General features: G+C 66.6%; 103 protein-coding genes, 1 tRNA gene and 2 pseudogenes (1 of these 106 only partly in view). 34 read left to right on the top strand and 72 right to left on the bottom strand.

Annotated features, from left to right (window positions below; translation table 11 throughout):
- On the top strand, nt 1–1,114 hold the 3' portion of the coding sequence (gene glnA, locus LPN03_RS02435; protein WP_165181195.1) for a type I glutamate--ammonia ligase. 311 nt of this gene lie to the left of the window's left edge; only the last 1,114 of its 1,425 coding nucleotides appear in the window; its start codon lies off the left edge, out of view; its stop codon occupies nt 1,112–1,114.
- A 171-nt stretch (nt 1,115–1,285) separates the two neighbouring features.
- Entirely contained in the window at nt 1,286–1,729 is a 444-nt protein-coding gene (locus LPN03_RS02430) for a VOC family protein (RefSeq protein WP_165181196.1), read from the top strand.
- Nucleotides 1,730–1,749: 20 nt separating this feature from the next.
- On the opposite strand, the gene LPN03_RS02425 is transcribed toward LPN03_RS02430, so the two are convergent.
- The 7 genes from LPN03_RS02425 to LPN03_RS02395 all read right to left on the bottom strand — a co-directional run bounded on the left by LPN03_RS02425 (nt 1,750) and on the right by LPN03_RS02395 (nt 11,016).
- Nucleotides 1,750–2,661 (bottom strand): glutaminase, encoded by a 912-nt coding sequence (locus LPN03_RS02425; protein WP_165181297.1) that lies wholly within the window; start codon nt 2,659–2,661, stop codon nt 1,750–1,752.
- Between the two features lie 101 nt (nt 2,662–2,762).
- The gene (locus LPN03_RS02420; protein WP_165181197.1) at nt 2,763–3,515 is read right to left on the bottom strand and encodes an amino acid ABC transporter ATP-binding protein; all 753 of its coding nucleotides are present in this window, start codon (nt 3,513–3,515) and stop codon (nt 2,763–2,765) included.
- Nucleotides 3,512–4,930, bottom strand: a complete 1,419-nt coding sequence (locus LPN03_RS02415; protein ID WP_165181298.1) for an amino acid ABC transporter substrate-binding protein/permease — start codon at nt 4,928–4,930, stop codon at nt 3,512–3,514. Before LPN03_RS02415 ends, LPN03_RS02420 begins: the two co-directional genes overlap by 4 nt.
- A gap of 358 nt (nt 4,931–5,288) precedes the next feature.
- Nucleotides 5,289–5,498, bottom strand: coding sequence for a hypothetical protein (locus LPN03_RS02410; RefSeq protein ID WP_165181198.1), 210 nt, complete (start codon nt 5,496–5,498; stop codon nt 5,289–5,291).
- A gap of 434 nt (nt 5,499–5,932) precedes the next feature.
- The gene (locus tag LPN03_RS02405) at nt 5,933–6,430 is read right to left on the bottom strand and encodes a hypothetical protein (protein ID WP_262452959.1); all 498 of its coding nucleotides are present in this window, start codon (nt 6,428–6,430) and stop codon (nt 5,933–5,935) included.
- A 189-nt stretch (nt 6,431–6,619) separates the two neighbouring features.
- Nucleotides 6,620–9,667: a bifunctional [glutamine synthetase] adenylyltransferase/[glutamine synthetase]-adenylyl-L-tyrosine phosphorylase gene (locus tag LPN03_RS02400; RefSeq protein WP_262452957.1), complete on the bottom strand. Its 3,048-nt coding sequence runs from the start codon at nt 9,665–9,667 to the stop codon at nt 6,620–6,622.
- Between the two features lie 8 nt (nt 9,668–9,675).
- Complete coding sequence (locus LPN03_RS02395) at nt 9,676–11,016, bottom strand: glutamine synthetase family protein (protein WP_165181201.1); 1,341 nt, start codon at nt 11,014–11,016, stop codon at nt 9,676–9,678.
- Nucleotides 11,017–11,180: 164 nt separating this feature from the next.
- On the opposite strand from LPN03_RS02395, the gene panB reads away from it, so the two are divergent.
- Entirely contained in the window at nt 11,181–12,083 is a 903-nt protein-coding gene (gene panB / locus LPN03_RS02390) for a 3-methyl-2-oxobutanoate hydroxymethyltransferase (protein ID WP_165181202.1), read from the top strand.
- Between the two features lie 15 nt (nt 12,084–12,098).
- Here the strand turns inward: panB and LPN03_RS02385 are convergent, their stop codons facing one another.
- Nucleotides 12,099–12,266, bottom strand: a complete 168-nt coding sequence (locus LPN03_RS02385) for an SPOR domain-containing protein (protein WP_165181203.1) — start codon at nt 12,264–12,266, stop codon at nt 12,099–12,101.
- A gap of 85 nt (nt 12,267–12,351) precedes the next feature.
- Here LPN03_RS02385 and map point away from each other — a divergent pair, with 85 nt between their 5' ends.
- Entirely contained in the window at nt 12,352–13,230 is an 879-nt protein-coding gene (gene map / locus LPN03_RS02380; protein WP_262452955.1) for a type I methionyl aminopeptidase, read from the top strand.
- Nucleotides 13,231–13,289: 59 nt separating this feature from the next.
- Complete coding sequence (gene ppgK, locus LPN03_RS02375; RefSeq protein ID WP_165181205.1) at nt 13,290–14,084, top strand: polyphosphate--glucose phosphotransferase; 795 nt, start codon at nt 13,290–13,292, stop codon at nt 14,082–14,084.
- Here ppgK and nrdR read toward each other — a convergent pair.
- From nrdR to dinB, 26 genes are all read right to left on the bottom strand, one after another.
- A complete protein-coding gene (nrdR, locus tag LPN03_RS02370) occupies nt 14,074–14,532 on the bottom strand; it encodes a transcriptional regulator NrdR (RefSeq protein ID WP_165181206.1) in 459 nt (152 codons plus the stop codon). The genes ppgK and nrdR overlap by 11 nt on opposite strands.
- Nucleotides 14,533–14,634: 102 nt before the next feature.
- Nucleotides 14,635–16,041 carry a histidinol dehydrogenase gene (gene hisD, locus LPN03_RS02365; protein WP_410468548.1) on the bottom strand — a complete coding sequence of 469 codons (1,407 nt, stop codon included), beginning with the start codon at nt 16,039–16,041 and terminating at the stop codon, nt 14,635–14,637.
- Nucleotides 16,038–16,538 carry a hypothetical protein gene (locus LPN03_RS02360; RefSeq protein WP_262452952.1) on the bottom strand — a complete coding sequence of 167 codons (501 nt, stop codon included), beginning with the start codon at nt 16,536–16,538 and terminating at the stop codon, nt 16,038–16,040. The genes hisD and LPN03_RS02360 overlap by 4 nt, the downstream gene beginning before the upstream one ends.
- A 3-nt stretch (nt 16,539–16,541) precedes the next feature.
- Nucleotides 16,542–20,051: a DNA polymerase III subunit alpha gene (gene dnaE / locus LPN03_RS02355; RefSeq protein WP_410468550.1), complete on the bottom strand. Its 3,510-nt coding sequence runs from the start codon at nt 20,049–20,051 to the stop codon at nt 16,542–16,544.
- 700 nt (nt 20,052–20,751) lie between these two features.
- Nucleotides 20,752–21,669 (bottom strand): RluA family pseudouridine synthase, encoded by a 918-nt coding sequence (locus LPN03_RS02350; RefSeq protein WP_262452949.1) that lies wholly within the window; start codon nt 21,667–21,669, stop codon nt 20,752–20,754.
- Entirely contained in the window at nt 21,662–22,312 is a 651-nt protein-coding gene (gene lspA / locus LPN03_RS02345; protein WP_262452947.1) for a signal peptidase II, read from the bottom strand. Before lspA ends, LPN03_RS02350 begins: the two co-directional genes overlap by 8 nt.
- Nucleotides 22,313–22,435: 123 nt before the next feature.
- Complete coding sequence (locus tag LPN03_RS02340; protein ID WP_262452945.1) at nt 22,436–23,119, bottom strand: DivIVA domain-containing protein; 684 nt, start codon at nt 23,117–23,119, stop codon at nt 22,436–22,438.
- A 144-nt stretch (nt 23,120–23,263) separates the two neighbouring features.
- Complete coding sequence (locus tag LPN03_RS02335; protein ID WP_165181212.1) at nt 23,264–23,554, bottom strand: YggT family protein; 291 nt, start codon at nt 23,552–23,554, stop codon at nt 23,264–23,266.
- Nucleotides 23,555–23,706: 152 nt separating this feature from the next.
- Complete coding sequence (locus LPN03_RS02330) at nt 23,707–24,234, bottom strand: cell division protein SepF (RefSeq protein WP_262452942.1); 528 nt, start codon at nt 24,232–24,234, stop codon at nt 23,707–23,709.
- A gap of 74 nt (nt 24,235–24,308) precedes the next feature.
- The gene (locus LPN03_RS02325) at nt 24,309–25,067 is read right to left on the bottom strand and encodes a YggS family pyridoxal phosphate-dependent enzyme (protein ID WP_262452940.1); all 759 of its coding nucleotides are present in this window, start codon (nt 25,065–25,067) and stop codon (nt 24,309–24,311) included.
- A 50-nt stretch (nt 25,068–25,117) separates the two neighbouring features.
- Nucleotides 25,118–25,918 (bottom strand): polyphenol oxidase family protein, encoded by an 801-nt coding sequence (locus tag LPN03_RS02320; RefSeq protein ID WP_262452975.1) that lies wholly within the window; start codon nt 25,916–25,918, stop codon nt 25,118–25,120.
- Nucleotides 25,919–25,963: 45 nt separating this feature from the next.
- The gene (gene ftsZ / locus LPN03_RS02315) at nt 25,964–27,139 is read right to left on the bottom strand and encodes a cell division protein FtsZ (RefSeq protein ID WP_165181215.1); all 1,176 of its coding nucleotides are present in this window, start codon (nt 27,137–27,139) and stop codon (nt 25,964–25,966) included.
- Nucleotides 27,140–27,374: 235 nt separating this feature from the next.
- Nucleotides 27,375–28,559 carry a cell division protein FtsQ/DivIB gene (locus tag LPN03_RS02310; protein ID WP_262452937.1) on the bottom strand — a complete coding sequence of 395 codons (1,185 nt, stop codon included), beginning with the start codon at nt 28,557–28,559 and terminating at the stop codon, nt 27,375–27,377.
- Entirely contained in the window at nt 28,552–30,024 is a 1,473-nt protein-coding gene (murC, locus tag LPN03_RS02305; protein ID WP_262452936.1) for a UDP-N-acetylmuramate--L-alanine ligase, read from the bottom strand. The genes LPN03_RS02310 and murC overlap by 8 nt, the downstream gene beginning before the upstream one ends.
- Nucleotides 30,021–31,160: a UDP-N-acetylglucosamine--N-acetylmuramyl-(pentapeptide) pyrophosphoryl-undecaprenol N-acetylglucosamine transferase gene (locus LPN03_RS02300; protein WP_262452934.1), complete on the bottom strand. Its 1,140-nt coding sequence runs from the start codon at nt 31,158–31,160 to the stop codon at nt 30,021–30,023. Before LPN03_RS02300 ends, murC begins: the two co-directional genes overlap by 4 nt.
- The gene (gene ftsW, locus LPN03_RS02295) at nt 31,157–32,407 is read right to left on the bottom strand and encodes a putative lipid II flippase FtsW (protein ID WP_262452932.1); all 1,251 of its coding nucleotides are present in this window, start codon (nt 32,405–32,407) and stop codon (nt 31,157–31,159) included. Before ftsW ends, LPN03_RS02300 begins: the two co-directional genes overlap by 4 nt.
- Nucleotides 32,407–33,993: a UDP-N-acetylmuramoyl-L-alanine--D-glutamate ligase gene (gene murD, locus LPN03_RS02290; RefSeq protein ID WP_410468547.1), complete on the bottom strand. Its 1,587-nt coding sequence runs from the start codon at nt 33,991–33,993 to the stop codon at nt 32,407–32,409. The genes ftsW and murD overlap by 1 nt, the downstream gene beginning before the upstream one ends.
- A complete protein-coding gene (gene mraY / locus LPN03_RS02285) occupies nt 33,975–35,087 on the bottom strand; it encodes a phospho-N-acetylmuramoyl-pentapeptide-transferase (RefSeq protein ID WP_262452929.1) in 1,113 nt (370 codons plus the stop codon). The genes murD and mraY overlap by 19 nt, the downstream gene beginning before the upstream one ends.
- Complete coding sequence (locus LPN03_RS02280; protein WP_262452928.1) at nt 35,084–36,658, bottom strand: UDP-N-acetylmuramoyl-tripeptide--D-alanyl-D-alanine ligase; 1,575 nt, start codon at nt 36,656–36,658, stop codon at nt 35,084–35,086. The genes mraY and LPN03_RS02280 overlap by 4 nt, the downstream gene beginning before the upstream one ends.
- A gap of 6 nt (nt 36,659–36,664) precedes the next feature.
- Nucleotides 36,665–38,353, bottom strand: a complete 1,689-nt coding sequence (locus tag LPN03_RS02275) for a Mur ligase family protein (protein ID WP_410468546.1) — start codon at nt 38,351–38,353, stop codon at nt 36,665–36,667.
- Nucleotides 38,354–38,375: 22 nt separating this feature from the next.
- The gene (locus LPN03_RS02270) at nt 38,376–40,181 is read right to left on the bottom strand and encodes a peptidoglycan D,D-transpeptidase FtsI family protein (RefSeq protein ID WP_306986448.1); all 1,806 of its coding nucleotides are present in this window, start codon (nt 40,179–40,181) and stop codon (nt 38,376–38,378) included.
- A gap of 90 nt (nt 40,182–40,271) precedes the next feature.
- A complete protein-coding gene (locus LPN03_RS02265; protein ID WP_165181222.1) occupies nt 40,272–40,967 on the bottom strand; it encodes a hypothetical protein in 696 nt (231 codons plus the stop codon).
- Entirely contained in the window at nt 40,964–41,962 is a 999-nt protein-coding gene (gene rsmH, locus LPN03_RS02260) for a 16S rRNA (cytosine(1402)-N(4))-methyltransferase RsmH (RefSeq protein WP_262452926.1), read from the bottom strand. The genes LPN03_RS02265 and rsmH overlap by 4 nt, the downstream gene beginning before the upstream one ends.
- 257 nt (nt 41,963–42,219) lie before the next feature.
- Complete coding sequence (gene mraZ / locus LPN03_RS02255; protein WP_165181224.1) at nt 42,220–42,657, bottom strand: division/cell wall cluster transcriptional repressor MraZ; 438 nt, start codon at nt 42,655–42,657, stop codon at nt 42,220–42,222.
- 495 nt (nt 42,658–43,152) lie between these two features.
- Nucleotides 43,153–43,518, bottom strand: a complete 366-nt coding sequence (locus LPN03_RS02250) for a DUF3040 domain-containing protein (RefSeq protein WP_165181225.1) — start codon at nt 43,516–43,518, stop codon at nt 43,153–43,155.
- 284 nt (nt 43,519–43,802) lie between these two features.
- On the bottom strand, nt 43,803–44,978 hold the full coding sequence (gene dinB / locus LPN03_RS02245) for a DNA polymerase IV (RefSeq protein WP_262452971.1): 1,176 nt from the start codon (nt 44,976–44,978) through the stop codon (nt 43,803–43,805).
- 233 nt (nt 44,979–45,211) lie between these two features.
- Here dinB and LPN03_RS02240 point away from each other — a divergent pair, with 233 nt between their 5' ends.
- Both LPN03_RS02240 and LPN03_RS02235 read left to right on the top strand, forming a co-directional pair.
- Nucleotides 45,212–45,778 carry a hypothetical protein gene (locus LPN03_RS02240; RefSeq protein WP_262452924.1) on the top strand — a complete coding sequence of 189 codons (567 nt, stop codon included), beginning with the start codon at nt 45,212–45,214 and terminating at the stop codon, nt 45,776–45,778.
- Between the two features lie 57 nt (nt 45,779–45,835).
- The gene (locus LPN03_RS02235) at nt 45,836–46,939 is read left to right on the top strand and encodes a polyprenyl synthetase family protein (protein WP_165181226.1); all 1,104 of its coding nucleotides are present in this window, start codon (nt 45,836–45,838) and stop codon (nt 46,937–46,939) included.
- 17 nt (nt 46,940–46,956) lie between these two features.
- Here LPN03_RS02235 and LPN03_RS02230 read toward each other — a convergent pair whose 3' ends face one another.
- Nucleotides 46,957–47,310, bottom strand: coding sequence for an Rv2175c family DNA-binding protein (locus LPN03_RS02230; RefSeq protein ID WP_262452922.1), 354 nt, complete (start codon nt 47,308–47,310; stop codon nt 46,957–46,959).
- Between the two features lie 264 nt (nt 47,311–47,574).
- On the opposite strand from LPN03_RS02230, the gene LPN03_RS02225 reads away from it, so the two are divergent.
- Nucleotides 47,575–48,933: a LysM peptidoglycan-binding domain-containing protein gene (locus LPN03_RS02225; RefSeq protein ID WP_165181228.1), complete on the top strand. Its 1,359-nt coding sequence runs from the start codon at nt 47,575–47,577 to the stop codon at nt 48,931–48,933.
- A gap of 99 nt (nt 48,934–49,032) precedes the next feature.
- A complete protein-coding gene (pknB, locus tag LPN03_RS02220; RefSeq protein ID WP_316255003.1) occupies nt 49,033–51,078 on the top strand; it encodes a Stk1 family PASTA domain-containing Ser/Thr kinase in 2,046 nt (681 codons plus the stop codon).
- 40 nt (nt 51,079–51,118) lie between these two features.
- On the opposite strand, the gene LPN03_RS02215 is transcribed toward pknB, so the two are convergent.
- Both LPN03_RS02215 and LPN03_RS02210 read right to left on the bottom strand, forming a co-directional pair.
- Nucleotides 51,119–52,516, bottom strand: coding sequence for a class II 3-deoxy-7-phosphoheptulonate synthase (locus tag LPN03_RS02215; RefSeq protein ID WP_165181230.1), 1,398 nt, complete (start codon nt 52,514–52,516; stop codon nt 51,119–51,121).
- An 87-nt stretch (nt 52,517–52,603) separates the two neighbouring features.
- Nucleotides 52,604–53,560, bottom strand: a complete 957-nt coding sequence (locus LPN03_RS02210; protein WP_262452917.1) for a lysophospholipid acyltransferase family protein — start codon at nt 53,558–53,560, stop codon at nt 52,604–52,606.
- A 182-nt stretch (nt 53,561–53,742) separates the two neighbouring features.
- On the opposite strand from LPN03_RS02210, the gene LPN03_RS02205 reads away from it, so the two are divergent.
- Together LPN03_RS02205 and LPN03_RS02200 are read left to right on the top strand one after the other, a co-directional pair.
- The gene (locus LPN03_RS02205) at nt 53,743–54,492 is read left to right on the top strand and encodes an alpha/beta hydrolase (RefSeq protein WP_262452915.1); all 750 of its coding nucleotides are present in this window, start codon (nt 53,743–53,745) and stop codon (nt 54,490–54,492) included.
- Nucleotides 54,482–55,096 (top strand): hypothetical protein, encoded by a 615-nt coding sequence (locus tag LPN03_RS02200; RefSeq protein ID WP_262452913.1) that lies wholly within the window; start codon nt 54,482–54,484, stop codon nt 55,094–55,096. The genes LPN03_RS02205 and LPN03_RS02200 overlap by 11 nt, the downstream gene beginning before the upstream one ends.
- Before the next feature lie 19 nt (nt 55,097–55,115).
- Here the strand turns inward: LPN03_RS02200 and LPN03_RS02195 are convergent, their stop codons facing one another.
- On the bottom strand, nt 55,116–56,180 hold the full coding sequence (locus LPN03_RS02195; RefSeq protein ID WP_165181234.1) for an ROK family glucokinase: 1,065 nt from the start codon (nt 56,178–56,180) through the stop codon (nt 55,116–55,118).
- A gap of 178 nt (nt 56,181–56,358) precedes the next feature.
- On the opposite strand from LPN03_RS02195, the gene LPN03_RS02190 reads away from it, so the two are divergent.
- Nucleotides 56,359–58,173, top strand: a complete 1,815-nt coding sequence (locus LPN03_RS02190; protein WP_165181235.1) for an AMP-dependent synthetase/ligase — start codon at nt 56,359–56,361, stop codon at nt 58,171–58,173.
- Between the two features lie 26 nt (nt 58,174–58,199).
- On the opposite strand, the gene LPN03_RS02185 is transcribed toward LPN03_RS02190, so the two are convergent.
- The 3 genes from LPN03_RS02185 to gcvP all read right to left on the bottom strand — a co-directional run bounded on the left by LPN03_RS02185 (nt 58,200) and on the right by gcvP (nt 66,420).
- Nucleotides 58,200–59,690: a MinD/ParA family protein gene (locus LPN03_RS02185; protein ID WP_262452910.1), complete on the bottom strand. Its 1,491-nt coding sequence runs from the start codon at nt 59,688–59,690 to the stop codon at nt 58,200–58,202.
- Nucleotides 59,691–59,840: 150 nt separating this feature from the next.
- Nucleotides 59,841–63,239 (bottom strand): pyruvate carboxylase, encoded by a 3,399-nt coding sequence (locus LPN03_RS02180; RefSeq protein ID WP_262452909.1) that lies wholly within the window; start codon nt 63,237–63,239, stop codon nt 59,841–59,843.
- Between the two features lie 250 nt (nt 63,240–63,489).
- Nucleotides 63,490–66,420, bottom strand: a complete 2,931-nt coding sequence (gene gcvP, locus LPN03_RS02175) for an aminomethyl-transferring glycine dehydrogenase (protein ID WP_410468549.1) — start codon at nt 66,418–66,420, stop codon at nt 63,490–63,492.
- A gap of 136 nt (nt 66,421–66,556) precedes the next feature.
- On the opposite strand from gcvP, the gene LPN03_RS02170 reads away from it, so the two are divergent.
- Nucleotides 66,557–67,393 (top strand): ParA family protein, encoded by an 837-nt coding sequence (locus LPN03_RS02170; protein WP_165181237.1) that lies wholly within the window; start codon nt 66,557–66,559, stop codon nt 67,391–67,393.
- Nucleotides 67,394–67,516: 123 nt separating this feature from the next.
- Here LPN03_RS02170 and LPN03_RS02165 read toward each other — a convergent pair whose 3' ends face one another.
- The 5 genes from LPN03_RS02165 to gcvH form a co-directional block, all read right to left on the bottom strand.
- On the bottom strand, nt 67,517–68,110 hold the full coding sequence (locus tag LPN03_RS02165) for a MerR family transcriptional regulator (protein ID WP_165181238.1): 594 nt from the start codon (nt 68,108–68,110) through the stop codon (nt 67,517–67,519).
- A 275-nt stretch (nt 68,111–68,385) separates the two neighbouring features.
- Nucleotides 68,386–68,895 carry a bifunctional nuclease family protein gene (locus tag LPN03_RS02160; RefSeq protein WP_165181239.1) on the bottom strand — a complete coding sequence of 170 codons (510 nt, stop codon included), beginning with the start codon at nt 68,893–68,895 and terminating at the stop codon, nt 68,386–68,388.
- Entirely contained in the window at nt 68,892–69,650 is a 759-nt protein-coding gene (locus LPN03_RS02155; protein ID WP_262452905.1) for a MerR family transcriptional regulator, read from the bottom strand. Before LPN03_RS02155 ends, LPN03_RS02160 begins: the two co-directional genes overlap by 4 nt.
- Nucleotides 69,651–69,667: 17 nt before the next feature.
- Complete coding sequence (locus LPN03_RS02150) at nt 69,668–70,141, bottom strand: FHA domain-containing protein (protein ID WP_165181308.1); 474 nt, start codon at nt 70,139–70,141, stop codon at nt 69,668–69,670.
- Nucleotides 70,142–70,252: 111 nt separating this feature from the next.
- Nucleotides 70,253–70,639, bottom strand: a complete 387-nt coding sequence (gene gcvH, locus LPN03_RS02145) for a glycine cleavage system protein GcvH (RefSeq protein WP_165181241.1) — start codon at nt 70,637–70,639, stop codon at nt 70,253–70,255.
- Between the two features lie 211 nt (nt 70,640–70,850).
- Between gcvH and LPN03_RS02140 the strand changes: the two genes are divergently transcribed.
- From LPN03_RS02140 to crcB, 4 genes are read left to right on the top strand one after another with little or no spacing between them, the layout of a single operon-like run.
- Nucleotides 70,851–71,543, top strand: coding sequence for a hypothetical protein (locus LPN03_RS02140; protein WP_262452904.1), 693 nt, complete (start codon nt 70,851–70,853; stop codon nt 71,541–71,543).
- Nucleotides 71,544–72,062 carry a universal stress protein gene (locus LPN03_RS02135; RefSeq protein ID WP_262452903.1) on the top strand — a complete coding sequence of 173 codons (519 nt, stop codon included), beginning with the start codon at nt 71,544–71,546 and terminating at the stop codon, nt 72,060–72,062.
- Nucleotides 72,059–72,550 carry a fluoride efflux transporter FluC gene (locus tag LPN03_RS02130; protein ID WP_262452902.1) on the top strand — a complete coding sequence of 164 codons (492 nt, stop codon included), beginning with the start codon at nt 72,059–72,061 and terminating at the stop codon, nt 72,548–72,550. The genes LPN03_RS02135 and LPN03_RS02130 overlap by 4 nt, the downstream gene beginning before the upstream one ends.
- Nucleotides 72,547–72,921 carry a fluoride efflux transporter CrcB gene (gene crcB / locus LPN03_RS02125; RefSeq protein WP_262452900.1) on the top strand — a complete coding sequence of 125 codons (375 nt, stop codon included), beginning with the start codon at nt 72,547–72,549 and terminating at the stop codon, nt 72,919–72,921. Before LPN03_RS02130 ends, crcB begins: the two co-directional genes overlap by 4 nt.
- 6 nt (nt 72,922–72,927) lie before the next feature.
- On the opposite strand, the gene LPN03_RS02120 is transcribed toward crcB, so the two are convergent.
- The gene (locus LPN03_RS02120; RefSeq protein WP_262452898.1) at nt 72,928–73,713 is read right to left on the bottom strand and encodes an isocitrate lyase/phosphoenolpyruvate mutase family protein; all 786 of its coding nucleotides are present in this window, start codon (nt 73,711–73,713) and stop codon (nt 72,928–72,930) included.
- Nucleotides 73,714–73,965: 252 nt separating this feature from the next.
- The gene (locus LPN03_RS02115) at nt 73,966–75,015 is read right to left on the bottom strand and encodes an FAD-dependent monooxygenase (RefSeq protein WP_262452896.1); all 1,050 of its coding nucleotides are present in this window, start codon (nt 75,013–75,015) and stop codon (nt 73,966–73,968) included.
- 140 nt (nt 75,016–75,155) lie between these two features.
- On the opposite strand from LPN03_RS02115, the gene LPN03_RS02110 reads away from it, so the two are divergent.
- A complete protein-coding gene (locus LPN03_RS02110; protein ID WP_165181247.1) occupies nt 75,156–75,587 on the top strand; it encodes an SRPBCC domain-containing protein in 432 nt (143 codons plus the stop codon).
- Nucleotides 75,584–75,913 (top strand): ArsR/SmtB family transcription factor, encoded by a 330-nt coding sequence (locus LPN03_RS02105; RefSeq protein WP_262452895.1) that lies wholly within the window; start codon nt 75,584–75,586, stop codon nt 75,911–75,913. The genes LPN03_RS02110 and LPN03_RS02105 overlap by 4 nt, the downstream gene beginning before the upstream one ends.
- 12 nt (nt 75,914–75,925) lie before the next feature.
- Here the strand turns inward: LPN03_RS02105 and LPN03_RS02100 are convergent, their stop codons facing one another.
- A complete protein-coding gene (locus LPN03_RS02100; protein ID WP_262452893.1) occupies nt 75,926–76,537 on the bottom strand; it encodes a TetR/AcrR family transcriptional regulator in 612 nt (203 codons plus the stop codon).
- Nucleotides 76,538–76,625: 88 nt separating this feature from the next.
- On the opposite strand from LPN03_RS02100, the gene LPN03_RS02095 reads away from it, so the two are divergent.
- The 4 genes and pseudogenes from LPN03_RS02095 to LPN03_RS02085 all read left to right on the top strand — a co-directional run bounded on the left by LPN03_RS02095 (nt 76,626) and on the right by LPN03_RS02085 (nt 79,770).
- Nucleotides 76,626–77,408 (top strand): SDR family oxidoreductase, encoded by a 783-nt coding sequence (locus tag LPN03_RS02095; protein ID WP_262452891.1) that lies wholly within the window; start codon nt 76,626–76,628, stop codon nt 77,406–77,408.
- 52 nt (nt 77,409–77,460) lie between these two features.
- Nucleotides 77,461–77,589: pseudogene (locus tag LPN03_RS20870) on the top strand (DUF2510 domain-containing protein); the annotation flags it as partial.
- Nucleotides 77,590–77,643: 54 nt separating this feature from the next.
- Nucleotides 77,644–77,871, top strand: coding sequence for a hypothetical protein (locus tag LPN03_RS02090; RefSeq protein ID WP_262452889.1), 228 nt, complete (start codon nt 77,644–77,646; stop codon nt 77,869–77,871).
- Nucleotides 77,872–77,973: 102 nt separating this feature from the next.
- On the top strand, nt 77,974–79,770 hold the full coding sequence (locus LPN03_RS02085) for an acyl-CoA dehydrogenase (protein WP_262452887.1): 1,797 nt from the start codon (nt 77,974–77,976) through the stop codon (nt 79,768–79,770).
- Between the two features lie 64 nt (nt 79,771–79,834).
- Here the strand turns inward: LPN03_RS02085 and LPN03_RS02080 are convergent.
- The 9 genes from LPN03_RS02080 to LPN03_RS02040 form a co-directional block, all read right to left on the bottom strand.
- Nucleotides 79,835–79,908: transfer RNA gene (locus tag LPN03_RS02080), tRNA-Pro, on the bottom strand.
- 108 nt (nt 79,909–80,016) lie between these two features.
- Nucleotides 80,017–81,573 (bottom strand): ribosome biogenesis GTPase Der, encoded by a 1,557-nt coding sequence (gene der, locus LPN03_RS02075; protein WP_165181267.1) that lies wholly within the window; start codon nt 81,571–81,573, stop codon nt 80,017–80,019.
- On the bottom strand, nt 81,570–82,304 hold the full coding sequence (locus LPN03_RS02070; RefSeq protein WP_165181268.1) for a lysophospholipid acyltransferase family protein: 735 nt from the start codon (nt 82,302–82,304) through the stop codon (nt 81,570–81,572). Before LPN03_RS02070 ends, der begins: the two co-directional genes overlap by 4 nt.
- Entirely contained in the window at nt 82,301–83,032 is a 732-nt protein-coding gene (gene cmk, locus LPN03_RS02065; protein WP_165181269.1) for a (d)CMP kinase, read from the bottom strand. The genes LPN03_RS02070 and cmk overlap by 4 nt, the downstream gene beginning before the upstream one ends.
- A gap of 5 nt (nt 83,033–83,037) precedes the next feature.
- The gene (locus LPN03_RS02060; RefSeq protein ID WP_165181270.1) at nt 83,038–84,141 is read right to left on the bottom strand and encodes a prephenate dehydrogenase; all 1,104 of its coding nucleotides are present in this window, start codon (nt 84,139–84,141) and stop codon (nt 83,038–83,040) included.
- 7 nt (nt 84,142–84,148) lie between these two features.
- Nucleotides 84,149–85,291, bottom strand: a complete 1,143-nt coding sequence (locus LPN03_RS02055; protein ID WP_165181271.1) for a pseudouridine synthase — start codon at nt 85,289–85,291, stop codon at nt 84,149–84,151.
- Nucleotides 85,292–85,399: 108 nt separating this feature from the next.
- Nucleotides 85,400–86,017: an SMC-Scp complex subunit ScpB gene (gene scpB, locus LPN03_RS02050; RefSeq protein ID WP_165181272.1), complete on the bottom strand. Its 618-nt coding sequence runs from the start codon at nt 86,015–86,017 to the stop codon at nt 85,400–85,402.
- Nucleotides 86,014–86,970 carry a segregation and condensation protein A gene (locus LPN03_RS02045; protein WP_262452966.1) on the bottom strand — a complete coding sequence of 319 codons (957 nt, stop codon included), beginning with the start codon at nt 86,968–86,970 and terminating at the stop codon, nt 86,014–86,016. The genes scpB and LPN03_RS02045 overlap by 4 nt, the downstream gene beginning before the upstream one ends.
- 70 nt (nt 86,971–87,040) lie before the next feature.
- Entirely contained in the window at nt 87,041–87,934 is an 894-nt protein-coding gene (locus LPN03_RS02040; RefSeq protein ID WP_165181273.1) for a ParA family protein, read from the bottom strand.
- A gap of 172 nt (nt 87,935–88,106) precedes the next feature.
- Here LPN03_RS02040 and LPN03_RS02035 point away from each other — a divergent pair, with 172 nt between their 5' ends.
- Together LPN03_RS02035 and LPN03_RS02030 are read left to right on the top strand one after the other, a co-directional pair.
- Entirely contained in the window at nt 88,107–88,841 is a 735-nt protein-coding gene (locus LPN03_RS02035) for an ABC transporter ATP-binding protein (RefSeq protein WP_165181274.1), read from the top strand.
- 6 nt (nt 88,842–88,847) lie between these two features.
- A complete protein-coding gene (locus LPN03_RS02030; RefSeq protein ID WP_165181275.1) occupies nt 88,848–90,521 on the top strand; it encodes a DUF6297 family protein in 1,674 nt (557 codons plus the stop codon).
- A gap of 89 nt (nt 90,522–90,610) precedes the next feature.
- Here LPN03_RS02030 and LPN03_RS02025 read toward each other — a convergent pair whose 3' ends face one another.
- Nucleotides 90,611–91,972 carry a cation:dicarboxylate symporter family transporter gene (locus LPN03_RS02025; RefSeq protein ID WP_205678069.1) on the bottom strand — a complete coding sequence of 454 codons (1,362 nt, stop codon included), beginning with the start codon at nt 91,970–91,972 and terminating at the stop codon, nt 90,611–90,613.
- Between the two features lie 129 nt (nt 91,973–92,101).
- Between LPN03_RS02025 and LPN03_RS02020 the strand changes: the two genes are divergently transcribed.
- From LPN03_RS02020 to LPN03_RS02010, 3 genes are all read left to right on the top strand, one after another.
- On the top strand, nt 92,102–93,823 hold the full coding sequence (locus LPN03_RS02020; protein ID WP_165181276.1) for an ATP-binding protein: 1,722 nt from the start codon (nt 92,102–92,104) through the stop codon (nt 93,821–93,823).
- On the top strand, nt 93,820–94,524 hold the full coding sequence (locus LPN03_RS02015) for a response regulator (RefSeq protein ID WP_262452878.1): 705 nt from the start codon (nt 93,820–93,822) through the stop codon (nt 94,522–94,524). Before LPN03_RS02020 ends, LPN03_RS02015 begins: the two co-directional genes overlap by 4 nt.
- 643 nt (nt 94,525–95,167) lie before the next feature.
- Nucleotides 95,168–95,692, top strand: coding sequence for an endonuclease domain-containing protein (locus LPN03_RS02010; protein ID WP_262452876.1), 525 nt, complete (start codon nt 95,168–95,170; stop codon nt 95,690–95,692).
- A 48-nt stretch (nt 95,693–95,740) separates the two neighbouring features.
- Here the strand turns inward: LPN03_RS02010 and LPN03_RS02005 are convergent, their stop codons facing one another.
- Nucleotides 95,741–97,639 (bottom strand): AMP-binding protein, encoded by a 1,899-nt coding sequence (locus LPN03_RS02005; RefSeq protein WP_165181279.1) that lies wholly within the window; start codon nt 97,637–97,639, stop codon nt 95,741–95,743.
- A gap of 220 nt (nt 97,640–97,859) precedes the next feature.
- Between LPN03_RS02005 and LPN03_RS02000 the strand changes: the two genes are divergently transcribed.
- The 5 genes from LPN03_RS02000 to LPN03_RS01980 are packed head-to-tail and all read left to right on the top strand — an operon-like array spanning nt 97,860 to nt 102,576.
- On the top strand, nt 97,860–98,504 hold the full coding sequence (locus LPN03_RS02000) for a GntR family transcriptional regulator (RefSeq protein ID WP_165181280.1): 645 nt from the start codon (nt 97,860–97,862) through the stop codon (nt 98,502–98,504).
- Between the two features lie 60 nt (nt 98,505–98,564).
- Nucleotides 98,565–100,085 (top strand): MmgE/PrpD family protein, encoded by a 1,521-nt coding sequence (locus LPN03_RS01995; protein ID WP_165181281.1) that lies wholly within the window; start codon nt 98,565–98,567, stop codon nt 100,083–100,085.
- A 1-nt stretch (nt 100,086) separates the two neighbouring features.
- Entirely contained in the window at nt 100,087–101,016 is a 930-nt protein-coding gene (gene prpB / locus LPN03_RS01990; protein ID WP_165181282.1) for a methylisocitrate lyase, read from the top strand.
- Between the two features lie 35 nt (nt 101,017–101,051).
- Nucleotides 101,052–102,191, top strand: a complete 1,140-nt coding sequence (locus tag LPN03_RS01985; protein ID WP_262452865.1) for a bifunctional 2-methylcitrate synthase/citrate synthase — start codon at nt 101,052–101,054, stop codon at nt 102,189–102,191.
- A gap of 55 nt (nt 102,192–102,246) precedes the next feature.
- Complete coding sequence (locus LPN03_RS01980) at nt 102,247–102,576, top strand: cupin domain-containing protein (RefSeq protein ID WP_165181284.1); 330 nt, start codon at nt 102,247–102,249, stop codon at nt 102,574–102,576.
- 13 nt (nt 102,577–102,589) lie between these two features.
- Here the strand turns inward: LPN03_RS01980 and LPN03_RS01975 are convergent, their stop codons facing one another.
- Genes LPN03_RS01975 through LPN03_RS01965 form a run of 3 tightly spaced genes read right to left on the bottom strand, consistent with a single transcriptional unit; the run spans nt 102,590 to nt 104,293 of the window.
- Complete coding sequence (locus LPN03_RS01975; RefSeq protein WP_165181285.1) at nt 102,590–103,075, bottom strand: 8-oxo-dGTP diphosphatase; 486 nt, start codon at nt 103,073–103,075, stop codon at nt 102,590–102,592.
- 25 nt (nt 103,076–103,100) lie between these two features.
- A complete protein-coding gene (locus tag LPN03_RS01970) occupies nt 103,101–103,796 on the bottom strand; it encodes a zf-HC2 domain-containing protein (protein ID WP_165181286.1) in 696 nt (231 codons plus the stop codon).
- The gene (locus LPN03_RS01965) at nt 103,793–104,293 is read right to left on the bottom strand and encodes a sigma-70 family RNA polymerase sigma factor (RefSeq protein ID WP_262452862.1); all 501 of its coding nucleotides are present in this window, start codon (nt 104,291–104,293) and stop codon (nt 103,793–103,795) included. Before LPN03_RS01965 ends, LPN03_RS01970 begins: the two co-directional genes overlap by 4 nt.
- A gap of 173 nt (nt 104,294–104,466) precedes the next feature.
- Between LPN03_RS01965 and LPN03_RS01960 the strand changes: the two genes are divergently transcribed.
- Nucleotides 104,467–104,946 (top strand): hypothetical protein, encoded by a 480-nt coding sequence (locus LPN03_RS01960; RefSeq protein WP_165181288.1) that lies wholly within the window; start codon nt 104,467–104,469, stop codon nt 104,944–104,946.
- Here LPN03_RS01960 and xerD read toward each other — a convergent pair whose 3' ends face one another.
- The 9 genes and pseudogenes from xerD to LPN03_RS01915 all read right to left on the bottom strand — a co-directional run.
- Nucleotides 104,947–105,921 (bottom strand): site-specific tyrosine recombinase XerD, encoded by a 975-nt coding sequence (gene xerD / locus LPN03_RS01955; RefSeq protein ID WP_165181314.1) that lies wholly within the window; start codon nt 105,919–105,921, stop codon nt 104,947–104,949.
- Nucleotides 105,918–106,562: an NUDIX domain-containing protein gene (locus tag LPN03_RS01950; RefSeq protein WP_262452858.1), complete on the bottom strand. Its 645-nt coding sequence runs from the start codon at nt 106,560–106,562 to the stop codon at nt 105,918–105,920. The genes xerD and LPN03_RS01950 overlap by 4 nt, the downstream gene beginning before the upstream one ends.
- Entirely contained in the window at nt 106,562–108,268 is a 1,707-nt protein-coding gene (locus LPN03_RS01945) for a CTP synthase (protein WP_165181290.1), read from the bottom strand. Before LPN03_RS01945 ends, LPN03_RS01950 begins: the two co-directional genes overlap by 1 nt.
- A 93-nt stretch (nt 108,269–108,361) precedes the next feature.
- The gene (gene recN, locus LPN03_RS01940) at nt 108,362–110,092 is read right to left on the bottom strand and encodes a DNA repair protein RecN (RefSeq protein ID WP_165181291.1); all 1,731 of its coding nucleotides are present in this window, start codon (nt 110,090–110,092) and stop codon (nt 108,362–108,364) included.
- Nucleotides 110,085–111,164: an NAD kinase gene (locus tag LPN03_RS01935; protein WP_165181292.1), complete on the bottom strand. Its 1,080-nt coding sequence runs from the start codon at nt 111,162–111,164 to the stop codon at nt 110,085–110,087. Before LPN03_RS01935 ends, recN begins: the two co-directional genes overlap by 8 nt.
- A gap of 26 nt (nt 111,165–111,190) precedes the next feature.
- Nucleotides 111,191–111,997 (bottom strand): TlyA family RNA methyltransferase, encoded by an 807-nt coding sequence (locus LPN03_RS01930; protein ID WP_165181293.1) that lies wholly within the window; start codon nt 111,995–111,997, stop codon nt 111,191–111,193.
- A complete protein-coding gene (locus LPN03_RS01925) occupies nt 111,994–112,197 on the bottom strand; it encodes a hypothetical protein (RefSeq protein ID WP_262452855.1) in 204 nt (67 codons plus the stop codon). The genes LPN03_RS01930 and LPN03_RS01925 overlap by 4 nt, the downstream gene beginning before the upstream one ends.
- Complete coding sequence (locus LPN03_RS01920; protein WP_262452853.1) at nt 112,190–113,230, bottom strand: HAD-IIA family hydrolase; 1,041 nt, start codon at nt 113,228–113,230, stop codon at nt 112,190–112,192. Before LPN03_RS01920 ends, LPN03_RS01925 begins: the two co-directional genes overlap by 8 nt.
- Before the next feature lie 4 nt (nt 113,231–113,234).
- Nucleotides 113,235–114,543 (bottom strand): annotated as a pseudogene (locus tag LPN03_RS01915) (hypothetical protein); the annotation flags it as partial.

The following is a 114,543-nucleotide window of genomic DNA, read 5'->3' as shown; positions in this document are numbered from 1 at the left end:
CCGCGACCCGCGCGGCGTGGCCGAAAAGGCCGAGGCCTACCTGGCGTCGACGGGCATTGCCGACACGGCGTTCTTTGGCGCCGAAGCCGAATTCTTCGTTTTTGACAACGTGCAGTTTGAATCCTCCCCCAAGGGATCCTTCTACAAGGTGGACTCCGAAGAGGCCAACTGGAACACGGGCCGCAAGGAAGAGGGCGGCAACCTCGGCTACAAGACCCCCGTCAAGGGCGGCTACTTCCCCGTGGCCCCGGTTGACCACCAGGCCGACCTGCGCGACGCCATGTGCATCGAGCTGGACAGCGCCGGCCTCGCGGTCGAACGATCGCACCATGAGGTGGGCGCAGCCGGCCAGGCTGAAATCAACTACACCTTCAACACGCTGGTGCACGCGGCAGACGACCTGCAAAAATTCAAGTACGTCATCAAGAACACCGCCTGGGCCTGGGGCAAGTCCGTCACGTTCATGCCCAAGCCTGTCTTTGGCGACAACGGCTCGGGCATGCACTGCCACCAGTCCCTGTGGAGCAACGGCGCGCCGCTGTTCTACGACGAAAAGGGATACGCCGGCCTGTCCGACGTGGCCCGCTGGTACATTGGCGGCCTGCTCAAGCACGCCGACGCCGTGCTGGCGTTCACCAACCCGACAGTGAATTCCTACCGCCGCCTGGTCAAGGGCTTCGAGGCGCCCGTGAACATGGTGTACTCGCAGGGCAACCGTTCCGCGGGCATCCGCATCCCGATCACCGGCTCCAACCCGAAGGCCAAGCGGCTCGAGTTCCGCGCACCGGACCCCTCCTCCAACCCCTACCTGGCGTTCTCCGCCCAGCTGATGGCGGGCCTGGACGGAATCAAGAACCGGATCGAACCCCCCACCCCGATCGACAAGGACCTCTACGAGCTCCCCCCGGAAGAGGCCAAGGACATCCCCAAGGCCCCCGAGTCGCTCGAGGCCGCCCTGACCGCCCTGGAGAACGACAACGAGTTCCTGCAGGCCGGCGGCGTTTTCACCCAGGACCTCATCGACACCTGGATCGACTACAAGCGTGAAAACGAGATCAAGCCCCTGCAGCTCCGCCCGAACCCCTATGAGTTTGAGCTTTACTACGGCTGCTAAGCCGGTTTGACCAACGACGCCGGCGCCTGGGCGGGTTTTTCGACCCGCCCAGGTGCCGGCGTCGTCGTTCCTGCCAAAGGATGGCAATGGCAGCTGTCCGAGGGGTAACCTGAGCCTCATGACTCCCCTGGCGGCCGGCGGGCCCATCAACAAGGTCCGGGCGCAAGGCTGATGGCCATCAAAATCGACAACGTCGGCATCGCCGTCCGTGACATCGAAGCTGCCATCGCCTTCTTCACGGATCTCGGCCTCACGGTGCTCGGCCGCGACACCATCAGCGGCGGGTGGGCCGACACCGCCGTCGGCCTGGACGGGAACCACGCCAAAATCGCGGTGCTCCAAACACCCGACGGCCTGGGCCGCCTGGAATTCTTTGAGTACATCCACCCGGACGCGATCGAGACGGACCCAACACTGCCGAACGAAATTGGCATGCACCGGGTGGCTTTCTCCGTCGACGACATCGACGACGCCCTGGAGATCGCCGCGAAACACGGGTACCACCCGCTCCGCGGGGTGGCCACCTACCAGGACATCTACAAGCTCACCTACCTGCACGGCCCCAGTGGAATCCTGTTGATGTTCGCCCAGGAACTCAAGCCCGCCGCGCCTTGAGCCGGGGCGGCCCTGGTCGGCTAGAAGATGGACCAGCCGGTACGTGTGGTGAACGCGTCCAAGGCAGCGATGCCCGCCACGGAGTTGCCGTTGGGTCCCAGGGACGGCCCCCAGACGGCCACGGAGCAACGGCCCGGCACGATGGCCACGATGCCCCCGCCCACCCCGCTTTTGCCGGGCAGGCCCACACGGTAGGCAAACTCCCCGGCGGCGTCATAGGTTCCGCAGGTCAGCATCACGGCGTTGACCCTCTTGGCCTGGTTGGGCGTCAGGAACGGAGTGCCCCCGGCAGAGACGCCGTGGCGGGCCAAAAACCTCGAAGCCAGCGCGAGGTCCTCGCACGACATCCTCAGGGCGCACTGCTTGAAATAGTTTTCCAAGACCAGGTCCACGGGGTTCTCCAGGTTCCCATAGCTGGCCAGGAGATGGGCCATGGCTGAGTTCCTGTGCCCGTGCTCCGCTTCCGAGGCAGCAACGGCGGCGTCGAAGTCAAGTTCCTGGTTGCCGGACTCCGAGCGCAACAGCCCGCGGACCGCACCGGCGGCGTCGCCGGTCAGGGTCAGGAGCCTGTCCGTGACCACCAGGGCACCGGCGTTGATGAACGGGTTTCGCGGGATGCCGTTGTCGGCTTCCAGCTGCACCATGGAATTGAACGGCGTGCCCGAGGGTTCCCGGAACACGCGCTTCCAAATGGAGTCGTAGTCGTAGGACATGACCAGGGCGAGCGAATACACCTTGGAGATGCTCTGGATGGAAAACGGCTGCTGCCACTGGCCTGCTCCGTAGACCGGCCCGTCTGACATGGCCACGCACACGCCGAAATTCTCCGCCGGAACGTCCCCCAGGCTCGGAATGTACGACGCGACGGCGCCCAGTCCCAGCAGCGGCTGGACCTCGCTGACGATGTCCTCCACGATCCCCTGCACGTCCATGCCAAGCCCTTCAATGGTGGGTGCCGCCGTCGGTTCTTGAACCACGGCGCAACATAAAGAAACGGAACGGGTGGCCGTGGCGGCCGGCCACCCGTTCGGGGTCAAAGGACCTTGGCCAGAAAGTCCTGCAGGCGCGGCTGCTGGGCGTTGCCGAAGATGGCCTCCGGGGTGCCTTCCTCGCAGATCACGCCGGCGTCCATGAAGATGACCCTGTCGGCAACCTCGCGGGCAAAGCCCATCTCGTGCGTGACAACCACCATGGTCATGCCCTCGGCCGCGAGGTCGCGGATCACCTGGAGCACTTCACCCACCATTTCGGGGTCAAGGGCGCTGGTTGCCTCATCGAAGAGCATGATGCCGGGATTCATTGCCAGCGCCCGGGCAATGGCCACGCGCTGCTTCTGGCCGCCGGAGAGCGACGCCGGGCGGGCATCGGCCTTCTCAGACAGGCCTACACGCTTCAACAGTTCCATGCCCTTGGCACGGGCGCCGGCCCTGTCGAGCTTCTTCAGTTCGACAGGGGCCAGCATGATGTTTTGGATGACGCTCATGTGCGGGAAAAGATTGAAGTGCTGGAAGACCATGCCGATGTGCTGGCGGACGGCGTTGAGGTCCACCTTGGGGTCCGTGAGGTCGTAGCCGTCCACCGTGACCGTGCCGCCCGTGATGTCCTCAAGCTTGTTCAGGCAACGCAGGAACGTGGACTTGCCGGAGCCCGAGGGGCCAATGACACAGACCACCTCGCCCTCGGCAATGTCAACCTCAAGGCCCTTGAGGACCTCATTGGAGCCAAAGGACTTCTTCAAGTTCCGGACGCTGATCTTGGCGCCCGCTGCTGCTGGGGTGGCTGTCATTTGTTGAACTTCCTGTCCAGGGCGTTGGAAAGCTGGGTCAAGATGAAGATGACGATGAAATACAGGGCCGCCACGATCAGCAGCGTCTCACCGGTGCGGAAGTTGGATGCGTAAATCTGCTGGCCCTGGTAGGTCAGTTCCGCGAAGCCGATGACGGCGAGCAGGGACGTGTCCTTCAACGTGATCACGAACTGGTTGATGAACGACGGCGTCATGATCTTGACAGCCTGCGGCACCACCACGCGGCGCATGGAGGTGACGTAGCCCAGCCCCAGGCTGCGGCTGGCCTCCAGCTGGCCAGGGTCCACGGACTGGATGCCGCCGCGGACGATCTCGGTCATGTAGGCACCGGCGTTCAGGCTCAGTGTGATGACACCGGCCGTGAGCACGTCCAGCGGCCGGCCCGTGAGCTGGGGCAGGCCGAAGTAGAAGAAGAACGCCTGAACCAGCAGTGGGGTGCCGCGGAAGATTTCAACATAGATGCTGGCAATGATGCGAAGCACGCGGCTTTCGGAGACCTTCAGGAAGCCAAACACAATGCCAAGCACCAGGGCAATGATCAGCGAAAGTGCCGTGGCCAGCAGCGTCATGCCGAGGCCCTTCATCAACGCCGGGAAGCTGTTCGCGAGCAGTTCGAAGAAGCTTGTCTGCTTGGCGGTCTCGGGTGCAGCCAGGTACTTGTCGAGAATTTTTTGGTACTGGCCGCTGGCTTTAAGGTTCGCCAGGCCGGCGTCGAAGGCCGCGAGGAGATCGGCATTCTGGCCCTTGTTCACGGCAAAGCCGTAGGAGCTGCCCTGTTCCTTGGGCGTGACAATCTTCAGGCCGTTGTTTTGGCTGACGCCGTAGGCCAGCACGGGGTAGTCGTCAAAAACCGCCACGGAGTTCCCGGCCTTGACGTCGTCGTACATGGTCGCGGAATCAGCCAGTGCCTTGACAGTGAAGCCGTATTTGTCCTTGATGGAGTTGGCAAACGTTTCGCCTTCACTGCCGCGCTTGACGGCAACCGTTTTGCCTTTCAGGTCCGCATAGGTCTTGATGGCATCGTTGCTCTTGGCCACGGCCATCTGCACGCCGGAATCGAAGTACGGGTTGGAGAAATCAAAGATGAGCTTGCGCTTGTCCGTGATGGACATGCCGGCAATGACGCCCTGGACCTGGTTCGACTGCAGGGCCTGCAGGGCGGCGTCGAAGCCAAGGGACTTGATGTCGACCTTGAAGCCCTGATTGTCGGCGATGGCGCGCAACAGGTCCATGTCGATGCCGACCAGGTCGCCGCTGCCGTTGCGGAACTCAAAGGGGGCAAAGGTGGTGTCTGTGGCAATGGCAAAGGTCTTGCCCTTGGCATCACTGGCTGCTGCCGGCGCCACTGCCCCCACTGCCGCCGGCGCGAGGCCCTGGTGCAGGGCTGCGGGCATGACGGCGGCCGAGGCCGAACCGGCACCGAGCAAGAGCGCCATGACGGTCAGGGTTGCGCCCAGCGCCGCCCGGCCCCGTCTGGTGGCCAATCGGTATATGTTCAAGGTCTTCCAACCATCCTTAATTTTTTGTCTGCGGCTCCCGCGCCTGCGGCGACCGCACCCCTGACGGGTCCAGCTGCGCCCGGCTTTGGGCGCAGCAAAGGCCATCACCGGATGCGCCGGCCGGAAGGCAGCGCAGGTGACAAAGGTAGAGTCTATGCGTATCTCGGGTTGCGGGGTGGATTGCAGCCATTGCGGCACCCCTGAATGAGTCCCCAGGGCCGCGCACACGGCGACGGCACTGAGGCACCCGGAGTCAGTCGGTTTCAGGGCCCCAGCAGTAGGGGCACTGGTCATCGCACAAGGCATCGGCGGGGAGTTGCTCCGCCGCCGGCTGGGCCATGAAGGTTTCCGGCTGTGGCGCCGGCTCCACGATGGCAGTCCCGGACTGGTCCCTGCCCTGGCGCAGGCCAGCGGATCCGTTCACGCCAACGCGGCTGGGGCGGGAAGCTAATGTATGTGACACTGCGGGGTCTCCTTTGACTCCGGGCAGGGCGCCCAGCCCCTTCGGACCGTGGCGGACACCCTGTGGTGCGGGCAACTGCATGAACTTGTCATTGGATCGAGGCCCCCGGTGGATTACCACCAGGGCAGCCCCGTGGCCAATTTCCCGTGGAGTCGAGCGGCGATGGGACGGCTTATGAGGTCAAGTCAACTTTTCGGTGCCGTTGGTGTGCGGCGCCTGCTTCCCAGCTTAGTGTGATGTGCAGCGCAGGGGCTTAGGTCAATGGACAAGAATTAAGCTGCAAAATTGTGCTCAGTGACAATGGCCACCCAAAGGGAAAGGCCCCGCCCCGGCTGACTTTGCACAGCGAAATGGCCGGCCATGGATGTGGCCGGCCATTTGTATGGCACCGCAGTGGGGGAAGGCGGCCCCTTCGCCGTTCCGGGCTGTTGTCGCTACGCTTTTCCGATCGTCGTGGCACCGGTCGAGAAAGGCCAAATCCAGAGCCCGGCAGGAGTAGCCTGCGCGGAGTGAACCGCGTTCGGCCAAATCCACAGCCCGGCCGGCGAGACCTGCGCGGAGTGAACCGCATTCGGCCAAATCCACAGCCCGGCCGGCGAGACCTGCGCGGAGTGAACCGCATTCGGCCAAATCCAGAGCCCTGCCGGCGAGACCTGCGCGGACTGGACAGCGTTCGGCCAAATCCAGAGCCCGGCCGGCGAGACCTGCGCGGAGTGAACCGCATTCGGCCAAATCCAGAGCCCTGCCGGCGAGACCTGCGCGGCCGGCGCCTGCGCGGCTTCCTGGGCATTGGGCCAAATCCACAAGCCTTGCGGTGCCGGTGCGGCAGCGGCGGCCCCCAAGCCGAGGAACATGGCAAAAGCGGTGAAGAGGGCGCCGAGTCCGGCAATCAGGCCCGTTCTACGGCGTCTTTGCGTGTGTTGGTTCTGCATGATGAAATTCCCCCCGGGAGGTCAGGACAGCAGCAGTTTCAGGTCCCAAAAACTGCAGTGAGACAGTGCGTGGATTCCATAACAAATCCCAGGACCTAGCACCAGTTCTTCCAGTCTTGCCCCAGTAGGGTGCCAAAGTCCACTGTTTCACGCCACAAATGTTGCAAACATGCACGCGGCGGCTGCTGTTTACCCGTAGAACAGCCGTTCAAACACTGCCCGTGCCTTGCGGGTCAGCCCCAGGTAATCCTCTTCGAACGCTGCGGCCTGCCCGGGTTCGTAGCCGCACCAGCGCGCCACCGCTTCCAGATCCCGCCGGGCCGAAGGAAGCAGGTCCGAGGGCTTCCCCGTCCAGATGACGTTGGCGTTGCGGACCTTGCCCGCCAGCCGCCAGGCGGCCTCAAGCAGTTCAGCGTCGCCTTCCCCGACAAGGTCAAGGCCGCGCGCGGCGTGCAATGCCGCCAAGGTTGAGGTGGTGCGAAGCCCCGCGTGGAGGTGCGCGTGTTTGAGCTGCCACAACTGGACAAGCCATTCCACGTCGCTCAGCCCGCCGCGGCCCAACTTTACGTGCCGTGCCGGGTCGGCCCCGCGGGGCAGCCTCTCCGACTCCATGCGGGCCTTGATCCGCTTGATCTCGCGCTGGTCGGCTTCGGCCAGCACAGCCGGATACCGCACGGGATCGGCCATCGCCACAAACTCCGCGGCCAGTCCGTCGAATCCGGCCATGGGCAGTGCCCTCAGCAAGGCCTGCGCCTCCCATGCAGAGGACCACCGGGAATAGTATTCGCGGTACGCGTCGAGGGACCGGACCAGGGGGCCGTTTTTCCCCTCCGGCCGGAGATCGGCGTCAATGCTGAGCACACGTTCGGCCTGGATTGCCGGCTTGAGAGGCTGGGTCAGCAGGGACATCACCTTGGACACAATGGCTTTCGCCTGCTGCTGCGCAGGCCCTTCAACGGCGGCGCCGGCCGTTCCCGGCACAAGTTGCTGGACAAACAGGACGTCGGCGTCGGAACCGTAGCCGATCTCTCGCCCGCCCTGGCGGCCCATGGCCACCACCAGCACATGGACCAGGGGCGGCTCCCCGGCATAGACGTCCGCCTCGGCCACCATCAACGCGCCCAGGACCGTGGCCCGGTCCACGTCGCTCAGGGCAGCCGACACCTGGTCCTGGGCAAGGAGCCCGGAACAGTCGGCTATGGCAATGCGCAGGATTTCCCGCTGGCGGTTGAGCCGGATCAGCCGGATCGCGCCAGCCGGCTCGGGGTGGCGGGACATCTTGGACTGGATTTCCGCCCACTGTGCCGCAAACGTCAAGGGAACCAGTTCCTTGTCGTTGCCAAACCAGGCGGTGGCCTCCGGGGAAACCTCCAGCAGGTCGGTCACCAGCCGGGAGCTGGAGAGAACGTGGCACAGCCGCTCGGCCGCGGCCTGGTGGTCGCGCAGCATGCCCAGGTACCAGTGGGAGGTGCCCAGGGCCTCACTGACTCGGCGGAAGGCGAGCAGCCCGGCGTCCGGGTCGACGCCGTCGGCCAGCCAGCCCAGGAGCACGGGCAGCAGCTGGCGCTGCAGGGCCGCCCTCCGGCTGACCCCGGCGGTCAGGGCTTCAATGTGGCGCTGGGCACCGGCCGTGTCCCGGTAGCCAAGCGCGGCCAGCCTGGCCCTGGCAGCATCCGTGGTCAGTGCCACGTCGTCGGCACTGAGATGGGCGGCAGTGACAAGTATGGGCCGGTAGAAAATTCGTTCGTGCAGGGCCCTGACCTCGCGCTTGACGCGGCCCCAGTCCTCCAGCAGCGTTTCGGCCGTGGGGCGCTTGAGGCTGAGGGGGCCCGCCGCCGCACGGGCCAGGGCCCGCAGCTGTTCCGGGGCCCGCGGCATGAGATGGGTGCGGCGCATGTGGACAAGCTGGATCCGGTGTTCCAGGACGCGAAGGTAGCGGTAGGACTGGTCCAGGTGGGCGGCATCGGTGCGGCCAATGTAGCCGGCGCGCATGAGTGCGTCGATGGCGGCAGTGGTGGCCTTGACCCTGATCGATTCGTCATTCTTGGCATGGACCAGCTGCAGGAGCTGCACCGTGAATTCCACGTCCCGCAGGCCGCCCTTGCCCAGCTTGAGCTGCCTCCCGGCCTCCGAGTCGCGGATGTTTGCCGTGACGCGCCGGCGCATGGCCTGAACGGAGGCTACAAAGCCCTCCCGTTCCGACGACGTCCAGATCAGCGGCGACACGGCCTGCTCAAAGCGGAGCCCCAGCGCACGGTCGCCTGCAATGGCCCGCGCCTTCAAGAGCGCCTGGAACTCCCAGTCATGAGCCCAGCGCTGGTAATAGCTGAGGAAGGACTCCAGCGTGCGCACCAACGGCCCGTCCTTGCCCTCGGGGCGCAGGTTGGCATCGACCTCCCACAGCCCGGGCTCGCGTTCCGGGGCGTAAATGGCCTGGGCCGCCGCTGATGCCAAGGCATTGCCCACGGCGACGGCGCGGGACTCATCCAGCCCGCCGCCGTCGGCCTCCATGACGTACATGACGTCGACGTCGGAAATGTAGTTCAGCTCCCGGGCACCGCACTTGCCCATGCCGATGACGGCCAGCTTGACGGCAGCCACCTCATCGAAGGAAAACAGGCCCGCCACCTCGGCCCGGGCCACGGCAAGCGCCGCGTCCAGTGCCGCCGCCGCGAGGTCAGCGAGCTCGGCCCCCACCAGCGGCATGACGTCCTGGGGCGAGGCCGCGCACAGGTCCCTGATGGCCAGTTCCGCCAGGTGCCGCCGGTAGCGGGTGCGCAGGGCGATCCGCGCCGGTGTGCCTGTCAACGCCGCTACGGGAATGGCCGACGCCGGTTCCGCACCCACCGCTGCCAGCAGCGAGTCCCGCAGTGCTCCGGCATCGGCTGCCACGGGCTCCGGCGACGGGAAGGTGTCCAGGACGTCCACGTGTTCGGGATGCCGGATCAGGAACTCCACCAGGGCTTCGGAGGCGCCCAACAGCCGGAAAAGTGCCTCGTTGGGGACCTGGCGGCCCGTCTCCCGCTCGGGGACGGACAGCTTTCCATACACGGCAGGGACGGCGCTGAGCAGGCGCACCAGCGACTGCACGGCCAGGTCCGGATCATTGGCCAACTTCAGGGACTGCAGCAGCTCCCCCTGGTCAAGGTCCGCCAGCTCCCGGAAGCCGAGAAACCTTTCACTTTTCTCCAGGTCGGAAAAGCCCAGCGTGATCAGGGTGCGGGTCAGGGAGCTCATGGCAGGCGTTAGAGCACCCCCAGGTAGCGGTTGATTTCGTAGGGCGTGACCTGGAGCCGGTATTCCTGCCATTCGTCGCGCTTGTTGCGCAGGAAGTGCTCAAACACCTGCTCGCCCAGGATTTCTGGCATGAGTTCGGATTCCTCCATTTGGCGCACGGCGTCGTGCAGGCTCGACGGTAGCGGCTCGTGTCCCAGCGCCCGGCGCTCGGCACTGCTGAGCGCGCCAATGTCCTCCACGGCGGCCGGGGGCAGCTCGTAGCCTTCCTCGATCCCTTTCAAGCCGGCACCGAGCAGCACGGCATAGGCCAGGTAAGGGTTCGCGGCGGAATCGATGCCCCGGTATTCCAGGCGGGCCGCCTGCCCCTTGCCGGGCTTGTAGAGAGGCACCCGCATGAGAGCAGAACGGTTGTTGTGGCCCCAGGACAGGTAGCTGGGCGCCTCTCCCCCGCCCCACAGCCGCTTGTAGGAATTCACAAACTGGTTGGTGACGGCCGTGAATTCCGGTGCGTGCTTGAGGATTCCGGCCATGAATTGGCGCGCGGTCCTGGACAGCTGGTACTCGGCACCGGGCTCATGGAAGGCATTCGTGTCGCCCTCGAACAGGGAAAAATGCGTGTGCATGCCGGAGCCCGGGTGCTCGGAAAACGGCTTGGGCATGAAGGTGGCATATGTGCCCTGCTGGATCGCCACCTCGCGGATCACCGTCCGGAACGTCATGATGTTGTCTGCAGTCTGGAGGGCGTCGGCATAGCGCAGGTCAATTTCGTTTTGGCCCGGCCCGCCCTCATGGTGGCTGAACTCCACGGAAATGCCCACGTCCTCGAGCATGGTCACGGCCGTGCGGCGGAAGTCCTGCGCCACTCCCCCGGGCACGTGGTCAAAGTAGCCCGCCTGGTCCACCGGGATGGGGATGCCGTCGGGGCCGGGCTTGTCGCTTTTGAGCAGGTAGAACTCAATCTCAGGGTGCGTGTAGCACGTAAAACCCATGTCCGCCGCCTTGGCAAGGGTGCGCTTGAGGACATTGCGCGGGTCCGCCGCGGACGGTTCGCCGTCGGGCGTCAGGACATCGCAAAACATGCGTGACGTTTGTTCGGTCTTGCCGCGCCAGGGAAGGATCTGGAACGTGGACGGATCGGGCTGGGCCAGCATGTCGGACTCGAACACCCGTGCCAGCCCCTCGATGGCGGAGCCGTCAAACCCCAGGCCCTCCTCAAAGGCGCCCTCCACCTCGGCCGGGGCCAGCGCCACCGACTTGAGGCTGCCCACCACGTCGGTGAACCAGAGGCGGACAAAGCGCACGTCGCGCTCCTCGATGGTGCGCAACACAAACTCCTGCTGACGGTCCACTGTGGGCCCCTTTTCCGTTGACGGTACGGCTCGCTCAAACATCGTTGCGGGCACCCCAAATTAAAGACACTGGCTGCCACCTTCGTGCCCGCAAACACCACTCTACTAAGGACTTGAATCCCGGATTGACGATTTTCCGGCCCGGGACGTAATAAGCTCTACGCATGGCAACCAACAGCATCCCTGACTCCGCCGCGCCCGGCAGCCCGGCGCCTGCACAAAGCGTTTCCGCAGAGGTAGCGGCCCCCTACGGTTCAGGCATTCCGTCCACCACGGCGCGGGTCCGCACCCACCACCTGCAGGCCGCCAAGCTCAACGGCCAAAAGTTTGCCATGCTGACGGCCTACGACCAGTACACCGCCCAGATCTTTGACGAGGCGGGAATCGAAGTGCTCCTGGTGGGTGACTCCGCCTCCAACAATGTCTTGGGCAATGAAACGTCCCTGCCCATCACACTCGATGAGATGATCATCTTCTGCCGCGCCGTCACGGCCGGCGCCAAGCGTGCCCTGGTCGTGGCCGACCTGCCGTTTGGCAGTTACGAGCAGTCTCCCGAGCAGGCCATCGCTTCCTCGGTGCGCCTCATGAAGGAAGGGCTGGTCCACGCGGTCAAGATGGAAGGCGGAGCGTATTACGCGCCCACCGTCCGGGCACTGACCCAGGCCGGCATCCCAGTCATGGCGCACATCGGATTCACCCCGCAGAGCGAGCACGTGCTGGGCGGCTACCGGGTCCAGGGCCGCGGCGATGCGGCACAGGGCATGATGGACGACGCCGTCGCGCTGGCGGGTGCCGGAGCCTTCTGCGTGCTGATGGAAATGGTGCCCGCGGCCGCGGCCGCCGCCATCGACGCCGCCATCGACGTCCCCACCGTGGGCATCGGCGCCGGGAACTCCACCACGGGACAGGTGCTGGTGTGGCAGGACATGGCAGGGCTGCGGACCGGCAAAATGGCCAAGTTCGTCAAGCAGTACGCCCAGTTGCGCACGGTTCTCGCCGACGCCGCACGGGAATACGGGGCCGAAGTCCGCTCCGGCGTGTTCCCGGGCCCCGAGCACACCTTCTAGGCCTGCCCTAAGGCCTCAGTCCTGGTCGTCTTGGGCCTCCCAATTTTCATTGCGCTCATGGACCCTTGCAAGGGCGGCTTCGGCTTCCTCGCGGGTGTTATAGGGCCCGATCAGCTCCTTCCAGCCGGACTGGGCGTCCATTTCCACCTGGCGGGTGTTGACGTTGTACCAATATTGGGGCATCTTTCCTCCGTGGGTCCGTGGCGGTTGTTGCCATCATAGGCCGCACCGCCACGGCCCCGCAGCAAATAACTTATAGGATGAAGGCATGTCTTCCACTGTTTCCACAGCCCCCATCGGCACCCTGGTTCCCGGCACTGTAAGCGCCATGCTGGCCGTGCCGGCCGCCATTCCCCGCCCCGAATATGTGGGCAAGGCCGGGCCGGCCCCCTTCAAGGGGTCCGAAGTGAAAAGCGCTGAAACACTCGAGAAGATCCGAATCTCCTCCAAGATCGCCGCGCAGGCCATTGTGGAGGTGGGCAAGCACATTGCTCCCGGCGTCACCACGGACCAGCTGGACCGGGTGGGGCACGAGTTCCTACTGGACCACCAGGCCTATCCCTCCACGCTGGGGTACCGCGGCTTTCCGAAGTCACTGTGCTCCTCGCTCAATGAAGTCATCTGCCACGGCATCCCCGATTCCACCGTGGTCCGGGACGGGGACATTATCAACATTGACATCACCGCCTACAAGAACGGTGTCCACGGCGACACCAACTGGACCTTCACGGTGGGCGACGTTGACGAGGAATCGCGCCTGCTGGTGGACCGCACGCAGGAGTCGCTGAACCGGGCCATCCGGGCAGTGGCGCCGGGCCGGGAAATCAATGTCATCGGCCGCACCATCTCCGCCTACGCCAAGCGCTTCGGCTACGGGGTGGTCCGGGACTTTACGGGGCACGGGGTGGGCGAGGCGTTCCACACCGGCTTGATTATTCCGCATTATGACGCCGCACCGGCATACAACACTGTGATCCAGGAGGGCATGGTGTTTACGATCGAACCAATGCTCACGCTGGGCGGCATTGAGTGGGACATGTGGGACGACGACTGGACTGTGGTAACCCGCGACCGCAAACGCACCGCACAATTTGAGCACACCCTGGTGGTCACGGCCACCGGGGCCGAGGTACTCACCCTCCCGTAGGGCCCGCGCCCACCTTTTTGACAGCCCCTGACAGACCGAAACTACCCCTGGAGCCACGCATGTCCAAGAAGCACTCGCACTCGCAAACCGTCATCGGCCTCGACATTGGCGGCACCGGCATCAAGGGCGGGATCGTCCACCTGGAGACGGGCGAACTGCTGGGCGAGCGCTACCGGATCGACACGCCCCAGCCTTCCACCCCGCAGGCCGTGGCCAAGGTAGTCAAGGCCATCGTGGATGAACTCATGACACGCGACCACGCGCCGGCCAAGGACGCCCCCGTGGGCATCACCTTCCCGGCCATCATCAGCCACGGCGTGGCCCGCTCCGCCGCAAATGTGGACAAGTCCTGGATCGACGCGGACGTGGACAAGATCTTTTCCGAGGAGCTGGGCCGCGACGTCCAGGTCATGAACGACGCCGACGCGGCCGGCCTGGCCGAAGCCCGCTACGGCGCCGGCAAGGGCGTGAAGGGCACTGTCCTGGTCATCACCCTCGGCACGGGCATCGGCTCGGCCTTCATCCATGACGGCAAGCTGATCCCCAACGCGGAATTGGGCCATCTGGAAATTGACGGAGTCGACGCCGAATCCAAGGCCTCAGCCAGCGCCCGCGAACGCGACAATCTCAGCTGGGACGAGTACGCCGTGCGGCTGCAGCGCTACTTCTCGCACGTGGAGTTCCTCTTCTCCCCCGAGCTGTTCATCATTGGCGGCGGCATTTCCAAGCGCAGCGAGGACTACCTGCCGCAGCTGAAGTTGCGCACCAAGATCATCCCCGCCGAATTGGCCAACAACGCCGGCATTGTGGGCGGCGCCCTTCAGGCAGCCGTCCACTTCAAGATTACGAAATAGCCTTCCGGGCGCGGCGCAGTTCCTTGATCGACTTCTCAAAGTCCTCGAGCGACTCAAAAGCCTGGTAAACGCTGGCGAAGCGCAGGTACGCGACCAGGTCCAGGCGCCGGAGGGGTTCCAAAATGGCCAGGCCGACGTCATTCGCGTCAATTTCGGCGGCGCCGCTGGCCCGGATGGACTCCTCGACCTCCTGCGCGAGCTTCGCCAGGTCATCGTCGGTCACGGGGCGCCCCTGGCACGCCTTCCGCACGCCGCTGATCACCTTGCTGCGGCTGAAGGGCTCCACCACGCCTGAGCGTTTGCTGACGGAAAGGCTGGCCGTTTCCACCGTACTGAACCGGCGCCCGCATTCGGTGCACTGGCGCCGGCGGCGGATGGAGGAGCCGTCGTCGGACAGGCGCGAGTCCACCACGCGCGAGTCGGGATTACGGCAAAACGGGCAGTACATCCAGGTCCCTTCGAGCAGCGGTTTTCACCAGTCTATGGGTTCATTTTCCCAAACGACAATCATGTAGGTACCACCGGGATGCACACCCGTCAAGGGGTGGTGTCAGCGGAAACGAATGGCCACGGCGTCACCGTGGGCCGGCAGCCCTTCCGCCGCCGACAGTGTCACCACGTGGCCGGCCACCGTGGACAAGGCCGCCTTGTCGTAGTTGATCAGCTGCACGGCGCGCAGGAACGTGGTCACGTTCAGCCCGGAGGAAAATGCGGCCGTGCCGCTGGTGGGAAGCACGTGGTTGGACCCAGCACAGTAGTCACCGAGGCTCACGGGACTGTAGTCGCCCACAAAGATGGCCCCTGCGTTGGTGATTTGCGCGGCGACGGCGGCAGCGTCCTCCGTGACCACCTCCAAATGTTCGGCGGCGTAGGCGTTGCACACGGCAATTCCTTGCGCCACGTCGCTCACCAGCACCGTGCCGGACTGCGGGCCCGACAGCGCCGCCTCGACGCGTTCGCGGTGCGCTGTCGCGGCAACCTGGACGGCCAGTTCACGTTCGACGGCGGCGGCCAGCTCCGGCGATGTCGTCACCAGCACCGACGCGGCGTTGGGATCGTGTTCGGCCTGGCTGATGAGGTCCGCCGCGACGAATACCGGGTTGGCGGTGTGGTCCGCCAGCACCGCGATCTCCGTGGCTCCGGCCTCGGCGTCAATGCCCACCACACCCTTGACCAGGCGCTTGGCGGTGGCCACGAAAATGTTCCCGGGGCCCGTGACCACGTCAACCGGCTCAAGGGACCCTGCGTTGTCCGCCGCGGAGGTTTCTGCCGGTATGCCGTAGGCAAAGGCGGCAATCGCCTGCGCGCCGCCCATGGCGTACACCTCGTCAATGCCCAGCAGGGCCGCGGCTGCCAGCACCGTCAGGTCCGGCAGTCCGCCGTTTTCCTTTTGCGGTGGCGAAGCCAGCGCCACTTGGCCCACCCCGGCGGCGAGTGCGGGCACCACGTTCATGATGACCGACGACGGGTACGCCGCCAGCCCGCCGGGAACGTACAGGCCCACCCTGCGCACGGGAATCCAGTGTTGGGACACCACGGCGCCGTCTGCAATCGGCAGGTCCACATTGGCCGGGCGCTGCGCGGCGGCAAACGCCTTGGCGCGGCGGATTGATTCCTCCAGCGCGGCACGCACGGCGGGGTCAAGCTGTGCCAGCGCCTGCTCAAGCGCCGCGGCCGGGACCCGGGGGTGGTCCTGGGCCACGCCGTCGAACTTTTGGGCCAGTTCTGAAAGTGCGGCAAAGCCACGCGCCCGGACGTCGGCAATGATGCCCCGCACCGCGTCCTCGGCCGTGGTGAGCGTTTCGGCAGCCGTGCGGGGAACTGCACGCTTGAGTTCGGCCAGCGAAAGGTTCAGCCCGCGGAGGTCGGTGCGCCCGAAGGTGAAGTGCGCAGTCCCGGCCGGGGCCGGAGTGGGAATGGCGGAAGTGGTGGACACGGCAGAATCAGGGTTGCTCACAGCTCAAGTTTACCGGCTGTGGCGCGTGCCTCCTGCGGGCTCGGGACTATGGCGTAGTTCACCGTTGTCCACACGAACACGGTGGCCGCGCAGGCCAGTGGCCACAGCAGCAGGATGGAAGGCACCCGCAGGGAGAACACCATGCTGGGGCTGGCCATGTTGGCCGGCGGAACGTGGAACAAGTCACCGGCAAATACGCCCGTGCGCCATGCCAGCACAGAGCCAAGGAGGGCGCCGAGAATGACGGCGGCAAAGTGTGCCGTGGACACGGCACCGCGGCGCCGCCCCGCCCCGACCAGGAGGCAGGCGGAGGCCAGCCCGCCGGCAACGGCCAGCACGCCCAGCACCAGGTCCCGGCCCAGCCACGTGTTGTAGTCCCGTACGTCGCCGTAGACGGCGCCGCCCGGGGCGGCCAGCCACCACAGGGCGCCCAGGCCGATACCCGCCAGCGCGGAGAAGGCGAACCAGCGCAGCCAGGCACCACCGACGAACGTCACGGCTCAGGACTCCAGGCAGGTGGGGCCGAGCAACACCTTGAGGTCGCCAAAAAGTGCCGGAGTCGGATTGACCCGGTGATGCAGCGGCAGCTTCATGACCTTCAAGGTGCGGCGGCCGCTCAAATGCATTTTCACCTCGGTGTTGCCGCGGTGGTTGCCGAGCACGTCCTTGAGGGCCAGCAGCACGGGTTCGGTGGCCTTGTGCTCGGGCATGGAGATGACCAGGGGGCCGGCCATGCCCTCGCTCAGATCCGGGACGGAAAGTTCCATGGCATTGAGTGTGATGGCGCCGTCGTCGCGCTTTTGCAGCCGGCCCTTGATGACCACGATCAGGTCCTCGGCCAGGATTGTTGCGATGGGCCCATATACCTGGCCGAAGAACATGACCTCCACGGAGCCGCCCAGGTCCTCCACCTCGCAGCGGGCATAAGGATTGCCGCTGCTCTTGGCAATGCGGCGCTGCAGGCTGGTGATCATGCCTGAAATGGTGATGATGTGGCCGTCCGCCGGGCCGTCGTCGGCCAGCACCTGGGTGATGGACATGTCCGCATTTTGGCTCAGGATTCCCTCCAGGCCCTGCAGGGGGTGGTCCGAAACGTACAGCCCCAGCATGTCCCGTTCAAAGGCGAGCTTGTCCTTTTTCTCCCACTCGGGCAGGTCCGGGATGTCCGTGACCAGGGCGGACTCGGGCTCATCGTCGCCGCCGAGCCCGGCAAAGAGGTCAAACTGGCCCACGGCCTCATTGCGCTTGAGCGTGATGACCGAGTCGATGGCCTCTTCATGGATCATGGCCAGGGCGCGGCGGGGGTGGCCCAGGGAGTCGAAGGCACCGGACTTGATGAGGGACTCAATGGTGCGCTTGTTGCAGACGACGGCGGGCACCTTCATCAGGAAGTCTGAGAAGCTTTCAAAGCTGCCCTTTTCCGCCCGGGCCTCCACCAGTGCGTTGACCACATTGGCGCCCACGTTGCGGACGGCGCCCATGCCGAATCTGATGTCCCTGCCGACAGGGGTGAAGTTCAGCGAGGATTCGTTGACGTCCGGGGCCAGCACGGTGATGCCCATGTGCCGGCATTCGTTGAGGTAGAGGGCGGACTTGTCCTTGTCGTCGCCGACACTTGTCAGCAGGGCGGCCATGTATTCGGCCGGATAGTGGGCCTTGAGGTATGCCGTCCAGTAGCTGACCACGCCGTAGGCGGCTGAATGCGCCTTGTTGAACGCATAGTCGGAGAACGGGAGCAGGATGTCCCAGAGCGTGGTGACGGCTGCATCGGAGTAGCCGTTGTCGAGCATGCCCTGGTGGAAGCCGGCATACTGCTTGTCCAGCTCGGACTTTTTCTTCTTGCCCATGGCGCGGCGCAGGATGTCGGCTCGGCCCAGCGAATAGCCCGCCAGCTTCTGGGCAATGGACATCACCTGCTCTTGGTACACGATCAGCCCGTAGGTGCCGCCCAGGATCTCGGCAAGCGGCTCCTCCAGCTCCGGGTGGATGGGCGTGATGGGTTGCAGGCCGTTTTTTCGCAATGCATAGTTCGTGTGGGAATCAGCACCCATGGGCCCGGGCCGGTACAGGGCCAGGACTGCGGAAATGTCCTCAAAGTTGTCCGGGCGCATGAGCTTGAGCAGCCCGCGCATGGGGCCGCCGTCGAGCTGGAAAACGCCCAGGGTGTCCCCGCGCGCCATCAGCTCATAGGATTCGTGGTCGTCAAGGGCCAGGTGTTCGAGGTCCAGCTCAAAGTCCTGGTTGGCCTTGATGTTCTCCAGGGCGTCGGTGATGATGGTGAGGTTTCGCAACCCCAGAAAGTCCATTTTGATCAGGCCCAGGCCCTCGGCCGTCGGGTAGTCAAACTGTGTGATGACCTGCCCGTCCTGGAAGCGCCGCATGATGGGCACCACGTCGATGATCGGGTCCGAGCTCATGATCACGCCGGCTGCGTGGACGCCCCATTGGCGCTTGAGCCCTTCCAGGCCCTTGGCGGTTTCAAAGACCTTGGCAGCTTCCGGGTCGGTTTGCAGGAGTTGGCGGAAGTCCCCGGCCTCACCGTAGCGCTTTGACTGGGGGTCCTCGATGTCGTGCAGCGGGATGTCCTTGGCCATGACGGCGGGCGGCAGGGCCTTGGTGAGCTGTTCGCCCATGCTGAACGGGTAGCCCAGGACCCTGGAGGAGTCCTTCAGGGCCTGCTTGGACTTGATGCTGCCGTAGGTGACAATCATGGCCACACGCTCGTCACCGTACTTTTCGGTCACGTACTTGATGACCTCGTGCCGGCGCCTATCATCAAAGTCCACGTCAAAGTCAGGCATGGACACGCGCTCGGGGTTGAGGAACCGCTCAAAGATCAGCCCGTGCTGCAGCGGGTCCAGGTCGGTGATGCGCATGGCATAGGCCACCATGGAGCCGGCACCGGAGCCACGGCCGGGGCCCACGCGGATGCCGTGGTCCTTGGACCAGTTGATGAAGTCGGCCACCACCAGGAAATAGCCGGGGAAGCCCATCTTGATGATGACTTCCAGCTCGTAGTCCGCCCGCGCCCGCACATCGTCTGGAATGCCCTGCGGATAGCGGTATTTCAGCCCGGCATCCACTTCCTTCACCAACCACGACGTCTCGTCGTCGCCAGGCGGGCAGGGGAACTTCGGCATGTAATTGGCGTCGGTGTTGAAGGAAACTTCGCACCGCTCGGCGATCAGCAGCGTGTTGTCGCAGGCTTCGGGAAGCTCGGAAAACAGGGCTCGCATTTCCGCTGGCGACTTCAGGTAGTAGCCGCTGCCGTTGAAGGCGAAGCGGGAACCGCCCTGGTCGTAGGTGGGTTCGAGCAGGGTGGAGCCGGACTGCAGGGCAAGCAGGGCCTCATGGGCCTTGGCGTCGTGTTCATGCGTGTAGTGGAGGTCGTTTGTGGCGACGAGCGGAATGTTCAGTTCATCGGCCAGTCGCAGGAGATCCTTCGTTACCCGCCGCTCAATGTCCAGGCCGTGGTCCATGAGCTCACAGAAATAATTTTCCGCACCGAAAATGTCCTGGAACTCGGCAGCCGCGGCCTTGGCCTCGTTGTACTGGCCCAGGCGCAGCTTGGTCTGGACTTCGCCGGAGGGGCAGCCGGTGGTGGCAATGAGGCCAGGGTGGTATTCGTTGAGCAGTTCACGGTCCAAGCGGGGATACTTGCCGAACACCGAGTCAAGGGACGCCAGCGAGGAGGCCCGGAACAAGTTGCGCATGCCCTGGTTGTTGTAGCTGAGCAGCGTCATGTGTGTGTAGGCACCGCCGCCGGAAACGTCGTCGCCCCTTTGGCTCTCATCCGTGCGCCATTTCACGCGGGTCTTGTCCGTGCGTGCGGTGCCCGGCGTGACGTACGCTTCGACGCCGATAATGGGCTTCACCCCGGCATCGGTGGCCTTTTTCCAGAAGTCAAAGGCACCGAACAAATAGCCGTGGTCTGTGGTGGCCAGCGCCGGCATGCCCAGCCGGTTGGTCTCATCGAAGAGTTCCGTCAGGCGTGCGGCGCCGTCAAGCATGGAGTACTCGGTATGAGTGTGAAGATGGACAAAACTGTCATTTGATGAGGAAGCCACCCCACCATCCTACGTGCCAAAGGCCCGGCTTTGCCCGAGCAAACGGCAGTGGCGCCGGGCCCGCAGCACCTCCGCGAAACGCTCGCTCGTTCCGGACACCTCCACGAAAACGCCCCGTAGCAGCGAGACACACATGTCCGCATCCCTCGGCAGCTACGCCCCACTTCTGACAGCATCATCCCCGACGCCGCACCACTTCTTGCGTATATTTCCGGGACGCGGCACCACTTTCTACAATGCGGTTCTCGACGCCCGGTTCCAACCGAGACACCTTTTCCCTCCGGTCCTGCAGCACGGAGGGTTCGGAGTGTACACCCGGGGAGGTGCGGGACCAACATTCGCCGGTGCCCTTGGCCCCTCATCCGGCCGCCGGGGTGTCCGGGCCTCCCACTTGCGCTCAGCGGCACTTCCCGCTGGGGCAAAACTCAAGCCGGGTTCTGCCCCCGGTGCACCCGGGGCGGAACTCGGATTGGGTTTTGCCCCACAGCAAAGTCCGCAACCGATAAACCCGATCCCCACATAAATCACTCCGGCCGGAAATCCCCGGAAGGTGATGGAGCGTCAACCGGAATTCCCCGGAAGGTGATGGAGCGTCAACCGGGAGGCCACGAAAGGTGATGGAGCGTCAGTGGGGTCGGGAGGGTTAGCCCCGCAGAGCCTTCAGGGCATATTCCAGGTCCTGCGGATACGGGCTGGTCACGTCCACCCGCTCCCCCGTTGAAGGGTGGGTGAAGCCAAGCTTATGGGCATGCAGCCACTGGCGCGTCAAGCCCAGTTCAGCAGCCAGCTTTGGGTCCGCACCGTAGGTCAGGTCCCCTGCACACGGGTGCCGCAAGGCGGAAAAGTGCACGCGGATCTGGTGGGTGCGCCCTGTTTCAAGGTGGATTTCCAGCAGCGAGGCCTTCCCGAACGCCTCGAGCACCTCATAGTGCGTGACGGACGGGCGCCCGTCCTCGATGACGGCGAAACGCCAGTCGTAGCCGGGGTGGCGGCCGATGGGTGCGTCAATGGTGCCCTGCAGCGGATCGGGAAGTCCCTGAACCACGGCATGGTAAATCTTCTCCACGGTGCGGTCCCGGAATGCCTGCTTGAGGACCGTGTACGCATGTTCCGTCTTGGCAACCACCATGGCACCCGAGGTGCCGACGTCGAGCCGGTGGACAATGCCCACGCGTTCCTGCGCGCCGGAGGTGGAAATCCGGAAACCCGCCGCGGCAAGTCCGCCCACCACTGTGGGTCCCACCCAGCCCGGCGAGGGGTGCGCAGCCACGCCAACAGGCTTGTCGACGACCACAAAGTCGTCGTCGTCCAACAGGATGTTCAATCCATCCACCGGCTCCACCACTACGGCCAAAGGGTCCGGCCGTTCCGGAATGGTCACCTGGACGCTGGCGCCTGCACGGAACTTCTCCGACTTGCCAACGACCGCGCCGTCCTGACGCACATTTCCTTCCGAGCACAGCAGGGCGGCCGCCGACCGGGAGATGCCCAACAGCTGTGCCAGCGCCGCGTCAACGCGCATCCCGGCAGCTTCCTCGGGCACGGTAAACGTCTCAGTCATCAGAAGACTCCCCCCGTTCCACCTCGGGGCCGGCCTCCTCGGCTTTGGCGGCATCCGCTGCGGCCTTGGCCTTGGCCGCTGCCACAGCCGCACGTCCGCCCAGCGGCACACCGATCAAGGTCAGCAGGCAAATGGTGATGACTCCCCCCACCACACCCATGTCCGCCATGTTGAAAATGGCAAAGTGCGGGAAGGAAATGAAGTCGACCACGTGGCCCATGCCGAACGACGGCGGACGGAACAGTCGGTCTGTCAGGTTGCCCAAGGCGCCGCCAAGCAACAGACCCAGGCCGATGGCCCACCACGCCGAACCGATGCGACGGGCCAGAACCACGATGAACACGGCGACTGCGGCCATGACGAGGGTAAAGAACCAGGTGAAGCCCTCGCCGATGGAAAAGGCGGCCCCTGAATTCTTTATGAAATACCACTGCAGCACGCCGGGGATGACAGGGGTGGTTTGGCCCTCCACCATGGTCGAGGTGACCCACAGCTTGGTCAGCTGGTCGCAAACATAGGCAAGGGCGGCAAAGCCCAGCCAGGTCCACAGGAAGCCCCAGCGGAGAGGTGGCCGCCCCGCCGCGACCTGGTCGGTTGCGTCTTCAGGGCCGCTGGAAGGGTGCTGCTGGGAGTTCTCGCTCATGGTTCTTTCATTACGTCGGGCCTGCAGGACATATCAATAGTAGGGCGTTAACGGGCAAAGGGCGGCGGTGCGGGTATCCCCACACCGCCGCCCCGAATCCTGGGAGCCAGGACTGGATGCGTCCTAGGACTCGGATCCGCCGTCGGCGAAGTCCGGCGCAGCCACGGAGCCGCGGGCATCGAGGTCGCGGAGCTGGCCTTCGATGTACGTCTTCAGGCGCGAACGGTAGTCGCGCTCAAAGCCGCGCAGCTGCTCAACCTTGCGCTCGAGCACCGAACGCTGCTGCTCCAGGGCACCGAGAGTCTTGCGGCTCTTCTCCTGGGCGTCGTTGACCAAGGAGCTGGCCTCGATCTGGGCCTCGGCAATGATCTTGTCGCGCTGTTCCACACCGGCATTGACGTATTCGTCGTGCAGCTTCTGCGCCATGGCCAGGACGCCGGCAGCGGATTCCACGCCAGTCGCGGCAGCAGGTGCAGGTGCAGCAGCGGCAACCGGGGCAGCCTCGACCACGGGAGCAGCCGGGGTAGCAGGCTTGGCCGGGGCGGCCTCGACTACAGCTTCCTTGACGGGCTCAGCAGCCGTTTCCGGTACCTTCTCAAGCAGCGGTGCGGGAGCTGCGGGGGCAGCCTGGACATTTGATGTGTTGTCGGCAAGTTTCTTGCGCAGCTCGTCATTTTCCTGGTGCAACCGGCGCAGTTCAACGACGATCTCGTCAAGAAAGTCGTCCACTTCGTCCTGGTCGTAGCCTTCACGGAACTTGGTCGGCTGGAACCGCTTGTTGACAACATCTTCTGGCGTAAGCGCCATCTAGTCACCTCATTGGTCTTAGTGAGTTGGGAGCGGGCCGAAGCCATCCCAACTACGGTACCGAATACAAATCAAGCGATCTGCACTTGGGTTCTATCGCTTTTACAATATAACTTTTCAGCGGCGAAAACTAACGACGCGGCACTATATTGCCAAATTCCTTGTGACACTCATCCCAATGCCCACAACCACCAACAGCAGCAGGAAGCCAATGTCCAGGGCCACGTTGCCGATCCGCAGGGGCGGAATCATGGCGCGCAGCCTGCGCAGGGGCGGATCCGTCAGCCGGTAAATCACTGAGGCGCCCACCAGTGCGGCGCCACGCGGACGCCAGTCCCGGGCGAATACCTGGATCCAGTCAAAGACCATTCGCAGCAATAACGCCAGAAAGTAGAGCAGAAGCAGGATGTAGAGAAGAGCGAAAACAATTGGCACGCGCGCGGACACATTCCCTAGTCGAAGGATGAAACAAAAACAACCGGCCCAATGAATATTCGGTTCCACCGAGCTTTAACTGACACCCTATATAACGCATTGCCCGGGCACAAAGTGCCCGGGCAATGACAATTCGTTCCGGCGGACCGCAGCTAGCTCTGGTTGAAGAAGCTGGCCTGGGTGTCAGAGAGCTTCTTGTCGTCGCCCAGGACTTCAATATAGGACGGCGAGAGCAGAAAAACCTTGTTGGTGACGCGTTCGATGGAACCGCGCAGGCCGAAGACAAGTCCGGCGGAGAAGTCCACCAACCGCTTGGCGTCTGCCTCGCCCATGTCCGTGACATTCATGATGACCGGAATGCCGTCACGGAAGCTCTCGCCAATGATTTTCGCGTCATTGTAGGAGCGTGGGTGAACAGTGGTGATCTGACGCAAACTTGCAGCCTCTTCCCGATTCGATGCGGCCCGCTTGATGGGGGTTACCGGGGCCCGGTATTCTTCGTCGCCGGCCTTGGGCGCGGCAGTTTCGGCCACGGCGGCCGGCGCGGGAACGGCCTCCCGTTCAAACTCCACGGCAGCGTTGGCTGCCTTGTGGACCGGCGGTGCCTGCTCAGCGTCGTAGTGCTCGTCACCGTCGGCGAGCCCAAGGTAGATCATTGTCTTGCGCAGAGCGCCAGCCATGGTTAGCTCCTCATCAGTCTGCTTGCTGCGGGTGGGATTTACGGGCATGCACGTTGTTGCCAACACCCAAAACGCTACAGCACGCGGGGACGGGCACCGAGTATATCGGAACCGACACGCAGGTGTGTCGCCCCTGCGGCCACGGCCTGCTCCAGGTCCCCGCTCATCCCGGCGGAAATGGCGCCCGCGCCGGGATGGGCGGCCACCACCCTGGCTGAAATTTCAGCGAGCAGGCCAAAGGCCGGTGCCGGGTCGGCACCCAGGGGCGCCACGGCCATGACGCCGGCCAGCCTGAGCCCGTCCGTGGCAGCCACCAGCTCGGCCAGCCTGTCAACGTCCGACGGCGCCGCCCCACCCCGCGCGCCCGGCCCGCCTTCCGCTGTGGTCCCGGAGGTGCCGCCCGCACTTTGGGAGAGGTCCACCTGGATGAAGCATTCCAGGGCGGCCCGGCCGTTCAGGTCCTGCTGCGCATCCATGGCACGGCCCAGGGCCTTGACCAGCTGCGCCCTGTCGATGGAGTGGACGGAATGGGCGTAGCGGGCCACTGACTTGGCCTTGTTGCTTTGGAGCTGTCCAATGAAGTGCCAGCGCACGCCCGGTTCGGCCACGAGGTCCGCCTTGGCTGCGGCTTCCTGGTCCCGGTTCTCCCCCACGTCCGCCACGCCGAGCCCCACCAGCCTGCGGACGTCCGTCGCCGGGTGGAACTTCGTCACCACGATCAAGGCCGGCGGGGCTTCCGGACGCCCGGCGGCTTCGGAGGCCAGCCGGATCCGTTCACCGACCGCGGCCAACCTTTCCTGGAGTTGGCGGGTGCGGGCATCCAAGGTGGTCATGGCTGGGGTTCCTTCTGGCGGATCGGTGGTGCGGGAGCCGGACGGCAGCTTCAGGGCTGTGGTGCTGTGCCGGTTGTCGAAGCGGGTGCGGCCATGGCGGCAAAGCCGATGAAGCGGCCCTCGGCCTCCCCGTCACGGACGGCCCGTCGGTGGGAGTAGAACTGGTGGTGCTCAAGGGTGCATGCGCCCACGTTGCGGGCAGCCACTCCGGCAGCCGCCAGCCGGGCCGCTACGGCGGCGGGGAGGTCCAGTGCAGGCGTCCCCCACGACGTGGTGGCGTGCGCGGCCGGCTCAACCAGCGAGACTGCGGCACTCATGTCCTCAGGCACCTCGTAGCATCGGCCGCATACGCTGGGGCCGATCCAGGCCCGCAGGTCCAATGCCCCGGCGCCACGGAGGGCGGACACGGTAGCGGCGATGATGCCCTTTTCCACACCGGGGCGGCCGGCGTGGGCGACTCCCACCACGGGCTTCCCGCCGGAGGTGGTCCCAACAAGCACCACAGGAACACAGTCGGCGACCATGACGGCAAGGCTGGCCGACAGCGAAACCAGGCCGTCCGCCGTCGGGCCGCGGGGCGGGAACGCCGGCAGTGGCGCGGGGCCGCCTATGACGGCGACGGCGGCGCCGTGGACCTGGTCCATGTACTGCAGGTGCAGCGGCACGGGCGAGCCCACCAGCGCAGTCAGCCCGGCGTCAACGGCGGCGCGGTGCACTGCCACGCGCCGGGGATCGTCCCCGACGTGAAAGGCCAGGTTACCCGCGGTGGTGTCGCTGAAGCCCACCCACACCCCGGGGATGGCTTCTTCGGCAAACCACGCAAGGGACTGCGGGGGCTGCACGGGCGGCATCGACTGCACGGACAATCTGGCCTTTCACGGCTGGACGGGCGGGAACTACTTCAGGAAGTCCGGCACGTCGAGCTCATCGGCGTGGTGTCCGCTCAGGTCGGGCTCGACGATGGCGGGCAGTTCCACGTCAAAGCCGCCGTCGGCGGGAACGTGGCTGGCAGGCTGCTGGCCCCACTGGTTCAGGTTCGTCACCGTGGCGCTGGAGGACGGCACGGCGGCCGGGACGGGAGGTGCGGCAGGGGCCGCCGCCTGCTCCGGCGCCGAGAGCTGGTTGTCCGGGGTGTCGAAGCCGGCGGCAATGACGGTGACCCGGGCCTCGTCGCCCAGGGCGTCGTCGATGACGGCGCCGAAGATGATGTTGGCTTCCGGGTGGGCCACTTCCTGCACCAGGCGGGCAGCTTCGTTGATCTCGAACAGGCCCAGGTCGGAGCCGCCCTGGATGGACAGCAGCACGCCATGGGCGCCGTCAATGGAAGCCTCCAGCAGCGGGGAGGCGATGGCGAGCTCGGCCGCCTTGACGGCACGGTCCTCGCCGCGGGCGGAGCCGATGCCCATGAGGGCCGAGCCCGCACCCTGCATGACGGACTTGACGTCGGCGAAGTCAAGGTTTATCAGGCCCGGGGTGGTGATGAGGTCGGTGATGCCCTGGACGCCGGAGAGCAGCACCTGGTCGGCGGAACGGAATGCGTCAAGGACCGAGACGTTGCGGTCGCTGATGGAGAGGAGGCGGTCGTTCGGGATGACGATGAGCGTGTCAACCTCGTCGCGCAGGGCCTCGATGCCGTTGTCGGCGCTCGTGGCGCGCCGGCGGCCTTCAAAGGTGAAGGGGCGCGTGACCACACCGATCGTCAGCGCGCCAAGGGTGCGCGCAATGCGGGCCACAACGGGCGCGCCGCCGGTGCCGGTGCCGCCGCCCTCGCCGGCCGTTACGAAGACCATGTCGGCCCCGCGCAGGACCTCCTCGATCTCCTCCTGGTGGTCCTCCGCAGCCTGGCGGCCGACGTCGGGGTTGGCGCCTGCACCCAGGCCGCGGGTCAGCTCGCGGCCGACGTCGAGCTTGACGTCCGCGTCGCTCATCAGCAGCGCCTGGGCGTCCGTGTTGATGGCAATGAATTCAACGCCGCGCAGGCCCACGTCAATCATCCGGTTCACTGCATTTACGCCGCCGCCGCCGATGCCGACGACCTTGATGACGGCCAGGTAATTCTGGGGTGCTGCCACGTTACGTGTCCCTTGTTCGTTTCTTGCTGTAAGTTCCATGGGTGCTGCTGGCGCCACCGCGGTTCAAGCTGCACTTGAACCTTGGTAGCTTAACCTTCAACTTGAAGGTTATAGTTATGTCAACCAACTCTTGTCAGTGACGCTATGGTGCATCGGTGCCGCATGCAATAACCGCCCCCGCGTGTCGTGCGAATCCGGCCAAAAAACCTTGGGGTGGCACCGGTTCGCACCCCCTCTAGCGTGTCACAGGATAGCGCGGCGTGCTGACGTCGTACACCTGGACGGGTGGCGGGGCCGGCTTTCCCGGATCCACGGTGGGTGCCGGGGCGTCGATGAGGGCCTGCAGGACCTGTGCCTTCAGCTCCATGTCCGCTGCGTTCCCCCACACCACGGTCTTTCCGTCCACCATCTGAAGTTCGACGGCGTCGGGAGACTTTGCGGTGGCGCTGGCCAGCCGGCCCAGCACCGATTTCGGCAGGGTCGCCAGGACTGCGGTCATGGCACTGAAGGTGTCCTTTGAGACGGCGGCCAGGCCCCCGTCAATGAGCGGAAGGCCTGCCGAGGCGGCATCCTTGGCGGTGCCAAGTTCCACGCCGTCCTGGTCCACCATGACGAAGCCGCTGCCGTTCTTCAGCAGGGCCACGGGGACCCTTTCCACCACCTGGACCAGCAGGGCCGAAGGGGGCTGTGCCTCGATGCGCGAACTCTTGACCTGCGGCACCTTCGCCAGCAGCCTGTCTACGTCCTGCTGCGTCACCTGGGGCAGGGGCGTGCCAACCAGCGGGGCAAGTGCTGTTTGCAGCGTCTTCTCCGCCACCAGCTTGCGCCCGTCAATGTGGATGGTCCGAACGGCCAGGACCGGCGAAAACAACGCCACCACCATGACGATGGCCAGGACGGCCGCCACGGCAGAAAAGGCAATCCAGGCACGCCGACGGCGCTTCTTGTGGGCGGGCGTGGGAAAGGCCAGGACTGTCGCGCCGGCGCCGCGGCCAGTCGATGTGCCGGATTTCTTCTTCCCGCCCTTTTCAGGTTTGCCGTCCGGGACCGGGCCGGCGTCCTTGGCAGGGCGTTTCGCGCGCGCGGCGAAATCCACCACGGGGCGTCCGGGCGCCTTCGCCGGCGCGGTTTTGGCCGTCGCGGTTTTGGCCGTCACGGTTTTGGCAGGTGCGGCTTCGCGAGGTGCCGTTTTGACAGGTGCATCAGGTTCCAGCGGCGTGACAGTCACCTTGCTGCTGGTGGGCCTGGCCGCCTGCGTGTTGCCGCCCGCCGTGGCGGCGGAGGGCGTAGCCGCGGCAACGTGGCCGCCGTCGGGCTCGGGCCCTGAATTCGGCCCCGGACCGGCACCCGCGGGGGCGCCGCCGTCGGGCCCTGTGGCGGGCCGGGTGCGGATGATGCGGGGGCGGCGCGGCTCAGCCATGCTGCCCGCCGTTAGCGGGTGAGGTCCCGGGAGCCGCAGCGGGACCGGCCTGCAGGGCCGCCACCAGTGCCGGGCCGTAGGCCGTGACATCACCCGCGCCCACCGTCAGGATCAGGTCCCCGGGGGCAGCGGCGGCAGCAAGCGCCGCCACGGCTGCCGCAGGGTCCGGCCAGTAGCCGCGGGGCGCGGCAAGGCGGCGGGTGATCAGCGTGCTGTCCACCCCTGGAATGGGGTCTTCACGGGCGGGGTAGATGTCCAGCACGGCCACGGTGTCCGCCAGGTCCAGGGCCCGGGCAAACTCGGCGGCGAATTCCCGGGTCCGGGAAAACAGGTGCGGCTGGAACAGCACGTGGACCTTGTGTCCGGCAGCCACGGTGCGGGCGGCCTTGAGGGCCGCGGTGACCTCCGTGGGGTGGTGTGCGTAGTCGTCAAACACCCGCACCCCGCGCCCCTCCCCCTTGGACTCGAATCGGCGGGCGGCACCGCTGAACGTGGCCAGTGCGGCCAGCGCGGCATCGACGTCAACACCCAACTCCAGCGCCACGGCCACGGCGGCTGCGGCATTGCGGATGTTGTGGTCCCCGGGCACCTGCAGGTGAAGGGGCACGCTGCGGGAGGCGGTGCCGGCGGGCGGCAGGAGCAGCGTGGTGTCCGTGGCCAGCCCCTCCCCCGAGCCAGCCACTATGCGCAGCTCCGCCGCATCGCTGAAGCCGTAGCTCAGGGTGCGCTTTCCGGAAGCCGCAGCCCGGGCAGCCAGAGCGGCCGAACCGGCGTCGTCGGCGCAGGCAACCAGCAGCCCGTCCGCCGGCAGCAGGGACACAAAGGAATCAAAGGCGGCGAAGACCGCCTCGGGAGTGCCGTAGTGGTCCAGGTGGTCGGCTTCCATGTTGGTGACCACGGCAATCCGCGGCCGGTAGTTCAGGAAGGAGGCATCCGATTCATCCGCTTCGGCCACGAACACCGGGGCGCTGCCGTGCGCCGCGTTGACGCCCAGGCCCTGGACGGTGCCGCCCACGGCGAAGGAGGCGTCCACCCCGGCGCCGCGGAGCATCACGGTGATCATGGAGGTGGTGGTGGTTTTGCCGTGGGTGCCGGCAACAGCCACCACGGTGTCCTGGGCCATGGCCGCCGCCAGCGCCTGGGAGCGGTGGAGCACGCGCAGGCCGGCCGCCCTGGCCGCCGCCAGTTCAGGGTTGGCCTCGCGGATGGCGGTGGAGACCACCACGGTGTCCGCGCCGGCCACATTGGCGGCATGGTGCCCCACCTGGACGGAGGCGCCGAGACCGGCCAGCGCGGCGAGCCCGGCCGAATCCTTGGCGTCCGATCCGCTGACGGGCACGCCCCTGCCCAGCATGATGCGGGCAATGGCGGACATTCCCGCCCCGCCCATGCCGATGAAGTGCACCCTGCCCAGTTCAGCCAGGGTGGGGGCCTCATAAGGTGTTGCTGCCGATGTTTGTGTCACTGTTGCTGCCACTTTCCGCTTGCCGCCAAAACCATGTCCGCCATGCGCTCCGCGGCGTCCCGGATGCCCAGCCCCGCCGCCCGTGAGGACATGCCGGCCAGCCGCTGCGGGTCCAGGCACAGCGGGACCACATTCGCCTCGATCCAGGCAGCGTTGAGCTGCGCATCGGGCACCAGCAGCGCTGCGTCCGCAGCCACCAGTCCTGCCGCGTTGCGGGCCTGCTCGCCGTTGCCCACGGGAAGGGGAACAAACACGGCCGGAAGCCCGACGGCGGCCACCTCGGACACTGTCCCCGCGCCGGAGCGGCACAACAGCAGGTCTGCCGCGGCATAGGCGTCCTCCATGGCGTCCACGTACTCCAGCTGGCGGTAGCGGGGGGCGGTGAGGGGGCCGCCGTCGTCCGCCATGACAGCCTTGCCGCGGCCGGTGATGTGCAGGGTCTGGATGCCGGCGCCGGCCAGCGCCTCCAAGGCCCCGGCCAGGGCCGTGTTCAGGTGCAGGGCCCCGAGTGAGCCGCCCGTGACAATCAGCGTGGGGGCTTCGGCGTCCAGGCCCAGCCGTTCGCGGGCACCGGCGCGCGCCGCAGCGCGGTCAAGCCCGGACACGGCCGCTCGCATGGGCATGCCCACCAGCTGCCCGCCGCGGATCTTGGTGGCGGCAAAGGCGGTCCCCACGTGCGCGGCGTAGCGGGCGCCGACCTTGTTGGCCAGCCCGGCCTTCGTATTGGCCTCGTGCACCACGATGGGCACGCCGAGGTGCCTGGCGGCCAGGTACATGGGCGTGCACACGTAGCCACCCACCCCCACCAGCACGTCCGCCCCGGCCTCGGTCAGGACGCGCCTGCCGTCGGCAATGGCCGCGCGCATGCGCCCGGGCAGTTTCAGCAGCTCCGGCGACGGCCTGCGCGGCAGCGGTATCCGGGCGATGGTGGCCAGTTCATGGCCCGCGGCCGGCACCAGGCGTGTTTCCAGGCCGTCTGCCGTTCCCACGGCCAGAATGGCGGTCTCCGGAACGGCCCGGCGGACGGCCGCGGCGATGGCCAGCAGCGGGCTGACGTGGCCGGCGGATCCGCCGCCGGCCAGCACCACGGAAAGGGGGCCGCCCGGGCGGGAGACGGCGTTTGCTGTATTCGTCATGAAGAAATCGATGCGCTTTCTGCTTCAGCGTCGCTTGCGGGGTCGGTGCGGGCAAAGGACAGCACCACGCCGATTCCCGCCAGCACCATCACCAAGGCACTGCCGCCGTAGGAAATCAATGGCAGTGGAACACCGATCACTGGCAGGAGCCCGGCAACCATGGCTATGTTCACGAAGGCCTGGCCGATGATCCAGGCCAGGATGGACCCGCACACCACCCGGGCGAACGTGTCGTTGCGCTTCATGATGACGCGGAAGAAGGCGAAGGCCAGCACTCCATAGAGGGCAATGATGACCAGCGTGCCCAGCAGGCCCAGCTCCTCGCCGAGAATGGCAAAGATGAAGTCGTTGTGGGCTTCGGGGATCCAGCTCCATTTTTGCCGGCTCTGCCCCAGCCCCACGCCAAACCACCGGCCCGACGCCAGCGCGTACAGCCCGTTTTGCGCCTGGTCGCACAGGCCCTGGCCGTCGCTGCAGTTGCCCAGCCAGCCGGAGAGCCGTGCCGTCCTGTTGCCGCTGAAGGCGGCCATGGCCACGGCGGCAGCCACCCCGACGCCCACCGCGCCAATCAGCACACGCTTGCTGCCGCCGCCAAAATACAGCCCGGCACCGATGACGGCCATGACAATGACGGAGGTGCCGAGGTCATGCCCCAGCAGGATCAGCAGCACCAGGATGCCGCCCACGGGCACCACGGGCAGCAGCGTGTGCCGCCAGTCCGCCATGAGCCGGCCCTTGCGGGACAGGACCAGGCCCATCCACAGCGCCAGCGCCAACTTGGCGGCCTCGGAGGGCTGGAACTGGATGGAGTTGCCGAAGTTGATCCAGTTCCTGTTGCCGCCGATGTTCACACCCAGCGGGGTGAAGACAACCAGCATCAGCAGGAGCGCCGACAGGCCCAGGGCGGGCCAGGCCATCTTCTTCAGGCCCGACGGCGGCACGAAGGACAGGACCATCATGAGCACCAGCCCGAAGCCGGCAAACATGGACTCCTTGATGAACAGGGAGTAGGGGTCAATGCCGGCCGAAATCGATTCGGCGGCCGATGCGGAGAGCACTGTCATGAGCCCCACCGCGGTCAGTGCCACAGTGGTGGCGATGATCCAGTAGTAGGAGGCGCTGGGCCGTCCGGACAGGGCATTGACCCTGTTGCGGACGCGCTTCCAGCGGCTGGTGGCGGTGCGGGCGGGCCCGGACGGGGGCGCCACTTTGGGGGCGGTGCCCCTGGTTGCCGGCGTAGTGGCCACTATGACTCCTTGTTGGCGCTCGCCCGTCGTTCCAACAGCTCCCGCACGGCGTTGATGAACGACTGGCCTCGGTGGGCGTAGGACGAAAACTGGTCCATCGACGCTGATGCCGGTGCCATGAGCACGGTGTCGCCGTCTTCCGCCAGCTGGGCGGCGGCGGCAACGGCCTGCGCCATGACGGCATCCCCGAAGATGGGCGTTTCGGCCACGCCTTCCCTGCCAGTGTGCCCCTTGTCCGTCTCAATGACGGGCACATCGGGTGCGTGTCGCGAAAGGGCGCCGGCCAGGGCCGAGGAGTCCTCCCCGATCAGGACCACTGCCTTGAGCCGGCCCGCATGGGCGCTGACCAGTTCGTCATATTCGACACCCTTGGACAGGCCCCCGGCAATCCAGATGACGGGCTTGAAGGCGGAGAGGGAGGCCGCGGCTGCGTGCGGGTTGGTGGCCTTGGAATCGTTGACCCACAGGACCCCGCCGGAGGTGGCCACGGGCTGGATCCGGTGGTCCCCGCTCTCGTAGGCGATGAGGCCGTCGCGCACATTTTCCGGCGTGAGCCCGTACGCCCGCACCAGCGCCGCCGCGGCGGCCGCGTTGGCCACGAGGTGCCGGGGCACCAGCTCGGAAATGTCGCTGACATGGGCCAGTTCGACGGCGGAGTCCTTGCGTTCGGCAATGAAGGCCCGGTCCACGATGAGCCCCTCCACCACGCCCACCATGCTGATGGCCGGCAAGCCGGTGGTGAAGCCCACGGCACGGCAGCCTTCGCGGACGTCGGCCTCTTCCACCATGCGTTCGGTCTCGATTTGTTCGGCGTTGTAGACGCAGGCCGCCTTGGTGTTGGCGTAGACCTTGGCCTTGTCAGCCGCATAGGCGTCGAAGCTGCCGTGCCAGTCCACATGGTCCTCGGCCAGGTTCAGGCACGCGCTGGCCACCGGTTCCAGGGACTGGATCCAGTGCAGCTGGAAGGAGGAGAGTTCCACGGCCAGGGCGTCGTAGCCTTCCGGATCGCGCACGGCGTCCAGGATGGGCGTGCCGATGTTCCCCGCGGCGATGGCGCGCAGCCCGGCGGCCTGGAGCATCAGTTCCACCATGGTGGTGGTGGTGGTTTTTCCGTTGGTGCCGGTGATGGTGATCCACTCCGCGGTTTTGCGTCCCTCGCGGGTGCGCACGCGCCAGGCCAGTTCCACGTCGCCCCAGATGGGGATGCCGGCGTCGGCTGCGGCAGCCAGCAGAGGGTGGCTGGGCCGGTAGCCGGGGCTCGTGACCACCAGTTCGGCCGGTTCACCGCCCACCAGCGGCAGCACGGTGGAGGATTCCCGGCCCAGGATGACGTCCTCAACCCCCACAATGCGAAGGGTGTCGGCGGCGCGCCGGGACTCGTCGTCGTGCGAGGAGGCCACCACCACCACGCGGGCGCCCAGCTCGGCGAGGGTGTCGGCCACGGAGAAGCCTGTCTTCGTGATGCCGGTGACCACCACGCGGAGCCCGGCCCAGTCGGCGTCCCAGCTGGTGAGGCCGGCCAGGCGGCCTGCCCCGGCGGCGGCGGTGGAGGCGGGTGCAGTGTGTGTCACAGTCGGACAATCCATTCAGCGTAAAAGGCGCCCAGCCCCACGGCCACCATGAGCCCGGCCAGGATCCAGAACCTGACCACCACGGTGACCTCGGCCCAGCCCTTGAGTTCAAAGTGGTGTTGCAGGGGTGCCATCAGGAACACCCGGCGGCCCTTGGACAGCTTGAAGAAGCCCACCTGGATGATGACGGAGAGGGTGATGAGGACAAAGAGCCCGCCGATGATGAACAGCAGGATTTCCGTCCGGGAGAGGATGGCAAAGCCGGCCATGGCCCCGCCGATGGCCAGCGATCCCGTGTCCCCCATGAAAATCTTGGCCGGTGAGGTGTTCCACCACAGGAACCCGATCAGCGCGGCAAACATGATGACGGCGACAAGGGAAAGGTCCAGCGGGTCGCGGACTTCGTAGCACACGGTTTCAGCGGGCACCTTCCGGCCGCCGCAGCCCTGGCTGGTCTGCCACAGGCCAATCAGGGTGTAGGCGCCAAAGACCAGGATGGCGGCACCCGTGGCGAGCCCGTCCAGGCCGTCGGTGAGGTTCACGCCGTTCGTGGTGCCGGCAATGATCAGGTTGGACCACAGGACAAACAACACCACACCCAGCCCGGCACCGGCAAAGGCCAGGTTGAGGGAGGGGATGTCGCGGGCGAAGGAAATGAAGGTGCTGGCGGGCGTCTTGCCGGAGCTGTCGGGGAAGCCGAGTGCCATGACGGCAAAGGCAATGCCCACCACGGCCTGCCCGGCCAGCTTGCCCTTGGCGTCCAGGCCAAGGCTGCGCTGGTTGGAAATCTTTAAAAAGTCGTCCAGGAATCCCACCAGGCCCTGGCCCAGCATGAGGAAGATCATGAGCAGCCCGGATGCGGTGGGCCCCTGCGAATTGGGGTTCAGGAGCCAAATGATCAGGTGGGTGATGAAGTAGGAAAGGACCACCGCGCCGACCACCACGGTGCCGCCCATGGTGGGGGTGCCGCGCTTGATCTGATGGGTGGTGGGGCCGTCATCGCGGATGATCTGCCCGTACCCCTTTTTGACCAGGAGCCGGATGAACAGGGGCGTGCCGACCATCGAGAGGGCCAGTGCCAGTCCGGTGCCAATAAGCAATGCAATCACGGCTGAGGGGTCCTTTCGCCGGGGTTTTTTTGAACATTACTCTGGACTGTGCCCTGAACCGTGCTCTGGTCGATTCCTGTGCCTGCGCCGCCCGCAGTTTCCGCCTTCCCCGAAGGCAATGCTATCCGATCCGCTGCCAGCAGGTCCCCGAGGAAGCGCAGGCCGGCACCGTTGGAGGACTTGACCAGCACGATGTCCCCGGGGGCCAGCTCGCGCAGCAACAGCTGGTGTGCGGCGTCGGCGTCCTGGACAAACATCGACTCGTCCCCCCATGAGCCCTCCATGACGGCGCCCACGTGCATGGAACGCGCGGGGGTGCCGACCACAATGAGCCTGGAAATGTTCAGCCGCACGGCCACCCGGCCCACGGCGTCGTGCTCCAGCACGGAATCGCTGCCCAGCTCCAGCATCTCGCCCAGGACGGCCCAGGTGCGGCGGGTTCCGCCGGCACCCAGCTCCGCCAGGGTGCGCAGGGCGGCCCGCATGGATTCCGGATTGGCGTTGTAGGCGTCGTTGATGATGGTGACGCCGTCCGGGCGGTCGGTGCGTTCCATCCGGTAGCGGCTGGCGGGCCCCTGGGCGCTGAGGGCTGAGGCAATGTCCGCGGGTGCGGCGCCTGCCGCGTGGGCGGCCGCGGCGGCAGCCAGCAGGTTCGCCACATGGTGCAGCCCCAGGAGCTTGCTGCTCACGGGGTGGCTTTCCCCGCTGCCGGGGAACACCAGGTCAAATTCCGGGTGGCCGCCGGTGGTGCGGACGTTGAGGGCGTTGACGACGCCGGCCCCTCCGGTGTGCGCGGAACCGCCGGCTTCGGCGCTGCTGAAGAAGGTGACGGGCGCACCGGCCCGGCGTGCCATGGCGCGGACCCGTGAATCATCGAAGTTCAAGATGGCAGTGCCGCCTGCGGGCAGCGCCTCCACGAGCTCGCCCTTGGCCGTGGCGATGTTGTCAATGGAGCCGAACTCACCGGCGTGGGCGCTCCCAACGCACAGCACTACGCCAATGTCGGGCTTGACGATCCCCGCCAGGTAACTGATCTGGCCCATTTTCGTGGCCCCCATCTCAATGATGAGGTGCCGGGTGGTCTCCACAGCGCGGAACACCGTCAGCGGCACGCCCACTTCCCCGTTGTAGGAGCCGACTGGTGCCACGGTGTCGCCCAGCTGTGACAACACACCGGCGAGCAGGTCCTTGGTGGTTGTTTTTCCGGCCGAGCCGGTGATGCCGATGACAGTCAGGGGCGAATGGGCCCGGATGCGGCGCACCACCTCGGCAGCCAAGAGGCCCATGGAGGCAACAGCGTCGGCCACGATGACCGCTGGAAAGGATCCTCCAGCGCCACGGGGCACCTCACGCTCCGACAGGGCCAGCACCGCCCCCGCGGTGAAGGCTGCGGCAATAAAGTCGTGCCCGTCGGCGTGTTCGCCGGCCTTGGCCACATACATGCTCCCGGGCGAGGCCTCGCGGGAGTCTGTGGTGATGAGGGCCACGTCAATGAGGCAGTTGGGGTCGGTTCCGGCTGACAGCCGTCCGTTGGTGTAATCGGCAATCTCGGCCGCTGAAAATTCAATCATCTCGGTTTATGACTCTATCCTGCCGGCTCCGGCGACGGGGAATCCATAGCGGGCCAGGGCCTGCTTCAGCTCCACCCTGTCGTCCAGGGCCACGTTGACGCCCTTGACTTCCTGGTGCACCTCATGGCCGCGCCCGGCCACCAGGATGGTGTCGCCGGGCCTGGCCAGCTCCACTGCGCGGTGGATGGCCGCCGCACGCTCCCCGTGCTCCTCGATGGTCCGGCCCAGCCCGAGGCGGGTGTTGGCCTCCACGGCACCGGCCAGGACCCCGGCCCGGATTCCTGCCGGCTCCTCGTCATGGGGGTCGTCGTCGGTGATGATGACAATGTCGGCGTTTTCGGCCGCGATGGCGCCCATGATGGGCCGCTTCGTCACATCCCGCTCCCCCGTGGCGCCGAAGACCACGATGACCCTGGAGCCGGGCTCGCCGGAGCGGATGGCCGCCAGCGCCAGCCGGAGCGCGTCGGGGTTGTGGGCAAAGTCCACCACGGCCACGGGCGCGGTGCCGACCAGCTGCATGCGACCCGGCACGTCGAGGGTGAAGGGGTCGCTTGCGTCGAGGGCCGCCTGCAGCACGCGGACGACGGCGGCGCGCCGGGTGCCGCCGTCGTCATGCGTGCCGCCGTCGTCCTTCTCGGTGAGGAGGTGCTCGGCCACCATGGCCAGGGCCAGGGCGGCGTTGGAGACATTGAAGCCGCCGGGCAGGCCGGTTTTTACGCGCAACTCCACTCCGCCGGGCCCGTGGAGTTCAAAGCGCGATCCCACGCCGATCCGTTCAATGCCGGCCACCCGCCAGTCGGCGGTTCCCCCCGGCAGCGTGGACAGGGTGGCAGCCGGCACGGTGGCCGTCTCAGCGAGCTTGCGCCCCCACGGCCCGTCCACCGTCACCACGGCGCGTCGGGCATGCTCCGGGGTAAACAGCTGCGCCTTCGCGGCAAAGTAGCCGTCCATGCCGCCGTGCAGGTCCAGGTGGTCCTGGGTCAGGTTGGTAAATCCGGCCACGTCAAAAACCACCGAATCAACCCGGCCAAAGGCCAGTGCATGGGAGGAAACCTCCATGGAGGCAGCGTCGAGTCCGCGTTCCGACATGACGGCGAGCAGGGCGTGGACGTCGGTGGACTCGGGGGTGGTGAGCTTGCTGGGGATGGGCTGGTCCCCGGCCAGGATCTCAATGGTGCCAATGAGCCCCGTGGCCTTTCCCAGGGCACGGAGCAGGGAGTTCAGGAAATAGGTGGTGGTGGTTTTGCCATTGGTGCCCGTGATGCCAAACATCGCCATGCCCGTCCCGCCGCCGGCCGGGTCCGTGCCATAGACGAGGGCAGCCACCGCACCGGTCACGGCCCGGGGGTCCGCACAGACAAGCACGGGAACACCGCAACCGTCCCCGACAAGGCGGGCGCCGGCGTCGTCCGTCAGCACGGCAACGGCACCGGCCGCGACAGCCTGGCGGGCAAAGGCTGCACCGTGCACATGGGCGCCTGGCAGGGCCAGGTAGAGGTCGCCCGGCAGGATGCTGCGCGAATCCAGGCTTGCGCCCGTCACCCACGTGGAGGAACCGCCCGCGGGCAGGCTGGCCCCGGCCGCGGAGGCAATTCGCTCCAGCGCCACGGGCACCTGGCGGGCGGGCCTCAGGGGCGGGGTGCGGTTCGGATTTTGGCCGGGGCCGGGCTGTTCCACTGGGTGAATTTCTTTCATGTTGTGTCGTGCTCTGCGCGGGTTACTTGTAGAACTGGGGAAGCTTGACGGACGGGGTGCTGGACGGCGGAACATCGTAGGTGCGCAGGACCTGGCCCATGACGTCGTTGAAGGTGTAGCCCTGGGTGACGCCGTAAATGAGTCCCTGCGGCTGCTGGACGGTCACGGCAACAACGTACTCGGGATTGTCCATGGGCGCCATGCCGATGAAGGAGGAGGTGTACCCGCTCAACCCGCCGTTGCTGGCCGGAGCCTCTGCCGTGCCGGTTTTCCCGCCCACCCGGTAGCCCGGGATCTTCACATCCGGGGCGTCACCCATGGTGGCGACGCTTTCCAGCATGTCCCGATCCTGCTGGGCCGTCTGGGGGCTGATGACCTTGATGCCCGGTGCCTGCGGAACCGTGGACACGGTGCCGTCCGCTGCGGTAAAGGAATCGATCAGCTGAGGCTTGAGCCGGACGCCGTTGTTGGCGATTGTCTGGTACACCATTGCTGTCTGCAGCGGTGTTTGGGCAACGCCCTGGCCGAACAGGATGGTGTATTGCTGGCGCACGTCCCATTTGTCCGGGGTGGCGAAAATGCCGGGGCTCTCGCCGGGCAGCGGGATGCCGGTGAGCTGGCCGATCCCGAACTTGCGCATGTTGTCATAACGTTCCTGCGGGGTCATCTTCTCCCCCGCCATGACCGTTCCCGTGTTGAGGGACTGGCCGATGATGCCGGCCAGGGTGCGCTGCTCAGTGCCGTGCGGGAATGCGTCGGTGAATGTTTCCCCGTCCACGGTGTAGGTGGGCGGCACCACGATGTGCGTCAGGGGGTTCATCAGGCCCTTGTCCATCACCCCGGACACCGTCATGATCTTGTCAGTTGAGCCGGGCTCGACGACGGCGCTTACGGAGCGTGCGCCGCGGTTGGCGGCGGCCGTCTTGCCCGGGTCGTTCGGGTCCACGGTGTCGGTGTCGGCCATCGCCACCACCTTGCCGGTCTTGACCTCAATGACCAGGATGGTGGCCCACTGGGCGCTGTATTTTTGCTTTTGTTCCTGGGCGGCCTGCTGGGCGTAATACTGGATGTCCTGGTTCATGGTCAGCTTGACCGTCTGGCCGTCCACGGCCGGGACGGTCCTGACGGGCGCGGTGGGGATGATGATCCCGTTCTTGCCGGCCTGGTAGGTGCGTGAGCCGTCCTTGCCGGTGAGCTTGTCATTCATGGTCAGCTCAATTCCGGCCAGCGGTGTGCCGTCCGAGCCCAGGAAGCCGACAATGTTGCCGCCCACTGAGCCGGCGGGGTAGACGCGCTTGGTTTGGGCCTGGGAATAGATGCCGGGCACGCCCAGGGCCGCCACCTGGCTCTCCACGGCAGGGCTGACGTCCTTGACGATGTAATTGAACGTCTTGTCGCCCGTGGCGGCCTTGGTGACCTGGTCAACGGGCAGCTTCAGCACGTCCGCCAGCTGCTGCAGCCCTTCGGCCCGGGTGTACGTCACCGTTTTTTGGCTGGCGGTGTCAACGTGCTTGTATTCCGGATACAGGGAGCTGTTGACCTGCGAAACCGTGATGTCATAGCGCAGGATGCTTTCGGCCAGCACCTTGCCGTTGGCATCCAGGATCTTTCCCCGCACGGCGGGCAGCTTTTGCACCACCGTCCGCTGGGTCTCGGCCGCTTCAGCCAGATGGCCTACATCCAGCCCCTGGATCATGACAAGCTTGCCCGCGATGACCAGGAGAAAGGCCAGCATGACGACGAAGCCAACACGCATCCGGCCCCGGCCCACCTTGTTCAAGCGGTGTGCAAGTGCACCGTTCGTTGGGTTTGGGGAGTCTTTTGCCACTGCGTTTCCTTGCTGCCTGTATGTATTGCCTGCTGGACGGTCCCCCCGCCTGCCGGGCGGCTGGTGCGGTCCGCCCGTGTCCCTCACACCTTAGCTGTGCTTTTGCCCCGGAGCGGGGATGGTGCCGCCATTGAGATCCGGTGCCGCGGCCGCCGGGGCAGCCGGGGCAGCCCCCAAAACAGCCTTGGGGGCATCCGTGCGGGAGGCCGCGGCGTCCTTGGCTGCTGCATCCTGGAGGGACGTGCCCGGGGCGGCGGCAGCGGCCGCGGCGGGCTGGGGTGCGTTCATGTTGGCCGGTGGAATGACCACCAGGCCCTTGGTGTCCGCCGACGCGGGCTGGGGGTTGCCTGTCACCTTCTTGGTGCGCACGTCAATCTGGCCGGTTGTGGCAGCCGGCACCATGCCCATGGCCGCAGCCTTGGCCACGAGGCTCTGTGGGGCAACACGTGCGGTCAGGTCAAGTTCCAGCGCCTGGTTGGACTTCTCCAGGTTGCTTTGCTGCGTCTTCAGGGCCACCAGCTCGTACTGTCCCTGGGACACCGAAACACTCATGACCAATACGGCCGACAGCGCCGCCACCACCAGCAGAAACAAGGAAACCACCAGCGGGGTCCGGTTCCGCCGCGGCACCGAGACCACCAGGGAAAGCGGGGTCCGGGGCCTTGCTGCCTTGGGAGCCGTTCCGCGGAGCGGGTTGCCCCCCTCGCGGTGGGGGTCCCCTCCTTGCAGCACTCGGGCATTGTTGCCGCTCGTGGCTGAAACCGTGCGGAATGCAAGCTGGCTCATGTGCGGTTCCTAACTTTCACTTTTTCCACTGCGCGAAGCCGCGCGGACGCGGCCCTGGGGTTTTCTGCAATTTCTTCTTCCGTGGGAATTTCGGTTCCCTTGGTCAGGCGCTTGAGGGTGGCCTTGTGCTCTTCAAGTTCCACGGGGAAGCCCGCCGGTGCCGAAGAACGTGACCCGGCGGCAAAAACAGCCTTGACGATCTTGTCCTCCAGCGAGTGGTAGGACATGACGACGGCGCGACCGTGCAGGCCCAGCGCATCGACCGCGGCGGGGACGGCACGCTCAAGCACGCTCAGTTCCTCATTGACTTCAATCCGCAGCGCCTGGAATGTTCGTTTGGCCGGGTGGCCGCCGGTGCGTGCGGCCCCGGCGGGGACCACGTTGCGGATGATGTCGACCAGTTCGCCGGTGTGCGTGAGGGGCTTCCTGTCACGGGCAGCAACGATGTGGTTGGCAATGCGGCCGGCAAACTTTTCCTCGCCCCACTTGCGGATGATCCGCACCAGGTCTTCTTCTGAATAAGTGTTGACGACGTCGGCCGCCGTGGGTCCGCGGCTGGTGTCCATGCGCATGTCCAGGGGTGCGTCAAAGGAGTAGGCGAATCCGCGTTCGCGCTCATCCAGCTGCAGGGAGGACACGCCAAGGTCCATGAGGATTCCGTCCACCTGCTGCACGCCGAGGTTGCCCAGCACTTCGGGGATCTCGTCGTACACGGCATGCACCAGGTCGGTGCGGGCGGAGAAGGGTGCCAGGCGGGCCCCGGCCAGGCCAAGTGCCTCGGTGTCCCTGTCGATGCCTATCAGGTGCAGCTCGGGGAACCGCTGGAGCATGGCCTCGCTGTGCCCCCCCATGCCGAGCGTGGCGTCAATAACGAAGGGGGTGCGCCCCTCCTGGAGGGCGGTGTCGAAGGCGGGAGCCAGGAGGTTGATGCAGCGGTCCTTGAGAACGGGTGTGTGGCGGGCTGAGGTGGGTGGCGTGGGAACTTCCGACGTCATCACGCCTCCATTTCCGATAAGTACCTTGATGTCCGGATTGCCTGGTCTGCGGTCAGTGCTCGATCAGTGGGTGGCCGCCGTTCTTAAACCAGCTCCCCCTCCGCGCCGGGCCTGTCCCGCCTGGCTCCGGGGAAGGTGAGCCAGGATTGACACTGCCGGGCGGCTGGAGACCTCATTCAAGAAAGTCCGTGCCGCGCCATGGTTCAAACCCATGTCGTGTGGTGCTGGTGGTGCATGGAGCTGATGTTGCGTGCTGCCTATTGCGCTTTTGTGCCGGGGACGGCGTCTTCATCCATTTCCGCAAACGCCTTTTCCTGTTCCGCCAAGTACTCGGTCCAGGCCTTGGCATCCCAAATCTCCGCACGGTTGCCGGCCCCAATGACCACCAACTCCCGGTCGAGACCTGCGTAGGCGCGAAGTGTGGCCGGAATGGTCACACGCCCTTGTTTGTCGGGAACTTCATCAGATGCCCCGGAGAGAAGGATGCGGCCATAGTCGCGTGCCTGCCGATTTTGCATCGGTGCACCCACCATGTCCGCATGGACCTTTTCAAATTCCCTGGCACTGAAGACGTAAATGCAGTGTTCCTGCCCCTTGGTCAGGACAAGTCCACCGGCCAATTCCTCCCGGAATTTGGCGGGAAGGATGAGCCGGCCCTTTTCGTCGAGGCGCGGTGAGTGTGTTCCCAGAAACATCCCCCACCGCCCTCTCCCCCAAGGTCTTTCGAGCTACCCTTCACCATTTCCCTCTTACGCGCTCCACATTACTCCACAATCCTCCACCGTCAACGACATGGCGCGCCAATTGGCCCGCGTGTCGGCAGCCGGATCCTTGCCATAGCAGGGAAGCAGACGCCTTTGCCGGGGTGGAGGGAAATTTTCGCGGCCGGCCGCATTTCCCCCCGGGCTCGCCGCACTGCCGCGCCCCGCCCGGCCGCGGGGCCCGTTTGGGGCGCAATATTGGGTCCGGACGGCCGCCGGTGGTGGAAAGTGGAGGGCCGGCGCACGGAAGGCCAGGGGCGCCCCGGGCGGCAACAGGTCCTGTTAAACGCAAAAAGGCCCTCGAAGGGACCTTTTGGGGATATCGATGTCGCCTCGAGGGGCCGTCACACGGCGCCGCGCGACAAGAATCACGTCATCCGGCAGCCCACAGCCGGGGCTGCCCGGTGCTGATCAGGATGCCAGGCTCAGCTACTGCTCGCGGCGGCGTTCTTCCCAACGCTCCTCGAGGTTGCTCATGAAGCCGCTCTTCTGCTTTGACCCGGATTTTGCGGGGGCCGTCGGGTCACCGCTGAACTTGGGCCTTGACACCGCGAAGTACACACCTGCGCCCATGATCAGGAACCCGAGGATTCCCACCACGATCTGCGACAGCGCAACGCCACCAAGCAGAACCATGATGCCGACGATCAGGACGAGAACGCCGATCACAATGTGCCGGGTGGACAGCGAGTGGGCCGGGTCCGATGCCAGTGCATTGGCAAATTTCGGGTCCTCGGCATGCAGTTGCTGCTCCAGCTGGTCAAGCAGTCTTTGCTCGTGCTCAGAGAGGGGCATGACGACCTCCTTCAGGTCAGGGCCATGGGCGTCTTAACTCGTTAACGCCCTTGGTGTCCCATTTAGTTCCCCACGGTGGAAACCGGACAAAAAATGCCCCGGTCTCCGCAGGGTGCCAACGGGGTCTAGGACCGTTGCCGAGCGAACTCCCACTACTAACAATAGGCTTGATTTTGTGGAACTGAAACCCGGCGGTGTGCATGGAGTTCCGTACTGTCAAAAAGTAATTTGGCTAACACCGGATGGGCCGCATTTTCGGTGATTTTCGCGGTTTCTGCAAGCCATTATCGCGGGCCCGGCCCCTGCTTTTTTTGCCGGCTTGCCAGCAGCCTGGCCGGCACCACCGTGGCGGCGCCGAATTTGGCGGCGATGGCGTCGCCGGCCACTTCGGCATTTCGCCCGTTGTCATCCCGCCGGTCCAGGCTGAACTGCAGCGGTGCGGTCTCGATGGATTCCAGGGATTCCACCCTGACGCCGATCAGGCGGACGCTTTGGGGGCGGGTCCCCAGGGCGCGCAGGAGCGCCACGGCACCGGCGTAAATCTGGCCAGCACTGTCCAGGCCGGCCCCCATGGACTTGGAGCGGCTGATGGTGGAAAAGTCGGAGTACTTGATTTTCAGGGCCAGGGTCCGCCCGGCAAGGTGCGATTCGCGCAGCCGCGCCGCCACACGGTGTGAAAGCCGGAGCAGTTCCCGGGTGAGGACGTCGTCGTCGAACGTGTCAACGGCGAAGGTCTCCTCCGCGCCTATGCTTTTCTCCGTCCGCACCGGTGTGACCGGCCGGGGATCGATCCCCCACGACAGCTGGTGGAGGGCCCGGCCGCCGGCTCCGAGCGTCTTTTGCAACACGCCAACAGGGGTGGCCGCCACATCCGCCACCGTGAAGATGCCCAGCCGCTGCAGTGTTTCCAGCGTCCTGGCCCCCACCCCCCACAGCGCCTGGACGGGCAGGGTGTGCAGGTATTCCACCGTGCGGTCCCTTTCAATGAGCAGCATGCCGTCCGGCTTGCACCGCGTGGAGGCGATCTTGGCCACGAACTTGGAGGATGCAATGCCCACTGAGGCAGTGATGCCGAGGTCGGCGGCCACGCGGCGGCGCACCAGCGCACCAATTTCCAGTGGCGTGCCGAGCCGCCGGAGGGCGCCTGCCACGTCCAGGAAGGCCTCGTCTACGCTAAGAGGTTCCACGGTGTCGGTGATGGAGTTGAAGAGTTCCATGACCTGCGCCGACACCTCCTGGTACAGGCCGTGCCGCGGGTTGATGACGACGGCGGTGGGCGCCATCCGCATGGCCGTCGCCATGGGCATGGCGGACCTCACACCGAACTTGCGGGCTTCGTAGGACGCGGACAGGACCACTGAACGGCCCTCCGGGAAGCCGACAATCACGGGCCGGCCCTTCAGCTCCGGCCGCTGGCGCAGCTCGACTGAGACAAAAAATGCGTCCATGTCCACGTGCATGATGGTGCACCCGGACTGGTCCAGCACCCTGCCGGCCTGGTCCCGGCGCAGCGCCGATTCACCCGCCCCGGGCTCTGCCCGGGCGGGGCGCATGGCCATACGGCGAGGTTGCTGCTCCACACTTCAAGTGTAGTGAAGGGCCCTGACACAGTGGCCCCGGCAATTCCACCCACCGCCCGCAGGTAAACTGGTCTGGATCCATTGCACCGACCCCGGCAGCTAAGGAAATCGCCATGATCACCGCCAGCACCCAATGCGCGTCCGCCTTGGCCCCGCGGCTGTCGCACCTTTCGGCCGTCGCGGCCGTGGCCGCCGTCGTGCTTCTTTCCGGCTGCTCCGGGGCCCCGGTTTCGCCGTCGTCGTCCGCACCGGGTTCCACCACTGCCACCAGTGCGGCCTCCGGCCCGGCCACCACCGCGGCCGCCAGCACCGATGCCAGCGCACAGCCCACGGTGGAATCCGCCGTCAATGAACTGGTGGCCGGCTTCCCGTCCACGCTCATTCCCCTCATGAAGGGTGCACAGGTCCAGGCATCAAGCCTGCAACGGAGCACCCCTTTGTCCGTCGCGTCCCTGACCGCCACGATCACGGCCAAGCCCGCCGACGTCCTGGCGTATTACACCAAGGTCTACACGGGCCAAAAGTTTACGGCCCTCCCCGGGGATGCGGTGGATGGCACGCCCTCGAAGACATTTGTGCGCGGCGCGGGGCAGGAGAATGTGGTGGTCAGCGTTGTCCAGACCGGTTCCACGTCCACGGTTACCGTTGGCGCCAACGTATTGCCGGCGTCCCTGAAGTAACCCCGAACACTTTTCCCGATTCCACCCATGGCGAGACACAGCAAGGATTCCCACAGCATGAGCGCATTTGCCGCGACCACGGAGGACCCGACCACGGTTGAGCAGGAAGCCTTTGTCGCAGAAGTGGCGGATGAACTGACATCCTTCCTGGACGAAAAGCACACGCTGCTTGGCCGGATTTCCCCGGACACCCTGGTCCTGGTGGATGCCATCAGGTCGCTGGTGACCGGTGGCAAGCGCATGCGGGCCCTGCTGGCCTATTGGGGTTGGCGCGGGGCGGGGGGCAGAGCCGGTGCCCGCGAAATCATCCTGGCCGGGGCTGCGTTGGAACTGTTTCAGGCTGCCGCCCTGATCCATGACGACATCATTGACAGGTCCGACACCCGCAGGGGCGGCCCCAGCGTCCACCGCCAGTTCAGCACCCTGCATGCGGAACGCAACTGGGCGTTGAACGAGGAACGATTCGGCCATGCGGCGGCCATCTTGACCGGCGACCTGTGCCTGTCATTTAGCGAAGAGGTTTTTGCCTCCATCGGCGCCGGCGCCGCCAGCCCGGCCCGCTCCGTGTTCAACCTGATGCGGGCAGAGGTCATGGCCGGGCAGTACCTGGACATTCTCGAGGAGGTGTCCGGGCCGTCCAAACCCCACGGGACAGCCGTGGCCCGCGCCTCCGCCATCATCCGGTTCAAGAGTGCCAAGTACTCGTCCGAGCACCCGCTGGTGCTGGGCGGGGCGCTGGCAGGCGGCAGCACCGAACTCCTGGCAGGGTACAGTGCGTTCGCCCTACCCCTGGGCGAAGCCTTCCAATTGCGCGACGACGTCCTGGGCGTGTTTGGCGACCCTGCCCAGACCGGGAAACCGGCGGGCGACGACCTCCGGGAAGGCAAGCGCACCGTGCTGGTGGGGTTGACCATCGACGGCGCCAATGAGGCCGACAGGCGGTTTGTCGATTCGCACCTGGGCCGGCAGGACCTGGGCGAGGATCAAATTGCCAAGCTGTGCGCCATCATGGTCGATTCCCAGGCGCTGGCGCGGACGGAAGAGATGATTTCCGGGCTGAGCAGCACGGCCTTTGCAGCCCTCGCAGCCCTTCCCGTTGCAGCTGATGTCCGGAAAGCGCTCTCAGCACTGGGCCGAAGCGCCGTCTCCCGCACGTCCTAGAACGTCACCGGCGGCTGTTACCACCCGAGGGCGGCTGCGCGGCGGCGGATTTCGGTTTTGCGCCCTTCGTGCAGGGCGTCTATGGGACGGCCCGGCAGAGAATCATCGGGGGTGAAAAGCCACACAATGGCTTCCTCGTCGTCAAAGCCGGCGTCGTGAAGGACGGTAATGGTCCCCCGCAGGCTTTCAACGATGTGGCCGCCACTAAAGAATTCGGCGGGCACTGCGCGAATGTTGCGCTCCCCCACCCGGGCGGCCAACAGGGAACCGTCCTTGACAAGGGCATGGACTCTCGTGACAGAGATGTCAAGCCGCGCTGCCACGTCCGGCAGGGGCAACCATTCACTGACTACATTTTCTACATTGCTCACGCGTTAAAGGTTCCCACAGATGTTGGCGAGCCGCACACCAATTCCGGTCCGGCCCGCCCGCAATCGTGCGATATTGACAACAATTGGGGCGGGCACGCAATTGCAGGCCATTCCCTGCCGAACAAATTCCATCCATGTACTTTGCAGCAGGCGTCTTCCCATTAGGGCGCGCATTGCCTAGATTTGGTGTAAATTCACATTAGTCACATATGTAACACCAATACCACTAGCACCATCCGCACCGGAACCTAGAGGACTGCACCCATGACTTCCCCCCGCCCCTCACGGCCCGCACCTGCCGGCGGCAAGCAACTGGCGGCCGTCGCGACCGCCGCCATTCCCGTCGTTATGCTCTCCTCACTGGCCTTGGCACAGCCCGCGGCAGCGGCCCCCCTCCCTGCGGGGCCACGGACCCTGCCGACGGCCGTCACGCACGGCGGAATGGCCACCGTCGCCAAGAGTGTCCGCTCAGCCAGCATCCCCGCTGCAGTCGTTGCCGGCACCCTCCCGTCGCGCCTGGCCTCCCAGGCACCTTCGGCCCCAGCCACCCACAAGGTGGTGCCGGGGGACACGGTTTCCGCCATCGCCGCCCGCTACGGCCTCTCCACCAATTCCGTGCTGGCCCTTAACAAGCTCAGCGCCACCAGCATCATCTATCCCAACCAGGTCCTGAAGCTTCGCGCCACCGCTGCCGCGGCCCCCGCACCCGCTGCGGCCGCACCAAAGGCGGCTCCCTCCACGGGAGCCAGCTACGTCGTCGTCGCCGGTGACACGATGGGCGCCATTGCAGCCCGGCACGGCATGGGCACCGCGGCACTCCTGGCAGCGAACGGCATGACCGCCTCCACCATCATTTACCCCGGCCAGGTGATCAAGGTGGGCGCCCCGGCGCACGCCGCCCCCGCAGCCCAGGTGTCGGCAGCCCCCAAACCGGCGGCAGCCGGCACCAAATACGTCATCAAGTCCGGCGACACGCTGTCCGCAATCGCGGCCAAGCACAGGGTTGGCCTGTCGGCCCTGGCCAAGGCGAACGGGATGTCGAGCGTCAACGCCACCATCTTCGCCGGCAAGACCCTGACCATACCCGGGGTCTCCGCGGCTTCCTCCACGGTCTCCCCGATTCAGCCGGCCGCCCCCACGGTGCCCAACACCTTCCTGCACTACACCTACCCGGATGCCGTCGTCGCCGACGCCAACAAGAACCTGCGGGCCCTGCTGGCAGCCCCGGCACCCACCAAGTCCCAGATGAAGGAAATGGTGGCACGGACGGCGGCGAGCATGGGCGTGGACCCGTCGCTGGCAATGGCCTTCGCGCAGCAGGAATCCGGGTTCAACCACCAGGTGGTCTCCCCCGCCAACGCGATCGGAACCATGCAGGTCATTCCCGACGCCGGCGACTGGGCCTCCGGGCTGGTGGGACGCAAGCTCAACCTGCTGAACCCGCAGGACAATGTCACGGCCGGCGTGGCCATCATCCGCGCCCTGCTGCAGACGTCCAAGACGGAGGACCTGGCCATCGCGGGCTACTACCAGGGCCAGTATTCGGTCAGCGTGCACGGCATGTTCTCCGACACGAAGAACTACGTTGCCGCCATCAAGGCCAACCGGAAGTTGTTCCGCTAAACAGTTTGGAGGGCCGGCCAGTTCCGGTAAATGAAGGGTCCCGGCGGGTGTCGCCGGGACCCTTCCCGTTTCACCCCCTAAGATCGAAGGGTGCAAGAAGTGGCTAAGGACCCCCTGGTCGGGTCAACCGTTGACGGGCGCTACCTGGTGTTGTCCAAGGTGGCGCGCGGCGGCATGTCAACCGTCTACCTGGCCAAGGACATTCGCCTCAACCGCAACATTGCGCTGAAGATCCTGCACCCCCACCTGGCCGTGGACAACGCCTTCATTGAGCGTCTGCAGCGGGAGGCCTGGAGCGCCGCCAGCCTCTCCCACCCGCACGTGGTTCAAATCCACGACCACGGCGCCGGCACCGGGCACGCCTACCTGGTCCTGGAATACATTGACGGATATACGCTCCGCGACGTCATCGACACCAATGGCGCCCTGACCCCGCGCCAGGCGCTGGACCTCATGGATCCCATCGTGGAGGGGCTTGCGGCCGCCCATTCGGCAGGGCTGGTCCACCGGGACGTCAAGCCGGAGAATGTGCTTATTTCGCATTCCGGCTGGGTCAAGATTGGCGATTTCGGCCTGTCCCGGGCCGTCACCACCAACACCAATACAGCAACGCTCCTGGGCACGGTTGCCTACATCGCCCCGGAGCTGGTCAATGGGCAGGGCGGTGACGCCCGCAGCGACATCTACTCCGCCGGCATCATGCTGTACGAACTGCTGACGGGCGCCCAGCCCTTCCGCGGCACCGTCCCCATCGCCGTGGCCATGCAGCACGTCCGCGACGACGTTCCCCCGCCTTCCGCCGCCGTCCCCGGCCTGCCGGCCGAGATGGACGAGCTGGTGCGCTACATGAGTGAAAAGGATCCCGACAACCGGCCCGCCAACGGCGCCTCGCTGCTGGAGGACCTGCGCCACATCCGCGCCACGCTGACCCCCGCCGAGCTCGACGCCGGAGGCTCCAGCACGCGCGCCGATGCCCCTGCGTGGGCGGACGGAGGTGTCACGGAAGCCATCCCCGCAGGGTCCGGAGGCGAGGCTGGGAAACTGGCTGCCGACAGTGGCGACACCACGGTCCTGGCCGCGGCCGTCCACCCCACCAGCGTCCTTCCGGCCGGCCGTCGGCTGTATGTCGATGAAGCCGTTCCCGACGGCGGCACGGAATCCCTTCCACGGCTGTCCAAGCGGGAGCAGCGTGCCGGGGCAAGGGCGCGCGCCAAGGCTGCCGCCCGGCCTGTCACGACGCTGGGGCCGCGCCACCCGCGGCGCCGCGCCCTCCTCTGGGTGCTGGTGGTGCTGATTTTGGGGGTGCTGGGCGCCCTGGCCGGCTGGTATCTGGCGCTGGGGCCCGGGGCCCTGGCCACCGTGCCGAATGTGCACAACAAGACGGTGGCCCAGGCCCAGGCCATGCTGCATGCAGAGGGTTTCGACCTGGTCTCCACCACGGACGTCTTCTCCGAACAGGTGGCCACCGGAATGGTGGTGGACACGGACCCGGTCCATGGCACCTCGCAGCGCCGGTTTCAGGGCGTGACCCTGCAGGTGTCGAAGGGGCCGGTGCTGTATCCCGTTCCGGCCCTGGGGGGCATGACCCTCGAGGACGCCAAGGCGGCCCTCACTGCCGGGCACCTGGCCGTGGGGTCGGTGGGCGGAATCTACGATGAGAAGGCACCGGCCGGCACCGTGCTGAGCCAGGATCCTGCGGCCGGAGGCGGCTTCCGCGCCAACTCAAAGGTCAATGTCGTGGTGTCCAAGGGCCCCAAGCCCATTCCCGTTCCAACAGTCGTGGGCAAAACCTCGGATGACGCCCGGGCCGCCCTGACGTCGCTGGGACTGGTGCCGGAGATTGCTCCCGGGCAGGTGAACAGTGCCACAATTCCCGCCGGTTCCGTGGCGTCCCAGAGTCCGCAGTCAGGTGAGCTGACCGCCGGCGGCAAGGTCACGCTGACGCTTTCCAAGGGGCCCAGGATGGTCATGGTGCCGGACCTGGTCGGAAAGCAGGTGGGTGCCGCCACAGCGGAACTGCAGGCCCTCGGCTTCAAGGTGCAGGTTGAAAACCTGCTGGGCGGATTCTTTGGCACGGTCCGCTTCCAGGACCCCCAAGGCGTGGAGGCCCCAGAAGGCAGCACCGTTACGCTCAAGGTCATCTAATGGGCGGCGGCGGCCGCTGCAGCGCCCCGCCGCCTGCCCCCTACTTTGTCTGGCTGAGGGCCCCGGCGACGAGGAACGCCATTTCGAGGGACTGCTTGTGGTTCAGGCGGGGGTCGCAGACGGACTCGTACCCCGTCAGGAAGGCTTCCTGGTCGATGGGGTCGGCGCCGCCCAGGCATTCGGCAACGTCGTCGCCGGTCATTTCCACATGCAGACCGCCGGGGAATGTGCCCAGTGCCTGGTGGACCTCGAAGAAGCCCCTGACCTCATCGATGACGTCGTCGAAATTGCGCGTCTTGTAGCCGTTGGGAGAGGTGACCGTGTTCCCGTGCATGGGGTCGGTCACCCACAGCACTTGGGCGCCGGAAGCGGTGACCTTTTCCACGAGGTTGGGGAGCTTTTCGCGGATGTTCCCGGCACCCATGCGGGTGATGAATGTCAGGCGGCCCGGCTCCCGGTTGGGGTCCAGCTTCTCGATCAGGCGCAGGGCGTCGTCGGGGGACGTGGTGGGCCCGAGCTTGACACCGATGGGGTTGCGGACGCGGGAGAGGAAATCGACATGTGCCTGGTCCAGGTCACGGGTGCGCTCGCCAATCCACAGGAAGTGGGCGGAGGTGTCGTAGGGCAGGCCCGTGCGGGAATCGATTCGGGTCAGCGCCCGCTCGTAGTCGAGCAGGAGCGCCTCGTGGCTGGCGAAGAATTCCACCGTCTTCAGGGCCTCGAAGTCGGCGCCGCAGGACGCCATGAACTTGATGGCCCGGTCAATGTCCTTGGCCAGTTTTTCGTAGCGGCTGTGGGCCGGGTTGGAAGTGAAGCCGCGGTTCCATTCGTGCACGCTGCGCAGGTCGGCAAAGCCACCCTGCGTGAACGCACGGATGAGGTTCAGGGTCGACGCGGAGGTGTGGTAGGCCTTGACCATCCGGGAGGCGTCGTGCTTGCGGGACTCGGGGGTGAAGTCGTATCCATTGACGATGTCGCCCCGGTAGGCGGGGAGGGTGACGCCGTCGCGCGTTTCATCATTGGAGGAGCGCGGCTTCGCGAACTGGCCGGCCATGCGGCCCATCTTGATGACGGGCAGCTGGGCGCCGTAGGTGAGCACCACGGCCATCTGCAGGATGGTCTTGACGCGTGCGCTGATCCTGTCCGCCGTGGCGGCGGCAAAGGTTTCGGCGCAGTCGCCGCCCTGCAGCAGGAACGCCTTGCCCTGGGCGGCCTTGGCCAGGCGGGAGCGCAGCACATCCACTTCGCCGGCAAACACGAGGGGCGGCAGCGAGGAAAGCTCCTTCACGCTGGCATCAAAGACGTTGGTGTCGGACCAGGTGGGCTGCTGGGCGATGGTGAGGTCGCGCCAGTCGTCGAGGCCGGGGTAAACGGCAGCGCCGGGGATCGAAATGCCGGCGGCGGGTGCGCCCGGTACGGGGGAAGTTAGCTCAGTCACCCCCCAAGCCTATCCCCCCTGGGCGCGGCCCTTCCACCCGGTCCAGCCCCTGAGATGATGCGGGCCACGGACCGTTTCGACTGGCGGTCAGGCTTCCGGGGGCACGCCGCCGTCGGCCTCCACGGGGCCGGGCTCGACGCCGGCGGGCTCGACGGCGGCAGGCTCGTTCCCAGCGGGCTTGTCCGCAGCCGGCCCGTTCCCAACAGGCTCGACGGCGGCGGCCGGCTTGGTGCCGATGACGGTCACGGTGCCGGGGGCCACGGTGGAGGCGGGGTCGGCGCGGACCGCGTCCGCGGCCTTGGCATCCTGTCCGGCAGCCCTGGCACTGCCTGGCGCCTTGGGGCCGGCGGGCTTGCCGGACTTTTGTGCGGCAATCTTTTCCTTCACGGTGCTCGCGTAGGAATCAACGTATTCCTGGCCGGAGAGGCGCATGAGCTCATACATGATTTCATCCGTGACGGAGCGCTGGACAAACCTGTCATCCTGCATGCCCTGATACCGGCTGAAGTCCATCGGTTCACCGAATATGATGCCCAGGCGGCGGATGTTGGGAATGCGGCGGCCAATGGGTTGGACCTTGTCAGTGCCGATCATGGCCACGGGAATCACGGGCACATTGGCCGTGAGCACCAGCTTGGCCACGCCCACTTTGCCCCGGTAGAGCCGCCCGTCAGGGCTGCGCGTGCCTTCCGGATAGATGCCCAGCAGTCCGCCGCCAGTGAGAACGTCCACGCCGGTCTGCAGGGAGTTCGCGGACGCCGCTCCCCCGGACCGGTCCATCGGCAGCTGGTTGGTCAGCTTGAAAAACGCCGCCGTCAGCCGGCCCTTGATGCCGCGGCCGGTGAAGTAGTCGCTCTTGGCCAGGAAGACGACGGGCCGGGGCACCATGAGGGGCATGAAAATGGAATCGGAGAAGGAAAGGTGGTTGCTGGCCAGCACGGCCGGGCCGTCAACGGGCAGGTTGTCCAGGCCCTTGGTCCAGGGGCGGAAAAGCACCTTCAGCACCGGCCCCAGGAAGATCTTTTTGAGCACCCAATAAATCACAGTATGGTTCCTCTCCGGCGCCACCGATTGCAGCCATGCCAGCCCACCGCGTCAGCCCGCCATGAACGTATCAACAGTAGTCTAGTGAGAGAGGCATGAATGGGCGTCCAAGCAGGCTGCGACACCGGGGCATTTGTACGGACGGCCCATGTACGCTTGTCTCACACGGACGGAAGGCCCCCATGAGCACGGTGCAACAGTTCCGCTCTGACGGACATGGAAGTTTGGCGCGCGTGGGTGTGGCCGTGTGCCACGGGTTCACAGGCTCACCGGTTTCCATGCGCGGCTGGTCCGAGTACCTGGCCGGGCAGGGCTACGCCGTCAGCCTGCCCCTGCTGGCCGGCCACGGCACCACTTGGCAGGACCTCTCACGCACCCCCTGGACACACTGGTACCGCGATTTTGAGGCCGCCTACCTCGAGCTGGCCGCCCGCTGCGACACCGTCTTTGTGGCCGGCCTTTCCATGGGCGGGGCCCTGGCCCTGCGGGTGGCGGCGCTGCACCCCGTGGCGGGGATCGCCGTGGTCAATCCCGGCCTGACATTCAGTGACAAGCGGGCCGGGTACTCGGGACTGTTAAAACACGTCCTGAAAAGCGTGCCGGCCATTGGCGACGACATCAAAATGCCGGGCGTCACCGAGGGCGCCTATGACCGCACGCCCGTGGCTGCCGTGCATGAACTGTCCAAGCTTTTCACCGACACCATCTCCCTGCTGCCGCGTGTCACGGCGCCGGCCCTGGTGTTCCGCTCCACCGAGGACCATGTGGTGCCTGAATCCAGCATGGACGCCCTGCGCGCCGGCCTGGGCTCCCCGGAACTGGAAGTGGTGCCGCTGGCCAACAGCTACCATGTGGCCACCATGGACCACGACTCCCCACAAATATTTGCCCAATCCAACGAGTTCTTCCGGAGGCACTGCGGTGCAATCTGACCACGGACACGAAGTCCCCAACGCCGGCGGGAACGACGGCGACGAAGCGGCATGGCTGGACCTGGTGGCCCGGCTCCAGGAACCCGCTGATGCGTTCATGGAGAGCGCCCTGGACACCGCGGACGACGGCGGCGAAGGTGGCGGTCCCGCCGCTGCCGGGCCGGACGACGGCGGCGCGGGCGGCAGTCCCGCCGGCGGACCGGATGCCGGCCCCCAGAAGGGAGTGGTTGACTTTGATCCGCTGGGCGTCTGGCAGCGCAGCACCGATCCAGCCCCGGCCGAACCCGGCTACGGAGAAGGCTTCAGCGAGGGCGGCGGCGCCCGGAACGGCGGCCCGCGCGACTATGAGGCAGACGGGCTGCCGGATGAATTTGTCCCCGAGGAGCTCCCCAGCCTGGCCGGCGCCGACCCTGCCATCATGCTGTCCTGGATCGGTGCGGCCGGCGGGCCGATCTTCCTGGTGCTGGCTGCGATCTTCTGGCGGGGCATCCAGCTGCTGGCGGTCATCGGCGTCATTGTTGCGTTCCTGGCGGGCACAGGCTACCTGCTGTACCGCCTGCCCAACCACAGGGACCATGACGACGGCGACGGCGCCGTCGTCTGACAACGGACTCGGGAAGGGTCTAGTTGGGTACCCGGCTGCCGTGCGCGCGGCCCCGGCGGACACCGAGGCGGTCCGATTGGCGCACGCGGGACAGGTCTGCAGCGCCGATAAGCCCGGCTGCCGGGCCCAGCTCGGCGGCCACAATGCTCGCCTCCCGGCGAAACCCCCTGCCCGTCAGGTTCTTGGCGTAGGCGCGCCGGGCAGGTTCCAGGAGCAGCTCCCCGGCCGCGGAAAGTCCGCCGCCGATGACAAATAACGCCGGGTCGAGGGCGGCGGCCAGGTTGGCAATGCCCAGCCCCAGCCAGTCACCCACTTCCTCCACGAGTTCCCGCGAGGTGGCTTCCCCGGCCAGCGCCAGTTCCGTGACCACATTGCCGGTGATGTCCCGGGCACGGCCATGGACTGCGGCCAGCAGCTCGGCTGCCATGGGCGACTTGGCCCGGGCCAGTTCGCGGGCCTCGCGCCCCAGCGCGTTGCCGGATGCATATTGCTCCCAGCAGCCCCTGTTGCCGCATTCGCAACGGTGGCCGCCGGGCATGATGATCTGGTGGCCGAATTCCCCGGCCATGCCGTAGCTGCCCCGTTCCACGCGCCCGTCCATGACAATGGCCCCGCCAATGCCTGTGCCCAGGGTCAGGCAGACCAGGCGGTTGTGTCCGCGCCCGGCTCCGAAACGCCATTCCGCCCAACCGGCCGCGTCGGCGTCATTCGCCAGCGTGACCGGCCGGTTCAGCAGGCCTTCCAGGTTGTCGCGCAGCGGCTCATTGCGCCACGCCAGGTGCGGGCTGAACATGACTGTCCCGCCGTCGAGGTCCATCCAGCCGGCCGCGCCGATGCCCACGCTGCGGATGTCGTGGCGGGAGCCCAGCTCGCGCACCAGTTCCACAATGACGTCCTCCACGGCCCGCGCATCCCGGCCGGGGGTGTCCCGCCGCAGCTCCTCGCCGATGATTCCGGCACCGTCCACCACGCCGGCGGCGACCTTGGTGCCGCCGATGTCGATTCCCAGGGCCAGGCTTGCACCGACAGGCGCCCTGCCCGGAAAGCGGAAGGGTGGCCTGAAGACGGGTCGCGGCTGCTGCATGACTTGATTCTAGCGAGCGCGCCCGTCCGCGATTGACGCACACGCACCCGCCACTTTGAAAGTGTGACTCAAACAACATAAAGTTACTCGCGAGTAACATCACCGGTGGGATCCACCCGCGGCGGGCCGGATAGAGTAAGGCCAAGCCCTCATGGACCCACATACTGAAGGAGCCAACGTGCGCGAGATATCCGTTCCGGCCAAGGTGGTCAGTCCACGGACCATGAACACCACCGACTTTGTGCTGCGCCAGGCACGGCTTGCCAGTAATCCCGCGCTATTTTCACGCCGCAACGAGGACAACGTGTGGGTGGACATTACAGCCAAGGAATTTCACGCCGACGTGTGCGCCCTGGCGAAGGGCCTGATCGCCTCCGGCATCGAGGTGGGCGACCGGGTCGGGATCATGGCCCGGACCCGCTACGAGTGGACGCTGGTGGACTTTGCCATCTGGTTTGCCGGCGCCGTGTCCGTGCCGATCTACGAGACCTCCTCGCCGTCGCAGGTCGCCTGGAACCTGGGAGATTCGCAGGCCGCAGCCATCATTGTGGAGACGCCGAACCATGAGAACGTGGTGCGCCAGGCGGCCCATGCCGAGGGGCTGGACCACCTGGCGAACGTCTGGCAGATGGAGGGCGACGGGCTTGACGCCCTGCGCGAGGCCGGCCTGGACGTGGCCGACGATGTCCTGGAGGTGCGCCGCACGTCCAACGGACTCGACGACGTCGCCACCATCATCTACACCTCCGGCACCACAGGGCGGCCGAAGGGCTGCATGCTGACCCACCACAACTTTGTGGAGCTGAGCGAAAATGCGCTGGCAGTCCTGGGCACGGACGTTGTGCCCCCGGGATCCCAGACCATCATGTTCCTGCCGCTGGCCCACGTTTTCGCCAGGTATATTTCGGTCCTGGCCATTGCCGGCGGCGCCAAGGTGGGGCACACCCCCGACATCAAGCACCTGCTCGAGGACCTGCAAAGCTTCCAGCCGACATTCATCCTCGCCGTGCCGCGCGTCTTTGAAAAGGTGTACAACTCCGCCGCACTGAAGGCCGAGGGGGACGGCAAGGGCAAGATCTTTGCCGCCGCCGCACAGACCGCCATCGACTTCTCCCGGGCCGGCCAGGACGGCAGGGTGCCGCTGGTGCTGAAGGCCAGGCATGCCCTGTTCAACAAGCTGGTCTATGGCAAGCTCCGGGCTGCCATGGGCGGAAACGTCAGGCACGCCGTCTCCGGCGGCGGACCCCTGGGCGAGCGCCTGGGCCACTTCTTCCAGGGCATCGGCCTGCAAATCCTCGAGGGCTACGGACTGACTGAAACCACCGCCCCCATCACCGTCAACCGTCCCGAACGCATCAAGATCGGCACCGTTGGCGCCCCGCTGCCGGGCAATGCCGTGAAAATCGCGGACGACGGCGAGATCCTCACCCAGGGCGTGTGCGTCATGAAGGGCTACTTTGGCCGCGACGACCTCACCGCCGAGAGCTTCACCGACGGCTGGTTCCGCACCGGCGACATCGGGGAATTGGATGACCAGGGCTTCCTGAAGATCACGGGCCGCAAGAAGGAAATCATTGTCACGGCCGGGGGCAAAAACGTGGTTCCGGCGCTCCTCGAGGACCAAATCCGAGCCGACGCAATCGTTTCCCAGTGCCTGGTGATCGGCGACAACCGCCCGTTCATTGCCGCCCTGGTGACCCTTGATGAAGACGCGCTCCCCCAGTGGGGCCGGCACCACAAGCTGCCGGAGGGAATCATGGTTGCCGAGGCCGCCAAGCACCCCACCGTCGTCGCGGCCGTGCAGGCTGCCATCGACAAGGCGAACTCCTCGGTTTCCCACGCCGAAGCCATCAAGTCGTTCCGGATTGTCGCCACCGACTTCACGGAGGGGTCCGGCCACCTGACGCCATCCATGAAGGTCAAGCGCGCCCAGGTCCTGAAGGACTTCGACGCCGTGGTGGAAGAAATCTACTCCGCGAAAAAGCCCGCCTGAGGCCGCGGGTCTCCCCGAGGCGGCGCTCAGCTGCGCTGCAGCTCCGAAACCACCAGTGCCGCCAGCGCCTTGACCGCAGCCCTGGTGGCCGGGCGCAGCTTGGCCAGTTCCACCCGGGACCCCTCCGCAAGGTGCTTGTCGTAGGGAATCCGGAGCACGTTGCGCACGCGGGACTTGAAGTGGTCCTCGATCTGGTCGATGTCCACCTGGGTCTCGCCGCCTGACATGTTGATGACCACGGTGGCCGTGGACACCAGGTCGGTGCGCCCGTGGGCCTCCAGCCACGACAACGTCTCAGACGCAAGCCGCGCCTCGTCGACGCTGCCCCCGGAAACCAGCACCACGGCGTCGGCCTTCTCCAGTGTGCCTTTCATGACGGAGTGGACCATGCCCGTGCCGGAGTCGGTCAGCACTATTGAGTAGTACTTGCCCAGGATGTCCGTGACGGCGCGGTAGTCGGAATCGTCAAAGGCCTGGGCAATAGCCGGATCCGTGTCCGAGGCCAGCACGTCCAGCCGTGATCCGTCCCGGGCCACGTAGTCGGAAAGCTGGGAAAACGTTGTGACGCTGAACCGGTCCTTGACCAGGTTGCGCGCCGTGAAATCCGCACTGCCCGGCGATCGGTCGGAGAGCGTGCCGCGGTCCGGATTCGCGTCCAGGGCGATGACGCGGTCCTCGCGGGTGTCGGCCAGGACCATTCCCAGCAGCGTGGTCACGGTGGTCTTGCCCACGCCGCCCTTGCGGGAGAGCACCGGCACATAACGCGTGTGGCCGCCGAGCCGGGCCGCAATGATGTTGTCCTGCGCGCGCTCAAGCCGGACCTTGTCCGAATCCCCCACATTGACCGCACCAAAGGTCACCTCATAGAGCCAGCGGCGCCAGCCGCCCACGGGAGGTGCGGCAACCTTGGACAACAGGCGGTCGCTGGTGAGGGCCGCGGCGGGTTCGGGTCCTTCCACGCGCTGGCGGCGCGGGCTGGACTGTCCGGCCGGGGCAGGCTCCCATGCAGGGGCTTCTTCCGGCCCAGGGGGCGCCACCACCGTGGACGTCACGGGCCCGGCTGGCGGCGCGGCGGACGTCGCGGCCGGCGTTGCGGTCGACGGCGGCGCTGACGGTGCGGGCGGCGCAAGAGTGGACATGGCGCCGGTAAAGGCGGGGTCGATGGCGGCCGGCAGGTCCAGCACGTCGGGGTTTTCGGCGACCGTTCCAGAGGTGACAAGCAGAACAGGCACAGGGATGTCCGCCGTCAGGGGCCCGGATGCCGCCTCGCCCGGCGCGTCCGGCACGACCGGCGCGTCTGGCACGACGGGCGCGACCGGCGCGTCTGGCACGACGGGCGCGTCGCCGGCGTCGGCCACGTCAGCATCGGCCACGTCAGCATCGGCGGCACCGTCCATGGGCTTGCCTTCCGCCGCGGCGTGCTCTTCGGAGTCCCCGGGATCCACCGCCGCACCGGCGTCGTCGGCCTCCTCCGGGGTTGCCCCGACAGCGGCCGGCTGGTTTTTCCTCTGTGCCATGTTTCCCCTACCTCTATGGTCGAAACCACGTGCGCGCCAAATGCCGCCGCGGCCGGAAAGTGTTTTCCGGCCGCGGGGGCGTCATTGATTTTCAGTCTAGCGCAGGGCAGTGCGCCGGGCAGTCGGCGAGGCCCGCCCGCCCGGCGTGATTTAGCCCTCGATGACCACCAGCAGGTCCCCGCCCTGAACCTGGGCCACCCCGGCCACGGCGAGCCGGGCCACGGTGCCGCCCACCGGCGTGGTGATGGACGCTTCCATCTTCATGGCCTCGATCGTGGCCACGGTGGCCCCGGCCTCGACAACGTCGCCCACGGCCACCTTGACGCTGACGGCACCGGCAAACGGCGCCGCCACCTGCCCGGGCGCGTTCTCGTCGGCCTTCTCGGCAGCCTTGACGGTGCTTTCGATGCTGCGGTCACGGACCGTGACGGGCCGGCTCTGGCCGTTGAGCTTGGCGACAACGGTGCGCATGCCCTTCTCGTCGGGCTCGGAGATGGTTTCCAGCTCGGCGATCAGGCGCACGCCCTTGCCCAGCGGCATGACATGTTCCACGCCGCGGCGCAGGCCGTAAAGGTAGTCGCGGGTGTCCAGGACGGAGACGTCGCCGTAGGTCTTGCGGATCTCCTCGAAGTCCTTCGTGGGGCCGGCGAACAGCAGGCGGTTCAGCGCGGCGCGGCGGGTTTCACTGTCCGCTGCCAGCTGTTCGCTGTCCTCGCGGGTCAACGTGCCCATGCGTTCGACAACGGTGCGCCCCTGCAACGCCTTCGTGCGGAAGGGCTCCGGCCAGCCGCCGGGCGGGGTGCCCAGTTCGCCGCCGAGGAAGCCCACCACCGAGTCGGGGATGTCGTAGTTCTGCGGGTTTTCCTCGAAGTCGGCCGGGTCCGCCTTGATGCCGACCAGGTGCAGGGCCAGGTCGCCCACCACCTTGGACGACGGCGTGACCTTGACCAGGTGCCCCAGGATCCGGTCCGCGGCGGTGTACATGTCCTCGATTTCCTCGAAGCGTTCCCCCAGCCCCAGTGCGATGGCCTGCTGGCGCAGGTTGGAGAGCTGCCCGCCGGGAATTTCGTGCTGGTAGACGCGGCCGGTGGGTGAGGCCAGGCCGGACTCGAACGGTGCGTACAGGCGGCGCACGGCCTCCCAGTACGGCTCGAGTGAGCTGATGGCGGCCAGATCAATGCCGGTGTCGCGCTCCGTGTGTGCCAGTGCCGCCACCAGGGCCGAGGCCGAGGGCTGGCTGGTGGTGCCGGACAGGGCGGCCGAGGCGACGTCAACGGCGTCGACCCCTGCGTTGATGGCCGCCATCAGGGTGGCGAGCTGGCCGCCGGCGGTGTCGTGCGTATGCAGGTGCACGGGCAGTTCGAAGCGCTCCCGCAGTGCGGTGACCAGCTTGGCCGCGGCGGCGGGGCGGAGCACGCCCGCCATGTCCTTGATGGCCAGGATGTGGGCACCGGCGTCGACGATGCGCTGGGCCAGTTCAAGGTAGTAGTCGAGGGTATAGATGGTCTCGGCGGGGTCCAGCAGGTCGCCCGTGTAGCAAAGGGCCACCTCGGCCACGGCCGTGCCGGTGGCGCGCACGGCCTTGATTGCCGGTTCCATCTGGTCCACGTCGTTGAGTGCGTCAAAGATCCGGAAGATGTCGATGCCGCTGGCGGCGGCCTCCTGCACGAACGCGTCGGTGACCTCGGCCGGGTACGGCGTGTAGCCCACCGTGTTGCGCCCGCGCAGCAGCATCTGCAGGCAGGTATTGGGCAGGGCCTCGCGCAGCTGGGCCAGGCGCTGCCACGGGTCCTCGCCGAGGAAGCGCAGGGCCACGTCGTAGGTGGCTCCGCCCCAGGCCTCAACGGAAAACAGCTGCGGGGTCAGCACGGACACTGCCGGGCCCGCGGCCAGCAGGTCGCGGGTGCGCACGCGGGTCGCCAGGAGCGACTGGTGGGCGTCACGGAAGGTGGTGTCGGTGACGGCCACGGCGGTCTGGGCGCGCAAGGCTGCCGCGAAGCCTTCCGGGCCGAGCTCGGCCAGCAGCTGGCGGGAGCCGGCGGGCGCGTCTGCCAGGTCCGCGTCGGGCAGCTTGCGGGCGGGGTCTTCCAGTGCCGTCAGTTCCCCGTACGGCTTGTTGACGGTGGCATCCGCCAGCCAGGTCAGCAGCCGGGTTCCGCGGTCGGATGAGATGTGGGAATTGAGCAGCTCCGGGCGTTCGTCGATGAAGGACGTGGCCACGTCGCCGGCGTTGAATGCGGGGTCTGCCAGGACGGCCTGCAGGAAGGAAATGTTGGTGGAAACGCCGCGGATGCGGAATTCGGCCAGGGCGCGGCGGGCGCGGGAGACGGCCGTCTTGTAGTCCCGGCCGCGGCAGGTGAGCTTGACCAGCATGGAGTCAAAATGCGGGCTGATCTCGGCACCGGTGTAAATGGTGCCGCCGTCGAGCCTCACACCGGCACCGCCGGCGGAACGGTAGGTGGTGATCTTGCCGATGTCGGGGCGGAAGCCGTTGGAGGGATCCTCGGTGGTGATGCGGCACTGCAGCGCGGCACCCTTGACGTGGACGCTGTCCTGGCTCAGGCCGAGGTCGGCCAGGGTTTCGCCGGCGGCAATGCGCAGCTGCGCCTGGACCAGGTCAACGTCGGTGATTTCTTCCGTGACGGTGTGCTCGACCTGAATGCGCGGGTTCATCTCGATGAAGACGTGCTGGCCGGCGCGGTCACCCACGGTGTCCACGAGGAACTCGACGGTTCCGGCGTTGACATAGCCCATGGCCTTGGCGAACTTGACGGCGTCGGAATGCAGGGCCTTGCGGATGTTTTCGTCCAGGTTGGGCGCCGGGGCAATCTCCACGACCTTTTGGTGGCGGCGCTGCAGCGAGCAGTCGCGCTCGAAGAGGTGGATGACGTTTCCTTCGCCGTCGGCCAGGATCTGGACCTCAATATGGCGGGGCCGCAGCACGGCCTGCTCAAGGAACATGGTGGGGTCGCCAAACGCGGCATCTGCCTCGCGCATCGCGGCCCGAAGCGCCTCTTCGAGGTCCTCGGCCTTTTCCACGCGCCGCATGCCGCGCCCGCCGCCGCCTGCCACGGCCTTGGCAAAGATCGGGTAGCCGATCTCCGCTGCGGCCCCGAGCAGGTAGTCAAGGTCAGCACTCGGCTCGCTGGATTTCAGCACGGGAATGCCGGCCTTGCGGGCGGCGTCCAGGGCGTGGACCTTGTTGCCCGTCAATTCCAGCACTTCGGCGGGCGGGCCCACAAAGGTGATGCCGGCGTCCCGGGCGGCCGCGGCCAGCCCGGGGTTTTCCGACAGGAAGCCGTACCCGGGGTAGATGGCGTCAGCGCCGGATTCCTTGGCCACCCTGATGATTTCAGCAACATCCAGGTACGACCTGACGGGGTGCCCTTCCTCGCCGATGAGGTAGGCCTCGTCCGCCTTCTGGCGGTGGATGGATGTGCGGTCCTCGTAGGGGTACACGGCCACAGTCTTGGCGCCGAGCTCGTAGCTGGCACGGAATGCCCGGATGGCGATTTCGCCGCGGTTGGCAACCAGAATTTTGGAAAACATGTCACTCCTGTGTGAACGCCGGTTTACGTTCCGCCCCAAAGCCAGCGGGCGGAACTGGTGAATAGTGCTGCAGGAAACAGTTGTTGATCGTGATCCACGGACCGCGCGGTAGTCCGGCTGAATCGTTGGTTTAGCCAACGGTAAACTCTTGCCAGTTTCTCCCCGCCGCGCCCGCCGCGCCAAATGATGTGTCGCAAGTCACCTGGACGGTGCGTAACAAAAGCGGCAGCGGCGGGACGGGAGTGGGGCCTCAGTTAGCCTCCGCGAGCTCCTCAATGGAGGGGCAGGAGCACACCAGGTGGCGGTCGCCGTAGGCCTGGTCGATGCGGCGCACCACGGGCCAATACTTCGCGCGGGGGTCCACGCCGGCCGGGAAGGCTGCCTCCGCCCGGCTGTAGGGGTGCTCCCATTCCTCGGTCAGGCACTGGGCTGTGTGCGGGGCATTGGCCAGCGGGTTGTCGCCGGCCGGCCACAGCCCGTCCTGCACGGCGGCAATCTCCTTCCGAATGGCAATCATCGCATCAATGAACCGGTCCAGTTCGGCGAGGTCCTCGGACTCCGTGGGCTCAACCATCAGCGTGCCGGCCACGGGGAAGGACATGGTCGGGGCGTGGAAGCCGTAGTCGATCAGCCGCTTGGCGACGTCGTCCACGGTGACGCCGGAGTCGGCGCTGATGCCGCGCAGGTCCAGGATGCACTCGTGGGCCACCAGGTCATGGGCGCCCGTGTACAGCACCGGGTAGTGGGCGCCCAGGCGGCGGGCAATGTAGTTGGCGGACAGGATGGCCGTCTGGGTTGCCCGGCGCAAACCGTCGGGACCCATCATGCGGATGTAGGCCCAGGAGATCGGCAGGATCGACGCCGAGCCGTAGGGCGCGCTGGACACCAGGCCCACGGAGGAGCCGAGCCCCAGTTCGCGGGCCGGCAGGTGCTTGGCCAGGTGCGCGCCCACGGCCACGGGGCCCACGCCCGGGCCGCCGCCGCCGTGCGGGATGCAAAACGTCTTGTGCAGGTTCAGGTGGGAAACGTCGGCGCCAAACTTGCCGGGGCGGGCCAGTCCCACCAGGGCGTTGAGGTTGGCGCCGTCCACGTAAACCTGCCCGCCGGCGTCGTGCACCATGGCACAGATGGTGCTGATGGATGTCTCAAACACGCCGTGGGTGGACGGGTAGGTGACCATGATGGCCGCCAGGCGGTCCTCGTGGACGCTGAGCTGGCGCTTGAGGTCGTCGATGTCGACGTTGCCGAAGCCGTCCGTGGCGACCGGGACCACCTTGAGCCCGGCCATGACGGCGGAGGCTGCGTTCGTGCCGTGGGCGGAGGTGGGGATCAGGACCACGTTGCGGTCCGGGTTGCCGTTTTCCACATGGTAGGCGCGGATGGCCATGAGCCCGGCAAATTCACCCTGCGAGCCGGCATTGGGCTGCACGGAGACGGCGTCGTAACCGGTGATCTCGGCCAGCCACTCCTCCAACTGGGTTGCCATCTCCACGATGCCCACCGTGTCCTCGGCGGGCGCGAAGGGGTGGAGGTTGGCGAACTCGGGCCAGCTGACTGCAGCCATTTCAGCCGTCGCATTGAGCTTCATGGTGCATGAGCCCAGGGGGATCATGCCGCGGTCCAGCGCATAGTCGGCGTCGGCGAGCCGGCGCAGGTAGCGCAGCATCTGGGTTTCCGAGTTGTGCACATGGAACACGGGGTTCACCATGAAGTCTGTGGCCCGTGCCGGGACGGGAAGCGCTGCCCCGGCAGCACCGACAGCGCCGGCCGCCCCGGCAGGCAGCTGTGCACCTCCTGTGCCGTGCCCGGTTTCCGGGGCCCGGCCGGCCAGCAGGGACGCCAGGGCGGCCACGTCGGCCTCCGTGGTGGTCTCATCAACGGCGATCTGCAGGTGGTCGTGGTCGAGCTGGCGCAGCAGGTAGCCGGCCTTGTGGGCGGCAGCCACCAGCTCGGCGGCAGCGTGCCCGCCGGCGGAGGCAATGCGCACCCGGACGGTGTCGAAGTAGTTGTCGTGGACCACGGTGTGCCCGGCAGCCTCGGCGGCGACCGCCACCCCCCTGGCCAGGGCGTGCACGCGGCTTGCGATCCTCCGCAGCCCGTCCGGGCCGTGGTAGACGGCATACATTCCGGCCATCACGGCCAGAAGGACCTGGGCAGTACAGATGTTGGACGTCGCCTTTTCCCGGCGGATGTGCTGCTCCCGGGTCTGCAGGGCCAGCCGGTAGGCCTGGTTTCCGGCGGCGTCCTTCGACACGCCCACCAGGCGGCCGGGCAGCGAACGTTCCAGTCCCTGGCGCACCGCCATGTAGCCGGCATGCGGGCCGCCGAAGCCCATGGGAACGCCAAAGCGCTGGGACGTGCCCACGGCAAGGTCGGCGCCCAGTGCGCCGGGCGATTCAATCAAGGTCAGGGCCAGCAGGTCGGCAGCGACGGCCACCAGCGCCTTGGCGGCCTTGGCCGCGGCGATGACCGGGGCAATGTCGCGGACCAGCCCGGAGTCGCCCGGGTATTGCAGGAGGAGGCCGAAGAACTCAACGTCCGGGAGCCCGGCGTCGTCCGCGGTGAAGTCGTGGACCAGCACGGGGATGCCCATGGCCTTGGCCCGGGTGTTGATGACTGCCAGGGTCTGCGGGAAGACGTCGGCGTCCACCAGCAGGACGGCGTCGGGCGAGGCAGTGCGGTTGTTGCGGCGCATCAGGGCCATGGCCTCGGCGGCCGCGGTGCCCTCGTCCAGCATGGACGCGTTGGCGGTGGTCATGCCCGTGAGGTCGGCCACCACCGTCTGGAAGTTAAGCAGTGCCTCGAGCCGGCCCTGGGAGATTTCCGGCTGGTACGGCGTGTAGGCCGTGTACCAGGCCGGGCTTTCGAGCACGTTCCGCTGGATGACCCCCGGCGTGTAGGTGCCGTAGTAGCCCTGCCCGATGAACGATTTGTTGACAGTGTTCTTGGCGGCCAGCGCCCGCAATTCAGCAAGCATGGCCTCCTCGGAGACGGCCGCCTGCAGGCCCAGCGGCTCCGTGGTGTAAATGGATTCCGGCAGCGCCGCCGCCGAAAGCTCCTCCAAAGAGCCAAATCCGAGGGCCGTCAACATATGATGAACGTGGGGCTGTGCACTAACCCCGATGTGCCGGTCGCCAAAACCGGCTGGCGCAACGCTGTTTGGGTTCTGGCTGCCGGTCAGATTGTCTGGGGTGTTTGTCAATGGATTCTCCAAGTCGCGAACGTTCCACAGCTATTCTATGTGTCGCGGGACACCGCAAACACATGCCCAAACAGCCCACGATTTCAGTACGCAACGCAAAGGTAATGGTTTATCCGTGCAAGTAGTGAGCATCAGCAGCCTCAAGGGCGGCGTCGGCAAGACCTCCGTCACGCTCGGCCTGGCCTCGGCAGCACTGGCCGCCGGCATCCCCACCCTCGTGATCGACCTTGACCCCCATGCGGACGCCACCACCGGGCTGGGCGTGCATCCTTCAGGCCAGCTGGACATTGGCAGGATGGTCAAGGGCGCCCGCAAGGCAGACCTGGCCGCCAATGTGGTGCCCAGCGGCTGGCTGGCCGCCCACAAGCACGACGCCGGCCCCCTCCCCACGCTCGACGTCGCCATGGGTTCGGCGTTCAGCGGGATTTACGACCGCCCCGATCTGGGCAGGCGCGACCTCCGGCGGCTTTCCACGGTGCTGGCCAACGCCGACCGCGACGGCTCCGCCCCGTACCAGCTGGTGCTGATCGACTGCCCGCCGTCCCTGAACGGGCTGACCCGCATGGCATGGACAGCCAGCAGCCGCGTGCTGCTGGTGGCCGAACCCGGGTTGTTTTCCGTGGCCGGCACGCAGCGCACATTACGCGCCATTGAGCTGTTCAAGGCCGAGTTTGCGCCCGCCCTTGTCCCGGCGGGCATAGTGGCGAACCGTGTCCGCAGCGGCTCCAATGAGCACACGTACAGGCTGGCGGAAATGAAGACGATGTTTGGCGAGCTGCTGCTCTCCCCCACCATCCCTGAGCAGGCCAATTGGCAGCAGATCCAGGGTGCCGCCCATCCCATCCACCAGTGGCCCGGCGACTCGGCGAAGAACGCCTCGGCGCTGTTCGACAGGCTGCTGGACTCGGTGTTGACCCAAAGCGCCACGCGCAGCCGCCTGTACCGCGGCTGAGCCGCCCCGGTGATTGAGCCTGTCGAAATCTTTGGTCTCGACGCGCTCGCAGGGCTCGCTGCTCGACCACCGGGATGGACGCTCGCAGGGCTCGCTGCCCGGCCACCGGGGTAGACGCAGGTGTCAGGAAATCTTTCGGACGGCGCGGCGCTTGCTTAGCTCGTCGTCGGGGAAAGTCTGCACGGCGGCGTGCTCGCTGGGGAGGGAGGCGAGGCTGCCCTCGACTTCGCGCCACACCCGGCCCACGGCGATGCCAAAGACACCCTGCCCGCCCTGGACCAGGTCGATAACCTCGTCGGCGGAGGTGCATTCATAGACGGAGGCGCCGTCGCTCATGAGCGTGATCTGTGCCAGGTCCTCGACCCCGCGCTCACGCAGGTGGTCCACTGCCTGGCGGATTTGCTGGAGGGACACGCCGGTGTCCAGGAGTCGCTTGACCACTTTGAGGACCAGGATGTCCCGGAAGCCGTAGAGCCGTTGTGAACCCGAACCGGCGGCACCGCGCACGGCGGGCTCCACGAGCCCCGTGCGGGCCCAGTAGTCGAGCTGGCGGTAGGTGATCCCGGCCGCTTTGCAGGCAGTTGGCCCACGGTAGCCGGCGTCCTCGTCAAGAACCGGCAAATCCTCGGTGAATAACAGCCCCTGCGCACCGGCCGAAAGGGCGGCGCCCCGGACTTCGGCAGCCTTGAGCTCGCCGGCGTCACTCTTCGGACTCACGTGGATCCTCCTGTTCAAAGTCCCCTGAACGGAATGTCGGCCGCCAGCAACTGGCGGCAACACAGAAAGCGCGGGCGCGTGGCCCTCACCTCCAGTGTGGCCTCAGAGGTCACGGCTTGCAATGGGGAACTGATAACTCCGACGTTAGAGTGGCCGGGCACCAAGGTCAAAGATGCTTGAATAACAATTTTGTCGTGTCGAAAGTTTAACGCTCAGGTTTAAGGTTAGGAAGCCCCACTGGACGCCCGGAGGAGCCGGAATTCTGCCGCCACGGCCTACTTGTCAAAGTCCTCGGGCTCGACGCCGTTGAGGAATTCCCGGAACTGGCGGACTTCGCGTTCCTTGGCTTCAACGTCCTCGTCCACCGCGACGGTGGTGGCGTCGTCGTCGTGGTCCACAATGATGACCCCCGCCTCCTCCACCAATGCCTCGGAGGCCCAAATGCCGCAGTCGGCCCGCTGTGCAACGGCGATGGCATCGGAAGCCCGGGAACCCACCGTTGTGCCGTCGTCGAACACCAGCTCGGCATAAAACACCCCGTCCTCCACCTTTGTCAGGTTGGCACGGACAATCCTGTGCCCCAGGGCCAGCACCACACCGCACAGCAGGTCATGGGTGAGCGGGCGCGGCGGCACCACGCCCTGTTCAGCCAGCGCGATGGCGGTGGCTTCCGACGCGCCGATCCAGATGGGGATGTGGCGTTCCCCGAGACGCTCCTTCAGCAGCACCAGCGGCTGGTTTGACGGCATCTCAATGCGCACCCCGACAATCTCAACCTGGATCATGGGGTCTCCATTCCTGATATGCGCGCCTGGATCAGCGCGCTGTGGAGCGCCAGGCAGAGCTCGGCGATCTCCCGGGCAGCCTCGGCGGCGCGGGCTGCCGAGGTGCTGTCCTTTCGTGAGGACATCGGTGAAACGGCCCTTTCGACGAGCCCGAATTCCCGGTCCGCCGCCGCCTGGAATGGGCGCAGGTGCCGCGGTTCCAGGCCGTGGGCGGCGAGGTCGGTGCAGGCCTTGGCCACGCGCAGGGAATGGTCGTCAAAGTAGCCGCCGGACTGGTGCACCAGCCCGTAGCTGACCATGGATTCGAGCAGCTCGGCGCTGGCCCCGCATTCGGCCCGCAGCTGGTCGGGGGTCAGGCGGCGGGAGCGGCCCCGCATTTCCACGGCCAGCCCGTCGGAGACCATCCGGGGGGCGATGGAGACGCCAGGGGGCAGGTTTTGCGGTGTCTGGCCCTCGTCGATGGCGTCCAGGTACTCCCTGATCACCTTCAGGGGAAGGTAGTGGTCGCGCTGGAGCGCCAGGACAAAGCGGAGGCGCTCGACGTCGGCATCACGGAACTGGCGGTAGCCGGCAGGTGTGCGCTGGGGGCTGATCAGCCCCTTTTCCTCATAGAAGCGGATCTTGGAGGCCGTCACCGTGGGAAAGTCGTCGCCGAGCTGGGCCAGGACCTCGCCGATGTTGAAGATGACGGCCGCGCCGGGGTGCCGGCCGGCGGACTGCACATCCACCAGCCGGCGCCCGGTGCTGTGGTTCATGGTTCCCACCGGCGGCCTCAGGAATTCGAGGCGGCGTCTGCGGAACTGAAGTAGTACGTGAGGCGGAACTTTCCGATCTGCACCTCATCCCCAGTGCGCAGCACCACCGAGTCCACGCGGTCCCCGTTGACGTATGTGCCGTTCAAGCTGCCGGAGTCGGTGATTTCAAAACCGACCGCCACCTTCAGGAACTGCACGTGGCGGCGCGAGACCGTCACGTCATCAAGGAAGATGTCGGCGTCGGGGTGGCGCCCCACCGTGGTGACGTTGCTGTCCAGCAGGAAGCGGGCGCCGGCGTTGGGTCCGGCGTGGGCAATGAGCAGGGCTGAACCTGCCGGCAGCGAGTTCACGGCGTTTTGCTCGTCGGCGGCCAGGGCAGGCCGCGAGGCGGGAAGGTGCCGCACGGGAGGCAGCTGGATGGACGTGGTGTCCGAAGTGCCGGGCTGATCCTGGGATTCCGCCCGCTCATTCACCCCGGCGTCGTTACCCATGTCAACCATTGGTACTCCTCCTTTTAAATCCATGTAGACGTCAATTGCGTAGTCAAAACGTAGCGGCCGCAGCTGAACTTGAGCTGTGACCAAAGCCCTTTGGCCTGGACTCTAGCCTACCTTTTCCTGGTAGTCCGCGGCGCTGAGCAGGGAGGCGTAGCTGGAAGCGTCGGCAAGGGTGATCTCCACGAGCCAGCCGGCACCGTAGGGATCGGAGTTGATCAAGGCCGGATCCGTGTCAAGGGTCTCGTTTCGGGCGCTGACGCGTCCTGTCAGCGGCGCGTAGATGTCGCTGACGCTCTTGGTGGACTCCACTTCGCCAACCACAGTGTTGGCGTTGACTTCAGTGTCCAGGTCAGGGACCTGGACGTAAACCACATCGCCGAGGGCGTCCTGCGCAAAGTCGGTGATGCCAACACGGACCACGCCGTCGGCATTGGGGGCGGAAACCCATTCGTGTTCTGCAGTGTAGGACAGTTCTGCGGGAATGTTGCTCATGGAAGCGCACCTTTCAGGGTTCAACGCGGGGGCGTGGAATGTGAAGTTGACAGCAAAAGAGGGAACGGTCTGCGGGTGTTCTGCCCACTGGCCATGTCCAGTCTTTAGTGTGTGGGCGTTCTTGACAAGTCGAAGGTGGATTCGAGCCGAAATTGGAGCATTTCGGCGTTTGTACTAACACACTTCACGGCTGTAATGACATGATGCTTCCATGACTGAATCCCGAGCACACAGTCCGGAAAACGCCCCGCAGCCGCCTCCCGCGGGTGGCCGGGCAGGCCGGCGCCGGATGCCCGTCTGGCTGCTGCGGACCATCCTGGGCGTGGCGGCCGCCGCGGTGCTGTTCATTGCCTACCTCATCGCCTCCGCCACGGTTCCGCTGACCTGGGCCAATTCCATCAAGAACCAGGTGGGCCCGCAGCTGGGCAACAGCATTCCGCTTGGCATGTTCTACGGCTTCACCTTTTCCTTTGTGCCCGTGCTGGTGGCGTGGCAGGCCCACCGCCGCAAGCTGAACAAGTGGGTTCGCGTGGTCATCCTGGTGCTGGCCGTGCTGCTGGCGATCCCCAACCTGCTGACCCTGGGCGTACTGCATGGCACCACCGGCTCGGCCAGGAACGCACTGTCCATCTGGAACACCGGCGGGGCCAACTGGTTCGGCGCCTGGAGCCAGTCGTTCATGGTGGTGGGCGTGCTGTGCGCCGTCGCCGTCATTGTGCTGGGCCGACTGTGGCTCCGCCGGGGACGGAAGATCCGGCAGGTGAAGGCCGCGGAAAAACTGGTGCGGGAGAACGAGGCCAAAAAGGCCCGTGCGGCCAAGGATGCCGCCCGGGCAGCCGACAAGGCGGCCCGGGAAGCGGAGCGCAGCAACCGCCGGGGAACCGGCGGGACTACGGGGGCCTAAATGGACCCGGAGCAGTCCGCCCCGGTCCGGATTGTGGCCGGCGTCTATCCCGGCCAGTCCCCCGCCGTGGCACAGGAAGCGGCTGTCCTGGCGGCCGCCCTCCACGGCGAGCTGGTGTGCGCCTATGTGAACCCGGGCAGGTACCCGCTTGCCGAGTCGCCTGACGGCGCCATGGACTCTGCCCCGCTCGACCCCGATTTTGAGGACGACGCCGATGCCTCCTTCCCGTCCGGCCTCGCCGCCGCACTGGCCGGCCAGCTCGGTCCCCTCGGGACCGCCTGGCGCCCCGTGTTGCTGGCCGGGGACGTGGCGGACGCCCTCGCCCACTGCGCCGACACCCTTGATGCCGCCATGATTGTGGTCGGGACACACGGCGACGCCCGGACCACCTTGCGCGAAGTCTTTGCCCACTCGGTTGCCACGCGGCTGGCCCGCCGCCAGCTGCGCCCCGTCCTGGTGGTGCCAACCCACCACGGGCACCCTGCGCAGGCTGTCCGCCACACGGCCGGACGTCCATGAGGGCAGCGCCCTTGCCGGCATTCCTGCGCCCAAGGTCGCTGGGACTCGTGGCCGTGGGCGGCATGGCCGGCGCCGCGGCCAGGGAGGGGCTGATCCTGCTCATGGCGGGCACCGGCCCGCTCCCCTGGGCCGTGCTTGCCGCCAACGTGTCCGGCGCCTTTCTGCTGGGTTTCATGTATGAAGGGCTGACCCGAACGGGCCACGCCCGCGCGACGTCGCTGCGGCTGCTGCTGGGCACGGGATTTTGTGGCGGCTTCACCACCTACAGCACCTTGGCCGCCGGCACGCTGGCGCTTGGGGGGATCGGCGCGGGCGGCATGGGCCCTGGCGCCGGGTCGCCCGGGTGGGGCTGGGCAGCGGGCTGGGCGCTCGGCACAGTTTTCGTAGGCGCACTGGCCACCTGGGGCGGAATTCTGCTCGGCACGCTTTTCCGCCCGCACGCTGTCAATGCTCCCGGGGCCGGAACACCGGAAAGTGCCGGCGCATGACGCCCCTGGTATTTGTGGCGCTCTCCGTTGCCGGCGGGATTGGCGCAGCGGCCCGGTTTCTCGTGGACGGGCTGGTCCGCAGCCGGTTCAGGACTGTCTTTCCGTGGGCCACGTTTGCCATCAATGTCTCCGGCTCGCTGCTGCTGGGCCTGCTGACCGCGCTGGCGGGCGCATCAGTTCTCCCCACGCAGTGGAGCCTGATTCTCGGCACAGGATTCCTGGGCGGATACACAACTTTCAGCACCGCCAGCTACGAAACCGTCCGGCTGCTGGGCGAACGCCGGTGGGTCGCCTCCCTGGCCAGCGGCCTAGGCACGATCGTGGCGTGCGTGGCCGCCGCAGCCCTGGGCTACTGGGCCGGTTCCAGCTAACCGGATTCAGCCGCCGGCGCCGTCGCTGAACCGGGCCAGGCGGGCCTGCAGGTCCCAGTACGGAGTCGCCGCCGGAACCGCCTTGCCCCCACGCAGGCAGTTGGCAATATTGACGGCAGCATCCAGCGCAGCGCGGTAAGGCAGCGAGCCGGAGCTCACCCGCCGCACCCCCAACTCCCCCAACTCGGCAACCGTCAGGGTGGGATGCGCCAAAACGTTGACAGGGAGGCCGATCCCAGCCGTGACGCGCCTGATGTCGTCAGGGGCGGCAAGACCGGGGACAAATATTCCGTCCGCCCCGGCGTCGGTGTAAGCCCGTGCACGAAGCAGGACGGCGTCAATCGTGGCCTGTTCTTTGAACCACAAGTTGTCCACCCGGGCGTTAATGAAAACGGCGGGGGTTCCCCGCTTGACGGCAGCAATCTTGGACGCCGCCAGCGCGGGCGGGACCAAGTGCCCGTCAGTGCTGTCCTCCAGGTTGATCCCGGCAACGCCCAGGGCGTCCAATTCGGCCACAAAACCTGCCACTTCGGCGGGGTCGTCGGAATAGCCGTCCTCAATGTCCGCGGTGATGAACACGGGAAGGCGGCACAACTCAGCGGCAAGGGCAAGGGTGGCTCCCTTGCTGGACCGGCCGCCGTCGGGCCGGCCGGAGCTGGCGGCGATGCCAAAGCTGGTGGTCCCCACGGCAGCGAAACCTGCTTCGGCAAAGGCGAGTGCGGAGCCAAGGTCCCAGGCATTGGGCAGCAGCACCGGCGCCGCCCCGTGGTGAAGGTCCGTGAACGTGGCCATAATTCATTCCCATCCCGTGCCGAGCGAAGAGAAAGCTTCCCTTCCAGATTACGCGGCAGCCGGTCAGCGCGCAGCCCGGAACGTGCGCCAGCATGTGACACTCACCGTTAAAGTAAGTCGGCCCGCACAGAGACGGCGAATCGCTGTACAGGCCTGACCACGGCTGACTTTGAGAAAAGCGCAGTGGCTACCAAGAACACTACCGCCCTGCCTGCCAAAGGCCTGCATCGGGCGTCCTGGCCGCACCGGAAGTCAGCGGCGCCTCAGGGAGCCCGCCGCTCCCATGACGGCGCCGGCAGCCTGCAAAACGGCATTGCGCTCGCGGAAGCCCCGCCGCATCATGGCGGTCCGGCCCACCAGCCGGGAGATGCCCACCAGGCGCTGGGTCCGCACCCGCCGTGCCCGGTCGTAGCCGGCCAGCCCGTCGGCCACGGAAGCGGATGCACCCAGGCTCCGGCCCAACGCGACACCGTCCACCAGGGCCTCGCACGCCCCACGTCCAAGAAACGGGGCCATGGAATGGGCCGCGTCCCCCACCAGGACCACCCGGCCGCAGGAGTAGGAAGACAACCGGGGCACCTCCAACAGTTCATGGTGGAGGATGCCGGCCTCCGTGACCCTCTTCAGCACCTCGGCCGGTCCCGTCCGCCACGAGCCAAACACATCGCGCAGATGCTGCAGGTGGGGCGGATCGAACGGCTGGCCGGCGCTGAGGCAGGCATACCAGTTGGTGGCGTCGGGCCCTGCGGGCGAGATGCCGAACAATGCTCCCGGCGCCCACGTTTCCCCGTGGCTCCGGGCCGCACCCTCAACCGTGCCGCGCCACGCCACAGCCCCCAGGGACCGGGCAGCATACTGCCCGCCAAAAACCGCCAATCGGGTGCGGCTGTTGGTGCCGTCGGCGCCAATCACCACATCGGCACCGTCAACGGCGCGCGGTCCAGCCACTTCGGCCCCAAAGGTGACGGCTACGCCGTCGGCCAGTATTTCCAGGAGGAGCGGGCGGCGAATCAGCAGCAGCTTGCCGCCGCCGTTGGTGGCGATGAGCGTTTTGCCGGCAGGGGTCCGCAGCCCCGTGGTGGCCGCTGCTTCCACCCGCACGCCGCTGCCACGCACGGCCGGGCCCGCCCCGATGGCTTCCAGGGCCTCAAGCGCGGCGGGCCACAGGCCCAGCACGGTGCCTGTGCCGGGCAGCGCCGGGGCACTTTCCCGCACGTCCACGTCCCAACCCTCAAGGGCCAGTGCCCGGGCAGTGGCCAGCCCCGCGATGCCGGCCCCGATGATCGTTGCTCGTCCTCTCATGCCTCCGAGCCTACGCCCGGCAAGGCACCAATTCGAGCGCCGCCCCGAAGGCGGCGACGGTCCAATTGCAACAAAAATGTTGCACTACTTTCAGCGAGGTGCAAGACTTTGTTTGCAGATCAACTTCAAGGGAGATCATCATGGAAACGAGCACGGACCGGATTGCACGAGAAATCAGCATCGACGCCAGCGCGGATAGGGTGTGGGAGCTCATCCGCCGCCCCGGGTGGTGGATCAACGACGGCACGGTGGAGGACCGCGGCTTCGATGAAGGCAGTGACATCAACGTCGTCACCCACCCTGTTCACGGCACCTTCCGCATCAAGACAGTTGCCTTGGATGCGCCGCGCTATGCCGCCTTCCGCTGGCTGGGGGACGGTGACGACGTCCCCACCACCTTGGTTGAATTCCGGATCGAGGACGCCGGTTCCGGCGTGGTGTTGCAAGTCGTGGAGAGCGGCTTCGATTCGCTGGGGGTCAGTGCGGAAGAGCGGCGCAGGCAGTTTGAAGGAAACACGGAAGGTTGGCGGATTGAACTGGAGGCAGCCCTGAAATGGGCGCTGCAGCCATGAGCACCACCTCAACGGCACCCGTGTTTGCGGCCCTGGGCGACCCCCACCGGCAGCAGCTGCTCCTGATGCTGGCACGGGGGGGCGCGGCGTCGGCGTCGGCGCTGGCGCCGTCGCTGCCCATGTCACGGCAGGCGGTGGACCGGCACCTGCGCGTGCTGTCCGGCGCGGGACTGCTGGAGCCGCGGCGTTCGGGGCGCGAGGTCCTCTACGCCGTGCGCCGGGCCGAGCTGGACCGCTCAGCGGAATGGCTGAGGGAACTGGCCGACGGCTGGGACCGGCGCCTCGCCGCCGTCAAGGCTGCCGCCGAAACGCCCGGGGAGGACTGAGCGGCCATTCCCTCACGCCGCGGGGAGCAGCGACGGCAGCACGCCGGCCACCACCTCCGCGGCCACGTCGCGGATGCGCTGCCGGGAGGGGCCGGGCTCACCCGCCCTGGCGTGAAAGCTCCACAGGAAAGCTCGATGCATCGCGGCCCCCGTCAGCGCCAGCGCTGCGCCATCCAGCGGCGCCCCGGGGCGGATGCGCCCGGCAGCTTGTTCATCAGCCAGGTATTTTCCAACTCCCAGGCTCATGATTTCCGGTCCGGTGCCGTGTGCCTCGACGGCATCCCTGTGCCGGGCCAGCAGTTCGTTGTCGGAAAAGATGGACATTCCGATCGGCAGCACTGTCAGGTAAAAGGCGGTCAGCTCGGCCACCACCAGGCGCAGGTTTTCCTCCAGCAGGCCGTGCCCGGCGAGGCCGGCAGCCCCGTCCCCCAGCACGCGAACGGGGGGCAGCCGCTCGGCCAGCACGGCCAGGAAGAGTGCAATCTTGTCCTCAAAGTGGCGGTAGAGCAGGGGCTCGGAGCAACCGCTGGCGCGGGCAATCTCCTTGGTGGTGGTGCGCGCCAGCCCCCTGTCCCGCATGACAGCCAACGCCCCGTCCAGAATTGCCTCACGTGTTGGATTCACAGCCACCCCTTCCCTGTTAGTAAATACTAACCTACGCTTAGTAAACACTAACATTGACGGCCCGGCAGGCCTGCGAGGAGGAAACGCCATGTCATTGCCAATTCTTGTCACGGGCGGCACGGGGCGGCTCGGTGCCCGGGTGGTGGCCCGGCTGCTCGAGGCGGGTGCCCCTGTCCGGGTCCTGACGCACAGCAAGGCCGGGCCCGGCGGCGCCACGCTGGTTCCGGGCGATCTCACCACGGGTGCCGGCATCGATGCGGCCCTGGCCGGAGTGGGGACCGTGGTCCATTGCGCCGGCAGCGCCAAGGGTGACGAAGCCATGACGCGCACGCTCGTTGCCGCCGCAGAGCGAGCCGAAACACGCCACATTGTCTACATTTCGGTGGTTGGCGCGGACCGGGTACCTGTGACCGGCAGGCTGGACCGGATGGCCTTTGGCTACTTTGCCGCCAAGCGCGCCGCCGAACAGGTGCTGGAAGAATCCGGGGTCCCCCACTCGATCCTGCGGGCCACCCAGTTCCTGGAATCGATGTTGCTGGTGGCCAGGCAGCTCGCCAAGTCGCCGGTGATCCCGGCGCCCACGGGCTCGCGTTTCCAGCCGGTCGCCGTGGACGAAGTGGCAGCCAGGCTCGTGGAACTGGCTCTCGGCGAGCCGGCCGGGTTGGTTGAGGAAATGGGCGGCCCCACAGCGTACCTCACCGACGAGCTGGTCCGCGGATACCTGGCAGCCATGCACCGGCACCGCCTCTTTGTGCCATTTCGCATGCCGGGAAAGGCAGCCGCCGCCGTCCGGGCCGGGGCAATCCTCACGCCGGACCACGCCACCGGCGTCAAGACCTGGGAGGAATTGCTGGCGGCGGAGGCGCACTGACCACACGGCGTGTAATACTCGTCGCTGAAGCAATTCATCAAACCGGCCAATCATGAATCCGGCTAGGAGCAGCCCTTTGACGCAACCGCCCCCGTGGAATCCAGCCGGCCCCGCGCCTGGATGGTACCCGGATGCACACGATCCCCGCTTTTTTCGCTGGTGGGACGGCCGCGCGTGGTCCGGCGTGCCGCATTACGGTCTCCCCCGCCAGGCGCGGAAGCCAAATCCGTTCGCCATGGTCGGTTTCATCGCCGCAGCGGCCGCGCTCCCCTTGTCCGTCATTCCCAATGCCGGTTACTTCCTGACCGGCACGGCCATCGTCTTCTGCATTGTCGGCCTGGTCACCCACAAGCCGGTGCATTCCACGGCCAGCCGCGTCCTGGCCATCATTGGACTGTGCACGGGAATCTTCTATGCCTTCATGGTGGCACTGCTGCTGTATGCCAACGCAAACTTTCACTAAAGCTCCGCCATTGGCCCCCGTTTCACGCTGTGACCCGGGAAACATTACCGGCAAGTAACAAAATCCTGTTCCGCAGCTCCGCCCCGGGGTACGCTGACAATTATGGACCAATACCAGCCTCCCCTTGCCGACATTTCCTTCGCCCTGGAGCACGTTGTCGGGTACCCGGACATCGCGAAACTGCCCGGATTTGAACACGCCGACCTTGACACCGTCGTCGAACTTCTTGAGCAGTGCGGTGACTTCATGGCCGCGGCCGTGGCGCCGACGAACCGCACGGGCGACACCCAGGGTTCCCGGCTCCAGCCCGATGGCACGGTGCTCACACCCGACGGCTTCAAGGAGGTGTACCGCCAGTACGTGGAGGCAGGCTGGGGCTCGGTTCCGCTGCCTGAGGAATACGGCGGAGGAGGGTTCCCGCGCACGGTGGGGCTGGTGATCCAGGAGCTCATCACCAGCGCCAACATGGCGTTCTCGCTGTGCCCCCTGCTCACCCAGGGCGCCATCGAGGCCCTGCTCCACTATGGCGACGACGCCCTCAAGGAACGCTACCTGCCCAAGATGGTCACGGGCGAGTGGACCGGCACCATGAATCTCACCGAGCCCCAGGCCGGGTCCGACGTCGGCGCCCTCACCACGCGCGCAGTCCGGCAGGGGGACGGCAGCTATGCCATTACGGGCCAGAAGATTTTCATCACCTACGGCGACCACGACATGGCTGAACAAATTGTGCACCTGGTGCTGGCCCGCACGCCCGGCGCCCCGGAGGGCACCCGCGGCATCTCCTGCTTCATCGTGCCCAAGTTCCTGGTCAACGACGACGGCTCCCTTGGCGCGCGAAACACGGTGGAGACCGTCTCGCTGGAACACAAGATGGGCATCCACGCCTCCCCCACCTGCGTGCTTTCCTACGAAAATGCCACCGGCTACCTCATCGGGGAAGAGAACAAGGGCATGCGCATCATGTTTGTCATGATGAACAGCGCCCGGCTGGGTGTTGGGGTGCAGGGCCTGGCCGTGGCCGAACGGGCCTACCAGCAGTCCCTCGCCTACGCGCAGGAGCGCCGGCAGGGACTGGCCGCCGGTGCTTACGGCGCCAGCTCCCCCATTATCGATTTCCCCGACGTTCGCCGGATGCTCATGACCCAGCGCGCCCATGTGGCTGCCATGCGCTACCTCATGCTGCTCGACGCCAGCTATGTGGACATCAGCACCCATCACCCGGACCCGGCCGTTCGAAGCCGCGCCGACGAGATCGTGGGCATACTCACCCCCATCTGCAAGTCGTTCGGCACCGACTTGGGCAATGAGCTGACTTCGCTGGCACTCCAGATCCACGGCGGGATGGGCTTTATAGAGGAAACCGGGGCAGCCCAGCACCTGCGCGACATCCGCATCGCCGCAATTTACGAGGGCACCAACGGCATCCAGGCCGCCGACCTGGTGGGCCGGAAGCTGGGCGTGCGCGGCGGCTCGTCAATGCTGGAGTTCCTGGGCACCATGCGCGAGATTGAACCGCAGCTGGCGGACGCCGGCACCGAGTTTGACCCCATCCGGGTGGAACTGGGCAGGCAGTTCGACGCCCTCGAGGAGGCCACCCGCTGGATGGTGCGCACCGGCCCTGGCGACCCCAACGCGGCCCTGTCCGGTTCCACGCCGTACCTGCGCATGTGGGGCCTGTGCACGGGGGCCTGGATGCTGGCCCGCGCTGCCCTGGCGGCGCCGGCCACGGGCGACGCCGGGCTTGCCGAAAGCCAGTTGGTGCTGGCGCGCTTCTACGCCGAACAGCTGCTGCCCCAGTGTGCCAGCCTGCTGGGCGCGGCCACCGCCGGTTCCCGGGACTTGTTTGCCCTGGACGCAGGGCAGCTCTCCGGTGCGGCACGCAAGGTGCGGAGCTAGGCTCCATGGAAGCATCTTAAACAGATGAGGCAGTGTCCTTGCGGACACTGCCTCATCTGTACGGTCGGGCTGACAGGATTTGAACCTGCGACCCCTTGACCCCCAGTCAAGTGCGCTACCAAGCTGCGCTACAGCCCGAAAGTTCAGCTTCCGGAAGACATCTCCCGTGGCCGAACCACCTGAAAAAGCTTACCCCATAAAAAAGGTCGGAGTGACCATTCCGCCTGTGACGGGGCTCTCAGGATGCTACTTTTTGCGGCTTCGCTTTTCACGCACGCGCATGCTGACCTCGATGGGCGTGCCCTCGAAGCCAAACGTCTCGCGCAGGCGGCGGGTGATGAAGCGGCGGTAGCCCGGATCCAGGAAGCCGGTGGTGAACAGCACGAACTTCGGCGGGCGGCTGGAGGCCTGGGTGCCGAAGAGGATGCGCGGCTGCTTGCCGCCACGGACAGGGTGCGGGTGCTCGGAAACCAGCTCGCCCAGGAACGCGTTGAGGCGGCCCGTGGGGATGCGGCGGTCCCAGTTCTCCAGCGCCAGGTCCAGCGCGGGCACCAGCTTGTCCTTGTGCCAGCCGGTTTTGGCGGAAATATTCACCCGCGGCGCCCACTCCACATGCGCCAGGTCCTGCTCAATTTCGCGTTCCAGGTACTTGCGGCGCTCGTCGTCCAGCAGGTCCCACTTGTTGAACGCCAGCACCAGGGCGCGGCCGGATTCGATGGCCAGCTGGAGGATGCGCACGTCCTGCTCGCTGAGGATTTCATCCACGGCCAGCAGCACAACGGCCACTTCGGCCTTCTCCAACGCTGTCTGTGTGCGCAGCGAGGCGTAGAAGTCGGCACCCTGGGCCATGTGCTGGCGGCGGCGGATGCCTGCCGTGTCCACAAAGCGCCAGGTGCGGTCCCCCAACTCAATCAATTCATCGACCGGGTCGCGCGTGGTGCCGGCAACATTGTCCACCACCACACGGTCGGAGCCCGCCAGCTTGTTCAGCAGCGACGACTTCCCCACGTTCGGGCGGCCAATGAGGGCAATGCGCCGGGGCCCGCCGGTGCGCTCCACGCCGGCGACGGCGGAGAATTCCGGCAGGGTGTCCATGACCTTGTCCAGCAGGTCCGCCACGCCGCGCCCGTGGACGGCTGAAACCGGGTACGGTTCCCCCAGGCCAAGGCCCCACAGCGACGCGTTGTCGGCCTCCTGCACAATGTCGTCCACCTTGTTGCCGGCCAGGATGACAGGCTTTTTGGCCTTGCGCAGCATCCTCACAATGGCCTCGTCGGAGGAGGTGATGCCCACAATGGCGTCCACCACCAGCAACACGGCGTCGGCCATTTCCACGGCGATCTCAGCCTGTTCGGCCACGCGCAGGTCAATGCCCCGGGCGTCCCGTTCCCAGCCGCCGGTGTCCACCACGGTGAAATCGCGCCCGTTCCAGTTGGCCGTGTACTGCACCCTGTCGCGGGTCACGCCGGGAGTGTCCTCCACCACGGCCTCGCGGCGGCCCAGGATGCGGTTCACCAGCGTGGACTTGCCCACGTTTGGGCGTCCCACAATGGCGAGCACCGGGTCCTGGCGCAGGGCATCCTCGGAGGTGCCGTCGTCGAACCCGCCGGCCAGCAGCGCGGCGTCCTCGTCATCAAGCTCATAGTTGGACAGGCCAGCCAGCAGGCCCGCGGCGCGCGCCTCGGCGTCCTCATCGGAGATTTCCGCGAGCCTTTCGGCAACATGGTCGGTACCGGTGGGCACGTAATCCTGGTGACCAAGCTCACCCTCGCCGGGGTGCGTGGCAGACTGTGGGTCGCTCATGGTTGCTGTCCTTTGTGCTTTGAAGTGGGGTGGCCGTCCTCAGGCAGTTCCTGCCCTGTGGCGGCCGTGGCAGCCGCAATGTGCGCTGCCAGCCGAAGCCGTATTTTTTCGCTTGCCCTGTCCATTGAAACACGCCCGGAAACTCCCGGTTCGCGGCCAATCTCCAGCGGCTCCCCAAACACCACGTACAGCTGGCGACGCGGGCGGGGAATGGTGTTGCGGTGTTCGTGCCCCCGGCGGGTGCCGAGGATGGCAACGGGAACGACGGCGGCGCCCGAGTTCAGCGCCAGCCACGCCACCCCGCCGTTCATGGTGGCGGCATCCCCGGTGCCGCGCGTGCCCTCCGGCAGGATGCCGACGCAGTCGCCGCGGTCCAGCACGCCCTTGGCAAACTGGAGGGCGGACCTGTCGCCGGCCCGGTTGACCGGAATTTGCCCCGAACTGTGGAGCACCCAGCCCAGGAAGCCCTTGAACATGTCGTGGCGGACCATCACGTGCATGTACCGGCTGGCGGCACCCACCATGACGGGCCCGTCGAGGTAGCTCAGGTGGTTGGCGGCAAAGATGACGGGGCCAGTGGCCGGGATGTTTTCCCGGCCGGACACCGCGGTGCGGTACACCACGTGGTCAAGGATCCGGCCCAGGGGGCGGCTCCAGCGCGTCTTCCAGCGGGGCGGGGCCGCCGACAGGACGCGCAGCGCCCCGCCGCGTGCCGCCGTCGTCCTGTTCATGCAGCGGGGCCCTCGTTTACGGCCCGGCGCACCACGGTCAGGACGGCGGAAACCGTCTCGGCAAAGTCCAGCTCGGAGGAGTCCACGGTGAACACGCCGTCGGCGGCCTGGTGGAACTCGACCACGGTGGAATCGCGGGCGTCCCTGGCCAGGACAAGTTCTCGCAACTGCGCATCGGTCTGGGCGCCGCCCAGCTGCAGGCCGCGGCGGCGCAGGCGCGCTTCCTCGCTGGCCGTGAGGATCAGCCGGGCCTCGGCGTGCGGGGCCACCACCGTGGTGATGTCCCTGCCCTCCACCACAATGCGGGCACCGGACTTGGCAATGATGTCCTGCTGGCGCCGGACCAGTTCGGCGCGGGCGCCCAGGTTCGTGGCGACGGCACTGACGGCGGCCGTGACTTCGGGGGTGCGGATGGGGCCGGTGACATTGATGCCGTTGACCTTGATGTACTCGCCGTCCGGGGTGAGGCTTTGTTCCAACCCGATGGTGCGCGCTGCGCCTTCCACGGCGGCGGCGTTTTCCAGGTTGATGCGGCCGTTGAGGCAGTGCCACGCCACGGCGCGGTACATGGCCCCCGTGTCCAGGAAAGCCAGGCCCAGCCGCTTGGCCACGGCCTTGCTGACGCTGGACTTCCCGGACCCGGACGGCCCGTCAATGGCCACGACCAGCGGCTTGCCCTGGCGCAGCACTTCCACGGCCGCCACGGGCTCCGGGAATGAAACATACATGTCCGTCACAAAATTACCTTCCAACCGCGTTCCGTCAGGTCCTCCACCAGGCTCAGGCGCTTCGACGGCACGACGGAAAGTTCCACCATGCCCACCTGCACCCCGGCCGAGTGGTCAAGCCGCAAATCTTCCACGTTCACGCCAATGTCGCCAATCTCCGTCAACAGCTTGGCGATCTGTCCGGGCTTGTCGTCCACCAGCACGGTCAGCCACGAATACTGCTGCGCCGGGCCGCCGTGCTTGCCGGGGATCCGGGTCTGCCCTGCGTTGCCCTCGGCCATCAGCTGCGCCAGGTCCAGCCGCGCACCGGGTGCAGTGGGCGCGCTGAGGGTGTTGATGAGCCTGTCCAGGTCCGCCCGGACGCCCTGCATGAGTTCGAGCAGCTTGGGTGCGTTGGCTCCCAGAATCTGCACCCAGAGCGCCGGATCGCTGGCGGCAATCCTGGTCACGTCGCGCAGCCCGTTTCCGGCCAGCGAAAGGGCATGGGCAGGTGTTTCCTGGAGCCGGCTGGCCACCAGGGAGCTCATGAGCTGCGGGAGGTGACTCACCAGCGCCACGGCGGCGTCGTGCTCGTCAGGGGTGAAGCGAAACACCACCGCGTCCAGGTCAATGGCCAGCGAATGCGCCACCTTCACCGCATGCTTTGAGCTGGCCTCGGAGGGGCAGAGCACCCACGGCATCGAGTTGAACAGCTCCGAGCGCGCCGCCACGGGCCCGGATTTCTCCCGGCCCGCCATGGGGTGCGTGCCCACGTAGCGGTGCAGCAGCTCGCTGCCGCTGCCCAGAATGTCTTCCAGTTCCCGGGCAATTGCCACCTTCACGCTGGCAATGTCAACCACGACGGCGGCCGGGTACCTTTGCAGGGCACCGGCCACCACCGCTGCGGTGACGTCGGGCGGCGCCGCGACCACCACCAGTTCGGGGCTGAGGTTTTCGGCGTCGTCAAAGGCACGGCCGGCGCCAATGTCGACGGCCACGGCCTGTGCTGACGGGGACGGGTCCGAAAGGACCACGTCAAGGCCGTGGGCCCGCAGCCCCAGACCGATGCTGGCGCCCAGCAGTCCGCTGCCGAGCACCAGCACGGGCCCGTTCAAGTGCGAAGGGTTCATCCGCGGCCTACATCCCCACTTCTGCAAGCAGGTGGCCCACCTCGTGGCGCCCCAGCACGCGGATGCTGCCCTGGCGCTGGTCGCCCAACGCAATGGGCCCAAACTTCACACGCACCAGGCGCTCCACCGGGTAGCCGACGGCGTCAAACATGCGGCGCACAATACGGTTCTTGCCCGAGTGCAGCACCACTTCGGCCAGCACGTGGCCCGGGGTGGAATCCACCAGGCGGAAGGAGTCAACCTTGGCCCAGCCGTCCTCCAGCTCCACGCCGTCCTTCAGCTGCGCGCCAATGCCGTGGGCCATGGGGCCGCGGACCTGCACCAAGTACGTCTTTTGCACGCCGTACTTCGGGTGGCTGAGGCGGTTGGACAGCTCGCCGTCGTTGGTCAGCAGCAGCAGGCCCTCGGTGTTGGTGTCCAGCCGGCCCACATGGAACAGGCGCTCACGGGTTTGGCGCTTCTTCAGGAAGTCGCTGATGCACGGGCGGCCCTCGGGGTCGTCCATGGTGGAGACCACGCCCTTGGGCTTGTTGAAGACCATGTAGACCATTGATTCATTGGTCTGGATGGTCATGCCGTCCACGGCGATGTCAGCGGTTTCCGGATCCACGCGCAGGCCCAGCTGGGTGACGGTGACGCCGTCCACCTGGACACGGCCTTCAAGGATCATGTCCTCGCACAGGCGCCGCGACGCCACACCGGCCATGGCCATTACCTTTTGCAGCCGGATGCCCTCGGCATTGTGGATGTCCACGTCGTCAGTGGTGCGCTCAGGGCGGCGGTTCTGCTCGGTGGGACGGTTCTTGACCGGTCCCAAGTTGCGGCCGTACTGGTCGTTCTTGTACGGGCGGGCTCCGGTCTGCGAGGGCTTGCGGGTTCCCGCACCCGTCCCGGACCGGGCCGCGGCGCGGGCACCGAACTTGCTGGCCCCGGAGGTTGCGCCGGTCTTGGGGCCGCCAAACTTGCCCCCCGACTTCGGGGCGCCCGACCGGGATGCACCGGCTCGCGGCGCGCCGTCGGACTTCGGGGCTCCGGCTCCCTTGAAGCCGCCCGACTTGGGGGCGCCGGATCGCGGCGCGCCGAATCGGGAATTGCCGCCTCGCGGCTGGTTGTTTCCGGAAGAGCTCCCGGAACGGGGCGACGGTGTCATGTGTTTTTCCTTAATGCTAAAAAGTTGTCGTGCTCAGGTGGGCTGCCCCCATAAACTCGAGGACTGCTGCAGGGGCCGGGTTGGGCATTGCTGATCGGGCGGGGCTTGCTACAGTTGGGCGTCGATATAGTCATGGAGGTTTTCCAGACCAGGCAAGTGCTGTGCGATTTGCGGCAACTCTTCCACGCTTCCAATCCCCAAACGTTCCAAAAAGTACGCTGTGGTGCGGTACAGGAATGCCCCTGACACCGGGTCGGTGCCCACTTCCTCAATTAATCCGCGCTGCGCCAGCGTCCTCACCACCGAATCCACGTTCACGCCACGGACGGCGGAAACCCGGGCCCGCGAGACGGGTTGGCGGTAAGCAATCACCGCCAGGGTCTCCAAGGCCGCCTGCGTGAGCCGGGCCGTTTGGCCGTCCACAACAAACTGTGACACGATCCCGGAATATGCGGGACGTGAATAAACACGCCAACCTCCGGCAAGTTGCCGCAGTTCAAAGCCGCGCACCGGTACAGTGCCACCGTCCCTAGTATAGCCGTCGTACTCGCGCGCCAGTTCGTGGAGTGCGTCACGCACCTGCGCCGTGGGCAGCCCCACCACCGCGGCCAGCTGCTCTTCTGGCACGGGTTCCTCCACCACCATCAGCACTGCCTCCAGTGCGGCATGGAGCGTGCCGGCATTGGCGGCCACTTCGTCCGTGGCCGGGTCGTTTCCACCGTTCATGGGGCCGCCTCCGCGGGTTGCATTTCTGGATGCTGGTTAGGGCCGTGGTGCTGGCCGTGGCTGGAATGCTGGCCGCCGTCTTCGTCGTCGAAGTCGCTGTCGGTGTGAAGCGTGTGGCGGGCGCCTGCACTCCAGCGCACCAGCAGCTCCCCCAGCGGGCTGGCCTGGTCAAAGGTCACCACGGCATCGCGGAAGAGTTCCAGAAGGGCCAGGAAGCGGGCAATGACCACCAGCGGGTTCGCGGCGTCGGCGCTCAGGGTTCGGAAGGACAGCGGGTGTCCGGTCCAGCCTGCCGCGGCGGGGTCGCCGTCGTCGGGCATGCCCGCCGTCAGCATGGCCGTGATGATGGCCGCCTGCTCGCGGACGCTGACGGGCTGCACGTGCAGGTGGGACAGGCCCACCTCGGTGGCAGGGGCCTCCCGCGGGGCCATGGCGGCGGCTGCAAGGGCGGCAAATTCCTCCGGCGTGTGGCGCCACACAAGCTCGGGCAGGAGTGCGGCAAAGTGCGGCTCCAGGCCCACCAGCCGGGGGAAGCGCAGGGCCTCCCGCTCCAGCTCTGCGCCCATCAGCCCGGCCACGTCCTTGAATGCCTTGTATTGCAGCAGCCTCGCGAACAGCAGGTCGCGTGCCTCCAGGAGGGCCAGGTCGTCGTCGTTCTCGACTTCCCCGGCGGGCAGGAGCCGGGCGGCCTTGAGGTCCAGGAGGGTGGCGGCTAGGACCAGGAATTCGCTGGCCTCATCCAGCGCCCACTCCTCCCCCAGCTCCTGGAGCGCCTTGAGGTAGCTGATGAACTCATCCGTGACAGTGGCGATGGCCACGTCCGTGATGTCCATTTCATGCTTGGAAATCAGGCTCAGCAGCAGGTCAAACGGGCCGGTGAAGTTGTCCAGGCGCACCTCAAAACGCGCCTTGCCGGAAGTGTCCCGTTCAGAACCGTCCGCCGCGGAACCAATCCGTTCGGAGCCTTCCCGTTCGGAAGCTGCGCTTGGCGCGATCCCCGCGCCCTCTTCGTGGACGTCCAGCTTAGGGTGCGCCGCCACGGGCGATCAGCTCTTTGGCGAGGCGGCGGTAGGAATCGGCACCCTGGTGGTTGCCGGCGTAGGTGGTGATGGGTTCGGCGGCCACCGAGGCGTCGGCAAACTTGATGGTGCGCTTGATGACGGTCTCGAAGACCTTGTCGCCGAAGGCCTCCACCAGGCGGGCCAGCACTTCGCGGGCGTGGAGGGTGCGGGCGTCATACATGGTGGCGAGGACGCCGTCCACCTGCAGCCCGGGGTTCAGCCGGTCCTGGACCTTGTCAATGGTTTCCACCAGCAGGGCCACGGCACGGAGTGCAAAGAACTCGCAGATCAGCGGGATGATGACGCCGTGGGCCGCGGTCAGGGCGTTGACGGTCAGCAGCCCCAGGGAGGGCTGGCAGTCAATGAGGACCACGTCGTAGTTGTCCTCGACCTTGCGCAGCGCGCTGGCCAGGACCTGTTCGCGGGCCACTTCGTTGACCAGCTGGACTTCCGCCGCGGACAGGTCGATGTTCGCCGGGAGAATGTCTATGTTTTCAATCTCGGTGTGCAGGATGGCGTCGCGGATGTCCACTTTCCGGTCCATCAGCACGTTGTAAACCGTCAGGTCCAGTTCGTGGGGGTTGGTGCCCAGCCCGGCGGACAGGGCGCCTTGGGGGTCAAAGTCCACCAGCAATACCTTGCGCCCGGCCTCGGCAAGGGCAGCACCCAGGTTGATGGTCGACGTTGTTTTTCCCACGCCGCCCTTCTGGTTGACCATGGCAATGACGCGGGCCGGGCCGTGCGAGGACAGCACGGGGGGCTCGGGGAAGTCGGTCAGGGGGCGTCCGGTGGGTCCCATGACGGCGTCATCCATGTCCACGCCTTCAAGAGTTGTTGAACCCTGCTCGTTGCTCACCTATCAGTCCACACTTTCGCCGCTTTGTTGATGTACAGCCTGGTTCACCGCTGCCACACCCTACGTTACCGGTTGGCCGGGGCAATTTTTCGCACATTTGGCCACTTTGGATTTGAGCCTTGACCCTCAACTTGAGGCTGAACGTTGGCGCCCGCGCATATACTTCAAAGCGATGAGCAAAGCAACGAATTCCCCCAAGAAACCTTCTTCACAGCGCAAGGACGTGGTGCGCGCCGAAAAACTCCAGGCCGGCTACGGGACCAAGTCCGTGTGCGGGGTGGCAAGCTTCAGCCTGCAGTCGGGGCAGGCCCTGGCCCTCGTGGGGCCCAACGGCGCAGGCAAGTCCACCGTGGTGAAAACCGTGGTGGGCCAGCTGGAGGCGGTTTCCGGCACTGCCCTGATCCATGGCGCCAAAGTCGATGACAGGACCCTGGATTTCCGCCGGGAAGTGGCCGTGGTGTTCGACGACGACGCGTTCTTCCCGGCACTGACCGTGGAGGAACACCTGGCCATTGTGTCAGCCGGGCATGGCGTGGAGGACGTGGAGGAGGTCATTGCCTCGGAGCTGGAATTCTTCGGCCTCAAGGCCCTGGCCACGTCCCGGCCCTACAACCTTTCCTCCGGGCAGCGGCGGCGCATGCTGCTGGCCTCGGCCTTCGTTCGGCCCCGCTCCCTTCTGGTGCTCGACGAACCGGAGCAGCGCCTGGACACGGCCATGCGCCACCGCCTGGCCACGCGGCTGCGCGCGGAAGTCGACGCCGGCCTGGCCCTCCTGGTGGTCACGCACGACCCCGAATTCCTGACCACGGTGGCCACCAAGGCCCTGTTCATCGCCGACACCGTGCACCCCATGACCCCCGCCCAGGCGGCCGCGGCCATCGCCTCCGAAAACCCGCACGCGGAATAGATTCCCATGACAATGCAAACCAGCCAGCGCTTCAGCGCAAGGGAAATCCGCCAATACACCTTCAAGGTGGGGCTCAGCCGCACCGAGGGCGGCATCATGGAACTGGTCTCCGAGGCCTACACCTTTGTCCTGGGCGGCCTGACCCTGCTCACCATGGCCGGCGCCATCATTGTGGGGCTGCGCAACAGCCTGGGGGTGGGGCACGTTTCCGTGCTCAACGCCTCCGCCGTGGCACCGGGGTTCCACTCCGTCACGCTCCTGCAGGCCAGCGCCACGGTGCTGCTCACCCTCGCCGCGGCCCTGCTTGCGGTGGAAATGACCGTTGGGCCCATCACCATGACTGTTCCGCAGACGGCCTGGTGGCTGGGACTGCCCGTCCGGCGCCGCGGCTTCATCCAACCCGGATTCCTCAAGTCGCTGGTCTGGCCGGCGGCGGCCGCCGTCGTGGTGGTGGTGCCGATGGCCCTCGGCATGGCCGCCGAGCCGTCGCCGGGCCGGATTGCCCTGGCCACGCTGTGCGGGATCGGGCTGGGCTGGCTCCTGTTCGGCATCGCCGCCTGGTGCCAGGTCACCAACTCAGGCAAGTGGGTCAAAAACCTGGTGGGCGTGGTGACGCTGGTTGCCCCGTTGACGCTGGTGGCCACGGCCCTTTACAACAACGACGCCGGCGCCTCCGCCATCACGGGCGCCCAGACAGCCTGGCTGGAGTACCTGCCCACCAGCTGGCCCCTCCTGGTGGCCGGGGGCGCCATGTGGCCGCTGGTCATGGTGCTGTTTGCCCTGCTGCTGCTGGCCGCCGTCTGGTGGAACCTGGAGCGGATCACCACGGCGCAGCTGAAGGCCAGTGCGGCGGCCGGCGCCTACGTGGCCGGCTCGCTCATGTCCATGGATGCCTCCGAGCTGTCCAAGTCGCTGGGCGGCGGCACCTCCTCGGGCACGTCACGGGTGCGGCTGCGGCTGGTTTTCCATGGCGGGACGGTGTTTTCCCGCAGCGTCAAGACACTCCTGAGCACCCATGCCACCATGGCCCTGCGCTCCCCTGTTTCCCTGTTGCGGGTGCTGGTGCTGGCCGCCATTCCGGCCAGCCTGGCCGCCGTCGAGTTCCTGGGCAACGCCGTGCTGATTGCCGTGGTGCTGTACCTGTGCGCCCACTTCGCCGCGACATCCCTTGGCGCCACCGCGCGGTTCGCCAACGGCAATCCCGCCGTCGACATGCTGATGCCGCTGCCGGCGCGAATTGTCCGGCGGGTGCACTACGTGCTGCCGGCCGTGGGCATGACGGTGTGGGCGGCGGTGTGCTTTGGGCTGCTGCTGGCCCTGGGCGTGGGTTCGCCGTCGTTGTTGGTGCTGGCCGTGCTGGCAGGCCCGGCATTGGGTGCCGCCACGCTGCGGGCCGCCTTCCGGCCGGCCCCGGACTGGAACATGCCGGCCATCGCCTCCGCTTCCGGCCCCATTCCCACCGGCGCCGTCCGGGCGTTCCTGGTGGGCCCGGACCTCACCCTCATCTCCCTGCTGCCCGTGCTGATCTGCCTGATTTCAGGCGGCGTGCCGTTCGTGGCATTCCCCGCGCAGCTGGGCCTGACCCTGCTGGCCTTCGCCTGGGGAACGCATGTGCGCAAGCCCAAGTCCGCCAAGTCCGGCGGCCTGTTCGGGCTGCCCCCGGTGCCCGTGGAAAAGTAGCCGCGCGCCGGCGTCGAACCTCACAGCACAAAAAAGCGGGCGGCCACCTTTCAACCAAGGTGGCCGCCCGCATTCTTGCAGCTACGGGACTACACCGCGACGGGAACCCGCTCGTCGTCGCGGGCTGCGGGGGCGCCGGCGTCATGCCCGGCAGAGTGTCCGTCAATGTCCAGGGACAGCTCGTCGAAGGGGGCGCGGCCGGAAAGCACGGCGCGGGCCTGTTCGACGTCGAGCTCGTGGGTCCACTTGCCCACCAGCAGGGCGGCGACGGCGTTGCCGGTGAAGTTGGTGAGGGCGCGGCATTCGGACATGAACTTGTCGATGCCCACGATCACGCCCATGCCGTCGAGCAGGATCGGCTTGTGGGCGGCCAGGCCCGCGGCAAGGGTGGCCAGGCCGGCACCGGTGACACCGGCGGCGCCCTTGGAGGCGATCACCATGAACACCAGCAGGCCGATCTGCTCACCGAGGTTCATCGGCATGCCCATGGCGGTGGAGATGAACAGCGAGCTCATGGTCAGGTAGATGGCGGTGCCGTCAAGGTTGAAGGAGTAGCCGGTGGGAACGGTGATGCCCACCACGGGCTTGGAGACGCCCACGTGTTCCATCTTGGCGATGAGTCGCGGCAGGGCGGACTCGGAGGAGGACGTGGCGAAGATCAGCAGGTATTCGCGGGCCAGGTAGCGCATCAGGGAGAAGATGTTCAGGCCGGTGACCACACGCAGGATGGAGCCGAGGATGACCACGATGAACAGCGCGCAGGTCAGGTAGAACGCGCCCATGAGGATTGCCATCGAGCCGATCGCGGCCCAGCCGGTGGCGCCGACGACGGCGGCAATGGCACCAAACGCGCCGACCGGGGCAACCCACATGATCATCATCATGAGCTTGAAGACCACCTTTTGGATGTTCTTGACGGCATTGAGCACAGGCTCGCCGGCCTTGCCCAGGGACTGGAGTGCGAAGCCGACCAGCAGGGCCAGCACCAGGGTGGGGAGCACGGGGATGTCGCCGGGGATCATGTCCAGGAGGAACTTGACGGTGCCGTTGTCCGCGGACGCGGCGGCCGTCTTGTACGGCTGCAGGTGCAGGCCCGCGCCGGGGTGGATGATGTTGCCGACCACCAGGCCGATGGCGAGCGCCACGGTGGACATCACCATGAAGTAGATCAGCGCCAGCCCGCCCACCTTGCCCACGGTGGCCGCCTTGGCGATGGACCCCACGCCCAGCACGATGGTGCAGAAAATGATGGGGGCGATGACCATCTTGATGAGGGCGATGAACATGGTGCCCAGCGGCTTGAGCGACTTCCCCACCTCGGGGGCCAGCAGGCCGATTGCCGCACCCAGGACCACGGCCGCGATGACCGCGACGTACAGCCAGTGGGTCTTGTCCATCTTGCGCCGTGCGGGCTTTGCCATGGCGGCTGTCCCTCCCCGTTGAGAGCTCATTGTCACTCCTTGTGATCTTTGGTGATTAGCATTGGTAGGTGCGGCGTGCGATCCGCCTCACATAAGATTGCCCGGCACAGTGACTTATCTCACCGTTGCGTTCATATTGGTCGCACAAAGGGGAACTTGATGTTTTGGCGCAGGTGGAGCATTGCGCGCAGGCTGTTCACGGCCAACCTGCTTTTTGTGCTGCTCCTGACCGCCGGAGTGGCGTCGGTGATGGTGGTCGACGCCGGCTCCCGCACCTATGACCAGACCCGCCAGCGCATGCTGTCCATCGCCACCGCCCTGGCCGACTCCCCCATGGTGCTCGCGGCGGCAGAGTCCCCCAGCCCCTCCGGCACCCTGCAGCCCTACGCCGTGGCGGTCATGCATGATGCGGGCGTCGACTTCATCACCGTCATGGATCCGCACGGAATCCGCTGGACCCACCCCAACCCGGCGGAGATCGGCAAGCCGTATGTGGGCTCCATCGCCCAGGCGCAGGCAGGCGCGACGTACTTTGAAACGACGGCAGGTACCCTCGGCCCCTCCGTCCGTGTGATTGTGCCCATCAAGGACCCGGCGGGGACCGTGAAGGGCATGGTGGCCGCCGGCGTGACAGTCAGCAACGTCCAGGTCCTGGTGTCCGCCAAGCTGCCCGACGTCCTGGGGCTGGCTGCGGCACTGCTGCTGGCCGGGTCCCTCGCGTCCTGGCTGCTGGGACGCTACCTCAAGCGGGTGACGCTCGGCTGGGGGGCGGAGGAACTGGGGCAGCTGTTTGCCTACTACGAGTCCGTGCTGCATTCGGTCCGCGAGGGCCTGGTCCTGGTGGACACCCGCGGCTCCCTGGTGCTTTACAACGACCACGCCGCCCTGCTGCTGGGCATGGAGGCCGGCACCGACGGGCCCGGAGGAAGGACGACGGCGGGTGCCCCTCCCCGGCGGGCCGGACACAACGGCGCAGGAAACAAGGTGGCCGGACACAGGCGGGGCTGGCACAGGAGGGTGTCCGACGCCGGACCGAAGCTGGACGGCCTGGCACTGCCCGAGCCGCTCAAGGAACTGCTGCGAAGCGGCCGCAGTGCCACCGACGAAGTCCACGTGGCGGGCGACCGCCTGCTGGTGGTCAGCCAGCGCCCTGCACTGGCGCCCGGCACGAATGTCCGGGCGGGGGCCGTGGCGACGCTGCGCGACCACACCGAGCTGACGGCTCTGGCCGGCAGCCTCAGCAGCACCCAAACCCTCGTGGAGGCCCTCCGTTCCCAAACCCACGAACACGCGAACCGGCTCCACGCCATCATTTCCCTCATCGAACTGGACCGCGCGCGGGAGGCCCTGGATTTTGCCACGGCGGACCTCTCGGACACCGTCCGGCTCGGCGGCGAATTTGTGGGCACACTGGACGAGCCCTTCCTGTCCGCCCTCCTGGTGGGAAAGTCCGCCCAGGCCCAGGAACGCGGGGTGGCCCTGGAACTCAGCGGTTCAGGCACGCTGCCGCCGGGACTCCTCGATGCCCGCGAACTCGTAACCCTGCTCGGCAACCTGGTGGACAACGCCATCGATGCGGCCGCAGGCCGGGCGGAAGCACCCACCGTGTGGGCCGACCTGCTGGTGGCGGACGGGGAACTCACCATCACCGTGGCGGACAACGGGCCGGGCCTGCCCACCACGGACCTGGACGTTTTGGGGCGGATCGGCACCACGGGGAAGGCGTCCCAGGACCTTGGCGGGCGCGGCTACGGCCTGGCCCTGATCCGCCGCGCCACCGCCGCCCTGGGGGGCACGCTCTCAGCCGAGAACGACGGCGGCGCCGTCATGACCGCCGTCGTGCCTCTCGGTGCCCTGGCCTCGAAAGGGGACCAGGCATGAGCGCCGGCCTGCCCATCCGGGTGCTGGTGGTGGACGACGAACCCATCGCCCTGGCCGCCCATGCCGACTACGTACGGCGCCTGGACGGCTTCGAGGTGGCGGCCACCGCCGGGGGAATGGGCGCAGCGCTGGCCGTCCTCAACGACCCCGCCACCCCGGCCATCCAGCTGGTGCTGCTGGACATGAACCTGACCGACGGGCACGGGCTGGACCTGCTGCGCCGCATCCACGGACTCGGCCTGGTTCCCGACGTCGTGGCGATTACGGCCGTGCAGGAACTTCAGGTGGTGCGTTCGGCTATCGCCCTGGGCATCACCGCGTACCTGATCAAGCCGTTCACGTTCGCCGCGTTCCGGGACAAGCTGGAAAGCTACCGCAGCTACCACTCGGCGCTGGCGGACAGCTCCGTCACCACGCAGGATGCCATCGACCGGGCCCTTGCGAAGCTGCGGCCCAGCGGAAAGCTGGCGCTGCCCAAGGGGATGCTCAACGAGACGCTGTCGGCCGTGGCCGACTGGCTGCGCGCGGCACCGGCGGCTGCGTCAGCCACTGAGGTTGGTGCAGGGCTGGCCATGTCCCGCGTTACAGCCAGACGCTACCTGGACCACCTGTGCGAAACCGGCTCTGCCACGAAGGCCCCGCGCCACGGCTCCCCCGGCCGGCCGGAGCTGGAATACCGCTGGCGTCGAAGTTCGAGATAACCACCTCCCCCACCACCGAAGTTCGAGATAACCACCTCCCCCACCGTCGAAGTTCGAGATCACCACCTCCCTCACCGTCGAAGTTCGAGATCACCACCTCCCTCACTGTCGAAGTTCGAGATCACCACCTCCCCGACGCGGCCATTCCGCGGATTTGCCCACGTTTCGGCGCAGCCTGTGGATAACTTAAAAAATGAATTCAACTTCCAGCCAGACTGGATGAATGACCAATTCCCAGCCCCTCCCAGAATGGCTGCGCGGACGATCGTTTACTGTAAGCGAGTCCGACGGCTGTGGTGTCAGCCGACGCCAGACGGAAAGCCGCAATTTGCACACGCCCAGCCGCGGCATTCGAGTACCGTGGGGAGTCCAGCAGCCCCTCGCCGACCAGGTCAGGCCGCTCATCGAACTCACGCCGGGTGGAATCATCAGCCACAGCACGGCAGCACTGTTGTGGGGGATGCCGCTTCCGCCCTGGCTGGTCGGCAGCTTTCAGATCCACATTTCACGGGATGCCTCGAATGCACCACCGTGGCGGGCGGGAGTCGCTGGACACCACACGAGGTTCCGTCCAGGCGAGGTGGTCCAATTCCAGGGCATGCCAATCACATCGCCCATACGCACCTGGCTGGACCTGGCCGGCATGATTGAACTCGACGACCTGGTCGCGGCCGGCGACTTTCTTGTTTGCGAGCATGACAGGATTTTCGGCCCAAAACGCATTGCCATGGTGCAACTGACAGCGCTAAGGGCAGCGGTCAAGGAGGAGTTCCGCAGGCGCGGAATCGTCAAGGCTCGCGAGGCCGCGGATTTAATACGGTCAGGTGCCGACTCACCCCCGGAAACCAAGCTTCGCCTCCTTTTGGAGCGTGCGGGCCTCCCGCCAGTGACCCTCAATCATGTCGTCAAGGATGCCCTGGGAAATCACGTCTCGTGGCCGGACCTGGCGTTGCCGGGCTGGAAAATAGCCATCGAGTACGACGGCGAACACCACCTGGAGGAAAGGCAGCAAGCGGTCGACAGCTCGCGCAACGAACTCATGGCCCGGTTGGGCTGGACGCAGCTTAGGATCACCAAGGAAATGCTCGACGACAATGAGGGAAAGGCGGCAGTGGCGATGGTACGCAAGGCCCTTTATGCGAGGGGATGGACCCGGCCGGTCCGTTGACGTGGTCATCTCCAACCTCAACGAAGTGGGACGTGGTGATCTCCAACCTCAACGGGGGCGGAGGACGGGCAGGAGGTAGTCGATGACGGACGGGTCCTCAATGGTGGAGGGCACCGTGTAGGCCTCACCGTCGGCGATCTGGCGCATGGTTTTGCGCAGGATCTTCCCCGAGCGGGTCTTGGGCAGGGCCTCAACAACGGTGGAGTTCTTAAAGTCGGCCACCGGCCCGATTTCCTTGCGCACCAGGGCCACCAGCTCTGCCTGCAGCACGTCGGCGTCAATGGTCACGCCGCTCTTGAGCACCACGTATCCCACGGCCCTCTGGCCCTTGAGGGAATCCGCCACGCCGATCACGGCGCATTCGGCCACGGCCGGGTGCTTGCCCAGCACCTGCTCAATCGCTCCCGTGGAGAGGCGGTGGCCGGCCACATTGATGACATCGTCAGTGCGTCCCATGACAAACACGTAGCCGTCTTCATCCACGTAGCCGGAGTCACCCGTGGCGTAGCAGCCGGCAAAGGCGTTGAGGTAGGAGTCCACGAAGCGCTGGTCGTCGCCCCATAAGGTGGTCAGAGTGCCGGGCGGCAGCGGCAGCCGGAGCACAATGTTGCCCTCCTCCCCAGCCGGCACTGGCACCCCCATCCCGTCCACTATCTGCAGCTCGTATCCCGGCATGGGCAATGTGGGCGAGCCCGCCTTGATGGGCAGCGGCTCCAGGCCCCTCGGGTTGCCCACAATGCCCCAGCCGGTTTCGGTCTGCCACCAGTGGTCCACCACGGGAATGCCCAGCACGCGCGATGCCCAGTGGAAGGTGTCCGTGTCCAGCCGCTCCCCCGCCGTGAACAGCGTTTGGAGGTGGCCGACGTCGTACTTCGCAAGCAGCCCCGCCTCCGGGTCCATCTTGCGGATGGCACGCAGGGCGGTGGGGGCCGTGAACAGGGCCTTGACGCCATGGTCCGCAATGACCCGCCAAAACGCGCCGGCGTCGGGCGTCCCTACGGGCTTGCCCTCATACATGACCGTGGTGGCGCCGGCCAGCAGCGGCCCATACACAATGTAGGAATGCCCCACCACCCAGCCCACGTCCGACGCCGTCCACCACACGTCCCCGGCGTGGATGTCATAGAGGTTGGCCATGCTCCACAGCAGTGCGACGGCGTGTCCCCCGTTATCGCGGACCACCCCCTTGGGCGTGCCGGTGGTTCCGGAGGTGTAGAGGATGTAAAGCGGGTCGGTCGCCTTCACAGGCACCGGGGCGGCGGGTTCGGCGCCTGCGAGCGCGCCATCCCAGTCCACAAAGGTCCAGGCCAGCGTGCCCGGATCCGTGGCAAATCCGTCGCGGTGCTTGACGATGACGGGAAGATGCGGAACGCCGGCCGTGGCCAGGGCCTCGTGGACGGTGGGCAGGTATTCCACGCGGCGGTTGGGTTCCAGCCCGCCCGAGGTGGTCACAACAACCTTCGGGGCAGCGTCCTTGATGCGCGCGGCCAGTTCGTTGGCCGCAAAGCCGCCAAACACCACGGAATGGACGGCGCCCAGCCGCGCGGTGGCCAGCATGGCGACGGCGGCCTCGGGAATCATGGGCAGGTAGATGACCACGCGGTCCCCCTTGCCCACCCCCTGAGCACGGAGCACCCCTGCAAAGCGCGCCACCCGTTCAGTGAGCTGGGCATAGGTGTAGGTGGTGGTGCGCCCCAGCATGGCGGAGTCGTGGATGAGCGCCGGCTGGCCGCCGCGGCCGGCGGCGACGTGGCGGTCCAGTGCGTTGTAGGCCGTGTTGAGTTCGCCGTCGGGGAACCAGCGGCTGATGGGCGCATCCGCGTCGCTGTAGGCCCGGGCGGGCTCAACGGACCAGTCCACGGAACGGGCGGCGTCGAGCCAGAATCCTTCCCGGTCTGCCAGGCTGCGCTGGTATTCATCGCTGTATTTCCGGCCGTGCTGGGACATGGGGACCTCCATCTTCGCTGATGTGATGTCTGTCATGCTAACGGGCCGGGGCGGGGCAAAGCAAGCACTTTTGTATACACAACTGGCCGAACATGCTTCATTGCCGGAATTTGCTAGGCAATCGTGGCAACTATGTATACACTGATGGAAGTGGCGGCGTGTGCCGCGACGAACAGGCACAGCGTCTGGAATGACGGCCGGGGGGCGGAAGGAGGGGCTCATGCGGGCAAGTGAGAAGGCCTACACCACCCTTCGTGGCGACATTGTTGATTGGCGCCTGCCCCCGGGGACGGTGCTGGCCGAGGTGGAACTGTCCGCCCGCCTTGGCGTCTCCCGGACGCCCGTCAGGGAGGCGCTTGCACGCCTGACGGCCGAGGGGCTGGCCGAACCCCAAAGCGGCCGCGGCACGGTGGTCAGCGGGATTTCCCTTGACCACGTCGACGAGCTGTTTGAACTGCGCTCCGCCCTGGAATGCCGCGCCGCCGAACTGGCGGCCCGGAACCGCGACCCCGCCGTCTTCCTTGAACTGCACCGCCAGCTGGGGAATGCCGGGCGCCTCATCACCGAGCAGGACCCCGCCCGGCGGGACTACTACCGGCTGGCCGGCGAGCTGGACACAGCCATCGACGACGCCGCCGGAAACCACTACCTGGCCCAGGCCCTGAAAAGCCTGCGCGTCCACCTGGTCCGGGTGCGCCGTCTGTCCAAGGACAACCCCGCACGCCTGCGCGAGGCCGCCCGGGAGCACGCGGACATCGCCTTCGCGATCGCCAACGGCAATGCCGCCGTGGCCAGCGCCGCCACCACCGTCCACCTCGACAACAGCCTCCGCCACCTGCTTCAGGGCGGCGCGGCACCCTCCTGAGCTGCCCCAGCACCCGAAAACCACCACCACATCCAGCCCCCTGACTGAAAAGGAATTCCCATGGTTGTCCAGCACAACGTCCGCGTCTACAAGAGTGAAGAAAACCTCCCCCGCGAGAACCAGCTCGCCTACAAGATCGCCAAGGTGGCCGCTGACCCGGTGGCCGTCACCGGCGAGGTCACCGAGATGATCATCAACCGGATCATCGACAACGCCTCCGTGGCCATTGCGTCCCTGAACCGCGGGCCCATCGTCGCCGCCCGGGCCCAGGCCCTCAGCCACGCACCGTCCACCGGCGGCTCGGGATCGAACGTCTTTGGCATCACCGAAAAGGTCTCACCCGAATGGGCCGCGTGGGCCAACGGCGTGGCCGTGCGCGAGCTTGACTACCATGACACCTTCCTTGCTGCCGAGTACTCGCACCCCGGCGACAACATCCCGCCCATCCTCGCCGTCGCCCAGCACACCGGCGCCTCCGGCGCGGACCTTATCCGCGGGATCGCCACCGGCTATGAGGTCCAGGTGGACCTGGTCAAGTCCATCTGCCTGCACGAACACAAGATCGACCACGTGGCGCACCTCGGCCCCTCCGCAGCCGCCGGCATCGGCACCCTGCTGGGCCTGGACGTGGAGACCATTTTCCAGGCCGTGGGCCAGGGCCTGCACACCACCACGGCCACCCGCCAGTCCCGCAAGGGCGAAATCTCCACCTGGAAGGCGCACGCACCGGCATTCGCCGGCAAGATGGCCGTGGAAGCTGCCGACCGTGCCATGCGCGGCCAGACCTCCCCCGTGCCGATCTATGAAGGGGAGGACGGCGTCATCGCCTGGCTGCTGGACGGCCCGGGCGCCCAGTACACGGTGCCGCTGCCGGCCGACGGCGAAGCCAAGCGCGCCATCCTGGACACGTACACGAAGGAACATTCAGCCGAATACCAGGCACAGGCCTGGATCGACCTGGCCCGCAAGCTCCACGGCGAGCACCCGGAGGCCACCGACCCGGCCAATGTGAAATCGGTGTTGATCAAGACCAGCCACCACACACACTTTGTGATCGGCTCAGGGGCAAATGACCCCCAGAAGTACAGCCCCACCGCCTCGCGTGAAACCCTTGACCACTCCATCCCGTACATCTTCACGGTAGCCCTGCAGGACGGCTCCTGGCACCACGTGGATTCCTACTCCCCCGAGCGCGCCGGCCGCCCCGACACCGTGGAGCTGTGGCACAAGGTCACCACGGAAGAGGATGCTGAGTGGACGCGCCGCTACCACTCCCTGGACATCGCCGAGAAGGCTTTCGGCGGAACCGTTGAGATCACGCTGAATGACGGCACGGTCATCACCGAGTCGATCGCCGTGGCTGACGCGCACCCGCTCGGTGCCCGCCCGTTTGCCCGTGAGCAGTACATCAACAAGTTCCGCACCCTGGCCACAGGCCTGGTGGAGGAAGCCGAGATCAACCGCTTCATCGCGGCAGCGGAAAATCTTGTCAACCTGGCCGCCGGGGAACTGGACCAGCTCAACATCACCGCGGCGCCCGGCGTCGTCGATCCCGCCAACGCACCCAAGGGACTCTTCTAACATGCTGTACTCCAAGAAAACCCCCGAGCAGAAGCGCCGGGAGCTGCGCGAGATGCTGGTTCCCGGGGCGGCCCGCCAATTCCCTGGCGCCTTCAACCCGCTGTCGGCGCGCCTCATCGAGGAAAAGAAGTTCGACGGCGTCTACATCTCCGGCGCGGTCCTCGCCAATGACCTGGGCCTGCCGGACATCGGCATGACCACCCTGACCGAGGTCGCGGCCCGGGGCGGGCAGATTGCCCGCATGACGGACCTGCCGTGCCTGATCGACGCCGACACCGGCTTCGGTGAGCCCATGAACGTGGCACGCACCATCCAGGAGCTTGAGAGCGCGGGCCTGGCCGGCTGCCACATCGAGGACCAGTTCAACCCCAAGCGCTGCGGCCACCTGGACGGCAAGAACATGGTGGACCTGGACACGGCGGTCAAGCGCATTGCCGCCGCCGCGGATGCCCGGCGCGACCCGAACTTCCTGGTCATGGCCCGCACCGACCTGCGGGCCGTGGAGGGCCTGGCTGCCGCGATTGACCGGGCCAAGGCCCTGGTCGACGCCGGGGCCGACGCCATCTTCCCGGAAGCCATGAAGGATGTTGCCGAATTCGAGGCCGTCTGCAAGGCAGTCAATGTGCCGGTGCTTGCGAACATGACGGAGTTCGGCAAGAGCGACTTGTTCACCCGGGATGACCTCGCGGCCGCCGGGGTGGCCATGGTCATCTACCCGGTGACCCTGCTGCGCAGCGCCATGGGGGCCGCCGAACGCGTGTTGGACGCCATTTCGGCGGACGGCACGCAGAAGGCGGCGGTGCCGGAGATGTTGACTCGGGCCCGGCTCTATGAATTGGTTGACTACGAAGCGTATAACCAATTTGATACGGGCATCTTTAATTTCCAGGTCCCGGGCCTGGACATCACCAGCAACAACGCGAACCTATAGGCAGCAAGTCTTTTTATCAAGAAGGAGCACCCACTGTGAGTGACGAAGACGTACGCAAGGGCCTTGCCGGTGTCGTGGCAGACTACACGGCAATTTCCAAGGTCAACCCGGAATCCAATTCCCTGCTGTACCGCGGCTACCCTGTGCAGGAGCTGGCCGCCGCCAAGTCTTTCGAGGAGGTGGCGCTGCTGCTGTGGACCGGCGAGCTGCCCTCCGAGGAGGAACTGACGGTCTTTGAGGCGTTTGAACGGGCCAACCGTGCACTGGACGCCAACGTCAAGGCAGCCATCGACCTGCTGCCGCTGGACTGCCACCCCATGGATGTGGGACGCACTGCCGTCTCCGTGCTGGGTGCCAACCATGCCCTGGCCGAGGACTCCTCACCCGAGGCGGAACTGGAAAAGGCCAAGTCGCTCTTCGCGCACTTCCCGGCAGTGGTTGCCTACGACCAGCGCCGCCGTCGTTCCCTGGCCCCGGTGGCACCCCGGGATGACCTGGACTACTCGCAAAACTTCCTGTGGATGGCCTTTGGCGAGGAAGCGGCACCCGAAGTGGTGGACGCCTTCCGGGTGTCCATGGTCCTTTACGCGGAACACTCCTTCAACGCGTCCACGTTTACGGCCCGGGTCATCACCTCCACGCTCTCCGACCTGCATTCAGCCGTCACCGGGGCCATTGGCGCGCTGAAGGGCCCGCTGCACGGGGGCGCCAACGAGGCCGTCATGCACACCTTTGACGAAATCGGCATCCGCAAGGAGGAGTCCCGGGAGGAGGCCGCCGCACGCGCCAAGGCCTGGATGGAGGACGCGCTGGCCAAGAAGAAGAAGGTCATGGGCTTTGGCCACCGGGTGTACAAGAACGGCGACTCCCGCGTCCCCACCATGAAGGGTGCGCTGGACAAAATGATCGCCTACTTTGACCGGCCGGAAATGCTGGGCCTGTACGACGGGCTGGAGCAGGCAATGCAGGAGGCCAAGGCCATCAAGCCCAACCTCGACTACCCCGCAGGGCCCACCTACCACCTCATGGGATTCGACACCGACATGTTCACCCCCATCTTCATCGCCTCCCGCATTACGGGCTGGACGGCACACATCATGGAACAGCGCGCCGCCAACGCCCTCATTCGCCCGCTCAGCGCCTACAACGGAGTGGATGAAAGGCACCTGGGCTGACCGCGGCGGAGTAGGGTGGGAAGGGTCACCGTAGGCCCGCACCCGAAGGAGCATCGTGGAAAAATCATCACTGACGGCATTGGCCCGTGAGCTGCTGGCAACTGCCAAGGGCGGCACCAACGGACGCAGTGCCCGGACGGTTTACGGGGGCCATGAGCGCGTGCTGCGCCAGACCGTGGTGGCGCTGACCGCCGGCTCCATGCTGGACGACCACGACAATCCCGGCGAGGCCACCATCCAGGTGCTCAGCGGCCGCGTGTTGCTGGCTACCGGGGAGGTGTCGTGGGAAGGATCCTCGGGAGACCACCTGGTGGTGCCCAATACCCGCCACTCCGTGAAGGCGCTGGAAGATTCGACGTTTTTGCTGACGGTCGCCAAGCCCTGACCACCGCCGTTTCCTAAGTCCGGAGGGTGCGGGTGCTGGAGGCCACGGTCTCGTTGTCCGGATTCATGACAATGCGCCAGTCGGCCCGCTCCCCCGCCAGAAACGCCGGCAGCCAGTGGACGGCGTCGGCCCACATCTGCTCCTCCGGCAGGCGCTTTTCGGGGTACCAGTGCGGGGCAATTTCCTCGCTTTCCCGGGCGTCTCCGCTAAACGTCCGGCAGAGGTAGACCATGGTGGCCATGTCCCAGTCCGGCCGGGCGGGGAAGACAAAATCAACGGTCCCGGCCGGAATCAGGTCCCCCTGAAGCACCGTGATGCCGGATTCCTCCATCACCTCACGGCAGATGGCCTGGGCCGTGGTTTCACCGGCTTCCACATGGCCGCCGATCCCCACCACCTTGCCCGTGCCGAAGCCCGTCTTCTTCCATCCGAGCAGCACTTGGGCTTCGCCGTCGACCGTTCGGAGCAGGAAGCACAGGGTCACGGCGGCAGCAGTCATGACTCCAGCCTAAGCTCCGGGGGCGCTAATTTTTGGCCGCCGGGGCCAGGACAGCGATGATTTTTCCACTGGAGTCCCGGATCTCCGCACGCGCCAACTGCTCAACTGACACAGGTGTCGCCCCGACAACCTCGGCCTGCCCCCGGGGCGTGGCACTCCAGCTTGCGGCCCGGTCAATGCTGCCGGACCTGTCCTCTACCCAAAGGGACAGGATCCCCTTCACGGGCAGGCCATTGCCGGACAGGGCAAGCTCCGTTCCCCAGGCTTTCTTGACCAGGCCCAGCCGTACCTGTGGGCCCGAGCCGGCGCCGGCAACGTAACTCACCTCAGGACTGGCCGGCGACGTGCCTGCCGTACCTGCCAGGAATCCGATGGCCAGGCAGGCGGCCGCGGCACCCGACATCAGCGCCGTGGCGCGCCATCGGGATTTCCGGCGGCGGCTGGCCAGCTTTGCCATCAATGGGCCCACGCCGCCGCCGGCCCCATCCAACGCTCCCGCGACGTCGGGCTGTCGGGCCGCACCGATGGCGAGAACATCCTCCAGCGGCACGGCACCAAGGAGCCCTGACAGTCCATGAAGGGACGAAAGCTCATCCGCGCACAGCCGGCACATCACCAAGTGTTGTTCGAACTGCTCGCGTTCCCGGCTGTCCAGTCCGCCGAGCACATAGGCGCCGACCAGGTGATGAACGGCCGCGTGGTTGTCCGGGCCAAGTGTCATGGTGCCACTCCCATCTCATCAAGAATGCCCCTCAGCGACTTGAGCGCGTAGAACGCCCGCGACTTCACGGTGCCCACGGGGATCTGGAGCTGGCCGGCAGCCTCAAGGGCCGTGCAGCGCCGGTAATGCAGGGCGACAATGACATCGCGGTGTTCGGCACTGAGCCTGGCAAGGGCTTCTTCCATCAAAACCTTTGTCAGCAATCCGTCCACATGCCCCACCGTGGCCGCCAGCTGCTCGGGCTCCCCGGACTGCGCCTGCTGCGGACGGCGCTGCTGCCGGCGGAAATTGTCGATAATGATGTTGCGGGCCGTCCTAAAAAGGTAGCTGCGCATGCTTGTGGTGATCCTCGGATCCTGTTGCCAGATGCGCAGGATCGTTTCCTGCACAACGTCCTCGGCCTGGGCAGGAGTTGCCGACATCCCCATGGCGAATCGGCGCAGCGCCGGGGCATGGTCCCGGTAGATCTCTGCGACCGTCTGTTCATCCAATGGCATGAAGGCCCCTGACATCGTTGTCGAATACAAACACAGCTACCTGCCAAGACGCCCAATTGCCGGCAATGGTTCAATGCGGAGCAATACCCGCACTGGGTGAACCATTCTTCGGCCCCGTGTCGTCTTACCGCACGACGGCGCATCCCCGCCGCACAGACGAGAAACGAGATTTCATGAAGAAGCACTTAACCGCAGCACTGGCCTCGATTTCACTGGCCGCCCTGGCCCTGACAGCGTGCAGCACCCCAACCGCCGCCCCGCCGGCTGCCAGTTCCCCCGCCAACATTACCGCGCCGGCGGACCTGAAAACCGCTGCCAAGGCCCCTGGAGACATTGTGGTCAACGGCCAGGGAATGACGGTCTACGTCTTCGACAAGGACATCAAGGGTTCCGGCAAAAGCTCGTGCAGTGGCCCCTGCCAGGACCTGTGGGCGCCGGTGGCAGCCGGCCAGGGCACACCCGTGCTCGACGGCGTCACAGGGACTGCCGGTGTCATCACGACGGCGTCAGGAAAGAAGCAGCTCACGCTTAACGGGATGCCGTTGTACCTGTTTTCCAAGGATGCGGGTCCCGGCGACGCGAAGGGCCAGGGCGTCAAGAATGTGTGGTGGGCAGTGAACCCGGCCGGGGAAAAGGTCACCGCCGCCGGGTAGTCAGGACAGCAGCGCCCGGGGGTGCGCGGCGGCATATACCTCGCGCAGCGTCTCGGCCGTGACCAAGGTGTAGACCTGAGTGGTGGTCACGGACGCGTGGCCCAGCAGTTCCTGGACCACGCGGACATCGGCACCGCCTTCCAGCAGGTGCGTGGCGAAGGAGTGGCGCAGGGTGTGGGGGGACACATCCGCCGTGACTCCGGCCTTTTCCGCCGCCGCCTTGAGAATGGTCCACACGCTTTGCCGGCTGATCCGCCCGCCGCGGGTGTTCAGGAACAGGGCCGGCGTTCCCTTGCCCTTCCCGGCAAGGGAGCTGCGCCCTCGCACCAGGTACGCCTCCAGGGCGCGCAGGGCGTAGGAGCCGATGGGCACCAGGCGCTCCTTGGAACCCTTGCCGAACAACCTGACCAGGGAGGGCCCGCCGTCGCCCGGCGGGGCCAGGACCAGGTCGTCCACGTCCAGCCCCACCGCCTCGCTGATGCGGGCGCCGGTGGAATACAGGAATTCCAGCATGGCCGAATCCCGCAGTCCCGCAGGCGTGTCGGAGCCCGCCGCTTCCAGGATGCTGGCCACATCAGCCACGCTGATGGCCTTGGGCAGCCTGCGCCCGGGCATGGGAGGATGCACGTCGGCGGCGGGATCCGCGTTGCTGAGTCCTTCCAGGGCCCAGAACTTGTGAAGCCCGCGCACGGCCACGATGGTGCGCGCCGCGGACCGCAGGCCCAGCGCGGATCCGCCGTCGGCGCCGTCGGACAGGGCCTGGGCGAAGGCGCTGACATGGTGCCGCGTCACCTCCCCCGGCGACGTGACGTGTTCGGCGTCAAGGAAGCGCCTGTAGCGCAGCAGGTCGCGCCGGTAGGCCTGGAGGGTGTTGGCAGCCAGGCCACGCTCCACGCCAACGTGCTGGAGGTAGTCCTCGACGGCGCGCCCCAGCCCGCCGGGGGAAGCCGGTGCGCCGGCGCCCCCGGCGGTCACTGCTTGCGCTGGCCCGGATGCGCCGGCCACGGCGCCGAGGCCGGGCGGAGGCTGGCGAAGCCGTCACGTGCGGCCGTGGCCGCCGCCAAAATGCCGACGACGGCGGACGGGTTGTGGATGCGCCCCTCCAGTACCGCGGCGGCGGCGTCGTCCAGGTCCACCCAGCGGAACTGGATTTCGGACTCCTCCTCCGTGCGCACGTGCCGTTCGGCTTCCGGAATCCAGGAAACGGAGCGGGCCAGGTAGATGCGGATGGCCTCGCTGGAGGAACCGGGAGAGTTGAAAAAGTCCGCCAGGACATGCCAGTCGGCAGCCACCAGGTCCGCTTCCTCGGCAAGTTCCCGGGCCGCCCCCACCACAAAGTCCTCGCCCTCAACGTCCAGCAGGCCGGCGGGAATTTCCCACAGGTCCATTTGCACGGGGTGCCGGTACTGGCGCAGCAGGAGCACCTCCTGCTCGTCATTGAGCACCACCACGGCCACTGCGCCCGGGTGGGCAATGTAGTCCCGGGTCAGCGGCTGGGAGTCCGGTGTCAGCGAAAAAGTATCCGAGACGACGTCCCAAATGCGCCCCTGGTATACCGTTGCCGATGACTGCAGTGTGCGGTGGCTGACGGAATCAGCCACCGGTCCGCCGGCCACTAGACCTCCAGCAGCCGGGTGGCGTTCTGGCGCTCCAGCGCTGCGGCCACCAGCCCGGCAAAAAGCGGGTGCGGCCGGGTGGGGCGCGAGCTCAGTTCGGGGTGGGCCTGCGTGGATACATAGTACGGGTGCACGTCGCGCGGGAGCTCGACATACTCCACGAGCTTGCCGTCGGGGGACGTGCCGGAGAACACCAGCCCGGCGGCGGCAATCTGTTCCCGGTACTTGTTGTTGACCTCATAGCGGTGGCGGTGGCGTTCGGCCACATCCGTCCGGCCATAGGTTTCGGCCACCACGGAGCCTTCCTGCAGCACGGCCGGGTAGAGGCCCAGGCGCATTGTCCCGCCGAGGTCGCCCTTGCCGTCCACAATGTCCAGCTGTTCCTCCATCGTGGCGATGACGGGGTACTTGGGGTTGTCGTCAAATTCCGACGACGACGCCCCCTGCAGCCCCACCACGTCGCGGGCGTATTCAATGACCATGCACTGCAGCCCCAGGCACAGGCCCAGGGTGGGGAGCTGGTTTTCGCGGGCGTACTTCAAGGCGCCAAGCTTGCCTTCGAGCCCGCGAATGCCAAATCCGCCGGGGACGCAGATGCCGTCCACGTCGGAAAGAGCCTTGATGGCCCCGGCTTCCGTGGCGCAGTCGTCGGAGGGCACCCAGCGGATCTTGACCTTGGTGCTGTTGGCGAAGCCGCCGGCGCGCAGCGCCTCGGTCACGGACAGGTAGGCGTCCGGCAGGTCGATGTACTTGCCGACCAGCGCAATTTCAATGTGGTGGGCGGGGTTGTGGACCACTTCCAGGAGCTGGTCCCACTTGGTCCAGTCCACGTCCTTGAAGGGCAGGTCCAGGGCGCGGACAATGTACGAGTCCAGGCCCTGCGCATGCAGAGTCTTGGGGATTTCATAGATGCTGGGGGCGTCCGGGCAGCCAATGACGGCTTCCACGTCAACGTCGCACGCGCGGCCGATCTTGGCATGCATGGCGTCCGGGAGGACACGGTCCGAGCGCAGGATGATGGCATCGGGCTGGATGCCCAGGGAGCGCAGCGCGGCAACGGAGTGCTGGGTGGGCTTGGTCTTCAGTTCCTGGGACGGGCCAATGTAGGGCACCAGTGAAACGTGGGCAAAGAACACGTTCTTGCGGCCCACGTCCTGGCGCACCTGACGCGCGGATTCGAGGAAGGGCTGGGATTCAATGTCGCCCACGGTGCCGCCAATTTCGGTGATGATCACGTCGGGGGCGTTTGCACCTTCGGCTGGCAGGCGCATGCGCCGCTTGATCTCGTCGGTGATGTGCGGGATGACCTGGACAGTGTCGCCCAGGTACTCGCCGCGGCGTTCCTTGGCGATGACTGTCGAGTACACCTGGCCCGTGGTGACGTTGGCGGAGCCTTCGAGGTTTTCATCCAGGAAGCGCTCGTAGTGGCCAATGTCGAGGTCGGTTTCGGCGCCGTCGTCGGTGACAAAAACTTCACCGTGCTGGAAGGGATTCATTGTGCCCGGATCCACGTTGAGGTAGGGATCGAGCTTTTGCATTGTGACCGACAGGCCGCGGGCCCGCAGCAGGTGGCCGAGGCTCGAAGCCGTCAGCCCCTTACCAAGCGAGGACGCGACACCGCCGGTGACGAAGATGTGTTTGGTCGTCTTGGACTGACCACTGAACCGGGAATTTGATCGTTGCACCACGGAATTCGAGCCTATCATCTAATGAGCCAATAATGGTTCGCCGGTGCCTGCCACGTTCGTGCCAAACCCTGCGTGCACTGCGTTCGTCCTTCGTCCGTCCTGCCAGTTGCCTTACCTTGTGGCGCGCCGGGCGTCTGCCAAAAGTTCCTTGGCGTGTGCCTGCGCCGTTGCCGAATCCTCCTGTCCTGCCAGCATGCGCGCCAGCTCGCGCACCCGCTCCCCGTCGTCCAAAAGCCGCACATTGCTGGTGGTGATGCCACCGGATGAGTTTTTGCCCACAGAGCTCTTCGTCACCAGGATGTGCTGGTCCGCAAACGCCGCCACCTGCGGCAGGTGGGTGACCACCAGGACCTGGACATGCTTGGCCAGCATGGCGAGCCTGCGCCCAATTTCGACGGCGGCCTTGCCACCCACGCCGGAGTCCACCTCGTCAAAGACAAATGTCGGTACGGGGTCGACGGCGGCCAGCACCACCTCCAGCGCCAGCATGACCCTGGAAAGCTCACCGCCCGAGGCACCCTTGCCCAGCGGACGTGGAAGCGCCCCGGCATGCGGCTGGAGCAGGAAGGAGATGTCGTCGGCACCGTGGATGCCGCGCTCGGCCGGTGACAGCTCAATGACCAGCTTTGCGTCCGGCATGGCCAGGGCCTTCAGCTCGGCGCTGACCTGCCTGGACAACTTCTCCGCGGCGGATTTGCGCAATTTCGTCACCTCTGCCGCCAGCCCGACAAGTTCCTCGAGCGAGGCGGCAACCTCGAGTTCGAGCCGTTCGATTCGACCGGTGTCGTCAGTCAATTCGTCCAACCGGGCACGGGCTTCCTCGGCCCACACCAGCACCTCATCGATGCTCGGCGCGTACTTGCGCACCAGCACGGCCAGCTCGCCGCGGCGGTCCTCCACTTCGGCCAGCCGTCCGGGGCCCTCCGAATCGAGGGAGGTGGCATAACCGGCCAGGTCCCGGGCAATGTCGGCCAGCAGGTACCCCACCTCGGAGACCCGCTTGACCAGTTCGGCAAGCTCCGTGTCGGAATCGGAGACGGTTTCCAGCAGCCGCTTGGCCGTGTCCACCAGGGTGATGGCGTCGGCGCCCTCCCCATAGTCCTCGGCGCTCAGGGCCTCGTGCGCGCCCAGCGAGGCAGTGCGCAGTTCCTCCACGTTGCCGAGCTTCACGGCCTCGACCTTGAGGAGCTCGTCTTCGGCGGGCTGCGGCGATACACCGTCAATTTCAGCAAGCGCGGCAGTCAGGGATTCCGCTTCGCGCAGGCGTTCCCGGCTGGAGGTGCGCAGCAACTCAAGCTCGGCCTGGGCCCCACGCCAGCGGGCAAATACGCCCTGATACGTTTCCATGGCTGCGGGGAATTGTTTCTGGGCTTCGGCGGCAAACTTGTCCAGGGCCTCGCGTTGTGCCGTTGCGGACTTGAGCCGGATCTGGTCCGACTGCCCGTGCACTGCCACCAGCGTCTCCCCCAGCTCGGCCAGCACGCCGATGGGTGCACTCCGGCCGCCCACATGGGCACGGCTGCGCCCGTCGGCGCTGACTGTGCGGGCCAGGATCAGCTCGGCGCCGCCGTCGAACTCGTCAATGTCCGCCCCGGCCTCCTGCGCCCGGACCAGGGCGGCATGGCCGGAAGGCAGGGTCAGGGTGGCTTCGGCGGAGGCGCTCTTGGCACCATTGCGCACGGCCCCGGCATCCGCCCGGTTGCCCAGGAGAAGTCCGACGGCGGTCACCACCATGGTCTTGCCGGCGCCGGTTTCGCCGCTGACGACGCTCAGGCCGGGGCCCAGCGGCAGCGTTGATTCGGAGATGACGCCGAGGTCGCGGATCCGTATTTCCTCAATCATGGCGCGGCCACGCCCCTTCAAGGGATTCAGTCGCGGCATCGCCGTGCGGCAGCGCCGTGGCGGTCAGGTCGGGCAGCTGCGGCATGGGACCGGTGGGCGGGCCCCCCAATTGCGTTTTGGGCTTGGGGCTCTTGATGATGGGAAGTTGCGTGGTGGGCGGCGGCTCCTCCGTGCCGGGCCCGCGCCAGCCCTGGACGGGCAGTTCAAACTTGCGCACCAGCCGCTCGGAGAACGGCGACTGCTGCGTCCTGGCGAGCTTGACAGGCTGGCTGGAGCGGGTTACCTCGATGCGGGCGCCAGGCAGCAGGTCAACCGTGCGGCGGCCGTCGCACCAAATCACCCCGTACGCGCCGTTGCGCGTCAGCACCTCCACGGCCAGCGTGGACGTGGGAGCCACCACCAGCGGCTTGGCGAAGAGCGCGTGGGCGCTGATGGGGACCATCAGCAACGCCTCCACCTCCGGCCAGACCACGGGCCCGCCGGCGGAAAATGCGTAGGCGGTGGAGCCGGTGGGGGTGGCCATGACCACTCCGTCGCAGCCGAAAGAGCTCAACGGGCGGCCGTCCACCTCGGTGACCACCTCGATCATGCGCTCCCGGTTGCCCTTCTCCAGGGCCACCTCGTTCAGCGCCCAGGTGTGGGCCACCACCTTGCCCTTGACCCGGACCTTGACGTCGAGGGTCATCCGCTCCTCCACCGAGTACTCGCGGCGGACCACCCAGTCCACGGTTTGGATCAGGTCGGCCCGTTCGCTCTCCGCCAGGAAGCCCACATGGCCCAGGTTGACGCCCAGCAGCGGCAGGTCGTGTTCGCGCACCAGTTCGGCTGCGCGCAGGATGGTTCCGTCCCCGCCCAGGACCATGACCAGTTCAATGTCCGCCAGCGTGACGTCGCGGCCCAGAATTTCCATGCTGACGTCGGAGACGCCAAGATAGCCGGTCATGTCGGCCAGCTCCTCGGCAAACATGACGGGAACAATGTTGCTTGCGTGCAGTTGCACGCACGCTTCCAGGGCGGCAATCATCGATTCCTCGCGCCCCGTGTGGGCAAGGATCAAGACGCGGCGTGTCATGTGCTTGGTTTTCCTCCGGTTAGGCGTCAGGGCCAGACCTGGGCCAGCAAAGTCTCCACAGCCCGGGTCTGTTCTTCGATCTTATGTGCCTGCGGTGACACTTCACGGCTTGCCCACAGAAAATACTCAACATTTCCGTCCTGCCCGGGCAGGGCACTCACACCCAGTCCGTGGAGGGCCAGGCCGTTGGCCGCCGCCGCGCGCGCCACGAGCTCCACGGCCCGCCGGCGCTCCTGCTCACTGCCCACAACGCCGGTTCGAGCCAGCCGCTCCCGGCCCACCTCAAACTGTGGCTTGACCATAAGGAGCAGCTCGCCGCCCGGGCGTGTCGCCAGGGCCAGCGGCGCCATGACCAGGGTCAGCGAGATGAAGGATAGGTCGCACACCGTCAGGTCGGCTGCACCGCCGATGTCCTCGGGCGCCATGTACCGGATGTTCAGTCCCTCATAAACGTCCACCCGCGGATCTTCGCGCAAGGCCTGCACCAGCTGGCCGTGGCCCACGTCCACGGCGGCCACCGTGGCGGCACCGTGGCGGAGCAGCACATCCGTGAAACCGCCGGTGGAGGCGCCGGCGTCAAAACACCGCCTGCCGGCCACCGAAATCTGGGGGAAGGCTGCCAACGCGCCGGCCAGCTTGTGCCCCGCCCGGGAAACAAAGTCGGGCTCGCCGCCGTCGGCCACGGTGATCGTGGAGCCGGCGTCAACCGGGTGGGAGGCCTTGGCAACCATGGTCCCGTCGACGCTGACGCGGCCCGCCTTGATCAGGGAGGCCCCCACGGTGCGCGACCGGGCCAGGCCGCGGTTGGCCAGTTCCTGGTCCAGCCGGGTCACAGCGCGCCAGCCGGCCCCGGGCTGCCGGGTTGGGCGGCAGGATTGGCGTCCAGCTGTTCCTGCAGCCCGGCCAGAATGCCGGTGTACAGCGCGTTGTGGTCGACCGTGGGCAGCACAGCGGCTTCCGCGGCCTTGGCAACCAAGGCGTCCACAGCTGCATCGCCTGTGGCGGGCAGCCCCGCGGCGTGGTTCTCAGGCATCCGCAACGGCCCCCTCGTGGACCGGAACCAGCCCCTCAAACACGATGGCTGGATTTGTGGGGGTCTCAGTTTCGGGGACGGCCGCCCACCAGGCAGCACACATGGCCCGGCCGGCATTGACGTCGCAGTTGCCGTCCTCGTTGCCGTTGGACAGGCGGACGGTGATGGTGTTCCCCTCGGCCCATGCCTGTTCGCCGCCGCAGCTGTAGACACCGTTCCGCATGGATATTTCGGGATACGGCTGGAAGAGGCCGTCGAGGTTCTCAAGGATGAACCGTGGGCGCTCGGCCGTCCGCGCCTTCAGGGCAGAGTCAAGCGAGTCGATCCCGGTGAGGACCAGGGCCGTGGCCATGCCGGCGTTGTTGCCGCCCAGGATGTCCGTGTCGAGGCGGTCCCCCACCACCAGGGGAGACGTCGCGCCCAGGCGCTTTGCGGCCGTGTGGAACAGGGGTGCCTCGGGCTTTCCGGCCACCAGCGGGTCAAGCCCGACGGCGGTCCGCACGGCAGCGACAAGCGCACCGTTCCCGGGTGCTATCCCCCGGGCCTGCGGAATCGTCAGGTCGGTGTTGGTGGCGATCCAGCTTGCACCGCCATTGATGGCAAACGCCGCCTCGGCCAGCGCGGACCAGCCGAGCGTGGGCTCAAAGCCCTGGATGACGGCGTCGGGGGCGTCCGTGGCGCTGTCCACCACGGCCATGCCCACCGCCTCGACTTCCTGGGCAAGTGCCTTGCTGCCAACAACCAGGATCTTGCTGCCCCGGGGAAACTTTTGCGCCAGCAGTGCCGCGCCAGCCTGGGCCGAGCTGACCACTTGATCGTCGTCGGCAGGCGCGCCCAGCTCACGCAGGTGCGCGGCAACATGGGCCGGGGTGCGTGAGGCATTGTTGGTCACGTACGCTAGCTGGACGCCAATCCCGGCCAGCCGGCCCAGCGCCTCGACGGCGCCGGGGATGGCGTGGGGCCCTGCATAAACCACGCCGTCCAAATCGGCCAGCACTGCATCGAAGCTGTTCAGCAAAGTCTCCCCGGGCAACGCTTTAGCCCTCGTTCCGGGATTCGCCGTCGTGGTGATCAAACCTTCCGGCGTCATCCCCGTCCCCGTCCAGGAGCGCGTCCAATTCCTCGTCGCCGGAGCCGCCCATCTCAGCGCGGTCCAGCTCGTCGTCAATGCTGTCCTGGTCGGATTCGGCGTCGTCGGACTCAAAGGCGTCCGATTCGGCGTCGTCGGACTCCACCTCGTCATGCTGGTTGGCCGGGGCATCCGCCTCGGCACCGGGAACGCCGTCGGCCGGTTCAGCACCGTCCATGACGTCGGCGACTCGCGTGCGCGGACGCAGTTCCACGCCGTCCTCGTCATCGTCAGCACCGAGGTCCACAATGATGGAGTCCATGGAATCATCGATGCCCAAGGCCTCTTCGGCAACGAGCGCCTGGCGTTCCCACTTTTTGGCTTCGTCCTTGCGGTCCAAGGCGCGAAGGACCATGCCGTAGGCACGGAACAGGCGGGGGCTGAAGGAGAAGGCCCGGTTGATGTCAAGCTGCGGGAGCTCCAAAGCAGAGAGGGCGGCGTCAAGTTCGCCCAGGTCCCCGCGGGCACCGGACTCAACGATGGCCAGTTCCACCTTGCCGGCCACGTCGAGGGACTCGGCGTCTTCCGACTTGATCAGGTCAAGTGCGCGGTCGGGGCGGCCCAGCCCGCGCTCACAGTCGGCCATGAGCGGCAGGTGGGCGTTGGACCCGCTGATGCGGCGATAAGTGCGCAGTTCCCGCAGGGCCTCGCCGTAGTTGCCGGCAGCATAGGCGGTCATGGCAACTGCCTCGCGAACGCAGGCCAACCGCCCACCGCGGCGGCTCGCGGCAAGGGCGTGCCGGAACGCCAGTTCAGGGTCAAAATCAATCAAGCGGCCTGCCATGACAAGGTGCTTGGAAACCCATTCATTGTTTCGGGTATCCAGGATGCGCAACTGGGCGCGTGTCACCTTGTCCAGCTCCTCGCCCGTGACGTCGGAGTCGATTTCAGGTGAGCGTTCGCGGTCCGGACGGTTGGAACTGCGCAGATCGGCAGCATTGCGCGGCGGAGCCTGCCGGGGGCCGCGGTCATCGCGCCGATCATGAGCCGGCCGCGACTCGTGGCCGGGCCGGTCATTCCGGTCGCCGTAGGGGCGGTCGTTGCTGCGCGCCGGGCGGTCCCCGTAAGGGCGCCCGCCCTGGCCGCCGCGGTTGTCGCGGTCGCCAAAGGGCTTCCGGTCTTCGCGCCGGCCATTGACCATCGGGCGGTCTGCACCGCGGTTGTCGCGGTCGCCGAAGGGCTTCCGGTCGCCGTAGGGGCGGTCTCCGCCGGAACGT

It is taken from the genome of Arthrobacter sp. A2-55 (assembly GCF_025548615.1).
Classification (GTDB): Bacteria; Actinomycetota; Actinomycetes; order Actinomycetales; family Micrococcaceae; genus Specibacter; species Specibacter silviterrae.
This window is presented reverse-complemented; position numbering and strand designations above follow the sequence as displayed.

Coding starts and splice junctions, on each gene's coding strand:
- LPN03_RS02430 (WP_165181196.1), top strand. CDS start 1,286: ATGGCCATCAAAATCGACAACGTCGGCATCGCCGTCCGTGACATCGAA.
- LPN03_RS02425 (WP_165181297.1), bottom strand. CDS start 2,661: ATGGACGTGCAGGGGATCGTGGAGGACATCGTCAGCGAGGTCCAGCCG.
- LPN03_RS02420 (WP_165181197.1), bottom strand. CDS start 3,515: ATGACAGCCACCCCAGCAGCAGCGGGCGCCAAGATCAGCGTCCGGAAC.
- LPN03_RS02415 (WP_165181298.1), bottom strand. CDS start 4,930: ATGCCCGCAGCCCTGCACCAGGGCCTCGCGCCGGCGGCAGTGGGGGCA.
- LPN03_RS02405 (WP_262452959.1), bottom strand. CDS start 6,430: ATGCAGAACCAACACACGCAAAGACGCCGTAGAACGGGCCTGATTGCC.
- LPN03_RS02400 (WP_262452957.1), bottom strand. CDS start 9,667: ATGAGCTCCCTGACCCGCACCCTGATCACGCTGGGCTTTTCCGACCTG.
- panB (WP_165181202.1), top strand. CDS start 11,181: ATGGCAACCAACAGCATCCCTGACTCCGCCGCGCCCGGCAGCCCGGCG.
- LPN03_RS02385 (WP_165181203.1), bottom strand. CDS start 12,266: ATGCCCCAATATTGGTACAACGTCAACACCCGCCAGGTGGAAATGGAC.
- map (WP_262452955.1), top strand. CDS start 12,352: ATGTCTTCCACTGTTTCCACAGCCCCCATCGGCACCCTGGTTCCCGGC.
- ppgK (WP_165181205.1), top strand. CDS start 13,290: ATGTCCAAGAAGCACTCGCACTCGCAAACCGTCATCGGCCTCGACATT.
- nrdR (WP_165181206.1), bottom strand. CDS start 14,532: ATGTACTGCCCGTTTTGCCGTAATCCCGACTCGCGCGTGGTGGACTCG.
- dnaE (WP_410468550.1), bottom strand. CDS start 20,051: ATGCTTGACGGCGCCGCACGCCTGACGGAACTCTTCGATGAGACCAAC.
- LPN03_RS02350 (WP_262452949.1), bottom strand. CDS start 21,669: ATGACTGAGACGTTTACCGTGCCCGAGGAAGCTGCCGGGATGCGCGTT.
- lspA (WP_262452947.1), bottom strand. CDS start 22,312: ATGAGCGAGAACTCCCAGCAGCACCCTTCCAGCGGCCCTGAAGACGCA.
- LPN03_RS02340 (WP_262452945.1), bottom strand. CDS start 23,119: ATGGCGCTTACGCCAGAAGATGTTGTCAACAAGCGGTTCCAGCCGACC.
- LPN03_RS02330 (WP_262452942.1), bottom strand. CDS start 24,234: ATGGCTGGCGCTCTGCGCAAGACAATGATCTACCTTGGGCTCGCCGAC.
- LPN03_RS02325 (WP_262452940.1), bottom strand. CDS start 25,067: ATGACCACCTTGGATGCCCGCACCCGCCAACTCCAGGAAAGGTTGGCC.
- LPN03_RS02320 (WP_262452975.1), bottom strand. CDS start 25,918: ATGCCGCCCGTGCAGCCCCCGCAGTCCCTTGCGTGGTTTGCCGAAGAA.
- LPN03_RS02310 (WP_262452937.1), bottom strand. CDS start 28,559: ATGGCTGAGCCGCGCCGCCCCCGCATCATCCGCACCCGGCCCGCCACA.
- LPN03_RS02300 (WP_262452934.1), bottom strand. CDS start 31,160: ATGACGAATACAGCAAACGCCGTCTCCCGCCCGGGCGGCCCCCTTTCC.
- murD (WP_410468547.1), bottom strand. CDS start 33,993: ATGGATTGTCCGACTGTGACACACACTGCACCCGCCTCCACCGCCGCC.
- LPN03_RS02280 (WP_262452928.1), bottom strand. CDS start 36,658: ATGATTGAATTTTCAGCGGCCGAGATTGCCGATTACACCAACGGACGG.
- LPN03_RS02275 (WP_410468546.1), bottom strand. CDS start 38,353: ATGAAAGAAATTCACCCAGTGGAACAGCCCGGCCCCGGCCAAAATCCG.
- LPN03_RS02265 (WP_165181222.1), bottom strand. CDS start 40,967: ATGAGCCAGCTTGCATTCCGCACGGTTTCAGCCACGAGCGGCAACAAT.
- rsmH (WP_262452926.1), bottom strand. CDS start 41,962: ATGACGTCGGAAGTTCCCACGCCACCCACCTCAGCCCGCCACACACCC.
- mraZ (WP_165181224.1), bottom strand. CDS start 42,657: ATGTTTCTGGGAACACACTCACCGCGCCTCGACGAAAAGGGCCGGCTC.
- LPN03_RS02250 (WP_165181225.1), bottom strand. CDS start 43,518: ATGCCCCTCTCTGAGCACGAGCAAAGACTGCTTGACCAGCTGGAGCAG.
- dinB (WP_262452971.1), bottom strand. CDS start 44,978: ATGCACGTGGACATGGACGCATTTTTTGTCTCAGTCGAGCTGCGCCAG.
- LPN03_RS02240 (WP_262452924.1), top strand. CDS start 45,212: ATGATCACCGCCAGCACCCAATGCGCGTCCGCCTTGGCCCCGCGGCTG.
- LPN03_RS02235 (WP_165181226.1), top strand. CDS start 45,836: ATGAGCGCATTTGCCGCGACCACGGAGGACCCGACCACGGTTGAGCAG.
- LPN03_RS02225 (WP_165181228.1), top strand. CDS start 47,575: ATGACTTCCCCCCGCCCCTCACGGCCCGCACCTGCCGGCGGCAAGCAA.
- LPN03_RS02205 (WP_262452915.1), top strand. CDS start 53,743: ATGAGCACGGTGCAACAGTTCCGCTCTGACGGACATGGAAGTTTGGCG.
- LPN03_RS02195 (WP_165181234.1), bottom strand. CDS start 56,180: ATGCAGCAGCCGCGACCCGTCTTCAGGCCACCCTTCCGCTTTCCGGGC.
- LPN03_RS02185 (WP_262452910.1), bottom strand. CDS start 59,690: ATGGCACAGAGGAAAAACCAGCCGGCCGCTGTCGGGGCAACCCCGGAG.
- LPN03_RS02180 (WP_262452909.1), bottom strand. CDS start 63,239: ATGTTTTCCAAAATTCTGGTTGCCAACCGCGGCGAAATCGCCATCCGG.
- LPN03_RS02160 (WP_165181239.1), bottom strand. CDS start 68,895: ATGATCCAGGTTGAGATTGTCGGGGTGCGCATTGAGATGCCGTCAAAC.
- LPN03_RS02155 (WP_262452905.1), bottom strand. CDS start 69,650: ATGAACCACAGCACCGGGCGCCGGCTGGTGGATGTGCAGTCCGCCGGC.
- LPN03_RS02150 (WP_165181308.1), bottom strand. CDS start 70,141: ATGGGTAACGACGCCGGGGTGAATGAGCGGGCGGAATCCCAGGATCAG.
- gcvH (WP_165181241.1), bottom strand. CDS start 70,639: ATGAGCAACATTCCCGCAGAACTGTCCTACACTGCAGAACACGAATGG.
- LPN03_RS02140 (WP_262452904.1), top strand. CDS start 70,851: ATGACTGAATCCCGAGCACACAGTCCGGAAAACGCCCCGCAGCCGCCT.
- LPN03_RS02135 (WP_262452903.1), top strand. CDS start 71,544: ATGGACCCGGAGCAGTCCGCCCCGGTCCGGATTGTGGCCGGCGTCTAT.
- LPN03_RS02130 (WP_262452902.1), top strand. CDS start 72,059: ATGAGGGCAGCGCCCTTGCCGGCATTCCTGCGCCCAAGGTCGCTGGGA.
- crcB (WP_262452900.1), top strand. CDS start 72,547: ATGACGCCCCTGGTATTTGTGGCGCTCTCCGTTGCCGGCGGGATTGGC.
- LPN03_RS02120 (WP_262452898.1), bottom strand. CDS start 73,713: ATGGCCACGTTCACGGACCTTCACCACGGGGCGGCGCCGGTGCTGCTG.
- LPN03_RS02115 (WP_262452896.1), bottom strand. CDS start 75,015: ATGAGAGGACGAGCAACGATCATCGGGGCCGGCATCGCGGGGCTGGCC.
- LPN03_RS02110 (WP_165181247.1), top strand. CDS start 75,156: ATGGAAACGAGCACGGACCGGATTGCACGAGAAATCAGCATCGACGCC.
- LPN03_RS02105 (WP_262452895.1), top strand. CDS start 75,584: ATGAGCACCACCTCAACGGCACCCGTGTTTGCGGCCCTGGGCGACCCC.
- LPN03_RS02095 (WP_262452891.1), top strand. CDS start 76,626: ATGTCATTGCCAATTCTTGTCACGGGCGGCACGGGGCGGCTCGGTGCC.
- LPN03_RS02090 (WP_262452889.1), top strand. CDS start 77,644: ATGGTCGGTTTCATCGCCGCAGCGGCCGCGCTCCCCTTGTCCGTCATT.
- LPN03_RS02085 (WP_262452887.1), top strand. CDS start 77,974: ATGGACCAATACCAGCCTCCCCTTGCCGACATTTCCTTCGCCCTGGAG.
- der (WP_165181267.1), bottom strand. CDS start 81,573: ATGAGCGACCCACAGTCTGCCACGCACCCCGGCGAGGGTGAGCTTGGT.
- LPN03_RS02070 (WP_165181268.1), bottom strand. CDS start 82,304: ATGAACAGGACGACGGCGGCACGCGGCGGGGCGCTGCGCGTCCTGTCG.
- cmk (WP_165181269.1), bottom strand. CDS start 83,032: ATGTATGTTTCATTCCCGGAGCCCGTGGCGGCCGTGGAAGTGCTGCGC.
- LPN03_RS02060 (WP_165181270.1), bottom strand. CDS start 84,141: ATGAACCCTTCGCACTTGAACGGGCCCGTGCTGGTGCTCGGCAGCGGA.
- LPN03_RS02055 (WP_165181271.1), bottom strand. CDS start 85,291: ATGACACCGTCGCCCCGTTCCGGGAGCTCTTCCGGAAACAACCAGCCG.
- scpB (WP_165181272.1), bottom strand. CDS start 86,017: ATGAACGGTGGAAACGACCCGGCCACGGACGAAGTGGCCGCCAATGCC.
- LPN03_RS02035 (WP_165181274.1), top strand. CDS start 88,107: ATGAGCAAAGCAACGAATTCCCCCAAGAAACCTTCTTCACAGCGCAAG.
- LPN03_RS02030 (WP_165181275.1), top strand. CDS start 88,848: ATGACAATGCAAACCAGCCAGCGCTTCAGCGCAAGGGAAATCCGCCAA.
- LPN03_RS02025 (WP_205678069.1), bottom strand. CDS start 91,972: ATGAGCTCTCAACGGGGAGGGACAGCCGCCATGGCAAAGCCCGCACGG.
- LPN03_RS02020 (WP_165181276.1), top strand. CDS start 92,102: ATGTTTTGGCGCAGGTGGAGCATTGCGCGCAGGCTGTTCACGGCCAAC.
- LPN03_RS02015 (WP_262452878.1), top strand. CDS start 93,820: ATGAGCGCCGGCCTGCCCATCCGGGTGCTGGTGGTGGACGACGAACCC.
- LPN03_RS02010 (WP_262452876.1), top strand. CDS start 95,168: ATGATTGAACTCGACGACCTGGTCGCGGCCGGCGACTTTCTTGTTTGC.
- LPN03_RS02005 (WP_165181279.1), bottom strand. CDS start 97,639: ATGTCCCAGCACGGCCGGAAATACAGCGATGAATACCAGCGCAGCCTG.
- LPN03_RS02000 (WP_165181280.1), top strand. CDS start 97,860: ATGCGGGCAAGTGAGAAGGCCTACACCACCCTTCGTGGCGACATTGTT.
- LPN03_RS01995 (WP_165181281.1), top strand. CDS start 98,565: ATGGTTGTCCAGCACAACGTCCGCGTCTACAAGAGTGAAGAAAACCTC.
- prpB (WP_165181282.1), top strand. CDS start 100,087: ATGCTGTACTCCAAGAAAACCCCCGAGCAGAAGCGCCGGGAGCTGCGC.
- LPN03_RS01975 (WP_165181285.1), bottom strand. CDS start 103,075: ATGACTGCTGCCGCCGTGACCCTGTGCTTCCTGCTCCGAACGGTCGAC.
- LPN03_RS01970 (WP_165181286.1), bottom strand. CDS start 103,796: ATGACACTTGGCCCGGACAACCACGCGGCCGTTCATCACCTGGTCGGC.
- LPN03_RS01965 (WP_262452862.1), bottom strand. CDS start 104,293: ATGCCATTGGATGAACAGACGGTCGCAGAGATCTACCGGGACCATGCC.
- LPN03_RS01960 (WP_165181288.1), top strand. CDS start 104,467: ATGAAGAAGCACTTAACCGCAGCACTGGCCTCGATTTCACTGGCCGCC.
- LPN03_RS01945 (WP_165181290.1), bottom strand. CDS start 108,268: ATGATAGGCTCGAATTCCGTGGTGCAACGATCAAATTCCCGGTTCAGT.
- recN (WP_165181291.1), bottom strand. CDS start 110,092: ATGATTGAGGAAATACGGATCCGCGACCTCGGCGTCATCTCCGAATCA.
- LPN03_RS01935 (WP_165181292.1), bottom strand. CDS start 111,164: ATGACACGCCGCGTCTTGATCCTTGCCCACACGGGGCGCGAGGAATCG.
- LPN03_RS01925 (WP_262452855.1), bottom strand. CDS start 112,197: ATGCCTGAGAACCACGCCGCGGGGCTGCCCGCCACAGGCGATGCAGCT.